Source organism: Pseudodonghicola sp. (assembly GCF_048268305.1).
Lineage (GTDB): Bacteria > Pseudomonadota > Alphaproteobacteria > Rhodobacterales > Rhodobacteraceae > Pseudodonghicola.
Genome location: NZ_JBLWVT010000011.1, coordinates 1 through 104,679, shown reverse-complemented (window position 1 = coordinate 104,679; position 104,679 = coordinate 1). Strand labels below are relative to the sequence as shown.

Here is a 104,679-nt window from a genome sequence, read left to right as displayed (position 1 = left end):
GCGTCTTAAGACGTGGGAGAGTAGGTCACCGCCAGTCCTAATAAGCGCTCTATTCTCTCTATCACGATCAATCAGAATTAAACACACCCCGGTCGATAACTTCGACCGGGGTGTACTCGTTCCAAATCCACACATACAGCATCAACTCAGACAGCTCTTGGCGGGGCGGTCCTGCGTCATATCTCCGTCATCCTGCCGCGATATGCAGGCCAGATTCTGGAGATGGCCAATGCACGCGACAACCCGACAGCCCCGCCCGAAAATCGCCGAAACCCTCATCCATCCGAGCGCAGAGATCAGGGAGAGCAACATCGGCCGATGCTGCGAGATCCTTGCGGATACCTCGCTGCATCGAGTGGAGCTTGGGGATTATTCCTATCTAGGGCAGCGTTGCATGGGCGGCGATGCGACCATCGGGAAATTCTGTGCCATCGCCGCCGAAGTCAGGATCGGCGCCCCCAATCATCCGATGGACCGGCCGTCGATGCACCGTTTCACCTATTGTCCCGAGTATTATTCGCCGACCGCCCAGCGGGACGAGGCCTTTTTCGACCAGCGCAAGCAGGACCGCACCATCATCGGCAATGACGTCTGGATCGGGCATGGGGTGATTGTCTTGCCGGGGGTGACCGTGGGGGATGGTGCCGTGCTCGCCGCAGGGGCGGTGGTGGCCAGGGATGTTGCGCCCTTCACCGTGGTCGGCGGCGTTCCGGCGAAGCCGATCCGCGAGCGGTTCTCGCGATCCATTGCCGAGAGGCTCGCCGCCATCGCCTGGTGGGACTGGCCGTTTGAGACCATCATGGCGCGGCTCGGCGATTTTCAGTCCGGCGATATCGAAGGTTTTTGCAACCGCTGGTCCTAGCGGCCATTTGGCTCTGCCCGCCTCCCGGGGGAGGGGAGAGGGCCCGGCGGCACAAAGGCGCCGCCGGGGTGGGGGTCAGATCAGGTTCTTCTTATAGCACTCCGGCGCCATGTCGCGGATATCGGCGCTGATCGCCTGGATATCCGGGCAGATGCGGCGCAGCTCTCCGGTCAGGGCGGTGGAGAGAGCGAGCTTCGCCTCCATTGTCCGTCCCGCCAGCAGCGAGACGGTCACATGGATGAAGGATCGCCGCCCGTCCCCGAAGAGGATCGCCTCGGAGGGCAGGAGGCGCACCTTCAGATCCTCGCGTTGCATGATGCCGCTGGCCGCCGCCACCTCGAGCACCGCCGCCATCAGCGCTGGCTTGTCGAGGGTTTCGGGCGTTTCGGTGAAATATTCGACGACGAAATGCGGCATGTCAGAAGATCCCGAAATATTCGCGCTGTTCCCATTCCGAGACGGTGGAGAGATAGCGTTTCCATTCCGCCCGTTTCAGCACCGACATATAGCTGACGAAATCCTCGCCCAGCGTCTCGCGATAGAGGTTGCCTTCCTCGAAGGCCTCGATCGCCGCGATCAGGCTGGGGGGCAGGGCCTGGGCATCGGTGTTATAGGGGGTCTCCACAGGCGCGGGCGCCGCCAGTCCCGCCTCCAGACCCGCCGCGCCAGAGAGCAGTTGCGAGGCGAAATAGAAGTACGGGTTGGCGGCCGGTTCGGCGACGCGGTTCTCGATCCGGCTGGCGGGATCGCCGGCGCGCATCAACGCCCGGATCATGGCGCCACGGTTGTCCTCCCCCCATTCGATCCGGTCGGGGGCGAGCTGGAAGGGCTGATACCGTTTATAGCCGTTCACCGTCGGCGTCGTCAGCAGACAGCTTTCCTTGGCGTAGGCCAGCAGCCCCGCGATCCAGGCGCTTGCCGCAGGGGGCAGTTCGCCCGGGGCGCCGGGGATGAAGACGTTGTTGCCCGAGACATCGCACAGCGACTGATGCAGGTGCCAACCGCTCGACGCGCTGTTGTCGACGCGGGGGCGGCACATGAAGGTGGCGTGCATGCCATCGCGGCCACAGACCTCCTTCACCATGGTGCGGAACATGATCATGTTGTCGGCATGGGTCAGCGGATCGGCGGGTTCGAAGGTGAATTCGAACTGGCTCGGCCCCATCTCGACCTCGGTCGAGCGCACCGGCAGCCCCAAGGCCTGGGCCTGGCGGCGCAGCTTGTCCATCACCGGTTCCAGCCGGTCATAGGTGCTTTCCGACAGGTATTGATAGCCCTGATCCAGCAGCCGCGTCTGTGGCGACGTGCCGGGCATGCCGGTCTCGTGATGGCCAAGCGCCTCGCCGACGCGATCGAAGACGTGGAATTCGACTTCGAGCCCGACGGTCAGGCTATAGCCCAGACCGGCGAGCCGGTCGATCGCGCGGCGCAGCACCGGACGCGGCGCGAAGGGCAGGGCGGTGCCTTCGCTCGACACCGGGTCACAGAAGATCCAGGCGGAATGCTTGCTCCAGGGCAGGATGCGGAAGGTCCAAGGATCGGGCACCAGCAGCATGTCGCCGGCGCCGGCCATGCTCGCCAGCGGGCCGGACGAGCTGCCCTCCCAGATCGGAAAGACGGTGCGGTTCGAGGTGTCCTTGAGCAGCAGGGTGCCCGGCAGGTTCAGCCCCGAGCGAAAGACCGACGCCAGCGCGCCGGCGGCGATGGTCTTGCCGCGTAGCAACCCGTGCTGGTCGGAAAAGACCACGCGGATCGTTTCGAGGTTTTCCTGTTCCAGCCGCTTCATCAAATCGGCCGCCTGCTGGGTTGCGCTTTCGCTCAGCAATCCCTCCCGGGCGAGCCGCCCGCTGCTGATGCTTTCGAAATATGGGGATGTCATTGGCGCGTTTCCTTCGGGGATCATATCCTGGCCTGACCTGGACGGCGGGCGCGAAAGCCCGCCGTCCCGAATTTATGCGGCGATCACTCGGCCGCTTCCAGCTTGGCGTTCCAGCCGCAATGTTCGCGGCGGGCCTTGTCCTCGTCGACATAGGCCTTGTTGATGTCGCCATCCGCCGCGAGGGCGTCGATCGAGATCGGCCCCTTGATCGCGTCGAGGTCGCTGGCCTGCATCGGCAGCTCGGCGTCGCGGCCGTCCTTCACCGCGGCGATCGCGGCGCGCAGCATGCGGCGATAGCGGATGATCGCGGTATCGGATTTGCCAAGGTGTTCATCGGTGCGATCCTGGATCGCGCCCATGCTTTCCACTGCCCATTGGTCGTGCACATTGATGTCGAGCCCCATGCCGGTATAGGTCTCGGTCGCCTGTTCGTCCGGGTTATAGCCATAGTTGTTGCGCTTGTTCTTGACCGGCGCGTAATCGGGCAGGGTGTGTTCCTTCAGGCGCTGTTCGCGCATCAGCTTCTTGTCGACCGGTTTGTCGAAGCTGGTGAAGATCGAGTACCAATAGCAATTCTCGTCGTCGATCGGCACGTGCCATTGGGTGATCGTCATCTCGCGCGACATCGGGATGCAGATCGCCTCGGGGAAGATCTGGTTGGTGATCCGCACATGCACCCGGCCGTCGTCCAGATGGCGCAGGGCGGTGATCTTCAGACCATAGGGGGTCTCATCGGCGGACACTTCCGGGCGCGGATAGTCGCGCAGCAGCTTGGTCATCGGCAGGTCGGTGTTCACCGCCTTGTCGCGGAATTGCTTGCCATAGGCGTCGGCCGGATCCTCATCCTGCAGGAAGCGGTGCAGGAACGAGGCATGCGCCGGGTCGATCCCCACTTCCATCGCCTGCAGCCAGTTGCATTCCCACAGGCCCTTGAAGGCGAAGACATGGGTATCGGGCGCGGCGAAGCAGTCGAAGGCGGGGAAGGCGGGAGCCTCGCCCGGGCCCATATAGGCCCAGACGATACCGGCGCGTTCGACCACCGGATAGCTGCGGGCGCGGATCTGTTCGTGCATCTTGCTGCCCTCGGGTTCGGCGGGCTGTTCGACGCATTGGCCGTCACGGTTGAAATGCCAGCCGTGGAACGGGCAGCGCAGGCCGTTGTCCTCCAGGCGGCCAAAGCACATGTCGGCGCCGCGGTGCGGGCAATGGCGCTGGATCAGGCCCAGCTCGCCTTTCTCGTTGCGGAACAGCACCAGGTCTTCGCCCAGCAGGCGCACCGGCACCACGGGGCGATTGGTGTTCAGCTCTTCGGTCAGGGCGGCGGGTTGCCAGTACCGGCGCAGGACCTCGCCGGCATCGGTGCCACGATCGACGCGGGTGATGCTGTCATTCAGCTCTTGGCTAATCATTGGGGGCTCTCCTCTGGCTTCCTTGCAGGTCAGGATATGTGAGACGGGGTGTTCTGTTGAGCCGGAGATTGCAGATGCGTCTCCGGACCGGCGGTGGGCATTGTCCTGCGCCCGAGCACGGGGTTGGCAGGGGATTTTGGAATATTATCGCACAAGTGGTGTATTATCTCATCGAACATGGGGCGACCCTCATTCGTTTTTGTTAGGGCGCCTCTAGAGGCGCCCTGTGAGCAACAGCGAAATGGCCGGGAAGGCCAACAGGATGGCGAGGCGAACCAGATCGCTCAGCACGAAGGGGACGACACCGACCATGATGGTCTCGAGCTTGAGCCCGCGCGAGGCGCTTTTCACCATGAAGAGGTTCATCCCCACCGGCGGCGTGATCAGCCCCAGTTCCACCGTCACCACGGCGATGACGCCGAACCAGATCGGATCGAAGCCGTTGGCAAGGATGACCGGGAAGAAGATCGGCACCGTCAGCAGGATCATCGCCAAGCTTTCCATGAAGCAGCCCAGGATGACATAGAAGATCAGGATGCCGGCCATCACCTGCCAGGGGGAAAAACCGTTCTGGGTCAGGAAATCGACCAGCGCCGATGACAGTTGCGAGGTGGTCAGCACGAAGCCGAAGACCTCGGCCCCGATCAGGATCAGAAAGATCGATCCGGTGGTGGCGATGGTCTCGACGAAGGCGGCGATCAGCTCCTTGCGGGGGATGCGGCGCTTGAGCGCATAGAGCAGCGCCAGCGCCGCACCGACGCCGCCGGCCTCGGTCGGGGTGAAGAGGTTGCCATAGAGCCCACCCATCACCAGGCCGAAAAGCACCAGCGAGGGGGCAAAAAGGCGCAGCGTCTCGAACCGGCGGCCGGGCTGGGGCGCATGGGTCTGCAAGGTGGCCGCGGCGGCGGCATCGGGTTCGCCGGGTTTCCAGATGCGCGCCATGATCAGGATGGTGACGAGATAGAGCAGATAGGCCAGAACGCCCGGCAGGATGCCGGCCAGGAACATGTCGCCCACCGATTGTTCGGTGATCAGCGCATAGAGCATCAGCGCGATCGACGGCGGGATCAGAATGCCCAGGGTGCCGCCGGCGGCGAGCGATCCGGTCGCCAGCCGCATGTCATAGCCATGGGCGCGCATCTCGGGCAGGGCGACCCGGGTCATCGTCGAGGCGGTGGCCAGCGACGATCCCGACACGGTCGAGAAGATCGCCGAGGCGGTGACGCCGGCGGCGGCCAGGCCGCCCGACCAGCCCCGCGTCAGGATCAGCGAGCCGCGGAACAGATCCGCCGCCACGCCCGAGCGCGAGATCAGGTTGCCCATCAGCAGGAACAAGGGGATCAGGGTGAAGGAATAGCTGGTGATCGTCTCATAGGTGGCGGTCTTCAGCACGTTCAGCGCCGGGGTGACGCCGATGATGGTGGAAAACCCGGCGAAACCGACGCCGATCATGGCCAGCCCGATCGGGGCCCCCAGCAGCACCGCGACGAACATCACGGCGATGGCGATATATCCGACCAGCAAAGGGTCCATCACGAAAGCTCCGCATGCTGGCCGCGGTTGGTCAGCGCCTCGCGCAGCGCCACCACGGCAAGGGCCGCGCACTCAAGCGTATAGACCCCGTAGATAAGGTACATCGGCAGGCGCAGGTCCTGGGTCTGCTCCTGCCGGGCGAAGGTGGCCAGGGTCTCGTGATAGAACAGCCGGCAGAGGGTGACGGCGAGCACGATGATGGCCACGAACCACAGCCGCGCGATCACGATCTGCAGCGCCTTGGGCAGCCGGCCCACGACGATGTCGACCGCGATCATGCCGCCGCTCATCGAGGCGGTGAGTGCTGCCAGCGCGACCAGCCCGAGCAGGTAGGAGACCTGTTCGATGGCGCCGGGGAGCATGAAGTTGATCGCCGTGTCGCTCAGGTCGAAAACGATGCGGGCCAGCACGTTGAAGCCGACGACGAAGACCATATAGGCCAGGGCGACCACCGCGAGGCCGACACAGGTGGATTCGATCCACCCGGCCAAACGCCGGATTGCTGAAACAAGCATGTCCTATCCCGTGAGTGCAGCAACAGGGGAAGGGCGGGCCACGCCGATGCGGCCCGCCCCTAGGCAAATTGGCGGATTACTTCAGGTCCGTTTCACATTCCGCGACATAGGTCTTGACCGCGGCATAGGTTTCGGTGCCCGGCAGGCCCTTGGCGTTCAGCTCGGCGATATAGGCGTCCGAAGCCTTCTGCGCGGCGGCGTCCCAGCGGGCGCGCTCGGCATCGTCGAGCGTGATGACGGTCGAGTCCTTCTCGAGCCGCGCCAGCGTCTTGGCGCCGGCGTCGTCATAGCCCTGACCGGCGGTGACCGCCCATTTCATGCCGCTGTTGTCGTCCACGGCCTTCTTCACCTCGGGCGAGAGCGAGTCGTATTTCGCCTTGTTCATCGTCGTGACGAAGGACAGCGCATAGAAGCCGAAGATGGTGTGATACTGGGTCAGCTCGTCCAGCCGGAAGCTGTCGACGCTTTCCCAAGGCAGCATATAGCCGTCGATGGCGCCGCGCTGCAGGGCTTCATAGGTATTCGGGGCCGGCATGCCCACCGGCTCGGCGCCCAATTCGTCCAGCAGGCCCCCGACCACTTGGGTGGGGCGGCGGATTTTCAGACCCTTGAGGTCTTCGAGCGTGCGCACCGGCACTTTCGAGGTATGCAGATGACCCGCGTCATGGGTGTGCACGAAGAGAATGTGGGTATCCTTGAACTCTTCGTCCAGCGCGCCGGAATCATAGAGCTTCTGGAAGGCGCAGGAGCCGACGGCGCCGCGCTGGAACAGGCCGGGCAGTTCCATGATCTGGGCCAGCGGGAAGCGGCCGGCGGAATAGCCGGGGACGGTCCAGGCGATATCGGCGATGCCGGTGACGGCGTTGTCATAGCCGGCCGCGGCCTTGCCCAGCGTCTGCGCCGGGAAGATCTGGACGTCGACATTGTCGGCGCCGGCTTCGGCTTCGACCGCCTTGGCCCAGTCTTCGAAGATGACCTGGTTTTGCCAGCTCGCGGCGGACATGAAATGCGCATAGCGCAGGGTGTCTTTGGCATAGAGCGGGGCCGCCGCGCCAAGTGCGAGAGCGCCCGTAAGGGCAAGTTTTTTCAGCATTGCTATCCGCGTCTCCCTGTCGGATTGGCTATTTAGATAACCTTGGTGTCCGTTTTCGCTTCTTGTTGTGCGATAATAGACCGGATCGTCTATTGAATAAGCACCGTCAACTTTTTTAGGCAGCTTGAGCGTATATCGCACGTAAAAATGCATCGACTGCACATATTCTGAACGTGCATGGTGCGGGCAGCGGAAGGAAAGGCTTTGAACCGTGCAGACTGACATCCCGACCAAGGACATCTCGTTGACCTTCCTGAAAGGCATGACTGTCCTGCGGGCCTTCGACGAAGATCACTCGCGGCTGACGCTGGCCGAGATTTCCCGGCTGACCCATATCGAGCGTGCGGTGGTACGGCGGCTGGTGCTGACGCTGGTGCATCTGGGCTATGTGCGGAAGGAGGAGAATCGCTATTCCCTGACGCCGCATGTGCTGGTGCTGGGCGGTGGCTTCCTGCGCGGCAATCAGTTCGGCCGTCTGGTGCAGCCGCTGATCGAGATGTGCGCGCGCGAGCTGGGATATAGTGTCGGCCTCGCCATGCGCGACGGGACCGAGGCGGTCTATGTCGCGCAAAGTTCGCAGCAGAACACGCGCTATACCTTCGGCTTCACCGTCGGCAGCCGGCTGCCGCTGCTCAGCACGTCGATCGGGCGGATGCTGCTGGCCTGGGGCGACCCCGACTGGGCGGCCGAGATGATCCGCGGCGCGCCGCTGGAACAGCTCACCGCCGAGACGGTGATGGATCGCGACCGGATTGCTGCCTGTGTCGCCTCCTGCCGCGACCATGGCGCCTGTGTGGTGGAAGGCGAGTTCGAGGCCGGCGCCACCGGCATCGCCGTGCCGGTCGGGCGGTTGGGCTCGACACAGGCGGCGCTGGGCCTCTCCGAACCGAAAAGCGAACTGCCCCCAGACCGCCATCCGGCGGTGATCGAGATTCTGCACCGCTATGCCGGCCAGATCGCGCCGGTTCTGGGCTGAGGCCCGTCCCACGACGAGCGGTGAAGTGACATGTCGTTGACCGTCAAGACCTTGCCCTGTCCGCCACGAAGGTGGGCCGTGCCGCGTGCCGCCTGCTTTCCTTCCCCTTGATGGGTCTGCCCGAGGACCGGCGGATGTCGGTCGCAGACCCCTTGCCAGACGATGGAGAACGCTCCGTGCCCCAATCTTCCGACACCTCGCAGATCATCGCCCAGCCGCTGACACCCGAGGCTTTCGCCCGCTTTGGTCATGTCGCCCGCCCCGGACTGGGCAATGTTAAGCTGATCCGCGACGGACACGTCCGGCTGAGCAAGAGCACCACCACTTTCGTCCATGCCGCCAAGGCACCCGAACCCGCGCTGGATTTCTATGAGGTTCAGCCGGAGCCCGGCCCGCTCCGGGCCCGGGTGATCGAACGCCATCCGTTTTCGGCGCAGCTCTTCTGTCCGATGGGGGCGGCGCGCTGGCTGGTGGCGATCTGGCCCGAGGGGCCCGAGCGGGCGCCGCTGGCCTTTGTCGCCGGCCCCGAGGATGTGGTGACCTATGCCCCCGGCCTCTGGCATCATGGCATCGTGGCCTTGGATCGCCCGGCCTGCTTTTCGTCGCTGATGTGGAAGGCGGGCGTGGGGGATACCGAATTTCGCGACCTCGCGGCGCCGGTGATGATCGACTGGGGGGCGGCATGATGCGGCTCGCGGTGGATTTCGGGGCGCGCTTTGCCGATTTCGTCGCCTGGGATGCGGCGGGGATGCGGATCGCCAAGCTGCCGGTGGGTGACAGCGCGGCCGAAGTGCTGTGCCGGGGGATGAATCATCTGGGGATCGAGGCGGTGGCGCTTGCGGATCTCAGGATCGTCACCACCGCGCCCTTGAACGCGCTGCTGGCGCGGCGCCCGGCCCGGGTGGCGCTGCTGACCACCCGGGGCTTCGCCGATACCCTGCAGCTCGGCCGGCAGAACCGGCTGGCGCTCTACGATCCGGTGGCGAAATCGCCGGCGCCGGTGTTTCTGGTCGATCCGGAGAACATCCTCGAGATCGGCGGCCGGCTCGACCCCAGGGGGGAGGAGCTCGCGCCGCTGGACGAGGCTGATCTGAGCCGGGCGATTGTCACGCTGAAGGATCGCGGGATCGAGGCGGTGGCGATTTGCTTTCTCTTCGCCCATGTGAACCCGGCGCAGGAGCGGCGCGCGGGTGAGGCGATCGGCGCGGCCCTGCCCGGGGTGGCGATCAGCCTGTCGCATCGGGTCGATCCGGCGCCGCGCGAATATGAACGCACGGTCTCGGTCCTGCTCGACGCCTGGCTGGCGGCCACCGTCGCGGCAGAGGTGCGGGCGATGGCCGAGGCCGTTGCTGCGCGCGGGTTCCGGGGCGAACTCCTTTTCGGCGACGGGCGCGGCGTGCTGGTGTCGGCCGGTAGGGCCGAGGTTCATCGCGCCATCCTGCTGACCGGCGCGCCGGCGGTGGCCGCCCGCGCGGCGGCGGCGCTGAAGGCGCCGGGGGTGACGCTCGCCGTCGATATCGGATCGCAGAGCGCCGACATGTCGATGGCGCGTGGCGGCGATCCGGTGGCGGCCGAACAGGGAACGGTCGCCGGTGTGCCGCTGCGCATCCCCACCGTCGATGTGGCGAGCGTGTCGCTCGGCGGCGCGCGCCGGGTTCGGCAGACGGCCCGGGGGCTGCGGTTCGACGGGGAGGCGGCGGCGCCGACGCTGGATGACGCGCTCGCGGTTCTGGGCCGTTTGCCCGTGACGTGGGCGGAGGCGCGGCTTGCCGGTTTTGCCGAGGGGCTGACGGCGGCGGAGGCGGCGCAACGGATCGTTACCGCCGCCGCCGATCTGATGGCGCTGGAGCTGACCCGCTATGCCACCCGCCGGAACGTCGATCCGACCCGGGCGGAGCTGGTGGTGATGGGCGGCAACGGCCCGCTGCTCGCCGGCGAAATCGCCGCCTCCATGGGGCTGACCCGGGTGTCACTGCCGCGCGCCCCGGGCGCCGCCGGAGCCATCGGCCTGGCCGAGGTCGCCCGACGGGCGGAGGCAAAACGGCTGGTCGACCGGCCGCTGACGGCGCTCGGGGCGGCAGACCTCAATGACCTGCTGACCGCATTGGAGACAGAGGCGATGGGTGAGGCACCAGCGATCTATACCTTCACCCTCGCGGCGCTCAGGCAAATGCACCCGATGCCTTTGGTGCTGACGGAGCGTCCGGCAAGTGCCGAGGATATCGCGGACATCTTCGCCGCCAGCTATCGCGCCGCCTATGGCATCACGCCGCCGGGGCCGGGGCATCTGTTCCAGATTGCGGTGCACCGCGACCATGCCGCAGCGCTGCCGCCGATGGCCGCCCTCGCCACACGGCAGGTCCAGGGCCCGCATCTGGCGGAAACCGAGGCCGGCCCCATCTGGGTGCCCGAGGGCTGGCGGCTCGGCTTTGACGGCATGGCCTATCACCTTGAAAGGAACCCGGCATGAGCGACGGTCTTTCCATCCTGCAACTCAGGCTCGACGGTCTGGCCGAGACCATGCAGCAGACGCTTTTGCGCTGCGCCGTCTCACCGGTGGTACGCGAGGGCGCCGATACCTCCTGCGCGCTCTTCACCCGCGGCGGCGAGGTGCTGGCGCTGGCAGAGGCGATCCCGCTTCTCTTGGGCGCGCTGCCCGGGGCGGTGGGGGCGATCCTGCGCGACTACCCCGCCGAAACCATGCGGCCCGGCGAAATCTTCGTGACCAACGATCCCTTTTCGGGCGGCACCCATCTGCCCGATATCGCCGTGGTGCAGCCGGTCTTCGCGGGCGAGCGGCTGATCGCCATGACGGCAAGCCTGCTGCATCATCAGGATATCGGCGGCACCCGGCCCGGATCGGTGCCCCCCGATGCCACCGAGATCTATCACGAGGGGCTCAGGCTGCCGCCGATGCGGGCGGGGCAGGCGGGGGTCTTCAGTCCGGAGTTCGAGCGGCTGATCCGCTTCGCCTCCCGCGCGCCGGATGTGGTGGTGGGCGATCTGGAAACCCAGCTTGCCGCCGGTCACAACGCGGCCGAGGGGCTGCGCCGGCTGGCGGCGGATTTCGGCACTGGAGGCTTCCTGACGGCGGTCGAGGCGCTCTTGGACCGGGCCGAGGCGGAGACCATCGCGCGGCTGTCGGCGCTGGCCGAGGGGCCGTTTCGCGGCGCCGATGAACTGGATCCGGTGGCCGAGCTTGGCCCTTGCGCCGCACAGGTGGCGATCCGCTTTGCCGACGGTCGGCTCATCGCCGACTTCGCCGGGTCTTCGCCGCAGGTCAGGGCGCCGGTGAATTGCGTGCGTTCCGGGCCCCTGTCGGCGGTGTTCTACGGGTTGCTGACGCTGGTGGGGGAAGACGCGCTGCGGAACGGCGGCATCCTGCGGCGGATCGAACTGAAACTGCCCGAGGCGAGCGTGGTCAACGCCAGCCTGCCGGCGGCAGTCAACGCGCGGATGAACATGGTGCGCTGCATCACCTCGGCCGTGCTGCAGGCGCTGGCCGAGGCTGACGGCGAGCGGATGCCGGCGGCCAATTCGGGTATGTCCTATGTGATCGCCTTTTCGGGCCGCGATGCGGCGGGCGAGCCGTTCCTGTCGACCGAGATCGTGGCCGGCGGCGCCGGCGGCGGCCCCCATGCCGATGGCGCGGCGGCGATTTCCACCGATGTGGGCAATGCGATGAACATCTCGGCTGAGTCGCTGGAAGCCATGGTGCCGATGCGGCTGATCTCGGCCGAGCGGCGGCGCGGCTCCGGCGGGGCGGGGCGGTTCCGGGGCGGCGACGGGGTGCGCCGGGAATACGAGGCGCTGACCGATGGCATCGCCGCCTCGATCCGCGGCGAACGCTTTGCCCGGGTCGCCAAGGGGGCGCGCGGCGGCGGCTCGCCGCGCGGCTCGGCGGCGACGGTGATCCGCAAGGGGGGCGAACGGATCGCGTTGACGGCGCGGTCGGCGGTCACGCTGGACAAGGGCGACCGGCTGGTGATCGAAAGCTCGGGCGGCGCCGGCTACGGCACGCCGGACTGATCGCGGCCTTTAAAAGCGAACCGCCCCGCACCCGAAATACGGTGCGAGGCGGCTCTGGTCCCGAAGCTGTTCCGTGAGTGAGGCGTCGGGAATCAGTCGTCGTCTTCCGAGAAACTGCGGCTTTTCTTCGCCAGCCGCGCCCGCAGCCCGGGCATGAAGACCGAGGCGATGAACAGCAGGCTCAGCCCCATGAAGGTGGCGCTGATCGGGCTTTCGAAGAAGACCATCAGATCGCCCTTCGACAGCAGCATGGCGCGGCGGAAGTTCTCCTCGAGGAGCGGGCCCAGAATGAAGCCCAGCAGAACCGGGGTGGCCGGAAAGCCGGTGCGCCGCATCAGATAGCCGAGGATGCCGAAGCCCAGCACCACGAAGATGTCGAAGACGTTGTTGTCGGCGGCATAGACGCCGAGACAGATGAAGATCAGCACCCCGGGATAGAGCAGGTGATAGGGGATGCTCAGCAGCTTGACCCACATGCCGACCAGCGGGATGTTCAGCACCAGAAGCATCAGGTTGCCGACCCAGAAGCTCATGATCAGGCCCCAGAACATCTGGGGTTCGTCATTGATCAGGTTCGGCCCCGGGGTGATCCCGTGCAGGATCATCGCCCCCATCAGCACCGCCACCACCGCGTCGCCCGGAATGCCGAGGCTGAGGGTGGGGATGAAGGCCGCCTGTACGCTGGCGTTGTTCGCCGCCTCCGGGGCCGAGATGCCCTCGATCGCGCCCTTGCCGAACTTCTCGGGGGTCTTCGACAGCCGCATCTCGGTCGCATAGGCCATCAGCGAGGCGATGCCGGGCCCGGTGCCGGGAAGCGCGCCGATGAACGACCCGATGACCGAGCCGCGCAGCGTCGGCCAGGCGATCTGTTTCCACTCGGACCGGGTGGGCAGCATGTCGGCAAAGCGGATGCGGCCGACCTTCTGCATCACGCCTTGTGGCTGGCCGATATTGGCGATGATCTCGGCCACGCCGAACAGGCCCATGGCGACCGCCACCAGGCTGAAGCCGTCGGCAAGCTCGAACGAGCCGAAGGTGAAGCGGAACTGGCCGGTGTTCACATCCGTTCCCACCATCCCCAGCGCCAGCCCGAAGACCACCATCGCCAGCGCCTTGAAGGGCGATCCCAGCGTCATGGTCGAGGCGGCGACCAGCCCCAGCAGGATGACCGAGAAGTAATCGGCCGCCCCGAACTCCAACGCGAATTCGGCGATCACCGGGGCGAAGCCCATCACCAGGATGATGGCGAAGGAGGAGCCGACGAAGCTGTTGATCGCGGTGACGAAGATCGCCAGCGGCGCCTTGCCCTGCTGCGCCATCGGATAGCCGTCAAGACAGGTGATCGCCGCCGTGGCGGTGCCGGGCAGGTTCAGCAGGATCGAGGCGGTCGAGCCGCCGTATTGCGCGCCATAGAAGATGCCCGCCAGCATGATCAGCGCGTCGGTCGGATCGAGGTAATAGGTCAGCGGCAGCGCCAGCGAGATCGCGGCCAGGGCGCCGATCCCCGGTAGCACGCCGACGAAGGTGCCGACGCTGACCCCGATGAAGCAATAGAGCAGCGCGTGCCAGGTCAAGGCGGTGAGGATACCGGTTTCGATACCGTGCAGCAGATCCATCACGAGGCTCCGAAGGCTTTGAGGGGCAGGCCGAGGCCCCAGATGAAGACCAGCGTGCCGAAGATCGCCATGAAAAGCGCGACAAGCGCCAGCGCCGGCCAGTCGCGGCGGGTTTCGGCCAGCCCGGCGATGGCGATCAGCAGGACCGAGGCGGGGATATAGCCGATCCGCTCGACGGTGAAGGCGAAGACGAGAACGCTCGCCACGGTGAAGATCACCGCGCGCCAGGCAAAGGGCTCCTGCGCGGCTTGGGGCCTGCCGGCGCGATAGGTGTCGAACAGAACCCCGAGACCCATCAGCGACAGGGCGCTGGCGATGACCAGGGGGAAGAAGCCGGGGCCCGGGCGCAGCAATGTGCCCAGCGGATAGCTGGTGGCGCCGAGGGCGATGGCGATGCCGGCGGCCACGACGATGGCGCCGGGAAGATAGGAGGCGAGAGAGGGTTTGGACAAGACGGTGTTCCGCAGGCTGTGGTCGGAAGATCCGGCAAAAAAGGCGGGTCCGGGCCGCCCGGGGACGGCACCGGACCCACAGTCGGGGAGTGTTACTGTTTCAGCCCCGCCGCGTCGACGACGCCGGTCCATTTCTTGACCTCGGCGGCGATGAAATCCTTTGATTGTGCCGGCGGCATGCCTTCGACCAGGAAGCCACGTTCCTTGAACAGGGTCTGCAGGTCTTCGGTCTGCAGCGCGGCGGCAATGGCGTCATAGAGCTTGTCCAGCACTTCGGGCGGGGTGCCGGCGGGGGCGAAGATCCCCTGCCACGATGCGGCGTCATAGCCGGGCAGGCCGGCCTCGGCGATCGTCGGCACGCCTGTCAGCAGATAGTGTTCCTGGGTGCCGGTGACGCCGAGCGCCCGCAGACGGCCCGAGTTGATGTATTCCGAGGTGACCAGGATGTCGCCGAACATGGCGTCGATGCGCCCGCCCAGCAGATCCTGCAGCGCCGCGGCACTGCCCTTGTAGGGGACGTGAACCAGCTTGGTGCCCGATTCCAGGGCGAAAAGCTCGCCCGCCATATGCATCGAGGTGCCGACGCCGGGGGTGCCATGGGTGAAGGTATCGGGGTTCGCCTTGGCATAGTCGATCACGTCCTGCACCGACTGATAGGGGCTGTCGGCATTGACGACCAGCACCAGCGGCGACGAGATGACGATGCTGACCGGGGCGAAATCGGTGACCGGGTTATAGGGCAGATCGTCCCTGAGCGCCGCGCTGATGGCGTTCGACCCGGTGACGCCCATCAGCAGGGTATAGCCGTCGGGGTCGGATTTGGCGACATAGTTGGCGCCCACCGTACCGCCGGCGCCGCCGCGGTTCTCGACCACCACGGGCTGACCCAACGGGCCCGAGATCGCCTCGCCGATCTTGCGGGCGAGCAGGTCGGTCGAGCCGCCCGGCGGGAAGGGGACGACGATGGTGATCGGCTTGTCCGGATAGGTGCCGGCGGCCTGCGCGAGCGTGGGGCCAAGTCCTGTGGTCAGCGCCAGCGCCGCGGCGCCGAGGCCCTTGAGAAACTGTCTACGCATTTCGAAACCTCCGTTTCTGTTGGTCTGTCCGGTCCTTTTGCGGACCTTCTGGGTTATTCTTTACGCCCTGTCCGGCGCCCTAGGGCAACAGGCCGAAGCGGTCGGGCACGAAGGGGGCGAGATCGACCTCGGCCGCCCGCCCGGCGATCAGATTGGCCAGCTCGCGCCCGGTGGTGGCGCCGCCGCACATGCCGACATGGCCGTGACCGAAGCCGAGCCAGGCGTTTTCGACCTTCGGCGCGCGGCCGATCACCGGCATGGAATCGGGCATGCAGGGCCGGTGTCCCATCCAGACCGTATGCGGATCGGGACGCATGCGGGGGAACATCGTGCGTCCCACGGTCAACAGCGACTCCGCGCGGGCATAGTTCGGCGCCGCCTTCAGCCCGGCCAGCTCCACCGTGCCGGCGAGCCTCAGGCCCATCGACATCGGGTTGACCATGATGTTTTGTTCAACCGCCATGACGTTGCGATTCAGCGTGATGCCCGGATCGGTGACGGTGACGTGATAGCCGCGCTGGCTTTCCAGCGGCACCTTGGTCCCCAGCATCCGGGTCAACTGCCCCGACCAGGCGCCGGCGGCGATCACCACGGCATCCACCGCCACCTCGTGCCCGTCGTCCAGGCAGAGCGCATCGACGCGGCTGCCGGTCTTGCGAAAACCGGTGACGCGGGCGCGGATATGGTCGGCACCGTCCTTCATTGCTTGGCCATAGATCGCCTTGACCAGCGCCGAGGGATCGGGGGTCGAGCCATTGTCGGGGGCGAATTGCCCGAAACCGAAAGAGCCGCGCAGATCCGGTTCCAGCTCGAACAGGGCCTCGGCGTCCAGCTCCTGCATCTCGACGCCCAGACTGCGGCGCAGGTTGGCGCCCCAGGACCATTTCTGCGCCGCCTCGCGCGAGGAATAGACGTAAAGACAGCCATTCTGCCGCATCAGCGACATGGCGTTCGCCCGTTGCAGCAGCGGCGTATAGGCGTCGAAGACCGGCGCCAGCAGCCCGCGCATGGCGGTGGCGATCCGGGTGACCTCCCGTTCATTGGCATGGCGCAGAAAGCGCATCAGCCAGGGCAGGACGGTGGGCAGGTAATGGCTGCGGATCACCAGCGGCCCATCGGGATCGAGCAACCATTTCGGCACCCGCTTCCACATGCCGGGCATGGCGACAGGCAGTACCGCGCTGGGCGACAGCGACCCCGCATTGCCGAAGGAACAGGCCTCGCCCGCCTCCTTTGGGTCGATGAAGGTCACGCTGTGGCCATCGCGCTGCAGCCAGGCCGCAGTCGCGGCGCCGACAATGCCCGTGCCGATAATTCCGATGTGCATGCCGGTGTCCGGTCTTCCCTGTTGGTCTTGTGCCGGATTGTCGGATCAGCGGTAAAATAATACAAACGAAATGAATTTAATGAACCATAAGGTTTCCTGATGCCTGTCTCTCTCCGTCAGCTCCGCGCCTTTCGTGCCGTGGCCGAGGCCGCCAGCTTCACCGGCGCGGCCGAGCGTCTGAACCTGACGCAGGCCGCCGTCAGCATGCTGATCCGACAGTTCGAGGAGGAATTGAGCGTGCCGCTCTTTGTCCGTACCGGGCGCGGCGCGCGGCTGACCGAATTCGGCACCGAGATCCGGCCAACGGTGATGCGGGTGCTGTCGGATGTGCAGAACATCAACGATGCCGCCGCCGATCTGCGCTCGCTCCAGCGCGGGCATCTGCGAGTGGCGGTGCCGCAGATGTTGGGGTGTTGCTGGCTGCCGGGGGTGCTGGGGGCGTTTCGCGCGCTCTATCCGGATGTCGAGGTCAGCGTGATGGAAACCGCTGGCGACGGGGTGATCGAGATGGTGGCGCGCGGCGATGCGGAGATCGGCATCGGGCCGGAACGCCCGCTGATCAACGGCGTCTCGGCCGAGTTTCTGTGGGAGGTTCCGATGCGGCTGGTGGTGCGGGCCGGATCGCGGCTGGGGCAGGCGCCGGCGCTGGAGGATCTCGAACAGTCGCGCTGGATCAACTATTCCGACGATTTCAGCGAGATGCTGCATCGCACGCTCTTGGGCAACCGGTCGATGCCGGCGGCGCAGGACATGCGCGTCACCGGGTTGATGAGCGCCATGGCGATGATCGGCACCCGGGATTTCGTCACCGTGGCGCCCGCCTATGCCGGCATTTTCGCCGATGTCTTCGGGCTGCGCTTCCTGTCCTTCGAGGGGGCGGCGAGCCGGCGGCGGTTCCTGCAATACCTGCGCGCGCGCCACGATCTGTCCCCGGCGGCCGAGGCGTTTCTTGCCCTCGCCCGCGATGCCGCGCCGGGAGGGGAGGACTGAGAGAGACGCCTGTTTTGCGGTCACCCGGCAGAGGGGCTGTTCGGGTTGGTGCCTCTGCGCTTGCCTTCCTCCGCTCGCGCTGCATGTCTTGAGCAGACATTTCGCGCTCGTCAGGGCGCGGGACCTGAAGGAGAGGGAGAGACAGGATGCAGATGAAACCACTGGGCAGCACGGGCTTTGATATCGCCCCGATCGTCTTCGGCGGCAATGTGCTGGGCTGGACCGCGGATGAGGCGCAGAGCTTTTGCGTGCTCGACGCCTTCGTCGATCACGGCTTCAACGCCATCGACACGGCGGATGTCTATTCCGCCTGGGCGCCGGGGCACAGCGGCGGCGAATCCGAGACGGTGCTGGGCAAGTGGTTCGCCGCCCGTCCGGGGATGCGCGACAAGATCCGTCTGTTCACCAAGGTGGGCGCGGACATGGGCGCGCCGGGCGAAAAGGGGCTGTCGGCAAAGTGGATCCTGACTGAGGTCGACCGTTCGCTCGCCCGCCTGGGGATTGACGAGATCGACCTTTATTTCTCGCATTGGCCGGATCCGGAAACCGGCTATGCCGAAACGCTCGGCGCCTATGACACCCTGCTGAAGGCGGGCAAGATCCGCTCGATCGGCGCTTCGAACTATGACGCCGAGATGCTGAAGACCTCGATCGAGGTCGCGGCGGCCGAGGGGCTGCCGGCCTATCAGGTGCTGCAGCCGGAATATAACCTCTATGACCGGAGCAGCTTCGAGGGGCCGCTCTGCGATCTCTGTATCGAGAAGGGGATTGGCGTGGTCACCTATTTCAGCCTCGCTTCAGGGTTCCTCAGCGGCAAGTATCGCAGCGCGGCCGATCTTGAAGGCCGCGCCCGGGCGCATCGGCTGAACGGCTACATGACCCCGAAGGGGATGCGCCTGCTGGACGTGCTGGCGGATGTGGCTTCGGCCCATGGCGCCAAGCCGGCCGAGGTGGCGCTGGCCTGGGTGATGGCACGGCCCGGGGTGACGGCGCCGATCGCCAGCGCGACCAGCGTCGAACAGGTGGAAAGCTTTGCCCGCGCCGCCAGCCTGGCCCTCAGCGCCGAGGATATGGCGCGGCTGACCGAAGCCGGCGCCTGACGAACATGAGCCGGGGGCCTTGCGCCCCCGGACCTCAGTGCAAAAGACCGGCCAGAAGCGGCGCGGCCAGCACGTTCAGCATCCCCACCAGCACCATCACCAGCCCGGCAATCGCGCCCTCGGTCTGACCGATCTGATGCGCCTTGGCGGTGCCGGCGCCATGGGCCGCCACCCCGAAGAGCGCGCCGCGCGCCAGGGCAGACTTCAGCGGCACCCGCGCCAGCAGCACATCGCCCATCACCGCGCCGGCGATGCCGGTCAGGATGACGAAGACGGCGGTCAGTTCCGGCACGCCACCGATATCGCCCGAGACCTCCATCGCGAAGGGGGTGCTGATCGAGCGGGGCAGCAGGCTCAGCCGCAGCGCGCCGCTCAGCCCCAGCACGGTGGCCAGCACCCAGCTTGTCAGCACGGCGGTCAGGCTGCCGGCGATCATGCCGACCAGCAGCACCGGCCATTGCGCCCGGATCAACTGGCGGTGTTCATAGATCGGGATGGCGAAGGCCACCGTCGCCGGCCCCAACAGCAGGATCAACCAGCGGGTGCCGCCGATGTAATCGCCATAGCTGTCGTGCAGCGCCACCAGCAGCACGCCGATCAACAGCGGCGTCAGCGCCATCGGCATCAACCACCAATAGCCCAACCGGCGATAGAGCCGTTTCGACAGGGCATAGAGCCCGATGGTCAATCCCGACCAGAACAGGGCGTGGGCCAAGGGGTTAGTGAGAAGCGCGCTCATGACCAAGCCTCCAGCGCAGGAACAGATCGACGGCCAGGCCGGTCACCACCATCACCGCGAGGGTGCTGATCAGGATGACCGCCAGCACCTTCAGCCCGATCAGCCCGAGGAATTCGTGGTGATCGACCACCGCCAGGGCGGCTGGCACGAAGAACAGGATCATGTCGGCCAGAAACCAGTTGGCGCCGCGCCGGGCGCTGAAGACGCTGAGCCGATGGCTCAGCAGCAGCCCCAGCAGCAGCACCATGCCGATCAACCCGCCGGGCAGCGGCAGGCCCAGAAGGCGGACAAGCCCTTCGCCCAGACCCCAGAGGGCAAAGACAAGGGCCACCTGCATCAGGCGGCTGCGGCGCAGGGCGCGGCGAAGGCGGAGGAGGAGAGGGCGTAACATCATGAGCTGAAAATAGGATCGGACGAGCCATGATGAAAATGAATTGATTGACTGATGTATATTCCGATATGGACTTGATATGGAATTCCGAACGCTCAGAGTCTTTGTCGAAGTCGTGCGCCAGGGGGGCTTTTCCCAGGCGGCAAAGGCGATTTTCTCCACCCAGTCGACCGTCAGCAAGGCGGTCAAGCAGTTGGAGGACGAGCTTGGCGTGCGGCTGCTGGACCGGATCGGTCACCGAAGTGTGATGACCGCGGCGGGGGAGGTTGTCTATCGACGCGGCATCAAGCTCTTGGCCGAACGCGATGACCTGTTGGCCGAGCTGGACGAGGTTCGCGGGCTGAAGCGCGGCGTTCTGCGGCTGGGCCTGCCGCCGGTCGGCAGCAGCACGCTCTTCGCGCCGGTCTTCGCGCGGTTCCGCCAGCGCTATCCGGGGGTGGAAATCCGGCTGGTGGAACATGGCAGCTCGCAACTCGAAGCGATCCTGCGGGCGGGCGACATCGACTTCGCCGGGCTTCTGGCGCCGATGTCCGAGGAATTCGATTGGCAGGTGGTGCGCAGCGAACCGCTGGTGGCGCTGTTGCCGGTGGATCATCCGCTGGCCTCGCGCCCGACGCTGGACATTGCCGAGCTGCGCGAGATGCCCTTCATCATCTTCGAACGTGGCTTCACCCTGAACCGCATGGTGCTGGACCGCTGCCGCGAGGCCGGGTTCGAACCGCTGATCGCGGCGCAAAGCAGTCAGATCGACTTCATGATCGAACTGGTGGCGGCGGGGATCGGCGTCACCTTCCTGCCGCGGATGATCGCGGCGCAGCGGCACCATCCGATGGTCAGCGCGGTGGAGCTGACCACGCCGGGCATGGTCTGGCGGATGAGCATGGCCTGGCGGCGCGGCGCCTATCTGTCGGGCGCGGCGCGCGCCTGGCTCGACCTCTTGGGCGAGGTCCATGGCGGTGAGGCGGGGCAGGCATGAAAAGGGCGCCCGCCGGGGCGCTCTTGGTCTTCGGCTTAGGCCAGCGTGGTCAGCAGCCCGGCCATCATCCGGGTGCGCGGGACGATCATATCCTCGTCGATATGTTCTTCCAGCGTATGCAGCCCGGCGCCCTTGACGCCCAGCGAACAGAGGCTGGGGATCCCCAGCGCGCCGGTGAAGTTGGCATCCGACCCGCCGCCCTGGCTGCGGTGCGGCATGGTATAGCCCAGCTCCTCGGAGATCGCCTTGGCCTGTTCGTACAGCGCCATGGTGCCCGGCATGTCGGGCTCCCAGACCGGGCGGGTGACGCCGCGGGTGACGGTGAATTTCACCCCATTGCGTTCGCCCGACAGCGCCAGCATCTTCTCGATGCCGGCATCCAGGTCTTCCTGCTTCTTGGCCATCGACAGGCATTCGGCACTGGCGAAGGAGGGCACGCAGTTCACCCATTGGCCCGAGGCGAGAACGTTGCAGGAGAAGGTGCAATCCTCGCTCGTCATCTCTTCGATCTCGATGATCCGTTTCGCGAGTTCGCGCACCGCCGAGACGCCGTCCTTGATGTTGGCGCCGGAATGGCTGGGCTTGCCTTCGGCGGTCAGGTTGAACCGGGCGATGGCATAGCGGCCGGTGGTCACCCCGTTGTCGGGATGCGACGGCTCGGGGCAGAGCACGTATTTGGCGCGCTTCGCTTCGGTTTCGATCAGCGTGCGGGTGGCCGGCGTGCCGATCTCCTCGTCCGGGGTGAAGAGGGCGACGATCGGCAGCGGCGTCTCGATGCCGGCGTCCTGAATGGCGCGGATCGCCTCCAGCGTGATGAAGTTGCCGCCCTTCATGTCCTGGATACCGGGGCCATAGACCTTGCCGCCGTCGCGGCGGAACGGGTTCTTGGCCAGGGTTCCGACGGGGTGCACGGTGTCCATATGGCCGGTGATCATGATCCCGGGCGTGCCCATCTTGGGATGCGGGAAATGCGCCCGCACCGATCCACCCAGCCCCATGATCCCGGGAATGCGTTCGATGGTGGCGCCCAGTTCGGCGCATTTCATTGCCACCAGATCCATCATCCGGTCACAGGCGGCGGCGTCCCAGGTCGGGCTTTCGCATTCGATCCAGGGTTTCATGCCTTCGACGATGGTATCGGTGTCGAAGAAGAGGTCTTTCCAGGTGGTCATGCGGCAGCTCCGCGAGAGGTGACAAGGTTGACATAGATGCTGGCGCCGACGGGCAGGATCGCGTCGTCGAGCACATAGCCGGGGTTATGGGGCGCGATGGTGCCGGAGTGGCCGACGGTGCAATAGGCGCCGGGGACGACGCGCAGCATGTCGGCGAAATCCTCCGACCCCATGGCGAGTTCGTCGCGCAGGCCGGCCTGATCGGCGCCGACCACCGGGGCGGCGGCATCGATCATCGCATCGGATAGCGCATCATCATTGATCAGCACGTCGAAGACATTGCGGATGTCGACGTCGATCTCGACACCATAGCCTTCCGCCACCCCGGCGCAGAGCGCGCGGATCCGTTCCGAGATTAGCTCGCCCACTTCGGGGTCGAAAAAGCGGATGGTGCCACCGAACTCCGCCTCGTTCGGGATGACGTTATAGGCCGCGCCCGAATGCAGCATGGTGACCGAGACCACCGCCGGTTTGGTCGGCGGGATGTTGCGCGACACGATCGACTGGATTTGCTGGATCAGGTTGGTGGCGATGACGATGGGATCGCGGCTGCCCTCGGGGTGAGCGCCGTGGCTGCCCTTGCCGGTGATGCGCACGTCGAAGAAGTTCGACCCGGCCATCGCCGCGCCCTTCTTGATGCGCACCACGCCGGGGGCGTCCATGGTGGAGTTGTGCATCCCATAGATTTCGTCGCAGGGAAAGCGGTCGAACAGCCCGTCGGCCAGCATCGCCCGGGCGCCACCCAGACCTTCTTCCGCCGGCTGGAAGATGAAGACGGCGGTGCCGGCGAAATCCGGGTGTTCGCTGAGGTAACGCGCCGCGCCGAGCAGCATGGTGGTGTGCCCGTCATGGCCGCAGGCGTGCATCACGCCGGGGGTCTTCGACGACCAGGGCAGGTTGGTTTCCTCGTGGATCGGCAGCGCGTCCATATCGGCGCGCAGCCCGATGGTCTTGCCCGGCCTGGTTCCCTTCAGCACGCCCACCACACCGGTCTTGCCGATGCCGGTGGTGACCTCGATCCCCAAGCTTTTCAGTTTCTCTGCGACGATGCCCGATGTGCGGACCTCTTCGAACCCCAGCTCGGGGTGTTCGTGCAGATCGCGTCGGATCGCCGTTAGCTCGTCGGCATAGTCTGCGATATCTTCAATGACCGGCATTACGGTCTTCCTCCTTCATCGTGACTTCTTCAGGCGGTCTCGGTTTCCGGTTTGAACACCGGACCCAGCGCGCCGACGCGGACGCCGGGGCGCAGCCGCTGCCAGGGTAGCAGCGCCGGGTCGACGGCCATCGGGCCGGGAGCGGCGCAGACCATCAGGGTCGAGGCGATCGGCTCGAAATCGGCGCGGAAATGGACCGAGCTCTTGACGATCAGGATCGGCTCCTCGGTCGGTTCGATCCCGACCTGGCGGAACATCTCCTGATCGGCCATTTGCGCCTTGGCCGAGACCAGCACGATCCTGAGATCGCCGAGCTTGAGGCAGGCGGAGGCGCCCATGTTGAGCACCCTGCCGCGATAGAACGGGCCCTTGGCCTCGAAACTGCCGTCGGAAAGACTTTCGATCAGGAAATCCGCGGTGAAGGGCGCGTCGCCCTCGACGCCGGATTGCCCGCCGATCGTCAGCGTGACGGTGGCGCCAGCCCCTGCGGCATGGGCGGCCTGTGCCGCCGCCGGATCAAAGAGGTTGCCGATGGCGCCCCTGGCCCCCAGCGCGACCATGGCCCGGATCATGCCGGTGGTGTTGCTGTCGGCGCCGGCGCCCGGATTGTCCTGGGTGTCGGAGATCACCACCGGCCCCTCGCGCCCGGGGGCCGCCGCCAGCCGCATGGCTTCGGCGACACCTTCCTCCGGCGTCCAGACCTTGCCCTTGAAGGCGGGCTCGGCGGCCTCGATCGCCGCCATCATCTTGTCGGCGGCCTCGGCCGCGCCGGGGCCATAGGCCAGCACGGTCATCTGGCATTCAGGGAAATCGGCGGCCGGAAAGCCCATGTTAAAGCTCATCTCGCGGTCGGTTCCCGCCAGCTCCTCCAGCAGGGCATAGAGACCCCGGGCAGGTTCGGCATGGGTGCATTGCCAGGCGATGGCGGTCAGGAAAGGGGCGACGCGCATCGCCTTTTCCGGCTTGGGACCGGTCAGCATCCGCCCCAGCGCCTTGGCGCCGCGCAGCCCGGTTTCGGCCATGTCGACATGCGGATAGGTGCGATAGCTTTCCAGCACATCGGCCATTTCGAACATCTTCGCCGTGACGTTGGCATGCAGATCCAGGCAGACGACGATCGGAATGTCCCAGCCCAGCTTGTCGCGCAGGCGGGCCAGCAGCTCGCCCTCGCCATCATCGTGATGTTCGGTGACCATGGCACCATGCAGATCGAGGAAAATACCGTCGAGCGGCAGCTCCGCCTCGATCCGCTCGATGATCTCGCCGGCGATCCGCTCGAAGGCGTCCACGGTCACATGGGCCGAAGGCGAGGTGGCGCAGAACAGGGTGGGGCGCAGGTCCCAGCCTTCGGCCTCGCCTTCGCGGATGGCGCCGGAGATTGCGGCGTTGATGTTGCGGCAGGTGTCGATGATTTCCGCGCCGCGCAGCATCCGCCCCGAGCCGCCGCCGCCGGCGAAATCCTCGTAGGTGGCCTTGGAGGGGCCGAAGGTATTGGTTTCATGCAGAAAGCCGCCAATCGCGATACGGGGGGCAGTCATGAGAGCTCCATTGGATATCTGGTGAGGAAAGGGCGGCCCGGTCAGGCCGCCACAGGTCTGAAGTTGGCGAAATCCCAGTCCCGCCCCGGCGCGGCCGCCAGCAGGGCCTGGGTGTATTCGTGCTGCGGATTGCCCAGCACCTGGGCGGTGGCCCCCATCTCGACCACCTCGCCGCGGCGCATCACGCAGACATCGTCACAGATCTGGGCGGCGACGCGCAGGTCATGGGTGATGAAGAGGATGGCGATGCCGGTGCGCTCCTGGATCTCGTCCAGCAGCTTCAGCACCTGGGTCTGAACCGATACATCGAGCGCCGAGACCGCCTCGTCGGCGACCAGAAGCTCAGGCTCCATCGCCAGGGCACGGGCGATGGCGATCCGCTGCCGCTGCCCGCCCGAGAACATGTGCGGATAGCGCTGGGCGGCCGAGGCGGGCAGCCCCACCAGTTCCAGCAATTCCGCCGCGCGGGTGCGGGCCTGTTCCTTTGGCATGCCATAGTTCACCGGGCCCTCGATGATGCTCTCCTCGATCGTCAGCCGGGGATTGAGCGAGCGATAGGGATCCTGGAACACCATCTGCAGTTTCTTGCGGAAGGGGTGCAGGCCCGAGCGGGTCAGCCCGCCGATCTCCTGCCCGCCGACGCGGATGCCGCCCGAGCTGGGGTCGATCATCCGCATCACGCAGCGCGCCACCGTGCTCTTGCCCGATCCGCTTTCGCCGACGATGCCGAGGGTGCGACCGGCCTTCAGCTCGAAGGTCACGTCGCGCGCGGCATGGGTTGTCTTGCTCTTCGACAGGAATTTGCCGCCACCATAGATCTTGTTCAGCTCGCTCACCTGCAACGCCGGTTTCGGATCGGTGACCGGTCGCGCCGGTCGCGGCACCAGAGAGGGGACCGAGGACAGCAGCTGGCGGGTATAGTCCTTTCGCGGTGCAGAGAGGATCTGTTTGACCGGGCCGTCTTCGACCAGATCGCCCTTGTTCATCACATAGACGCGGTCAGCGATTTCGGCGACCACCCCCATGTCATGGGTGATGAACAGCACGGCGGTGCCATGCTTGATCTGCAAGTCCTTGATCAGCTTGAGGATCTGGAGCTGGGTGGTGACATCGAGCGCGGTTGTGGGTTCGTCCGCGATCAGGAGGCGCGGTTCCAGCACCAGCGCCATGGCGATCATGATCCGCTGCCGCTGGCCGCCCGAAAGCTGGTGCGGATAGCTGCGGGCGATCCGCTCGATATCCGGCAGGCCGACCTGGTCGAGCATGTCCATCACCTTGGCGTGGCATTCGGTGTTGGACAGTTTGGTATGAGCCTGCAGCACCTCGGTGATCTGATCGCCGACCTTGATCACCGGGTTCAGCGCCGTCATCGGCTCCTGGAAGATCATCGACATCCGGGTGGCGCGGGCATCGCGGAGTTGCGCCGGGCTGAGGTCGAGAAGGTTCTCGCCATCCAGCAGGATGCGCCCCGAGGTGACCTTGAGCGATCCCTTGGGCAAAAGACCCATGGTCGCCAGAGAACTGACCGATTTGCCCGAGCCGGATTCGCCCACCAGGCAGACCGTCTCGCCCTCGTTGATCTCGATCGAGATGCCGTGGATCACCTCGATCCCGGCCTTGGAATCGACGGAGACATGCAGGTCTTCGATTTGCAGAACGGGCATGATCAGTCCTCCCTCTTGCCCATGCGGGGATCAAGGATGTCGCGCGCGGCATCGCCCAGCAGGTTGATCGACAGGATGCACAGCGACAGCGCCAGACCGGGCCAGAGGATCAGCATCGGCATCAGGCGGAAATAGATCCGCGCCTCGGCCATGATGTTGCCCCAGGTGGGGGTCTCGGTCGAGACGCCGGCGCCGAGGAAGCTCAGGATCGCTTCGGTCAGGATCGCCGAGGCGCAGACATAGGTGGCCTGCACGGTGAGCGGCGCGAAGGTATTGGGCATCAGGTGGCGCCACAGAACCCGCGGCATCGAGGTGCCGAGCGCGATGGCGGCCTCGACATAGGGTTCCTCGCGGGCGGAGAGCACGATGGAGCGGACCAGTCGCACCACCCGGGGGATTTCCGGGATGGTGATAGCGGCCATCACCGTCCAGATGCTGGCGCCCATCAGCGACACGATGGCAATCGCCAGCAGCACCGAGGGCATCGCCATCAAGCCGTCCATGACGCGCATGACGATGGCGTCGGCGGTGCGGAAGAAGCCCGAGACAAGGCCGATCGCCAGGCCCAGGACCACAGCCATGATGGTGACGCCGATGCCGATCACCAGCGACACCCGGGCGCCATAGATAACGCGGCTCAGCAGGTCGCGGCCGAAGTTGTCGGTGCCCAGCGGATAGTCCGGCGATGGTGCCTGCAGCCGCATCGACGGGTTTTGCAGGATCGGATCATGCGGCGCGATATAGGGGGCGAAGATCGCCACCAGGATGATCAGCAGCAGGACCACCGCGGCGATCATCGGCGCAATGCCGACGCGGTCGGTGAGCTGGCGGGTGGAGAGGGGAAAGGCCCCCCGCAGGAATTTCGCGGCCATCAGTAACGAATCCTCGGATCGAGCAGGGAATAGGAGAGGTCGATCAGCAGGTTGATCAGAACGTAAACGCCCGAGGTCAGCAGGATCAGCGCCTGGATCACCGGGTAGTCACGGGCAAAGATGCTGTCGACGGTGAGCCGGCCGAGACCGGGAATGTTAAAGACGCTTTCGGTCACCACCACGCCGGAGATCAGCAGCGCGAAGCCGGTGCCGATCACCGTCATCACCGGCACCGCCGCATTGCGCAGCGCGTGGCGGAACAGCACCCGCCGCTCGGTGAGCCCCTTGGCGCGGGCGGTGCGGACGTAATCCTCGTTCAGCACGTCGAGCAGGCTGGCCCGCGTCATCCGGGCGATCAGCGCGATATAGATCGACGCCAGCGTCAGCGCCGGCAGGACGGCGCGGGCGGCGAAGCCGGCAAGGTCCTTCGACGGAGCCTTATAGCCCTGCACCGGCAGCCATTTCAGGTCGATGGCGAAGAGCTTGATCAGCAGATAACCGATCACGAAGACCGGGATGGAAAAGCCCAGCACCGAGAAGGTCATCACCAGGTGGTCGACCCAGCTCCCCTGCTTCCAGGCGGCCAGAACTCCCATCGGAACGGCGACGATCACCGACAGGCTGAGCGTGATGATGGCGATCCAGATGGTCGGCCACATGCGGTCGGCGACCAGATCGATCACCGGTTTGTTCGAGATCAGCGAGGTGCCGAAGTCGCCTTGCAGCAGGGCACCGATCCAACGGAAGAACTGCACCAGCAGCGGATCGTTCAGGCCAAGCGTGTCGCGGATGCGATCAAGCTGCTCGGGGGTGGCCATGTCACCGGCCAGGATCGCGGCAGGATCGCCTGGCGTCAGACGCAGCAGCAAAAAGACGAAAACAGCCACGACCAGCATCACCGGAATGGCGGCCAGCACGCGGCGGAGTAAATAGATGGGCATCTCGGCTCCTTCCTGCGGGGCAAGGCTCCGGCCGGGGCGGCCGGCCGGAGTGTCTTGATCAGGTCTTGGGGGAATTGGGCGCGCCGTCCTCCTCGGAGGCACGGCGCGCCGTTGGCGTCAGCCTTCGGTTTTCTCGATGCCCCAGAACACCGGGAAGGGTGTGGCGGAGACGCCTTCGAGCTTGCTGCTCCAGCCCGAGGGGCTGAAGTATTGGCCGAGATGGATGTAGTTCACATTGTCCATCACGTGGGCCTGGATCTTCTGTGCCACCATCTTCTGGCTGTCGAGATCAGCGGCGGCAGCGAATTCGCCCAGCAGCGCCTCGATCTCGGGATCGTTCGGCCAGCCGAACCAGGCCTTGTCGCCGCGGCCGTTCAGCATGATGTTGGCCAGCGGGTTGGACACTTCCGGCACGATCCAGTTGGTGAAGAAGATGTTCCAGCCACCGTCCGCCGGGGCGGCCTGGCTGGCGCGGCGGGTGACCAGGGTCTGCCAGTCCATCGGCTGCAGGTCGACGTTGAAGCCGGCATTGCGCAGCGCCTGGGCGGCGACGATCGGCTGGGCGGTCAGGGTGACCACGTCGGTCGGCTGCATCAGCACGATGGGCGTGCCGTCATAGCCGGCCTCGGCCAGGAGCTTCTTGGCGCCTTCGATATCGCCGCCCGAGGTCAGGGTTTCCGACCCGTCGGTGAACTCGTAGGGGGTGCCGCAGCCGAAGATCGCGCCGCAGACCTTGAAGTAGTCGGGATTGCCGATCAGCGCGGTCAGCACGTCCTTCTGGCTCATCGCCATCAGCGCCGCCTTGCGGATCTTGGGGTTGTCGAACGGCGGATGCAGGAAGTTCATCCGGCCGATGGTCACGGCGCCAAGCTTCTGCAGCACCTCGACATTGACCCCGTCGATTCCATCAAGCAGCGGCAGCAGGTCGACCGGCACCGCTTCGACAAAGTCGACCTCGCCGTTCATCAGCGCGTTCAGCGTGGTCTGGGCGTCGGGCATGGTCACCCATTCGACGCGGTCGACCTTGACCACCTTGGCGCCGGAGAACCAGCTTTGCGGGCCGGGCGCCGGCACATAGTCTTCGTTCTTCTCGTAGACCACCTTCACGCCGGGTTGGAATTCGTCCGTGACGAACTTGAACGGGCCGGAGCCGATGTATTCGGTGATCGCCTGATCGGCGGGGGTATTGGCGATCCGCTCGGGCATCATGAACAGTGCCAGCCCCGAGGGCTTGGCCATCGCCTGCAGGGTATAGGGGAAAGGTTCTTTCAGCTTGAGCGCAAAGGTCTTGTCGCCGGTGGCTTCCAGGCTTTCCATGCGATCCGAGATCATCTGACCGCCGCCGTCGCGGACCATCCAGCGCTTGATCGAGGCGATACAGTCGGCAGGGGTGACTTCGCCGCCGTCATGCCACTTCAGCCCATCGCGCAGGGTGAAGGTATAGGTCAGCCCGTCGTCGGACACTTCGAAGTTCGCCATCTGCGGCTTGACCTCGAAGTCCGAGTTCACCGCCACCAGCGTGTCGAAGATCATGAAGGCGTTGTCGCGGGTAATGTGGGCGGTGGTGATCACCGGGTCCATCACCCGCAGGCCGGAATGCATCACTGCTGTAATCGTCTCTGCCGCAGCGGGCAGGGCCGATACCAGGGCCATGGCAGTGGCCCCCAGAATGCCAGTACGGAGGTTCCTCCAGATGGACGTCATCTTTGATCCTTCCTGTTGTCGTCGCGTTTCATCAGCGTTCTTGTGGTGCGTGTTTCTCTGGTCGTGGGCCGCACATAACCCGTGTGTGGAGTATCGCGGCGCTTCGGTTTTTCGGGAAAGCGAAATAATGGGGAAGCGGGCGTTTTTCGCAAACTGCCTTAAATATGTGCATTTTTTGCCACTCTGTCGGATCGGCCCGGTCGGTCGGCGAAACGCGGCAGGTTTCGAGGGAGAGAAGAGGCGATGAGTCCGCGCTCTCAACGCCGCGCTTGACGGCATATGGTCGGTGCGGTCAGGCTGGCACGCGTCTGCCTGCCGAATTCGCCGGAGGCGAGATTTCCCCATCTTTTTCAGACAGAAGGCGCCCCACATGTCTCTCGACCAGCCCCTCGATCCGAGTTTGCGCGACAGTTTGGCCAAGGCCGTGAAGGAAGGCTTCGCGGCGCAGATCTCGCTGACGCAAGAGCTGGTGCGCCGTCCCTCGCAACGGGGCGAGGAGCATACCGTTCAGGATTTCATCTTTGCCGAACTGCGCAGGCGCGGCTATCAGATGGAACGTTTCGCCATGGACCCCGAGGCGCTGGCCAATCATCCCGGCGCCGGCAAATGGAGCTCGCAGCACTCCGAGGCGCCGATCGTGGTGGGCATCCACCGGCCGCGCAACGAAACCGGGCGGTCGCTGATCCTGCAGGGGCATGTGGACGTGGTGCCGACGGGGCCTGCGCATATGTGGAGCGATCCGCCCTATTCCGCCACCATCCGCGACGGCAAGATGTATGGCCGCGGGGCAGGGGACATGAAGTCGGGTCTGGTCTGCGGTATCGCCGCGCTCGACGCCCTGCGTGCGCTGGGCTGGCAACCGGCGGCGACGCTCTATCTGCAATCGGTGGTCGAGGAGGAAAGCACCGGCGACGGCGCGTTGATGGCGCATATCCGAGGGTACAAGGCCGATGCGGCGCTGGTGCCCGAACCCACAGGAGAGGCCATGGTGCGCGCCAATCTGGGGGTGATCTGGTTCCGGGTGGAATTCGAGGGGATTCCGCGCCATGTCAGCGAGATGGGCGAGGGGGCCAATGCGATCGATGCCGCGATCCGCACCATCGCCGCCCTGCGCCAGTTGGAAACCGCCTGGAACGACCGGCGGGGCGAACACCCGCTGTTCGCCGAGATGCCGAAGCCGATCAACCTGAACGTCGGGCGGATCGAGGGCGGCGAATGGGCCTCTTCCGTGCCGGCGACCGCGGCGGTGGATTTCCGCATCTCGCTGCTGCCGAACTGGGACGTGAAGGCCTGTGCCGCCGAGATCGAGGCGCATCTGAAGGCCTTCGTCTCGGGGGATCCCTATTTGTCGAACAACCCGCCGCGATTGGTCTGGAACGGCTTCATGTCGGATGGGTATGAGCAGCGCGAGGGCACCGAAGCCGAGGCGGTGCTGGCCCGCGCGCATCAGGCGGTCACCGGCAAGCCGCTGCCTGCGGTGGTGCTGCCGGCCTATATCGACACCCGGATCTATGCGCTTTTCGACAAGATCCCGGCGCTCTGCTATGGCGCGAAAAGCGGGCTTTCGCATGGCATCGACGAATATGTCGAGGTCGCCTCGCTGGAACGGGTGACGCTGTCGATCGCCCTGTTCATCGCCGAATGGTGCGGCTTGGAGCCGATCGAGGCCTGAGAAGGCCGATGCATCAGGGGCGGCCGGGTCAGACCCGGCCGAGCGCCGCCACCGTCTGCATCAGCGCCGGTGAGATTGCGCGGGCAAAATTCTCGGGCGTCCAGTCGGAGGAGAGGCCGGCAATCGTCACCGCCGCGATCGGCTTGCCCGAGGAGTCGAGAACGGCGGCGCCGATGGCGATTTCTCCTGGCAAAAGTTGTTCCACCCCAACGGCATAGCCCTTTTGCCTGGCCTCTTCGACCTTGGTCATGATGGCCTCTTCATCGACCAGCGTCTGGGCTGTATAGCGCCGCCGGTCGGAGCGGCGGATCAGATCGCGGGCCTCCTCCTCGGGCAGGAGCGACAGCACCGCCCAGCCCGCCGAGGTGCAATAGATCGGCACGCTTAAGCCCACCATCATCGCATGCAGTACCTCCCGTTTGGGGGGGAGGCGGAAGGCATAGACCAGCCGCTGATCGTCGATCAGCGATAGGTCGACCCGTTCGTTCACATTGCGCCTGAGGTCGAGCAGCAGCGGCACCGCCGGTTGCAATATATCGTTCAGACGCATCGCGTCGAAGATGTGGTCATAGATGCGGATGCCCGGCACATATCCCCGGTCATGCCGGTCGCGCTGCAGATAGCCAAGCTGGCGCAACGTATGCACGATCCTTTGGGTCGAGCTGCGATCAAGCCCTGCGGCGCGGGCGATTTCACTCAGGCTCATCGGTCGGTCGGTCTCATGAAAGGCGGAGAGCACCATCATCGTCCGCGCGGTGGCGCGCATGAACAGCGGATCGTTCTCGGCGTCGTCATCCAACTTGCGGGACCCCGATTCGCCGCGTCGCAGCAAGCGGTTCACAAAACGGGGCATCGCGATGCATCCCCCGTTCTTGCAGGGTGGGAATCACGTCGTTTCAATGTTGCGTATTTTTTGTGCATTTGGTCGGTTTCCCGGCGACCATGTCGCTTGTATCTGGTTACGGTTTAGGCATGTCATTTACAGGTCATCAATGATCACTATCCGATATTACTGTATCGATAGGCGATACACAAGAAAAGCGACGACAACCTCGATTCGGATGTGGTGACAAAGTCCGTCGCACTCGTGCCGCGTGGCAAAGACCCGGCTCCCCTCTCTCGTAGTGCGGGCCGGCGCCGGGACTTCCACGATGGTTCTGCTGATGGCCTATATCGGCGGTCCCCGGGTGTTGTTCGGTCCGGTTCTGGGCGCCGTGGTGATCGGGCTGAGAAAGTTCCGGCTGTCAGACATCACCCCGGCCTGGCTCGCCGCCGTGAACTCCACGCTTGAGGCCTCGGCCCTGGTCCGGGGCGATGGTGGCACCGCCTATGGCGCCTCGGGGCAGGGGGCACGAGCTGGACGGTTCTGGTCTTTGCCGCCGGCTTCGAGGCGGTGCGCCCGCCCTTCGCCGCGCGCATCTACGGGCGCGAGGGGATCAGCCCGGACGACCATTGCCACCGCGGCATGCAGGCCTATGACCGCATCGCGGTCAACGGCTACCCCGACCTCTTCATCGCCAACGGGCCGAAGAGGATATGCGCATCATGGATCGTCCCGGCAGGCCGCAGGATATCGCGCCGATGGTGGCCTTCCTGCTGTCGCCGGGGTCGGTCTGGCTGCGGGGGGTGAATCTGCCCTGCGATGGCGGTATGCGGGCGCATATCGAGGCGACGAGCCACGGGCTGAACTGAGGAGAAACGGCTGTGACACTTGATCTGTTGATTGGCGGCACCGACGTGCCGGCCGAGGGCGGGCGCAGCTATGCGCGCCACGATCCGGTGACCGGCGCGGTCGCGACCGAGGCGGCGGCGGCCAGCACCGGCGACGCGCTGAAGGCAGTGGCGGCGGCACAGGCGGCTTTCGCCGGCTGGGCGGCGACCGGCCCCGAGGCGCGCCGCGCGGTACTGAGCAAGGCGGCGGACATCATGGAGGCGCGCACGCCCGAGTTCATCGCGGCCATGGTCGAGGAAACCGGCGCCACCCGGATCTGGGCGGGCTTCAACGTGCATCTGGCCGCGGGCATCCTGCGCGAGGCGGGCGCCATGACCAGCCAGATCGGCGGCGAGGTGATCCCCGCGAACAAGCCGGGCACCTTGGCGATGTCGGTGGCCAGGCCGCGCGGCGTCTGCCTGGGCATCGCGCCCTGGAACGCGCCGGTGATCCTGGGCACCCGGGCGGTCGCCATGGCACTGGCCTGCGGCAATACCCTTGTGCTGAAAGCCTCGGAACTCTGCCCGCGCACCCACCGCCTGATCGGCGAATGTCTGGTCGAAGCCGGGCTGCCTGCCGGGGCGATCAACGTGATCTCCAACGCGCCGGAGGATGCGGCAGAGGTCGTGCGCACATTGATCGAGGCGCCGGCGGTGCGGCATGTGAACTTCACCGGCTCTACCGGCGTCGGTCGCATCATCGGTCGGCTCGCGGGCGAAAACCTGAAACCCTGCCTGCTGGAACTGGGCGGCAAGGCCCCCTTCCTGGTGCTGGAGGATGCCAACCTTGACGGTGCGGTGAATGCGGCGATCTTCGGCGCCTTCATGAACCAGGGTCAGATCTGCATGTCGACCGAGCGGATCATCGTGGTCGAGGCGGTGGCCGATGCTTTCGTCGAAAAGCTGGCGGCGCGCGCCGCCGCTCTGCCCTGGGGCGATCCGCGTGGCGAGGTGGTGCTGGGCTCTCTGGTCTCGCCCGCGGCGGCCGAGAAGATGGCGGCGCTGATCGCCGATGCCACCGCCAAGGGCGCCAGGCTGGTCGCCGGCGGCGCGCGCGACGGCGCGCTTCATTCCGCGACGCTGCTGGATGGGGTGACGGCAGAAATGCGCATCTATGCCGAGGAAAGCTTCGGCCCGGTCAAGTCGGTGATCCGCGTCAAGGACACCGAAGCGGCGATCCGGGTGGCGAATGACACCGAATATGGCCTGTCTTCGGCCGTCTTCAGCCAGGACATTACCCGGGCCATGGATGTGGCCAACCGGCTGGAAAGCGGCATCTGCCATATCAACGGGCCGACGGTTTCGGACGAGCCGCATATGCCCTTCGGTGGCGTCAAGGCCTCGGGCTTCGGGCGCTTCGGCGGCAAGGCGGCGATCGCCGAATTCACCGACCTGCGCTGGATCACCATCGAGGATCCGAAGCAGCGCTATCCGTTCTGATCGCTGTGGGCCCTGGCCTGCGAGAGACGTGAGCGCGCCCCGGGATGCGTTCCGGGGCGTTTTGCTGTCGGCCGGACGATGTGCTAGACCCCTGTCAAATCGGCAAGCAACGGGGAGGAGATCGTTCATGTCCCAGGAAATCGAATGTTATCGCGGAGTTGTGCATCCTTGGCTGTGCGACGCCATGGGCCATATGACCACGCGCCACTATACCGCGATGTTCGATGACGGCTCTTATCATCTGCTTGCCGCGCTGGGTTTCGGGCCGGATATGCTGGCCCGCCGCATCGGCTTTGCCGACGTCAATCTGAACATGAATTTCAAGGCAGAGCTGGGGGTCGGCGATCTGGTCGTGGTCACCGGCGGGGTCGAGAAGATCGGCGGCAAGTCGATGATCACCCGCTACACCATGCGCAATCTCGCCACCGGCGATGTGGCGGCCGATCTGGTGGCCAGCACGGTGCAATTCGACCTGGCCGCGCGGCGCGCCATCGAGGTATTGCCGGAAATCCGCGCCAATGCGCGCCGGCTGTTCCCCGAGGCGGAGATTGCCGCGGGCAGCCTGGTCTGACATCCACGAAAGGCCGCCTGATTTTTGGGCAAATAGGCTGGTGATGCTCGGTTTTCTCGCGAAAATCGGGCCGCGGGCCGAAGGTCGGCGCAACCCGGGCTGGAGGCTGCGGTAAAATCAGACGATCCTCGTCCTCAAGACAAAGATGGGGAGGGGCGCGCGATCACCGTGCCGATGCGACAGATGCCTGCGGCGGAGCAGCCGCCGCAGCCGCGGGCCGAGGGCGCGCTTTGGGTTTCGGCCAAGCGGTCGGGGGCCGGCAGCGTGCTGGACCGCTATCGCCCCAGTGGCGCGATGAAGGCGATGTTTCCGCGCCAGCCCGGTCCGTTGCAGGCCATCGTCATCAACTCGGCCGGAGGCATCACCGGCGGTGATCGGCTGCGGCTGCAGGCCGAAGCGGGGGCGGCGGCGCATCTGGTGCTGACCACGCAGGCGGCCGAACGCGCCTATCGCGCCGCCTCGGGCTGGGGGCGGTTCGATAGCCGTCTGCGTGGTGCGCCGGGATCGACGCTCTACTGGTTGCCGCAGGAGCTGATCCTCTATCAGGGCGCGGCGCTGGAGCGATCCCTGCACATTTCTCTCGAAGCCGATGCGCGGCTCCTGATGGTCGAGCCGGTGATCTTCGGCCGCGCCGCCATGGGCGAGCGTCTCACCGATGCCCGGTTTCGCGACCGGATCAGCGTCGATCGCGACGGGCTGCCGCTTTACCGCGACGCGGTGCGACTGGAGGGCGATCTGCAGGCGCAACTGGCGCGGACGGCGCGCGGCGCCGGTGCCATGGCCTCTCTCCTCTATGTCGGGCCGGAGGCGGCGGCGCATCTGGCCCCGGTCCGATCGGCATTGCCGGCGCTTGGCGGCGCGAGCCTCTTGCGCCCCGACGTGCTCGCCGTCAGGCTGCTGGCCGAAGACGGCTTTGGTCTGCGCCGCCACCTTCTGCCCATTCTCGACCGTCTGAGCCAAGACGGGCTGCCCACGTCCTGGAGATTGTAACCGATGCAATTGACCCCGCGCGAAAAAGACAAACTGCTGATCGCCATGGCCGCCGAAGTGGCGCGCAGGCGGTTGGCCCGTGGCGTCAAGCTGAACTACCCCGAAGCCATCGCGCTGATCACCGACGCGGTGGTCGAAGGCGCCCGTGATGGGCGATCCGTCGCCGACATGATGGAGGCCGGGGCCGAGGTGATCACCCGCGAGCAATGTATGGAAGGCGTGCCCGAGATGATCCACGAGGTTCAGGTCGAGGCCACCTTTCCCGACGGCACCAAGCTGGTGACCGTCCACAACCCGATCCGCTGATCCGCAGGAGTGCCCAGATGAAACCTCAGATGAAACACCTGATCCCCGCCCTCGTTCCCGCGTTGCTGATCTGCCAGCCGGCGCTGGCGCATGTGACCCCGGGCGAGCATGGCTCGTTCATGGCCGGCGCCTCGCATCCGATTTCCGGGGCCGATCACATCCTGGCGATGGTCTGCGTCGGGCTCTGGGCGGCGCTGCTGGGGGGCCGCGCGCTCTGGATCGTGCCGACGGCCTTTGTCGGCGCCATGAGTGTCGGCTTCGCCGTCGCGCTCGCCGGCATGTCCTTGCCCCTGGTCGAGCCGATGATCCTGGCATCGTCTGTCGTGCTGGGGCTGCTGGTGGCGGTTGCCGCCCGGATGCCGGTGGCGGCGGGCGCGGCCGTGGTCGCCATCTTCGCGGTGTTCCATGGTCACGCCCATGGGGCCGAGATGGGCGGCGCCCATGCGCTGAACTATCTGGCGGGCTTCGCCGTGGTCACCGCCGCGCTGCATGTCGCGGGGCTGGGCTTCGGTCTGCTGCTGGGCAAGGCCAGCCGCCAGCCGATCCTGCGCGGTGCGGGTCTTCTGGTCGCCGCCGCCGGCTCCGCCCTGGCGCTGGCCGGCTGAGGGCGCGCGCGATGATCCCCGGAGAACTCTTCCCCGCCGAGGGCAAGCTGACCCTCAACGCTGATCGTGTGGCCATCACCCTGATGGTGGCCAATACCGGCGATCGGCCGGTACAGGTCGGCAGCCATTACCATTTCGCCGAGACCAACCCGGGGTTGGACTTCGACCGTGAGGCCGCCCGCGGCATGCGGCTCGACATCGCCGCCGGCACCGCCGTGCGCTTTGAGCCCGGCCAGCGCCGCGAGGTGCAACTGATCCCGATGTCCGGGGCGCGGCGGATCTATGGCTTCAATCAGAAGGTGATGGGGGAGCTGTGACGGGGGTCTCGCCCTTCGCGCCCCTGGCTTGGTCGAACAAGCAACAGAGGATCGTGCCTGCCCCTAGGGGGGGCGCAATCGCGCCCTCCCTGGGGGGAGGGGCGGGCGCGATCCGGATCGCAGGCGATCCGGAAAAGATCATTCGTTTCCCCACCTTTCGCTTCAGCCCAAAGGGGATGTCCTGATGCCCACCCAAATCTCCCGCGCTTCCTATGCCGCCATGTTCGGCCCCACGGTGGGCGACCGGCTGCGGCTGGCCGATACAGATCTGATCATCGAGGTCGAGCGTGACCTGATCGCCGAACGCGCCGGCGCCGCCCTCAGCGGCGGCTCGGGCGCCAATGCGCTGGCCTATGGGGAAGAGGTCAAGTTCGGCGGCGGCAAGGTGATCCGCGACGGCATGGGGCAATCCCAGGTCACCCGGGCAGCGGGCGCCGTCGATACCGTCATCACCAATGCGCTGATCGTCGACTGGACCGGCATCTACAAGGCCGACGTCGGCCTCAAGAACGGGCGTATCCACAAGATCGGCAAGGCCGGCAACCCCGACACCCAGCCCGGTGTCGATATCATCGTGGGCCCCGGCACCGAGGCCATCGCCGGCGAGGGCAAGATCCTCACCGCCGGGGCGATGGACAGCCATATTCACTTCATCTGCCCGCAGCAGATCGAGGATGCGCTGCATTCCGGCACCACCACCATGCTGGGCGGTGGCACCGGCCCGGCACATGGCACGCTGGCCACCACCTGCACGCCCGGCCCCTGGCATCTGGGCCGCATGCTGCAATCGGCCGATGCCTTCCCGATGAACCTGGCCTTCGCCGGCAAGGGCAATGCCTCGCTTCCCGCCGCGCTGGAGGAACAGGTTCTGGCCGGCGCCTGCTGCCTGAAGCTGCACGAGGACTGGGGCACCACCCCCGGCGCCATCGACTGCTGTCTGGGCGTCGCCGACGACATGGACGTGCAGGTGATGATCCACACCGACACGCTGAATGAATCGGGCTTCGTGGAAAACACCCTGGCCGCCTTCAAGGGCCGCACCATCCACGCCTTCCATACCGAGGGGGCAGGGGGCGGCCATGCCCCCGACATCATCAAGGTCTGTGGCGAGGAATTCGTTCTGCCCTCCTCGACCAACCCGACACGGCCCTTCACCAAGAACACCATCGAGGAACACCTCGACATGCTGATGGTCTGCCACCATCTGGACAAGTCGATCCCCGAGGATGTCGCCTTTGCCGAAAGCCGCATCCGGCGCGAGACCATCGCGGCCGAGGATATCCTGCACGACATCGGCGCCTTTTCGATCATCGCCAGCGATAGCCAGGCCATGGGCCGGGTGGGCGAGGTGCTGATCCGCACCTGGCAGACCGCCGACAAGATGAAGAAACAGCGCGGCCGGCTCGCCGAGGAAACCGGTGACAACGACAATTTCCGCGTCCGCCGCTATATCGCCAAATATACCATCAACCCGGCCATCGCCCATGGCATCGGCCATGAGATCGGCTCGATCGAAGAAGGCAAACGCGCCGATCTGGTGCTGTGGTCCCCGGCCTTCTTCGGGGTGAAGCCCGAGATGGTGCTGATCGGCGGCTCGATCGTGATGGCGCAGATGGGCGATCCCAATGCCTCGATCCCGACACCGCAGCCGGTCTATTCGCGCCCCATGTTCGGCGCCTATGGCCGCAGCGTCGAAAACTCGGCGGTGATCTTCGTGTCCGAGGCGGCGCAGGCGGATGGCATCGCGGCGCGGCTGGGGCTGGCGAAACAGACGCTGGCGGTGAAGAACACAAGGACCATCGGCAAGAAGGATCTGAAGTTGAATGACGCCACCCCGCATATCGAGGTCAACCCCGAGACCTATGAGGTGCGTGCCGATGGCGAGCTTTTGACCTGCGAACCAGCCGAGGTGCTGCCGATGGCGCAGCGGTATTTCCTGTTCTGAGGGATCGAGTTCAGCTCGCCTGAGCCCGCCGTGCCACAGAGAACATAGGTTTGCAGCCGGCCCGAGGGTGGGGGCGAACCGGGGCCGACGCCCCGGGAACAGGCTTTCAATGGGGGAAAGTTCCGCGCCCATTCGCCCCTTTGCCTTCCGGTGAGGACGGCGCCAAACTGACTGAAACCGCATCCCGGGGCCGGCCCGCCGTCGCCGCGCCCACCCAAACGACCAAGGACGACCCGAATGACCGACCTTCCCCTGGCCCAGAGCTTTCACCGCAAGGGCGACTGGCATGGCGATGCCGAGACCGTGCTGCTCGACTATGACGGCCGCTTCCTGCGCCGCAAGAAACTGGTGACCGCGGCGGGGCGGGCCTTTGTCGTCGATCTGCCGCAGACCACCTCGCTCGACGATGGCGATGCGCTGGCGCTCTCCGATGGCACCCTGGTCGAGATCAAGGCCGCCGCGGAAGACGTGCTGTCGATCACCGGCCCGCTTTTGCCGCAGCTCGCCTGGCATATCGGCAACCGTCACACCCCCTGCCAGATCGCTGCCGACCGGCTGGTGATCCAGCGCGATCCGGTGATCCGCCACATGCTGGAACATCTGGGCGCCACGGTGACCGAAGAAATCGCCCCCTTCACCCCCGAAGGCGGCGCCTATGGCCATGGCCGCACCCATAGCCATGAACATGTGCATACTGCCCATGACCACAGTCCCGCGCATGGCCATTCTCACGACCATAGCCACGACCACTCCCATGATCACGGGCACAGCCATGACCATTCCCACGACCATGATCACGACCATGGCCCAGACCACTCGCTTTGATCCCGGGCTGCTGACGCTGGCGCAATGGCTGTCGCCGGCCTATCCGCTGGGCGGCTTCGCCTATTCCCACGGGCTGGAAACCGCCATCCGCGCCGGCTGGATCGCCAGCGCTACCGATCTGAGCACCTGGCTTGAGGATCTGACGCAGCACGGTTCCGGCCGCTCCGACGCCACTTTCCTCTGGCGTGGCTACCGGGCCGAGACCATCGCCGATCTTCTCGCCGTCGATGCCGAGGCGCGGGCCTTCGCCCCCGCCGCCGAGCGGCAGCGAGAAGGCGCGCGGCAGGGGACGGCCTTTGCCCGCACCACCGCCGCCATCTGGGGGATCAAGCTGCCGCCGCTGCTGCTGCCGGTGGCGGTGGGGCAGGCGGCGCGGCGGATGGCGCTCGACCCGCAGGCCACCTGCGCGCTCTACCTGCAGTCCTTCCTGTCGAACCTGGTCTCGGCCGCCGTGCGGCTGGTGCCGCTGGGCCAGACCGAAGGGCAGGCCGCTTTGGCCGCGCTTGCCCCCCTGATCACCCGCGTCGCGGCCGAGGCGGAAATGGCGGAGGAGGTTTATTCCAACGCCTTTCTCTCCGACATCGCCGCGCTGCACCATGAAACCCTTGACCCGAGGCTTTTCCAATCATGACCCAGATGAACGGCCCGCTGCGCATCGGCATCGGCGGCCCGGTCGGCGCCGGCAAGACCACGCTGACTGCCCGCCTCGCCGAGGCGCTGAAAGGCGACTATTCGATCGGCGTGATCACCAATGACATCTACACTCAGGAGGATGCCGAGGCGCTGATGCGGATGCAGATCCTGCCCGCCGACCGCATCATCGGGGTAGAGACCGGCGGCTGCCCCCATACCGCGATCCGCGAGGACGCCAGCATCAACCTCGCCGCCGTGGCCGAGATGCAGGAGCGCCACCCGGAGGTCGAGATCGTGTTGATCGAATCCGGTGGCGATAACCTGTCGGCCACCTTCAGCCCGGAACTCGCCGATGTGACGCTCTATGTGATCGACGTGGCGGCGGGGGAGGAGATCCCGAGAAAGGGCGGCCCGGCGATCACCAAGTCGGACCTGCTGGTGATCAACAAGACCGATCTGGCGCCCTATGTCGGCGCCTCGCTCGAGGTGATGGACCGCGACGCCACCCGGATGCGCAACGGCCGCCCCTTCGTCTTCACCGCATTGAAGCACGGCGAGGGCGTCGAACGGGTGGTGGAAGAGATCAAGTCGGTGGCAGGTCTCTGAGGCCCTGCGAAGCAGGTTGCCCCAAAGTTATCCACAAGCCGCCGAAGAGGGTGAGGAACCTGCGACAGATGCCCTCTGCCGCAGAGTTTTCCCGATCTCTCCACCATGTTATCCACAGGGATATACCGGGCGCGGGACGCAAGCCGCCCCCAGCCAGGGGCGCCCTGAGGCATGATAACCCACAAACGAAAGGGGCGCGCCATTGGCACGCCCCCTGTCTCGGTCTGATCACTCGTCTCAGGTGCGGATGCCGGCGAAACGGGTCTGCCAGTCCTCGCGATCCTCGTCGCTGATCTTGGCGAACAGCACGTCCGGTACGGTAAAGCCATGGCCGGCGGGCAGGGCGGCAACCGCCGCGGCGACATCGCCCGGCCAGCTCTGATCCTCGATCCGCATCGCCGCGACCAGCGTGGCAGAGGCGAAGGGGATGAAGGGGGCCGAGAGCACCGCGTAAAGCCGGATCAGGTTCAGCCCCAGCCGCACCTGCATCGCCGCGCGCTCGGGGTCTTCCTTGAAGGTCGACCAGGGCGCGGCGGATTGCAGGTATTCGTTGCCCGCGACCCAGATCGCCCGCAGCTCCTGCGAGGCCTTGCGAACCTCCATCGCCTCCATGCAGGCCTCATAGGCGCGCACGCGGGCGGTCAGGTCGGCGATCAGCGCCTCTTCCTGTTCCCCATAGGCGCCGCCCTCGGGCACCACCTCGCCGAACTTCGAGCGGCAGAACTTGGTGATCCGGCTGACGAAGTTGCCCAGCACGTCGGCCAGGTCCTTGTTGACCGAGACCTGGAAGTTGTCCCAGGTGAATTCCGCGTCCGAGCTTTCCGGCGCATGGCTCAGCAGCCACCAGCGCCAGTAATCCGCCGGCAGGATCTCCAGCGCCTGATCCATGAACACGCCGCGCCCGCGCGAGGTCGAGAACTGGCCGCCGTCATAGTTCAGATAGTTGAACGACTTGATGTAATCGACCAGCTTCCACGGCTCGCCCGAGCCCATCAGGGTGGCGGGGAAGCTCAGCGTGTGGAAGGGCACGTTATCCTTGCCCATGAATTCGACATACCGGACGTCGTCGGCGCCCTTGTCGGTGCGCCACCAGCGTTCCCAGGCGCTGTCGTCCAGCCCCTTGGCATCGGCCCATTCCTTGGCGCAGGCGATATATTCGATCGGCGCGTCGAACCAGACATAGAAGACCTTGCCTTCCATCCCCGGCCAATCCTCGGCACCCTTCTTGACCGGGATGCCCCAATCGAGATCGCGGGTGATGCCGCGGTCCTGCAGCCCGTCGCCGTCATGCAGCCATTTCTTGGCGATCGAGGTGGTCAGGATCGGCCAGTCGGTCTTGCTGTCGATCCAGGCCTCGAGCTTGTCCTTCATCGCCGATTGCCGCAGGTACAGGTGCTTGGTCTCGCGCAGTTCCAGATCGGTGGAACCGGAGATCGTCGAATGCGGGTTGATCAGGTCGGTCGGGTCGAGCTGCTTGGTGCAATTGTCGCATTGGTCGCCCCGCGCGCTCTCGTAGCCGCAGTTGGGGCAGGTGCCCTCGATATAGCGGTCGGGCAGGAAACGGCCGTCGGCCTTGGAATACATCTGCTGTTCGACCACTTCGCGGATCAGCCCGTGTTCGGCCAATTGGCCGGCGAAATGCTGGGTCAGCCGATGGTTCTGCGGGCTCGACGAGCGACCGAAGTGATCGAAGCTGAGGCCGAAGCGGCGGGCGATATCTGCCTGTACCTCGTGCATCTCGGTGCAATATTGATCCACCGGCTTGCCCGCCTTGGCCGCCGCCAGTTCCGCCGGGGTGCCATGTTCGTCAGTGGCGCAGAGGAACATCACCTCGGCGCCTCGGCCGCGCTGATAGCGGGCATAGAGGTCGGCCGGAAGCTGCGAGCCCACCAGGTTGCCCAGATGCTTGATCCCGTTGATGTAGGGAATTGCCGAGGTGATGAGAATGCGTGCCATGGGATGCCCGAGTGTTTTCGTGATCGGACATCCCTTACATTTCAGGCCGCCGAAAGGCCAGAGGCAAGCGCTGGCGCCCGGTCGGCAGGGGTCACTGGGCGGTATAGCCGCCGTCGACCAGGTGATAGGAGCCGGTGATGAAGCTCGCCCGGTCCGACAGCAGGAAGCAGGCCAGCGCCGCCACCTCTTCAGGTCTGCCCAGCCGCCCGAGCGGATGCAGCCCTTTCAACGCCTCGTAGGTCGCGCGGTCGAGCGTGTCGAGCAGCGGGGTATCGATATAGCCGGGTCCGATCGCATTCACCCGGATGTTGTCGGCGGCATGATCCAGCGCCGCGGTCTTGGTCATCCCCACCACCGCATGTTTGGCCGCGACATAGCCGACGATCTTCTGCGACGCCACGGTGCCGAGGATCGAGGCCATGTTGACGATGGCACCGCCGCCCACCTTGCGCATCGCCGGAATGGCATAGCGCATGCCGTAGAAGACACCGTTCAGGTTGATGTCGATGATCGTCTTCCAGGACTCGATCGCCAGCTCGCCCACCGGGGCCTGATCGCCGCCGATGCCGGCGTTGTTGACCATCAGATCGAGCTTGCCGGTTTGCGCCACCGCGAAATCGACCAGGGCCGCGACCGCTGCGGGATCGGCGACATTGACCGCGAAGGGCTGCGCCTTGCCACCGCTCGCCGTTACGTCCCTTGCCGTCGCCGTGGCGTGATCCATGTTGCGGTCGGCGATGATCACCTCGGCGCCGCCCGCCGCCAATTCCTCGGCGATCGCCTTGCCGATGCCCGAGGCGGCGCCGGTGACGATCGCGGTCTTGCCGTCGAATCTGAGATCCATGACCGCTCTCCGCTATGTGTCGCCGGGTTAGCCTAGGCCTGGCGATCTCCGCTGTCTAAGGGGCGCGCCGCGCCTATTGGTCGCGGTCGCGTTGCCGCCCGGTCAGCCTGCCGATCAGGAAAGAGGTGCGCGGGCTGTAGATATAGCGGGTTCGCCGCTCGGCCGGCCGGGCCCGCAGCCGCCAGAGGCCGAAGATGACCAGCAGAACATGCGCAGCCGAGATCAGCAGGAACATCGCCGAAGGCCCATAGGCGCCGATCAGCAGCGAGGCGGTATAGGGTGCCGCGATCGCCCCGAGCGCGAAATAGAACATCAGCGCCGCCGACAGCTCGATCCGCTCCGAGGTCTCGGTGAAATCATGCGCATGGGCGACGGCCACCGAATAGATCGGAAAGCTGGTCAGCCCGAACAGGAAGGCCGACCCCATCACCCCCCACGTTCCAGAACCGTCGGCGGCGATGGTGATCGCCGAGGCGCCGATGGTCGCGACCGACAGCCAGATCAGCACCCAGCGGCGGTCGAATTTGTCGGCCAGCCAGCCTGCGGGATATTGCGCCAAGGCGCCGCCCAGCACGAAGGCGGCCAGAAAGGTGGCGATCTGATCGGTGCTCAGCCCGACCTCCTGGCCATAGACCGGCCCCACCATCCGGAAGGCGGAGGAGGAAAGCGCCGCCACCAGAACCCCGGCCACCGCCAGCGGCGAGCGGCTCAGCGGCAGACCGGGCCGCAGCCGCGGCGCCAGCGGCGTCTCGGGCTGGGCTTCGCGGGTCAGGGTCAGCGGCAGCAGCGCCGCGCAGCAGAGGATCGCCAGAATGTTGTAGGAGACGTAATCGGCCGGGGCGAGCACGCCGATGAGAAGCTGCGCCAAGAGCGAGCCGCTCATGTCGACCACCCGGTAGGTGCCCATGGCGCGGCCGCGCGTCTCGTTGGTGACCTTGGCCTGCAGCCAGGCCTCGATCACCGTATAGCAGCCCGCGACGCAAAGCCCCGAGGCCATCCGCATCAGCGCCCAGGCCGTGGGGCTGATCACCAGCATATGCGCCAAAAGCCCGATGGCGCCGGCGGCGGTGAAGGCGGCGAAGGCGCGTGAATGCCCGACGGTGCCCATCAGCCGTGGCGCCCACCAGCAGCCGACGAAGAAGCCCAGGAAGTGCGACGACCCGAGGATGCCGATCTCGGCGGTGGAAAAACCCAATGATAATCCCGATAGCGCATCGAGCGGACTGACCCCCCCGGTCGAAAGCTGCAGCAGAAGAATCGACAGGAACAGGGCGGAAAAGGACAGGATCAATTGCATGGTCCGCCCAGACTGACGGCATCCGTCGCGATGTCGAGCGGTTTTGCGACAGCTTCTGTCGCCGGCGCCGCAGATGGCGCCCGCGCTTTCCCTCCGGCCCCCGCCGTCCGGCTCTCGTTGCCAAGCGGTTGTCGGGTCTCGTAAGCGCCTTCTGTGCCGAAATATTCGCGCCAAGGGCCTGCCGTGACGGCGTCGGTCTCGAAACTCGCCGCTGTCGTGCCGGTTTCCGATTGCCCCCATCGGTCAGCCCGCTAGGGTCCGGCCCGACATGTTTCCCATTTCCTCAAAAGGAACCGCGCGATGAAGATGAACCCGCTGGGTCGCACTGGCCTGATGGTCTCGGAACTCTGCCTTGGCACCATGACCTATGGCAACCAGACCCCGAAGGAGGAGGCGCATGCCCAGATCGACCGGGCGCTGGCGGCCGGGATCAACTTCATCGACACCGCCGAGATGTATCCGGTGAATCCGCCGCGGAAAGAGACGATGGGCCACAGCGAGGCGATCGTGGGCGACTGGATCGCCGCCAATCCGGGCCGGCGGCCGGAATTCGTGCTTGCCACCAAGCATTCCGGCGAAGGCTCCATGGTGGCGCGCGACGGGGCGCCGATCTCGTCGAAGACCATCGCCGGGGCCATCGAGGGCTCGCTCAAGCGGCTGAAGACCGATGTGATCGACCTCTATCAGTTCCACTGGCCCAATCGCGGCAGCTACATGTTCCGCAGGAACTGGACCTATGATCCCTCGGGCGGCGACCGGGCGGCGGTGATCGACAACATGGTCGATTGTCTCGAGGCGCTGAAGGCACAGGTGAAGGCCGGCAATATCCGCCATTTTGGTCTCTCGAACGAAAGCGCCTGGGGCACCGCGCAGTGGCTGCGCTTGGCGGAGGAGATCGGTGGCCCTCGCGTCGCCACCATCCAGAACGAATATTCGCTGCTCTGCCGGCTCTATGACACCGATCTGGCAGAGCTTTCGGCCTACGAGGACGTCGGGCTGATGGCCTTTTCGCCGCTCGCCGCTGGGTATCTGACCGGCAAGTATCGCGATGGCGCCGTGCCCGAAGGATCGCGCATGTCGCTGGTGCCTGACATGGGCGGGCGCAAGTCGCCCCATGTCGAGGCCGCGGTCGAGGCCTATATGGGCATCGCCGAACGCCACGGGCTCGATCCGGTGCATCTGGCCCTGGCCTGGTGCCGGACCCGTCCCTTTATGGCGACCGCGATCTTCGGGGCGACGCGGCTGGAGCATCTGGACCGCATCCTCGGCTCGGTCGAGGTGAGCCTGAGCGAAGAGGTTCTGGGCGAGATCGACCAGGCCCATCGCGCCCATCCGATGCCCTATTGATCGCCGCGAGCGGGGAATGCCGCTGGCGCGGCATGCCTCCGGCGGGAGTATTTGGGCAGAGAAGAAGGCCCGGGAGGGCCCGGATTTCGCGGTCATATCCCGCGCGCAGGGCGCGGGCCGGCTTGCTATGGGCGGCGCGGATGGCCCGGGCGAAACTGGCGGCTGAGGAGAAGCCGGTCGCCAGCGCCACCTCTATCAGCGGCATGTCGCTGTCGGTGACCAGGCGGTTTGCCTCGGCCAGCCGCAGGCTCAGGCATTGGGTGCTGGGCGCGGCGGTATTTCATGGCGCAATTCGGCCCGGCGCTGGAATGGCCCTGGACCAGGCTGATGGGGGTGGGCAAGAAGATGCGCCTGTTCCACCAGATCTGGCGCGGCGATGAGCTGTTGGCGACGGGGGAACATATGCTGATCGACGTCAATCTCGAGACGCGGGGGCCGCTGATCCCGCGCCGCGGATCGCGAGGGCCCATTTGGCGCTCCCCGTGGCCGAGGGGGGCGGATCGTCGGGCAACCGCGTTGATTTCGGGTCGATAATTTTTGCGGACGGCGGCTCTGGCCGGCATCGCGATTTGGGCGCATAGAGGGGCATGGCTCTCTGGATTCCCGTTACCCTCGCCGCGGCCAGCTTTCAGACCGTGCGCTTCATGTTGCAAAAGGTGCTGAGCGGCAGCCGCTTGTCGGTCGCTGGCGCGACCTTCTCGCGCTTTGTCTATTCGGCGCCGCTGGTTCTGCTGGTTCTAGGAGCCTATCTGGCGATTTCCGGGCGCAGCCTGCCGGCGCTTGATCTGCGGTTCTGGGTCTTCGCTGTGGTGGGCGGCACCACCCAGATCCTCGCCACGCTTTGCGTGGTGGCCTTGTTCAAGCAGAGAAATTTCGCCGTCGGCATCACCTTCAAGAAAACCGAGGTGATCCAGACCGCCATCGTCGGGCTGCTGGTCCTGGGCGACAGGGTCAGCCTGGGCGGTTGGGTGGCGATCCTTCTGGGGCTGAGCGCGGTTCTGGTGCTGTCGAAGCCGCCCGGCAGCGACGGCGCCTGGTGGCGGCATCTGACCAACCGCGCCTCGGCGCTGGGGCTGGGCTCGGGCGTGTTGTTCGCCGTCTCGGCGGTGACCTATCGCGGCGCCTCGCTTGAACTCGATACGCCGGATCCGGTGTTCCGTGCCGGGGTGACTCTGGCCTGTGTCGTCACCTTCCAGATGCTGTCGATGGGGCTCTGGCTGTTGTGGCGCGACCGGGCAGAGCTGCGCGCGGTCTGGGCGGCGCGGCGCACTGCGGTTTTCGTCGGGCTCACCAGCCTGGGCGGGTCGTTCTGCTGGTTCCTGGCCTTCACATTGCAGAATGCCGCCTATGTGAAGGCGTTGGGTCAGGTGGAGTTGCTGCTCAGTCTTCTGGCCTCGATCCTGGTCTTTCGGGAAAGGATCAGCCGGCGCGAGATTGCCGGGATGGGGCTGCTGGGCCTGTCCATCCTGGCGCTGGTGCTCGCGATCTGAGCCTCAGCTCTCGGGCATCGGGTGGCCGTGCAGCCGCAGGAACAGGCTTTCCTCGTCGCTGTTGCGGAAATAGGGAACCGATGCGGGCGGCGCTTCCTCGCGCACCCGGCCGGCGATCTCGGCCAGCACCACTTCGGTGATGAAGGGCAGATCGAAGCGGCGGGCGTCGTTGAGCGGGATCCATTGCAGGTGCGACAGCTCGTCCGAGGCATGGGCGAAATCGTCCAGGTCGCCCTGGATCGCGGCGGCATCGACCAGGAAGAACCGCGCGTCGAAGCGGCGCGGCCGACCCGGGGGGGTCAGCGCGCGAAACACGAATTGCAGCGCCTCGGCCGAAGGAATGTGCCCGGTGGCGGCAAAGCGGGTCCAGTCGGCGGGCACCAGCCCCGGCCAGGTGCCCGGGCGGCCCAGGATCAGCCCGGTCTCTTCCCACAGCTCGCGGATGGCGGCGGCGGCCAGCGCCGATTGCATGCCCGGCGGGGCGTTGTCCGCCAGCCGGTTGAAGCACAGCGACGGCAGCGGCGCGGCCAGCGGCACCCGGGCGTCGTCGGGATCGACGGCGCCGCCCGGGAACACGAACTTGTTCGGCATGAAGGCAGCCTGGGCGCCGCGTTGGCCCATCAGGATCGCCGGCTTGTCATGCCGGTCGCGCAGCACGATCACGGTGGCGGCATTGCGCACCGCACTCTTGTCCAGCGGTTTGGTCGTTTCGGTCATCTTTCCCCTCCTCTTGAACTTGCGGAAGGGTCAGCTCGCCTCTCCGAACCCGTGCATGCGCCGCGCCCATTGGAATGCGACCACCGCGCCCTTCAGTCTGGGCAGAAGGTAAAGCGACAGCGCCAGACAGCCAACTGCAAAGATGGAGAATAGCACCATAGGCTCAGGCCGGTAGAGTTCGAAGACGATCAACAGCAGGGGCGCCATGAGGTGGCCGACCAGCAGAATGGTCAGATAGGCCGGGCCGTCGTCGGCGCGATGGTGGCGATAGACCTCGCCGCAGTGGTCGCACCGATCCCGCACCTTGAGATAGCTGTGCAGCAGCCGCCCCTCGCCACAGCAGGGGCAGCGGCCAAAGAAACCCCGGCGAAGCGATGGCCAGAACGGGCGTTCGTTGTCGGTGGCCTCGGCTGAAATGGTCTGATCGTGCATTGTCTTCCTCCCAGAAGGCCCGCGGACGAGCCGGAGAGCAGCCTCGCAAATCCGGGGGAGAAAAGAAACCTGGAATTTTCTGCGACGGATTTTGCCTTCGGCCCCGTTTGAAGGATATGAACGGCGGCAAGGGGCCGTCGGTCAGCGAAAGGAAGACAGATATGAAACACCGTCATTTCATCGCAGGACTCGTCATCGCAGCAGGCGCTGTCGCCGCCGGTGCGGTTCTGGCCCAGCAAGGGCCGATGGACGGCTCCCGCATGGGGCCGGGGATGGGGCCTCGGATGTCCTTCGAAGAGCTGGACGCCAATGGTGATGGCCAGATCACCAAGGACGAGATGCAGGCCCAGGCGCAGGCACGGTTCAAGGCTGTCGATACCGACGGCAATGGCACGATCAGCCTGGACGAGATGCAGGCGCAGGCCCGCCAGCGTGCCGATGCGCGTGCCGCCCAGATGTTCAAGCAGATGGACGAGAATGGCGATGGCGCGCTGAGCCCGGACGAGATGAAGGGGCCGCGAGGCACCGACGACATGATGGACCGCATGTTCTCGCGCGCGGATGCCGATAACAACGGCAGCCTTTCGAAACAGGAATTCGACGATGCGCAGGCCCGGATGCAGCAGCATATGCAAAAGGCGATGGGACCGAACGGCGGGCAGATGATGCAGCACAAGCGCATGAGCGGGGATTGCGACGGGTCGGGCCGGGGCGCTCTGACGCCGTCGACACCGCAACAGGGCAACAACTAACCCTGTGACCCGGATCGGGAGTATATTTGGCCCCCGGGCCGGGCGTGGACGCGCCGCTTCGCCTCAGGGCGGGGCGGCGGCCGTCGCCTCAGAGGACAAGGATTTGTCCGATGACGCCTTGCTGGTGCTCTTCGCCAATGGCGATCCCCTGGCTGCGCGCAGTCTGACGGCACGGCTGGGGCCGCGGGCCTATGCGGTGGCGATGCGGGTGCTGGGCGATCGCGACGAGGCCGAGGATGTCGCCCAGGAGGCGATGATGCGGCTGTGGAAAATGGCGCCGGATTGGCGCCCGGGAGAGGCGCAGGTTTCGACCTGGGTGTATCGGGTGGCGATGAACCTCTGTCTCGACCGCAAGCGGCGCGGGGCGCGGGCGGGGCTGGATCGGCTCGACGATGTGCCCGAACCATCGGATCCCGCGCTGGGGGCGCCCGAGCAGATGCAGGAGGGCGCCCGCGCCGAGGCGTTGCAGGCCGCGCTGATGACCCTGCCGGATCGTCAGCGGCAGGCGGTGGTGCTGCGCCACATCGAAGAGCTTTCGAACCCCGAAATCGCGGGGATCATGGAAATCAGCGTCGAGGCGGTCGAAAGTCTGATCGCCCGGGGCAAGCGGGCGCTTGCCGCGGCCTTGGCCGGGGAGCGCGAGAAACTGGGGTATAGCGATGGCTGAGAAACAGATAGAGGACGTCGGGCTGGATGCGTTCTTCGCCGCCGCCCGCCAGGAAACGATCATCATGCCCGTGGGCCTGGCCGAAAGGATGCGGGCGGATGCGGCGATGGTTCAGGCCGGTTTCGCGCGACCGCTGGTCGCCGATGGGATAGCGAATTCGGGCTCCGGGGGGCTGCTGTCGCAGCTCTGGGGGGCGCTGGGCGGTTGGCCGGCGCTCAGCGGCATGGCGGTGGCCTGTGCCGCCGGGGTCTGGCTCGGGGTGTCGCCGCCGAATTTCCTGCCCGATCCGCTGGGCTTGGTGGTGCAGCAAAGCCAGCCGCAGACCGACGTTGATGTTCTGGACGGCAGCTATGTGCTGTCCACCCTGTTGCAGGAGGAGGGTTGAGATGACCGAGACCGACACCAATCGTAAGCCGCCCCGGATGCGGCCTTGGCTGCGGCTGCTTCTGGGCGTCTCGCTGGCGCTGAACCTCGCCGTGGCGGGGCTGGCGGTGGGGGCGGCCATCCGCTTCGGCGACAGGCCCGATCGGGTCCGGCCGCCGATGCCGCTGGGGGCGCTGATGTTCCGCGAATTGCCGCGTGAGGATCGCAAGATGCTGCGCGACCGCGATCGGGAAACGCGCGAGGGCCGCGATGCCCGTCGCCGGGCCGAGGCGGCCGAGCTGGATGCCGCGCTGCGTGCGGTGCCCTTCGATCCGACGCCGCTGGAGGCCTTCATCGCCCGGGATGCCGCCCGGCAGGCAGACTTCGCCGATGCCATGCGGAACGCCTGGCTGACCCGGGTGAAGGCGATGACCGAGGCCGAGCGGGCACAATATGCCGACCGGTTGCAGGAGGCGCTGCAGCGCCAGGACGAGCGTCGCGCGCCGCCGCCGCCCGAGCGAGATTGAGCTTTCGGGCGCCTCGCCGTCGTCGCGCCGCTCAGGCTGCGGCGGGATGCGCCAACATCACCTGATTGCGGCCACTGCGCTTGGCCGTGTAGAGCGCCCGGTCGGCCCGCCGGATCAGCCGGCTGAGCGCCAGCGCCGGGTCTTGATCCTGGTAGCAGGGCAGCACCGGATGACGCGGCCCCTCTTGCGACCCGCCGAGGGCGACCCCGATGCTGACCGTTATGGTGATCGGGGCATCGGCGCCGGTGGCACGGAAGGGCGTCGACTGGATCGCCGCGCAAAGCCGGCGGGCCAAGTCCGCCGCCTCTTCGGGGCGGCACCGGGGCAGGGCGATCAGAAATTCCTCCCCCCCCATGCGGGCGATCAGATCACCGGGGGCAAGCGCTGCGCGCAGCCTGCGGGCGGCCTCGATCAGCACGGCATCGCCGACCGGGTGGCCCCATTGATCGTTGATCTGCTTGAAATGGTCGAGATCGGCCAGCATCACCGCAAAGCCGGTCCCCTGTTCGGCCGCGGCTCGCGCGATCTCGGCCAGTCGGGGCATCGCATAGCGGCGATTGTAAAGCCCGGTCATAGAATCCTGCACCGCCGCGCGCAATTCGTTGCGCAGCGTGGCGCGCATCCGGTCTGAACGTTCCTTGCGGCGCAATTGCGCGTCGAGCTTCAGCCCCAGTTCGGCCGCGTCGAAACCGTTGGCGAGCACGTCATGGGCTCCGCGGTCCAGCGCCTCTGCCGCCAGCCTGGGGGTGGCGGGTTCGGGCACGGCGATCACCGCGATGTCGCGGGTGGCGCCGCGCGCGCGCAGATCGGCCAGCAGGCCCAGGCCGGTGTCGTCGCTGTCCGCGGTCAGCTCCACCACCACCGCGTCGGGGCCCTCCTGGCCACCGAACAGCCCCTGCATGTCGCCGATCAACTGGCTTTCGATCCGGTGGTGGTGACACTCCTCTGCCAGGGCGGTCCGCCAGCGCTGCGCGGTCTCCTCCCGGCGGTTCAGCAGCACCACCCGCGCCCGCGTCGGCGGCGGCACATAGGCGCGGGCGGGATCGGCCATGCCTTGCGGGGTATAGCCGTTCAGGGGCACCGGCGCCGTCGCCAGATCCATTTCCTCGGCACTGAAGCCCGACCGGATCAGGCCACGGATACGGGCCTGCAACAGCCGGTCGTCGACCGGTTCGCACAGCGCCTCGTCCATGCCGGCCTCGAGCGCGCGCAGCCGCGCGGCACGGTCGTTCTGGCCGACGATGGCAAGGATCGGGATCGCCGCCAGCAGCGGGTCGGGGCGCAGAAGCTGCGGCAGCCTGCGCGCGTCGCCATCAGGCAGTGACAGCGAGGTGATGATCAGATCGGGTCGCACCTTGCGGACAAGCTGGAGGATACCGGTCAGGCGCCCGGTCTGCACCACGCGATACCAGGCGGCAGAAAGCTGCACCTTCAGCATGATGCGGGTGGTCGCCACACCGTCGAGGATCAGAATGGTCCCTTGCACGCCGCTGCCTTTCGCGTCTGCGCTTCGGGATGACCTTCGCGCGCTCTGGTTAATAAACGGTTTCGTCTGGCCCTCGCCGACAAAGAAAAGACCCGGCGTTCGGAGAACGCCGGGTCCGGGGTCAGGTCACCCGTGTGGTGCGGCTCAGGCCGGCTCAGGCCGCCTTGGCCTCGGGGTTGAACCGCTCGTAGAAGGTCTCCCCCTTCTCGGCCATCTCGCGCAGCAGCGGCGGGCAGGTGAAGCGCTCGCCGTATTTGGCGGTAAGCTGATCGCAACGCTCGGCCGCATAGGGCGCGCCGATGATGTCGAGCCAGCTCAGCGGGCCGCCGGACCAGGGGGCGAAGCCCCAGGCCAGGATGGCGCCGACGTCGCCTTCACGGATGTCCATCAGCACGCCTTCCTCCAGCGCGCGGACGGCTTCCAGCACCTGGGCGAACATCAGCCGCTCCTGCACCTCGATCAGATCGGGCTGCGGATCGGCCAGCGGATATTTGTCCGCCATCCCCTTCCAATAGCCCAGCCGCTTGCCGTTCTCGTCATAGTCGAAGAACCCGGCCTTGGCCTTGCGGCCCAGACGGCCATCGGCCTCCATCCAGAACACCAGATCGTCCGACGGGCTTTCCGGATAGGCATTGCCCATCGCCGCCTTGGTCGCCCGCGCGATCTTGGCGCCGAGGTCGATCGAGGTCTCGTCGGTCAGCTGGATCGGCCCCACCGGGAAGCCGAGCTGTTCGGCCGCATGGTCGATCAGCACCGGCGAGACGCCCTCGGTCACCATCCGCATCGCCTCGTTCATGTAGGGGATGATGCAGCGGTTGCAGTAGAAGAAGCGCGCGTCGTTGACGACGATCGGGGTCTTGCGGATCTGGCGCACGTAATCCAGCGCCTTGGCCACCGCGCGGTCGCCGGTTTCCTTGCCCTTGATGATCTCCACCAGCAGCATCTTTTCGACCGGCGAGAAGAAGTGGATGCCGATGAACTGCTCGGGCCGCTTGGAGGCCTTGGCGAGCCCGGTGATCGGCAGGGTCGAGGTGTTGGAGGCGAAGATGCAATCCTCGGGGATGATCGCCTCGACCTTCTGGGTCATCTCGGCCTTGACCTTCGGATCCTCGAACACCGCCTCGATGATCAGGTCGCAGCCCTTGAGCTGCTCCAGATCCGGGGTGGCGGTGATCAGCGACAGCATCGCCTCTTTCTTCTCGGCGGTGACCTTGCCGCGCTTCAGCCCCTTGTCGAGGAAGGCTTCGGTATAGGCCTTGCCCTTGTCGGCGGCGGCCTGGTCGCGGTCGATCAGCACCACCTGCATCCCCGCCTGGGCAGAGACCAGCGCGATGCCCGCGCCCATCATGCCGGCGCCCAGGACGCCCAGTTTCTTGACGGTCTGGTCGGGCACGTCCTTCGGCCGCACCGCGCCCTTCTCCAGCGCTTCCTTGTTCAGGAACAGCGACCGGATCATGGCCGAGGAGGAGGGGTTCATCAGCACATGGGTGAACCAGCGCGCCTCGATCCGAAGCGCGGTGTCGAAATCGACCAGCGCGCCTTCATAGACCGCCGACAGCAGCGCCTTGGGGGCCGGGAAGGCGCCCTTGGTCTTGCCGTGCACCAGGGCGTTTGCCCCGACGAAGGTCATGAAACCCGCCGGGTGATAGGGGGCGCCGCCCGGCATCTTGTAACCCTTGGCATCCCAGGGTTTCACCAGATCGGCATCCTTGGCGGCCAGCACCCAGGCCTTGGCGGCGGCAACCGGATCGGCGGCGATCTCGTCGATCACGCCGGCGGCCTTGGCGGCCTTGGCATCGACCATCTTGCCTTCCAGCAGGAAGGAGGAGGCGCCCATCGCCCCCAGCTTGCGCGCCATCCGGGTGGTGCCGCCGGCGCCGGGGAAGATGCCGACGAGGATTTCCGGCAGGCCGTATTTCGCCTTGGGGTTCTCGGCCACGAAGATGCGATGGCAGGCCAGCGGCAGCTCAAGCCCGATGCCTGCGGCGGTGCCGGGCAGGGCGGCGGCGATCGGCTTGCCACCCTTCTTGGTCTTGCTGTCCATGCCGGCCAGTTCGATCTTCCGCAGCAGCGCATGCATCTGCATGATGCCGTCGAACAGCCCGCGTGCCGGATCGTCGCCGGCGTCTTCCTTCATCTTGGCCAGCAGGTTCAGATCCATGCCGCCGGCAAAGGAGCCGGCCTTGCCCGAAGTGATGACGATCCCCTTGATGCTGGCATCCGCCAGCGCGTCGTCGATGCAGGCCTCCAGCTCGGCCAGGCCGGTGAAGGACATCACGTTCATCGACTTGCCCGGCACGTCCCAGGTGATGGTGGCGACGCCCTCGGCGTCTTGGGTCAGCGTAAATTCAGCCATGATCCTGTCTCCCGTTCCGACGCTCACACGCGCTCGATGATGGTGGCCGCGCCCATGCCGGACGCGATGCAAAGGGTCGCCAGACCCACTTCCTTGTCCTCGCGCTCCAGCTGGTCCAGCAGCATGCCGATGATCATCGCCCCGGTGGCGCCCAGCGGGTGACCATAGGCGATGGAACCGCCGTCGATATTGACCTTGGAGGCGTCGATATCGAAGGCCTGCATGAAGCGCAGCACGACGGCGGCAAAGGCCTCGTTCACCTCGAAAAGGTCGATGTCGGAAATCGACATGCCATTGTCCTTGAGGATCTTCTCGGTCACCGGCACCGGACCGGTCAGCATGATGGTCGGATCGGTGCCGATCTTGGCGGTGGCCTTGATGCGCGCCCGCGGCTTCAGCCCGTATTTCTCGCCGAATTCCTTGTTGCCGATCAGCACCGCGGCAGAGCCGTCGACGATGCCCGAGGAGTTGCCGGCATGGTGCACGTGGTTGATCTTTTCCAGATGCGGGTATTTCAGCAGCGCCACCTTGTCGAAGCCCGGCATCTGCTCGCCCATCATCTGGAAGGACGGCGCCAGCGCGCCCAGCGTCTGCATGTCGGTGGTGGGGCGCATGAATTCGTCGCGGTCGAGGATCACCAGACCGTTCTGGTCGCGCACCGTGATCACCGATCCGGCGAAACGGTTGGCGTCCCAGGCAGCCTTGGCGCGGCGCTGGGATTCGACCGCCAGCGCATCGACCTCTTCGCGCGAAAAGCCGTATTCGGTGGCGATGATATCGGCCGAGATGCCCTGCGGCACGAAATAGGTCTCCATCGCCAGGCTGGGATCGACCGCGATCGCGGCGCCGTCCGAGCCCATGGCGACCCGGCCCATCATTTCCACGCCACCGGCGATATAGGCCTCACCGGCGCCGCCCTTGACCTGGTTGGCGGCCAGGTTCACCGCCTCCATGCCAGAGGCGCAGAAGCGGTTGATGGCGAGCCCCGGAATGGATTGGTCGAGATCCGAGGCCAGCACGGCCGAGCGCGCCAGGCAGCCGCCCTGTTCCATCACCTGGGTGACATTGCCCCAGATCACGTCCTCGACGGCGTGACCGTCGAGATTGTTGCGCTCTTTCAGCGCGTTCAGCGTCAGGGCGGAAAGCCTGAGCGAGGTCACCTCGTGCAGGGCGCCGTCCTTGCGGCCCTTGCCACGCGGGGTGCGCAGCGCGTCATAGATATAGGCGTCTGTCATGGTCTTCTCCTTATGCGCGGTCCGACGGGTTGCCGGGCATCAGATCATAGGGGTGTTTCCAGCCGGGCTGTTCCGAAAGGCGGGTCAGCCAGGCGTCGATATGGGGCCAGTCGGCCCGGTCGAATCCGAAGGGTTCGGGATAATAGAGATAGCCGCAGCAGCTCAGATCGGCGTTGGTGATGCCGTCGCCGACGATCCAGTCGCGCCCCTTCAGATGGTCGTTCAGCACCTGATAGGCGGCCTTCAGGCGGCCTTGCGAAAAGGCGATCACATCCGCGTTGCGGTGCTGCTCGGGCAGGAAGTTCATCAGGAAGCGCGTCATCCCGGCCTGGCTGCTGAGCTTGTGGTTGTCCCAGAGCACCCAGCGCAGAACCTCGTATTTCTCGGCCTGGGTGGTGCCGCCGAACTTGCCGGATTTGTCGGTGACATAGGCTTGGATGGCCCCCGACTGGCTGAGCTTGAAATCGCCGTCCACCAGCACCGGCGCCTCACCCAGTTCGTTGACGGTCCGGCGATATTCCGGCGTGCGGGTCTCGCCGTTGAAGAAATCGACATAGACCGGCTCCCAGTCCAGCCCGCTGAGTTGCAGCGCCAGCGCCGCCTTGTAGGAATTGCCGCTTTCGCCGAAGCAATAGAGTTTGATGGTCATCCTCCCAATCCTCCCTTGGCGCCTGCGACTGCTTCCGGATGCCCGTATTTGAAACGAGAAGAAGCAGGGGGCGCGCCCTCATGGTAATCCGTTGTTAACCGCGACTCGTGTCTGCTTGCGCCGCGGTACAGGCTGCCGAGCCGATGACCGCACGAGGAGAAGCCCCGCCGTCCCGCCCGATCCGCCGCGGCGCGATTGGCGCCGGATGGCGGGGTGGACCTGAGCTGAGCCTTCTTCTCGGTGCAAATACGGCCGCCGGAGGCTCCCGAAACCGGCCATTCGCAGCCGGGTTGGCCGACCATGCGCGTTCTGCTGCACATGCGCTAGCGTTTCCTCGCGTCGAGCTCGGCGTTGAACCGCCGCAGCCGGAAGGCGAGCTCTTCGGCATCCGTCACCTGGTCGAAGTTCTCGAAGAGAAAGGACAGCGCCTCGCCCTCGTCGAGCCCGGCCTCGGCGGCGAAGGCGCGCAACCGGCGAAAGCCGTCTTCGGTCATGGCGACCGGGAAGCGGCGGGTCAGGCGGAAGCGTTTCGGCATGATCTCCTCCCAGAGGTCCGACGGGGCAGGGCGCGCCACCTGGGGCGCGCCCGACCGGGATCAGAACAGATCGGCGTCGAGGCCCATCACCGTCTCGGCACCGGTTTCGATGCGCGACAGGTGCAGCGCCGTGGCGGGCAGACGGCGCGCCATGTAATAGCGCCCGGTCAGGACTTTGGCCTTGTAGAACTCCGGATCCGAGGTGCCCTCGGCCAGGGCCGCCAGCGCCGCCTTGCCCATGCGCGCCCACATCAGCCCCAGGCAGACATGGCCGAACATATGCATGAAGTCATAGGAGCCGGCGAGCGCGTTGTTCGGGTTCTTCATGCCGTTCTGCATGAAATACATCCCCGCCGCCTGCAGGTCTTTCGACGCCTTCTTCAGCGGCTCGATGAAGTCACGGACATAGGTTTCGTCGTCGCCGGCATTCTCCTTGCAGAAGCTCTTGACCAGTTCGAAGAAGGCCATCACATGCTTGCCGCCGTCCTGGGCCAGCTTGCGGCCGACGAGGTCGAGCGCCTGCACGCCATTGGCGCCCTCGTAGATCATCGCGATGCGGGCGTCGCGGGTATATTGCGACATGCCCCATTCCTCGATGTAGCCATGGCCGCCATAGACCTGCTGCGCCTGCACCGTCATGTCATAGCCCTGATCGGTCAGGAAGCCCTTGATCACCGGGGTCAGCAGCGAGATCAGCCCATCGGCCGCCTTGTCGCCGGCGCGATGCGCCTGATCGATCAGCGTGGCGCCCCAGAAGGCGAAGGCGCGGGCGCCTTCGGTGAAGCTCTTCTGATCCATCAGGCTGCGGCGGATATCGGGGTGCACGATGATCGGATCGGCCGGGCCCGAGGGGTTCTCGGCACCGGTCACGGCGCGGCCCTGCAGCCGGTCCTTGGCGTAGATCACGGCGTTCTGATAGGCGGCATCGGCCTGCGCCAGCCCCTGCATGCCGACGCCCAGGCGGGCCTCGTTCATCATGGTGAACATGGCGCGCATGCCCTTGTGTTCCTCGCCCAGCAGATAGCCGGTGGCGCCGTCATAGTTCATCACGCAGGTGGCATTGCCGTGAATGCCCATCTTCTCTTCCAGCTTGCCGACCGAGACGCCGTTGCGCTCGCCCAGGCTGCCGTCGGCGTTCACCAGGACCTTGGGCACGATGAACAGCGACACGCCCTTGATGCCCTCGGGGCCGCCGACGATCTTGGCCAGCACCAGATGGATGATGTTGTCGGCCATGTTGTGGTCGCCGGCCGAGATGAAGATCTTCTGCCCGGAAATCTTGTAGCTGCCATCGGCCTGCGGTTCGGCCTTGGTGCGCATCATGCCCAGATCGGTGCCGCAATGCGGCTCGGTCAGGTTCATGGTGCCGGTCCATTCGCAGGCGACCATCTTGGGCAGATAGGTCTGCTTCTGGTCGTCCGAGCCATGCGCCAGGATGGCGCTGGCGGCGCCATGGGTCAGGCCCTGATACATGGTGAAGGCCTGGTTCGAGGCCGAGAACATCTCGCCCACCGCGGTGGAGACCAGATAGGGCAGGGCCTGGCCGCCGAATTCCTCGGGCATGTCGAGCCCGGGCCAGCCGCCTTCCTTCATCTTCTCGAAGGCGTCCTTGAAGCCGGTCGGCGGATAGACCACGCCGTTTTCCAGCCGGCAGCCTTCGACGTCGCCCACGGTGTTCAGCGGATGCAGCACTTCGGAGCTGATCTTGCCGGCCTCTTCCAGGATGGCGGCGGTGAAATCGCGGTCCAGATCGGCATAGCCGGGGATGTCGGAGTCGCTGACCTTGAGGACGTCATGCAGGACGAATTGCATGTCCTTGGTGGGTGCGGTGTAGCTGGGCATGTCGAGCCTCCCAAAATGTCTCGGTTTGCGTCAGGGATTTGGTCGGGGCGCGGGCAGGGCCTATTCGGCGGCCTTCCCGGTTTCGTTCATCGAGGCGATTATATGTTCGCCCCATTTGAGCTGATCCTTCAGCTCGGAAATCGCCGTGTCCAGCTCTTCGCGGCGGCGTTCCATATCGGCGAGGCGTTCGCGGGCGATCTCATAGGTGCGCGACAATTGGGTGTGCTGCTGATCGCCAATATCATAAAGATCGAGCAATTGGCGGATTTCTTCAAGGCTGAAGCCGAAGCGCTTGCCGCGCAGGATCAGTTTGAGCCGGGCGCGGTCGCGTTTGTTGAAGAGCCGCTTCTGACCGTCCCGTTTCGGAAACAGCAGCTCCTTCGATTCGTAAAAGCGCAGGGTGCGCGGCGTCACGTCGAAGGCGTCGCACATTTCGCGGATCGTCATCATCTGGTCGGTCATCCTTGGTCGTCTGCGGGCAGGGTCTTCGGTTAAACGTGCGCATTCGATGCCGGCTCTACAACATCAAGTTGACGTTTACGTAACCCGGACGTTGCGTCATTTGGATCGGTGACGTCGCATCACGGGCCCGAGCCGGGTCAGGCTGAATAGATGTCACTTTTATCTTTAGTTTATAATGCCCTGAAGGGAGGCGACAGGACTTGCAGGCGACCGGCGGAGCGGGCAGGGCAGACCCCTCCCGTCACGTTGGGGCAGGTCGGAGCGGGGGGAATGATCGACGGGCGGGGCAATGCCCTGCGCCGCTTTCGCGGTCTCTGATCGCGTCTGTTCCCGGCCGGGAAGCGGGCAGAGCAGGCGGTTTGCGAATGGGCATCGGCGGTCGCGCCGGGCAGGGCGCGGCATATGACACGCCTAACCCTTGGGCATCCGCCAAGGGAAGGCGCGTGACGTCACGTTCGTCTCAGTCCAGGGCGCGCAGGGTTTCTTCGCGCATCTTGACCAGTTCATCCAGCGCCTCGTCGAGCTGCTGTCGCTGGCTGTTCAGTTCCTTGAGCTGGCGGTCGGCCATCGCGATAAAGGCCTGCAACTGGGCACGGGTGCCCTCGTTCTCATAGATCTGCAGCCATTGCCGGATTTCTTCGAGCTGGAAGCCGTATTTGCGGCCGCGCATGATCAGGATCATGCGGGCGCGTTCGCGCGGACCATAGTACCGGGACCGCCCTTCGCGCTCCGGACTCAGCAGCTCGATATACTCGTAATAGCGCAAGGTACGCGGAGTCACATCGAACTCGGCGCACATCTCCTTGAACGATAAACGCGGATCGGACATTGCACTTTCTCCCTCGCGGCGCAACTTATGGCGGAGCCGAGGCGAGCGCAATGGCTGGGCTTGCCGGAACGGTGGGCGGCGGATCATAAAGGACAAACGACCACTATGCAGGAGGGTATCCCCTTGTCGGATCAGGTGAAAATGGCACAACAATTCATCGAGGCGCTGCCGCATGCGCGTGCGCTCGGACTGCGGCTGACCGATATCGGCAAGGGCAGCGCGACCATCGCAATGCCTTATTCCGAAGCGCTGATCGGCGACCCGGAAACCGGGGTGATCCATGGCGGCGCCGTCTCGGCGATGATGGACACCTGTTGCGGCGCCGCGGTGATGAGCCACCCGTCCTCCCCCGGGGCGACCGCGACCATCGGGCTCAGGATCGATTATATGCGCGCCGCCACCCCGGGGCAGACGGTGACCACCACCGCCACCTGCTATCACGTCACCCGCAATGTCGCCTTCGTCCGCGCGGTCACCATGGACGAGGATCCCGATCGCCCCGTCGCCACCGCCGCCGGCAGCTTTACCGTGGAGTCCCGCTGATGGCCCGTCCCCGTCCCGAACCGATCCAGGTTGTCAAGCAACGCCGCGACGCCGCCCTCAATGCGCTGGTCGAGGCCGTTCCTTATATCGGTTTTCTCGGCATCACCTTCGACCGCCGCGGCGACGAGCTGACGGCAGTTCTGAACTATGATGAAAAGCTGATCGGCAACCCGCTGCTGCCGGCGTTGCACGGCGGCGCCACCGCCGCCTTTCTCGAGGTGACGGCGATCATTACCCTCGGCTGGTCGCAGCTCTGGCCGCGGATCGAAAGCGGCGAGTTTGATGCCAATGTGCTGACCGCCGGCAAGCTGCCGCGGTTGCCCAAGACCATCGACATGTCGGTCGATTACCTGCGGTCCGGCCTGCCGCGCGATGCCTATGCCCGGGCCAAGATCAGCCGCTCGGGCCGGCGCTATGCCTCGGTCCATGTGATGGCCTGGCAGGATCACCACGACAAGATCTTCGCCCAGGCGACCGGCCATTTCCTGATGCCGCAGGCCCCGGTCGTGAGCCCGGTCGAGTGAGCGGCGCCACCACCGCACCGATGGGGACGATCACCAACGGGCGCATCCTCAAGATCGCCCTGCCGATCGTGCTGTCGAATGTCACCGTGCCGATCCTCGGCGCGGTGGATACTGCGGTGGTGGGGCAATTGGGCCTGGCCGCGCCGATCGGCGCGGTGGGGCTGGGGGCGATCATCCTGTCGTCGATCTATTGGATCTTCGGCTTTCTGCGCATGGGCACCGTCGGGCTGACCAGCCAGGCGCTGGGCGCGGGGGAGCGGGGCGAGGTCGCGGCGCTGCTGTCGCGGGGGCTGCTGATCGGGCTTGTCGCCGGTCTGGCGCTGATCGCGCTGCAGGCGCCGATCTTCTGGGCCGCCTTTCACCTCGCGCCCGGCAGTGGCGAGGTCGAGGCGCTGACCGCCGGCTATCTGCGGCTGCGCATCTGGTCGGCGCCGGCGGCGATCGCGATCTATGGCATCACCGGCTGGCTGATCGCGCAGGAGCGCACCCGCGCGGTGCTGGTGCTGCAGCTCTGGATGAATGGGCTCAACGTGGTTCTCGATCTCTTCTTCGTGCTCAGCCTTGGCTGGGGCGTCGAAGGGGTGGCCTTCGCCACATTCCTGGCCGAATGGAGCGGGCTGGCGCTGGGGCTCTGGCTCTGTCGCGGCGCGTTCCGGGCGGCCGACTGGCGCAATCCGGCGCTGGTCTTTGACCGGGCGCGGCTGCGCCACATGCTCTCGGTCAATACCGATATCCTGATCCGCTCGCTGCTGTTGCAGGCGATGTTCGTGGGCTTCCTCTTCATCGGGGCGGGTTTTGGCGATGTGACGCTGGCCGCCAATCAGGTGCTGATGCAATTCCTCACCTTCTCCGCCTTCGCGCTCGACGGCTTCGCCTTCACCGCCGAGACGCTGGTGGGCCAGGCGATGGGGGCGCGGGCCCGCGACCGGCTGCGCGAAGCGGCGGTGAAAAGCAGCGCCTGGGGCATCGTGATCGTCGCCGTGCTGGCGCTGGTCTTCGCGGTCTTCGGCGGCGCCATCATCGACCTGATGACCACCGCGCCCGAGGTGCGTGCCCGCGCCCGCGATTTCCTGCCCTATCTGGTGATCGCCCCGGTGGCCGGGGTGGGCGCCTTCATGCTGGACGGCATCTTCATCGGCGCCACTGCCACCCGCGACATGCGCAACATGATGGCGGTCAGCTTCGCGATCTATGCGCTTGCGGTCGCGGCGCTGGTGCCGCTTTGGGCCAATCACGGGCTCTGGCTGGCGCTGCTGATCGCCTTCGTCGCGCGGGGGATCACCCTCGGCCTGCGCTATCCCGGGCTCGAGGCGCGGGCGGCCGGGTAACGCCGCCCGGGTTTTCTGCCGGACCGGCCGATGCGGCCCGGCAGAGGGCGGTCAGCTCAGGTACTGGAACCGCGTTTCCTCGCCATGCCGGAAGCAGGCCTTGGAAAAGACCCGGTCCGGAACCGGATTGGGCAGGCGCAGATCGTCGATCCCCGGCACCGGGCTGCTTTCGGGATCAAAGTTGCGGTCGATCTGCGAAATGAAGCCGAGAATGACACCGCGACCCCGGGCGAACGCCCGCAAGCTGCGCATCTGGTCGGAGAGCGGCGGCTTGCTGCGCTGCTGGTCGAGGATCTGCAGATAATCAATCACCGCAACCGTGCCGCGTGGCGCCTGCGCCAGATATCGGGCGATGTAATCGGCGCTGATCTCTTCCGCCGTCACGATCTCCGGCATGGTGGCCGAGGTGTCCGCCAGTGCCTGCAGGCGTTCGATCACCTGGCGTTCGGTGTAATCCAGCGTGAAGAACACGGCGCGCCGACCCTCTGCGGCGGCATCGAGCACGAGCTGCAGGCCCAGGCGCGTCTTGCCCTGTCCTGGCCGTGCCGCGATCAGTAGCATGTCGCCATCGGCGAGATTGCGCAGCAGGGGTGTTTCGCGCCGGCCGGTCGCAAGGTGCCGGGACAGCAGACTCCAGCCGGCGAAGCCCTCGTCGCGCGCGATGCGATCCTGGGCTTGATGCAGGGGGATTTTCTCGTTTCGCGCCAGCATCTTGGCGCGTCTTTTCAAGTGATAGACCGGTGCGGACAGTCGCATCGCGGAACCTCCATTCCGAGCCGGAAACGCAACCCCTCCTTATGCGAGCGCTCGAACAGATGGTTCGATGATCTTCGGAACCCCGTATGTGCGATACTTCCCCGAACGGAGGGGGGAGGCGCGGGCCAAGCCTGAGATCAAGACTATCGTGCCTCTCGGAACGGGGCAAGCGCGATGGCGGGCAGGCGGGCCCCGGTGCCTCGCGCGTCTTCTGTGGGCGAGGCTGCAACTTCGGCGGTTTCCTTCCCTGATCCTAGCCGCTAGAAACGGATCGTTTGCGCGGCGAAGGGGAGAGGCTGACATGTATTTTCGCCAGATCGGCGGGCGCTTCTATCGGATCGTCGCTGCCGATCGCGCCGATCGGGCGCTCAGCCCCGCGCTCAGCCCCGAGGGGCGGTTTCACCATGACGGCCAACCGGCGCTCTACATGTCCTCGCGGCCGGACTGGGCGGAACATGCGATCAAGACCTATGTCCGCGACGATGATCCGCCCCGGGTGATCTGCGAGCTGGAGATCGCCTGTGCCAAGGTGCTGGACCTGCGCGATGCCGACCAATGCGTCGCCTGGGGCGCCGACCCGCGCCTTGCCGCCGTGCCCTGGCTGCCCGAACGCGCCGCGGGGCTGGCGGCGACCACATGGGGCCTGTCGGATCTCGCCCGCGACCAGACTGCCGACGGCATGATCTACACCGCGCGGACAGAGCCCACGCGCTGGCATCTGGTGCTGTTCGACTGGTCCCATCCCTCCGTCGCCGCCCGATTGACCGGGCGCCGGTTGGCCTATCCGCTGGCCTCCGGCGGCCCTGCGCTCCACGGCCGCTTTCCATTGCCCTTCCGTTGCGCTAGCCAATGATCCGGGCAATCGAGCAGTCGAAAGGATAGGCAGGATGATCCCCGTGCGTGGAGTCGATGGCGTCAAGATCGCCGTTCTGGGATTGGGCCGGTCGGGGCTGGCGGCGGCGCGCGCCCTGCGCGCCGGGGGGGCAGAGCCGATCTGCTGGGACGATAACCCGATCACCCGTGACAAGGCCGAGGCCGAGGGCTTCTCCTGCACCGATCTGTCCCGCCAGGGTGCCTTCGACGATGTGGCGGCGCTGATCGTCTCGCCCGGCATCCCGCATCTCTATCCCCGTCCCAACCCGGTGGTTCTGGCGGCGCTTGAGGCCGGCGTGCCGGTCGACAACGATATCGGGCTGTTCTTCCGCTCTCTCGCGACGCCGGAATGGGACAATTACGACACCCCGCCGCGGGTGGTGGCGGTGACCGGATCGAACGGGAAATCCACCACCTCCGCCCTGATCCACCACATCCTGACCGAGGCAGGGCGGTCGTCGCAACTGGCCGGCAATATCGGACGCGGCGTTCTCGATCTCGACCCGCCGGAGGATGGCGGCGTGGTGGTGCTGGAACTGTCCAGCTATCAGACCGATCTGGCGCGGGCGCTGACCCCCGATGTGGCGGTCTTCACCAATCTCTCGCCTGATCACCTCGATCGGCACGCGGGGCTGGGGGGCTATTTCGCCGCCAAGCGCCGGCTGTTCGCCGAGGGCGGTCCGGATCGCGCGGTGATCGGTGTGGACGAGCCCGAGGGGCTGTTCCTGGCCGATCAGATGGGCGAGGGGGCGGCGGACGATCGGGTGATCCGCGTCTCGGTCGCGCGCAAGCTGACCGGGCCGGGCTGGCAAGTCTTCGCCCGCAAGGGGTTCCTGTCGGAATATCGCAAGGGCCGGCAGGTGGCCTCGATCGACCTGCGCGCGGTCAAGGGGCTGCCGGGGTCGCACAACCATCAGAACGCCTGCGCCGCCTATGCGGTGGCGCGCACCCTGGGCCTGTCGCCCAAGGTGATCGAAGAGGCGCTGCACTCCTATCCCGGCCTGCCGCACCGCAGCCAGGTGATCGCCGAGGCCGGCGGGGTGACCTACGTCAACGATTCCAAGGCCACCAATGTCGACAGCGCCGCCAAGGCCCTGGGCGCCTTCGCCCGCATTCGCTGGATCTGCGGCGGGCTTGAGAAGGAAGGCGGCCTCGGCCCGCTGCTGCCGGCCACCGGATCGGTCACCAAGGCCTATGTCATCGGACGGGAGGCTGCGAATTTCGCCATGCAGTTGAATGTCGAGGCCGAGGTCTGCACCACCATGGCCCGCGCGGTCGAGCGCGCGATGGCGGAGGCCGAGGCCGGCGACACCGTCCTTCTGGCCCCGGCGGCGGCAAGCTTCGACCAATACGACAGCTTCGAGCGGCGCGGCGAGGATTTCGTGGCCGAGGTCACGGCGCGGCTGGGAGAGTGAGGGAGGCTGGCGGAGAGCGGGCCTTCGCCGTGCCGAGCCCGAAGGTCTGCTATGCGGGACGGAGAGGTCTTTCGTTGCGAATGCGCCAAGGTCAGCTGTCAGAAACAGCCATGCCAAAAACGGTCGTTTGCGCCGGTGACAGAAACGTATGAGTTTTGGCACATGCTGCGCTGCGAAGAAGGTTCAGAACGAGGCTATCAGCGACAGTTACGTGACAGTCGATCCGCTTCGACGTCGGTACGCAGTATGACCTCTATTTCCTCCAAAGCTGCCACCAACGCGGTCGGCTTGAGGTTGCACCCGGGGCCAAACCTCGAGGAACTTTGTGCCGCGGGCAAAAACCCGAAAGCCTGTTGTCCGGAGTTCTCGTCCAATATGACCGCTTAACATATGGTCGCGCGCCATCTGTTGGGTAGAACTTTTCTTGCAGATACCGCCGCTCGTCTTCGGATAGCTCACGAACCGATCCATCGTCTTCTACATAGACGTAGGGGTAAGGGCTACTGTGAGCCTCCACATCAGAAACGACTGCATACTCAAGTTTTCCAGTCACCAGGCAAAATTTCTGATAGAAGGCAACACCGCGCGACTCCGTCCCAATAGATCAAAGCCAACTAAGCCGAAACGCATTTTCTTTCTCGCCCCAAATCCGGCGCCCACTCCGTCCGCACACCGGACAAATACCCCATGCCAATACCCACGCACCATAAACGATCGTACTTGTCAAAAGATGTCAAATCCCAGAAATTGCTGAAAACCCTGGTGCCACAAGCGCTTTGCAAAACTCAGCTTAACTTTGTCACGTTTTTGACCGCCCCACCACACCGGACATTCATGTAGATCGCAGCATTCGGTAAAATGGGCTCGCAGCAGACGTACGCCGCGCAAATCACGAGTGACTGCTGTGGGCTAATGCCGCCCGTTCCCCTCGCGCCAACATTACTGCGCCCTCACCCCCGCGCCACAATCGCTCGGCCTGCCGCCACAGCCGATGACCAGGCCCATTGGAAATTATACCCGCCAAGCCAGCCGGTCACGTCCACCGCCTCGCCGATCGCATAGAGGCCGGGAAGCGTTTTTGCCTCCATTGTCTTCGACGACAGCCCGTCGGTGTCGATGCCGCCCAGGGTGACCTCGGCGGTGCGATAGCCTTCGGTGCCGGACGGCGTCAGGTGCCAGTCGGACAATTGCGCGCAGAGCGCGGCGAGGGCCGCGTCGGATTGATCGGCGAGGTTGCCGGTGATCCCCAGCATGGGGCCGAGGTGGTCGACCAGTTTCGCTGGCAGGTGGCGCGCCAGTTCCGTGCTCAGCGCCTTGCGGCCGGAGCTTTGGCGTTGTGCGCGCAAGAGGTCGTAAAGCGGCAGCGCGGGGATCAGGTTCACCGCGATCTCCTCGCCCTCCCGCCAATAGGAGGAGAGCTGCAACACCGCCGGCCCCGACAGCCCGCGGTGGGTGAACAAAAGCGCCTCGTCGAAGCTGGCGCGCGCGTTCGACAGCCGGGCGGGCAGGGCGGTGCCCGACAGCGGCGCAAAGCGGCCGTCGGTAAAGGTGAAGGGCACCAGCCCCGGCCGCGTCTCGGTCACCTGCAGCCCGAACTGGCGCGCGATGTCATAGGCGAGGCCCGTGGCCCCCATCTTGGGGATCGACTTGCCCCCGGTTGCCAACACCAGATTGCGGCAGGTAACGGCGACCCGCTTGCCCTCGCGCTCAAGCTCCAGCGAAAAGCCGCTCGCCCCATGGGAGAGGGCAATGAGTTGAGTCGACAGCCAGAGCGTGGCGCCGGCGCGGGTCATCTCCTCCCGCAGCATCTCGACGATCTGGGTCGCCTTGTCGTCGCAGAAAAGCTGTCCCAGCGTCTTTTCATGCCAGGCGATGCCGTGGCGGCCGATCAGGTCGATGAAATCCCACTGGCTATAGCGGGCGAGCGCCGATTTGCAGAAATGCGGGTTTTGCGACAGGTAATTCGCGGGCTCTGCATAGAGATTGGTGAAATTGCACCGACCACCGCCCGAGATGCGGATCTTCTCGCCCGGGGCGCTTGCGTGGTCGATGACCAGAACGCCCGGTCCCGCATGGGCCGCGCACATCATGCCGGCGGCGCCGGCGCCAAGGATGACCGTTTGATACTCCATCTTCGCCGCTTGGCGCGGATCGCCGCCGTTGGCAAGAGGATCGCACTGGTGCGATGTCCATTTTCAGGCTAGACTCGTCGTCAGACCCGGCAAACCGGGCGTGATTTGGCAGTCAACGGCAGAACGATACGGGCAGGATTACCATGACCGAGATGGTCTATGGCGCGGTACCCGCGCAACGGGGCGAACCCATTCTTCCGAAATGGTGGCGGACGGTCGACAAATGGTCGCTGTCCTGCGTGCTGATCCTCTCGGTGGTCGGCCTGCTCTTGGGGCTTGCCGCCTCGCCGCCGCTGGCCGCGCGCAACGGCTTTCAGCCATTCCATTACGTCGAGCGGCAGGCGGCCTTCGGCGCCATGGCGATGGCGGCCATGCTGCTGACCTCGATGCTGTCGCCCACGATGGTGCGTCGTCTCGCGGTGGTCGGATTCGCGGCGTCACTGGTGGCCCTGGCGCTGCTCCCCGTCCTGGGCACCGATTTCGGCAAGGGCGCGGTGCGCTGGTATTCGCTGGGCTTCGCCAGCTTGCAGCCGTCCGAGTTCATGAAGCCCGCCTTCATCGTCGTCTCGGCCTGGATGCTGGCCGCCAGTCAGGAAATCAACGGCCCGCCGGGCAAGCTGTGGTCGGTGGCGCTTTGCACCGTGATCGTCGGCATGCTGGTGATGCAACCCGACTTCGGACAGGCGAGCCTGGTGCTGTTCGGCTGGGGGGTGATGTATTTCGTCGCCGGCGCGCCGATGCTGCTGCTGGCCGGAATGGCCGGGGTCGTGGTGCTGGCCGGCACCTTGGCCTATTCCAGTTCGGAACACTTCGCCCGCCGGATCGACGGTTTTCTCAGCCCCGAGGTCGATCCGACCACCCAGCTCGGCTATGCCACCAACGCGATCCGCGAGGGGGGGCTGTTCGGCGTTGGTGTGGGGGAGGGCCAGGTGAAATGGTCGCTGCCCGATGCCCATACCGATTTCATCATCGCCGTCGCGGCCGAGGAATACGGGCTGATCCTGGTGATGATCATCATCGCGCTCTATTGCCTGGTGGTGGTGCGCTCGCTGTTGCGGCTGATGCGCGAACGCGATCCCTTCATCCGCCTCGCCGGCACCGGTCTGGCCTGCATCTTCGGGGTGCAGGCGATGATCAACATGGGGGTGGCGGTGCGGCTGCTGCCCGCCAAGGGGATGACGTTGCCCTTCGTCAGCTATGGCGGCTCGTCGCTGATCGCAGCCGGCATTTCGGTCGGCATGCTGCTGGCACTCACCCGCACCCGCCCGCAGGGAGAGATCGGCGACATTCTGCGCGGACGGGGCTGATGGGCTGGCGGCGCGAAGCGATTTGCGCCATTGCCGGTCCGACCAGAGGAAGAGCAGGGAAATGCCCATGTCACAAAAGCTGCTGATGATCGCCGCCGGCGGCACCGGCGGCCATATGTTCCCCGCCCAGGCCCTGGCCGAAGCGATGCTGCGGCGCGGCTGGCGGGTGAAACTGTCGACCGATGCGCGCGGCGCCCGCTATACCAAGGGGTTTCCGCATACCACCGAGATCACCGAGGTCTCGAGCGCGACCTTCGCTCGCGGCGGCGTCCTGTCCAAGGCGATGGTGGTGCCGAAGATCGCCGCCGGGGTGCTGGGCACTGCCTGGTCGATGCAGCGCGACCGCCCCGATGTGGTGGTGGGCTTCGGCGGTTACCCGTCGATCCCGGCGTTGGGGGCGGCGACGCTGCTGCGCCTGCCGCGGATGATCCATGAACAAAACGGCGTTCTGGGTCGGGTCAACCAGGTCTTTGCCAAGCGGGTGGCCTGCGTCGCCTGCGGTGTCTGGCCGACCGCGCTGCCCCAGGGGGCAGAAGGGTTTCATGTCGGCAACCCGGTGCGCGGCGCGGTGCTGGCGCGGGCCGGGGCCGGGTATATCGTGCCGGGCGACTATCCGATGTCGCTGCTCGTCATTGGCGGCAGCCAGGGCGCGCGGATCCTGTCGGATGCGGTGCCCGCGGCGATCGCCGCCCTGCCGCCCGCGCTCTTGCGCAATCTCCGCGTCAGCCATCAGGCGCGGGAAGAGGATATGGCGCGGGTCACCTCTTTCTACGCGCAGCACGGCATTGCCGCCGATGTGCGCCCGTTCTTCCATGACGTGCCCGCCCGGATGTCCGAGGCGCAACTGGTGATCAGCCGCGCCGGCGCCTCCACCATCGCCGATCTGACGGTGATCGGCCGGCCGTCGATCCTGATCCCCTTTGCCGCCGCCGCGGCCGACCATCAGACCGCCAATGCCCGCGGCCTGGTCGAGGCCGGCGCCGCCATCCTGATCCCGGAATCGCGGGTTGACGCCGCCACCCTGGCGGAGCAGATCACCGCCGTCCTGACCAACCCGGCCGCCGCCCACCACATGGCCCGCGCCGCAGTGGCCATGGGTGCCCCGGACGCCACCGAACGGCTGGTGGCGCTGGTTGAAGAGCTGGCCGCAGCCTCGGCCTAGAATTGGAGATATCATGACCCCCGCAACCAAACTGCCCGGCGATGTCGGCCCGATCCATTTCGTCGGCATCGGCGGTATCGGCATGTCCGGCATTGCCGAGGTCCTGCTGAACCTCGGCTATCAGGTGCAGGGGTCGGATCTGAAGACCTCGAAGATCACCGATCGTTTGGCCGGGCTCGGCGCCCATATCTTCGAAGGCCAGCGCGCCGACAATCTGGAACACGCCGAGGTCGTGGTGATCTCTTCGGCGATCAAGCCGGGCAATCCCGAGCTGGACGAGGCCCGCCGTCGTGGCCTGCCGGTGGTGCGCCGGGCCGAGATGCTGGCCGAGCTGATGCGGCTCAGGTCCAACGTCGCCATCGCCGGCACCCATGGCAAGACCACCACCACCACCCTGATGGCCGAGATGATGGTCGCCGGCGGCTTCGATCCCACCGTGGTCAACGGCGGCATCATCCATGCCTATGGCTCCAACGCGCGGATGGGGCAGGGCGAATGGATGGTGGTCGAGGCGGATGAGAGCGACGGCACCTTCAACCGGCTGCCCGCCACCATCGCCGTGGTCACCAATATCGACCCCGAACATATGGAGCATTGGGGCGATTTCGACCGGCTGCGCGACGGCTTCTTCCAGTTCGTGTCGAACATCCCCTTCTACGGGCTCGCCGTCTGCTGCACCGATCACCCCGAGGTGCAGGCGCTGGTCGGCCGGGTCACCGACCGCCGGGTGACGACCTATGGCTTCAACGCCCAGGCCGACGTGCGGGCGGTCAACCTGCATTACGAGGCGGGGGTGGCGCATTTTGACATCCTGCTGCAGACCGAAGGCCAGGTGATCGAGGGCTGCACCCTGCCGATGCCGGGCGATCACAACGTGTCGAACGCGCTGGCCGCCGTGGCGGTGGCGCGGCATCTGGGCATGCGACGGGGCGAAATCCGCGATGCCCTGGCCAAGTTCGGCGGGGTGAACCGCCGCTTCACCAAGGTGGGGGAAGTCGACGGCGTCACCATCATCGACGATTACGGCCACCACCCGGTCGAGATCGCGGCAGTGCTGAAGGCAGCGCGACAGGCGACCTCGGGCCGGGTGATCGCGGTGCATCAGCCGCACCGCTATACCCGCCTGCACGCGCTTTTCGACGACTTCTGCGCCTGCTTTAACGAGGCCGATGTGGTCGGCATCGCCGAGGTCTATGCCGCGGGCGAAGACCCGATCCCGGGCGCCGGCCGGGACGATCTGGTCGCCGGCCTTATCCGTCACGGCCACCGCCATGCGCTGGCGGTGAAATCGGAAGAGGAGCTGGCCGACCTGGTGCGGGCCGAAACCAAACCCGGTGACATGGTCGTCTGCCTCGGCGCCGGCACCATCAGCGCCTGGGCCAACCGCCTGCCGGAGCGGTTGAAGGGGTAAGCGATGGCCGGGGAGGGAATGACGCCGGAGGAGTTGAGGGACTGGCTAGAGGCGCGCCCCGAGGAAACGCGTGCACAGGAGGCGGCTTGGATCGCATCGCGGGTCGCGGCGCGGGTATTGCCGAGAATATTTGAGCAAGCCGGCGTTAAAACACCGGAGTTCGAAGCTCGATTTTTGGTTGCCTGTCGGTGTGTCCTTACTGCAGAGATAGCCGGTGCTTGGCCAGCCCCTGAGATTAGGTCAGCAGCCATAAGCGCTAGTAACAGCGCCGCAGGATACGACACTCGCGGCTCTACCCAAGCTGCAAGTGTGGCCTCAAGCGCCGCTCGTGTAGCTCGGGCTAGCGGTAGCGCCGTCGATTTCGCAGTTGAGGCTGTCCGTGTTGCTATGGCGGCATCTGATGCCGGTGCGGCCGCCCGTGCTTCTATAGCCTTAGCGACAGATATCGAGCTTCTTTCTAGCCAAGGGACTGCGTCAGGTCTTTGGCCGTCCCAGATGGAGAGATGGGCAGAGGAGGCAAATGATGCGTGGCTCGATGGCGAAATAGTGCTGATGGTCAGTTCGTTTGCTCGTACCGGTTGGAGAGAGCGACAGGCGGATTGGACGTTTTGGATCGAATGGTACTCTGACCTGCTCGAAGGCCGCCCTCAAAATCGTGCACTGTTAACTGAAATCGCGCTGATCCCGGATGCTGATTGGGAAAAGGGGGCTGCGCATGTGAACGCGATCATTCGGGATCTTCGCCTGAAACACGCCGCGCTGGCCTTCCCCAATGCAGAGACGTTGGAGGTCAACCCCGCAACCCACCTGATCCAGGCGATACCTGTCACCGATATCGACCGGAGTGTTTTGCAAGACTGTCTTGACCGTCTGCATGACGCGTCCGAAACCTTTGGCGATCTCAGCGTCAGAAACAATCAGTATAGTGCTCTGCTGCCCGAGGTGGAAAAGCTCCGGGAAGGGATCAGCCGTTATCAGGATCGACCGCAGCGTCTTTATGATGTGGCTTTGCAGGTGGCGCGTCGGGTGTCGCACAAGGAAGTCCTGGGCGAGTGTCCGGAAGCACAAAAAGATGCGCTGGTCGCCGATTTCAAGTCGGAACTGCTCGCCACTGCCGACGACATCCGCAAACTGGATCAGAAGGTTCAGGAGGTCGTGGATGCGCGGCTGGTTGAGAAACTGCATGCAGCGGATCTGGCCGGGGGTGCGGCATTGCCCGACGCGGCAAGCATTCTCGTGCAGGCTACGGAAGGCGATTTGTCCACCGAAATGACGGAGGATGCGATGATCGTTGCTGACCCCAACGCCGATCCTGTGGAGCGACGGAATGCGCTCTATCGTTTCGCAAGCCGCACATTCAGGATTGTTTCGATCTCTGGCAAGACGGCGCGAGGCGTGTTGAAAGAGGGGGCTGCGCTGGCCAAGGACGCGACCATCGTAATAGGGGCCGCTGCTACGCTCTGGAAAGTTGTGATCCCCTATTTGCTTTCGCTGCTCTGAAGGAACGAAGCGCTGATGACCGCCCCCCTCAAACGCCGGATCGGGCTGGGTCTGCTGACGGCCTATGGTGTGGGGGTGATGATCGGGGCCGGCATTTATGTGCTGGTCGGCGCGGTGGCGGCCCAGGCCGGGGTCTGGGCGCCCTTGTCCTTTCTGATCGCCGGGCTGATCGCGGCGCCGACCGCGCTCAGCTATGCCGAATTCTCCACCCGGCTGCCGGAAGCGGCGGGAGAGGCGGCCTATGTCGGGCAGGGGCTGAAAAGTCAGGCGCTGGCGCTGCTGGTGGGGCTCGCCATCGTCACCGCCGGCACCATCTCGGCCGGGGCGGTGCTGCGTGGGGGCGTGGGGTATCTGACCCAGGTGCTGCCGGTCGGCACCGTGGTGGTGGCGGTGGCGCTCGGGGTGGTCCTGACCGCGGTGGCGGTGCTGGGGGTGCTCGAAAGCCTGGCGCTGGCGGCGCTTTTCACGGTGATCGAGGTGAGCGGGCTGATCCTGGTGATCTGGGCCGGTGCCTCTGCGGCGCCGGGCGTCGATATCCTGACGCCCGGGCCGCTGTCACTGGCCGGGGTGGGGGTCGGTGCGGTGCTGGCCTTTTTCGCCTTCATCGGCTTCGAGGATATCGTGAACATGGCCGAGGAGGTCGAGCGGCCGCAGCGCAACCTGCCGCGGGCGATCCTGATCTCCCTGCTGGTCACCTCGGTGCTCTATGCGGCGGTGACATGGGCAGCGGTGCGGGCGGTGCCGCTGGCCGATCTCGCGGCGAGCGATAGCCCGCTGGTGCTGGTCTGGCGCGCCTCTGGTCAGGGAAGCGGCCATTTCCTGGCGGTCATCGCCGTCTTCGCGGCGCTGAACGGGGTGCTGGCGCAGATCGTGATGGCGGCGCGGGTGCTGTTCGGCCTGGGGCGGCGCAGCGCGGCGCTGGCGATCTTCCATCAGGCGCATCCCCGCTTTGGCACGCCGGTGCTGGCGACGGTGCTGGTGGGCGTTCTGGTCACCCTGGCCTCGGCGCTGGTGCCGTTGATCACCCTGGCGGGGCTGACCTCCTCGATCCTGCTCGGCGTCTTCGTGCTGGTGAACCTGGCCCTGATCCTGCAAAAGCGCCGCGCCCCGGTGGCGTCCTTCCGGGTGCCGATGGCGGTGCCGGTGCTGGGGGTGGTCGTCTCTGTCGCGGCGCTTGTCCTCTCCGTCCTGGGTCATCTCTAGGCGAAATCCCTGCGGGGGGTACGGAAAGATGGGGTGGCCCGTGCCGGGCGCCTGATCCCGCAGTATCGTGCAGGGCGGACCGGGGGAGGGGGCTTGATCGTCTCTGCCTTCGCAAATGTCCGGTCCTGAACAGCCCTGCAATGGGGTCCCGTCGCCGTTTCGCGGGATTTTCAGGATGCATGATGCGGGCCGGCTTGTTCCGGCGGGCGCGGGGCGCTAGCAGAGGCGTATGATGCTTGATGATTTGCCCCAAGTCCGTGGCCGGCTGAGCCTGGCCAAGCCGCTTTCCGATCTGACCTGGCTGCGCGTCGGCGGGCCGGCGGAGGTATTGTTCCAACCCGAGGACGAGGACGACCTGGCGCAGTTCCTGGCGGCGCTTGATCCGGAGGTGCCGGTCTTGCCGATGGGGGTGGGGTCGAACCTGATCGTGCGCGATGGCGGTCTGCGGGGGGTGGTGATCCGGCTGGGGCGCGGCTTCAACGCGATCACGGTCCTGGGCACCAGGGTGACCGCCGGGGCCGCCGCGCTCGACGCCCATGTGGCGCGCAGAGCGGCCGAGGCCGGGGTCGATCTGGGCTTTCTGCGCACCATTCCGGGCAGCATCGGCGGCGCCCTGCGGATGAACGCCGGCTGCTATGGGTCTTATGTCGCCGATGTTTTCGTCTCGGCCCGGGCGGTGACGCGGGACGGCGAGGTGGTCGAGCTGGCGCCCGAGGACATGGGGTTTGCCTATCGGCACAGCGATCTGCCCGAGGGGCTGGTGCTGGTCGAGGCAACCTTTGAAGGGCCTGCGGGCGATCCCGCAGAGCTGGCCGCGCGGATGGAGGCGCAGCTCAGGCGGCGGGACGAGACGCAGCCGACCAAGGAGCGCAGTGCCGGGTCGACCTTTCGCAATCCGGCCGGGTTTTCCAGCACCGGGCGCGCCGATGACGTGCATGATCTGAAGGCCTGGAAGCTGATCGAGGAGGCCGGCATGCGCGGCGCCCGTCTGGGGGGCGCGCAGATGAGCGAGAAACACGCCAACTTCCTGATCAACGCCGGTGGCGCAACTGCCGCAGAGCTGGAAGGGCTGGGCGAGCTGGTTCGAAAAAAGGTTTACGAAACCAGCGGGATAACGCTACAGTGGGAAATCATGCGGATCGGTGACCCAGAAGGCAAGCCGGACGTGACATAATACCTCGTTGCGCAACCGGCAGGCACATGGCGGGCGCGGCGGATCGGGAAACAACACGGGCCAAAAAGGTTCGGGCATATTGAGGCACAACGTGGGTCAGTCGAGCGGAAAGACTCCCCTTGTGGCGGTATTGATGGGCGGTGCCTCGGCTGAACGCGAGGTGTCACTGTCCTCCGGGCGCGAATGCGCCGCCGCCCTGCGGGGAGAAGGCTATCAGGTGGTCGAGCTGGATGCCGGCCCGGATCTGGCCGAGCGGTTGCGGGATATCTCTCCGGACGTGGTTTTCAACGCGCTTCACGGGCGGTGGGGCGAGGATGGCTGTGTGCAGGGGATGCTGGAATGGCTGCGCATTCCCTATACCCATTCAGGGGTTCTGGCCTCGGCGCTGGCGATGGACAAGCAGCGCAGCAAGGCGACCTATCGCGCCGCCGGCCTGCCGGTGGTCGACAGCCTGATCTGCGATAAGGTCGAGGTCTCGGTCCGGCATGTGATGGCGCCGCCCTATGTGGTCAAGCCGAACAACGAAGGCTCCTCGGTCGGGGTCTATCTGGTGCTTGAGGGGGCCAACCAGCCGCCGCAGCTTGCGGTCGAGATGCCCGACCGGGTGATGGTCGAAACCTATGCGTCGGGGCGCGAGTTGACCGCGACGGTGATGGGCGATCGCGCTCTGACGGTGACCGATATCCTGACCGATGGCTGGTATGATTATGACGCCAAGTATACGCCCGGGCGGTCGCGCCATGTGGTGCCGGCGGCGATCCCGGCCGAGATCTTCGATCTCTGCCTCGATTACGCCCTGCGCGCCCATCGCGCCCTGGGCTGTCGCGGCGTCAGCCGGACCGATTTCCGCTGGGACGAGGCGCGCGGCGCCGACGGGCTGGTGCTGCTGGAGACCAATACCCAGCCGGGGATGACGCCGACATCGCTCAGCCCCGAGCAGGCGGCGGTGCTGGGGATGGACTTCGGGGCCTTCTGTCGCTGGATGGTGGAGGACGCCTCGTGCAACCGCTGATCCGGTTCAACCGCCCTGCGGCGCCGCATGATCCGGCGCCGTCGCGGATGAAATACCGCATGCAGCGCTGGATGCTGACCCCGGGCATTCGTCTGGGGCTGCGCATCGGTGTGCCCTTCTGCCTTTGTTTCGCGATCGGCTCGGCCTTTCTGGCCGATCAGCAGCGGCGCGATGCGCTGAACCTCTTCATCGCGCAGATGCGGGCCTCGATCCAGGAACGACCTGAGTTCATGGTCGGGCTGATGGCGATCGACGGCGCCGACAGCAACCTCTCGGAGGACATCCGCGAGGCGGTGGGGCTGGATTTCCCGATCAGTTCCTTCGAGCTGAACCTCGAGGATATTCGCCAGACCATCGTCGGGCTCGACCCGGTCAAGGCCGCCTCGGTGCGGATCCGCCCGGGTGGCATCCTGCAAGTCGATGTGGTGGAGCGGCAGCCGGCGGTGATCTGGCGCAACCGTTCGGGCCTGGCGATGCTGGACGAGACCGGCACCCATGTCGGCAGTCTGCTCGGTCGGGCCGAACGACCCGAGCTGCCGGTGATCGCGGGCGAGGGGGCGGATACCGAGGTTCCGGAGGCGCTGGCGCTGATCTCGACCGCGCGGCCCCTGGCGGGGCGGGTGCGCGGGCTGGTGCGCATTGGTCAACGACGCTGGGATCTGGTGCTGGATCGCGGGCAGCGGATCCTGCTGCCGCCCGAAGCGCCGGTGCGGGCGCTGGAGCGGGTGTTGGCGCTGAACGAGGTGCAGTCGCTGCTCGACCGCGACGTCGCCGTGGTGGATATGCGGCTGAAGGCGCGGCCGACCATCCGGATGAGCCAGGCCGCGGTCGAGGATTGGTGGAAAGCAAGAAAAACGAACGGATACGGGCAGTAGCGGACAATGACGGATCTCTATCAATCGCAACGGGCGATGCGACAGATGCGGCGGCAGGCGCTGCAACGCGGTGTGATCGCTATTCTCGATATCGGCAGTTCCAAGATCGCCTGTCTGGTGCTGCGTTTCGACGGCACCGGCAAGCTGAGCGAGGACAGCTCGATCGGGTCGCTTGCCGGGCAGAGCGGGTTCCGGGTGATCGGTGCGGCCACCACCCGGTCGCGTGGGGTGCAATTCGGCGAGGTCACTGCGATGCAGGAGACCGAGCGCGCCATTCGCACGGCCTTGCAGGCCGCCCAGAAGATGGCCGAGATCCGGGTTGATCACGTGATCGCCTGCTTCTCCGGCGCCAGTCCGCGATCCTACGGTCTCGACTCCACGGTGGAACTGGAGGGGCAGGTGGTCACCGAAGCCGAGATCGCCCGGGTGCTCTCGGCCTGCGAGGTGCCGGATTACGGCTCTGACCGCGAGGTGCTGCATGCGCAGCCGGTGAACTTCGCGCTCGACAACCGCTCGGGTCTGATCGACCCGCGTGGCCAATTGGGTCACAATCTGGCGGTCGACATGCATATGCTGACGGTCGATGGCACCGCGATCCAGAACCTGGTTCATTGCATCAAGCGGTGCGATCTCGAACTGGCCGGGATCGCGTCTTCGGCCTATGTCTCGGGGATTTCCGCGCTGGTCGAGGACGAACAGGAACTGGGCGCGGCCTGCATCGACATGGGCGGCGGTTCGACCTCGATCTCGATCTTCCTGAAAAAGCACATGATCTATGCCGATAGCGTGCGCATGGGCGGCGATCACATCACCAGCGACATCTCGATGGGGCTGGGCGTGCCGATGGCCAATGCCGAGCGGATCAAGACCTTCTGCGGCGGGGTGCATGCCACCGGAGCCGACGATCGCGACATGATCGACATCGGCGGCGATACCGGTGACTGGGAGCATGATCGCCGCACCGCCTCGCGGGCCGAGCTGATCGGCATCATGCGGCCGCGGGTCGAGGAGATCCTGGAAGAGGTGCGCGCGCGGCTCGATGCCGCCGGTTTCGAATATCTGCCGAGCCAGCAGATCGTGCTGACCGGCGGGTCGAGCCAGATCATGGGGCTTGATGGGTTGGCGACGCGGATCCTCGGGCAGCAGGTCCGTCTGGGACGGCCGCTGCGGGTGCATGGGCTGCCGCAATCCGCGACCGGACCGGGGTTTGCCTCGGCGGTGGGGTTGAGCCTGTTCGCGGCCAATCCGCAGGACGAATGGTGGGATTTCGAGATCCCCGTCGACCGCTATCCGGCGCGCAGTTTCCGCCGGGCGGTGAAGTGGTTCCGCGACAACTGGTAAGTCGAACTGTCGGCATGCGATAGGGATTTGTGGCGCCTGACCCCTGGGACAGGCGTCAGTTCTCCGGCTCGGAAAATGCTGGGTGATGGCGATGGATTTCAGTGGCTTGCGTGCCGCGGCCATGGTATCTTTCAACAAGAGAGCTGCGCGGATGAGAGGCAGCCACGAGGGTCGAGCAGGGCCCCACATATCGCAGTGAGTTCGTCGCGGATGGCGCCTGTCCTTCCGCGCCCTTCTCTATGTTGTGTTTAAAGCCTGGCTAATGTCGATATTCGGTAGAAACCGGCAAGATGCCGCCAATTTGGCGGCTTTTTCTCCCATATTTCGTGGGCTGATCCCAGTTTTTGCGTGACGTTTCCGTCACAGTCCGGTAATTATTAGAGTTGATAGGCAGAACAAGGCCGTGAATCGGCTCGGATCAGCACAGGCGGACAGTACTAATGACATTGAATCTTTCGATTCCCGGCCAAGAAGAACTGAAGCCGCGGATCACCGTTTTCGGCGTCGGCGGGGCGGGTGGCAACGCCGTCAATAACATGATTGAAAAGCAGCTTGAGGGGGTCGAGTTCGTTGTCGCGAACACCGACGCTCAGGCGCTGCAGCAAAGCCTGTCGCCGAACCGGGTGCAGCTTGGCGTCAAGGTGACCGAAGGGCTGGGCGCTGGCGCCCGCGCCACGGTCGGTGCCGCCGCTGCTGAGGAAAGCATCGAGCAGATCGTCGATCATCTGGCCGGGTCCCACATGTGTTTCATCACCGCCGGCATGGGCGGCGGCACCGGTACCGGTGCGGCGCCGATCATCGCGCAGGCAGCGCGTGAATTGGGCGTGCTGACCGTCGGTGTGGTGACCAAGCCGTTCCAGTTCGAGGGCGCCAAGCGGATGCGTCAGGCCGAGGACGGCGTCGAGGCGCTGCAGAAGGTCGTCGACACGCTGATCATCATTCCGAACCAGAACCTGTTCCGCCTGGCGAATGAGAAGACCACCTTCACCGAGGCCTTCTCGATGGCCGACAACGTGCTCTATCAGGGCGTGAAGGGGATTTCCGACCTGATGGTCCGCCCGGGCCTGATCAACCTCGACTTCGCCGACGTCCGCTCGGTGATGGACGAGATGGGCAAGGCGATGATGGGCACCGGCGAGGCCGAGGGCGAAGATCGCGCCATCCAGGCCGCCGAGAAGGCGATCGCCAACCCGCTGCTCGACGAGATCAGCCTGCGCGGCGCCAAGGGTGTTCTGATCAACATCACCGGCAGCCACGATCTGACCCTGTTCGAACTGGACGAGGCCGCCAACCGCATCCGCGAGGAAGTCGATCCGGAAGCCAATATCATCGTCGGTTCGACGCTCGACACCAATATGGAAGGGGTGATGCGGGTTTCCGTCGTCGCCACCGGCATCGACGCCTCCGATAGCCAGAGCGAAATTCCGGTGCCGCGTCGCCCGCTGGCGCAGCCGCTGAAACAGAAGGTTTCGGCCGAGGAAGACAGCGCGCCGGTCGAAGTTGCCGCCCCTGTCGCTCACGCCCCGGCCGCGCCGGCGCCGAAAGCGGCCGTCGCCGCCGCGACCCCGGCACCCCAGCCGGTGCAGGAGCCGAGCCTGTTCGAAGGTCTGGACGAGCCGGCGCAATCCTATCGCGACGACTATGCGCAGCAGCCGGTGATCGACGAGGATGACGGCCTGCCGCCGCCGGCCTATCGTCCGGCCCAGCCGGCGTTCCAGCCGCGCAACGAATACGAGGAAACCGAGGCGGAGAGCTTCGTCGCGCCGCGGGCTCCCGCTCCTGGCACGCCGTCGCCGGAAGCGCTGGCCCGGCTGCATGCCGCTGCTCGCAAGGTGCCGTCTGCACCGCAGCAGGGGATGCCGCAACGCCGTCCGGCGCCGCAGCCTGCTCCGGCCGCTCCGCAGGAGCGTCGCGGCTTCGGCTTCAACCGGCTGATCGACCGGATGACTGGCCACGCGCCGGATACGCCGTCGCAGCCGGCCCCCGCGCCGCAGCCGCAGCCGCAGATGCGCACCCAGCCGCAAATGCGCCGCAATGACAGTGCTGTCCCGCAACAGGCCGCCGAGCCGGAGCAGGAACAGGATCGCATCGAGATCCCCGCCTTCCTGCGTCGCCAGGCAAACTGAGCTGGTCAAATTGTTTTCTGAAAGGCCGCCTTCGGGCGGCCTTTTTCATTTATATATCAGGCTATTAGTATGATCTAAGCGAGCTTTTGCCGAACTGTTACAGCCATGTTTCATTCGGTTACAAAGATTGAGTTGAGGCAAACCGGGGGGCTGATTACTTGGAGATCAACAGCGGGCCTGCCTGCCTCACTCAGCCGGTGGGAGCCCTTCTGGAAACGACGGTAAGAGGCCGAACTTGCAACATACGCTTAGAACCGCGGTGACGTTCAAAGGGGTCGGGCTGCACTCTGGTGAGCCGGCCACGATGGTGATCCGCCCGGCTGCGGCGGGCTACGGCATCTGGTTCAAGCGGACCGATATCGCCCTGGGCGATGCGATGATCCCGGCGCTTTACGATGTGGCGGAACAGACGCCGCTCTGTACCCGGCTGATCAATACCGCGGGCGTTTCCGTCTCCACCGTCGAACATGTGATGGCTGCTCTGGCCGGGTGCGGCGTGCATAATGCGCTGATCGAGATCGACGGCCCCGAAGTTCCGATCATGGACGGGTCCGCCGCCCCCTTCGTACGCGGGATCATGGGGCGCGGGTTGCGCCGCCAGCTTTCTCCGGTGCTCGCCTATGAGGTTCTCCAGACCGTTTCGGTCGAACGCAATGGCGCCCGCGCGACGCTGGCCCCTGCCGACCGGCTGATCATCGAGTTCAACATCGACTTCGCCGATGCCGCGATCGGGCGGCAAAGCAAGACGCTCGACATGGGCAATGGCACCTTCGCGCGTGAGCTGTGCGACAGCCGCACCTTCTGCCGGTTTTCCGATGTCGAGGCGATGCAGCAGCATGGGCTGGCCCTTGGGGGCACGCTCGACAACGCCGTGGTCGTTGACGGCGACAAGATTCTGACCCCGGGCGGGTTGCGCCATCCGGACGAGGCGGTGCGCCACAAGATGCTGGACGCCCTGGGCGATCTGGCGCTGGCCGGTGGCGTGATCCTTGGGCATTATACCGGCGATCGCGCAGGTCATGCCCTGACCAACGAACTTTTGCGCAAGCTTTTTGCCACCCCCGGTGCAGTGCGCCCGGTGCTGTGCGATGCGGAAACCGCCGCGCGCCTGCCGGGTAAGGGACTGGTTTGGGACGAAATTCCCCAAGTTGCCTGAGTGGTTGACCGCTCGGGCGGGAACCGGCCGCCACCGTTGCGTGATCGGCGTTTAAGACGTTTTGCACCGGAAATTTCTGTGCTAGACCGAGGCGCAAACAGGCGATCCGCCTGACAAGGACGATGAGGGTTGGCAAGCATGATCGGCGGCAGGTCCGGGGCAAAAACCGTCGGGGCATTCATTCTGATGGCGCTGTTGGCGGCATGCGGAACTGGCCCTGTTGATCGTTCTCAGAAGTTGGACGGCTATACGCCGGAGCAGATCTTTCAGCGCGGCGAATTCGAACTGGAGCGCAAGCGCCCGGCCGACGCCGCCTATTTCTTCTCTGAGGTCGAGCGGCTTTATCCCTATTCGAGCTGGGCCAAGCGGTCCTTGATCATGCAGGCCTTCTCCTATCATCAGGGCCAGGATTACGAAGAAAGCCGTGCCGCCGCGCAGCGGTATATCGACTTTTATCCGACCGATGAGGATGCCGCCTATGCGCAGTATCTGCTGGCGCTCAGCTATTATGACCAGATCGACGAGGTTGGCCGCGATCAGGGGCTGACCTTCCAGGCGCTGCAGGCGCTCAGGACGCTGATCGAGGTCTATCCGGACAGCGAATACGCCACTTCGGCGATGATGAAATTCGACCTCGCCTTCGACCACCTCGCGGCGAAGGAGATGGAGATCGGTCGCTATTACCTGCGGCACAAGCAATATGCCGCGGCGATCAATCGGTTCCGCGTGGTGGTGGAGCAGTTCCAGACCACCAGTCACACCCCCGAGGCGCTGCACCGTCTGGTCGAAGCCTATCTGTCTCTGGGCCTGACTGACGAGGCGCAGACCGCTGGTGCCATCCTCGGCTATAACTACCAGTCGTCGGAATGGTATCAGGACAGCTACAAGCTGCTGACGTCCCATGGGCTCAAGCTGAAGGACAAGGGCAATAGCTGGCTCAGCCAGATTTATCGCCAGTCGGTTCAGGGGAAATGGCTCTGATCTCCAGGGGGGCAGGCTGGGGCCGCATCCATGCTGCGTTCGCTTGATGTCCACGATCTGCTGATCATCGACCGGCTGGAGCTGAGCTTCCAGCCGGGTCTGAATGTGCTGACCGGCGAGACCGGGGCGGGCAAATCGATTCTTCTCGATGCCTTGGGGTTCGTTCTGGGCTGGCGCGGCCGCGCCGAACTGGTGCGCCAGGGGGCCGATCAGGGCGAGGTGGTCGCCAGTTTCGACTTGCCCGAAGGCCATCCCGCCCATCGGGTATTGGAAGAGGCCGGGCTGCCCGCGGGTGAGGAGTTGATCCTGCGCCGGGTCAATACCGCCGACGGCCGCAAGACCGCCTGGGTCAATGACCGGCGCTGTTCCGGCGAGGTGCTGCGGGCGCTCTCCGATACTCTGGTGGAGCTCCATGGCCAGCAGGACGACCGCGGATTGCTGAACCCGCGCGCCCACCGGGCGATGCTGGACGCCTTCGCCGGCCTCGACGGGGCCGAGGTGCGGGCGAGCTGGCGGGGGCTCCAGGCCGCGCGCAAGGCGGTGGCCGAGATGCAGGCGGGGCTTGATGCGGTGCGGGAGGAAGAGGAATTCCTGCGCCATTCCGTCGCCGAGCTTGATAAGCTTGACCCGCAGCCCGGGGAGGACGCCGAACTCGACGCCCGCCGCCGGCAGATGCAGGGGGCCGAGCGCATTCGTGATGATGTCGCCCGCGCTTTCGCCTTGCTGGGCAACGAAGGGGCCGAGGGGGCGATGAGCGAGGCGCTGCGCTGGCTCGATGGCGTCGCCGCTGATGCCGGTCACGCGCTGGAGGCGCCACTGGCGGCCCTTGGCCGGGCGATGATCGAATTGGGCGAGGCGCAGGATGGCGTGGAACGCTGTCTCGAGGCGCTGGAGTTCAACCCTTCGGAACTGGAGCAGGCCGAGGAGCGGTTGTTCGCCATCCGGGCGCTTGCCCGCAAGCATGGGGTGCAGCCCGACGATCTGGGCGATTTCGCCGAAACCCTGCGGCGCCGTCTGGCAACGTTGGATGCGGGCGAACACAATCTGGAAGACCGCCGCGCCGCGCTGAAGGTGGCTGAAGCTGCCTATGACGCCGCCGCCGGCGTCCTGTCGGCCGCGCGGGCAGAGGCGGCCGGGCGGCTCGACCGGGCGGTGATGGCGGAGCTGGCGCCGCTCAAGATGGAACGCGCGGTGTTCGAAACCCTGATCTCTCCGGCCGATCCGGGCCCCGAGGGGATTGATGCCGTGGCCTTCACGGTCGCCACCAACCCCGGGGCGCCGGCCGGTCCCTTGAACAAGATCGCCTCGGGCGGCGAACTCAGCCGCTTCCTGCTGGCCCTCAAGGTCTGCCTGCGTGGTTCCGACAGCGGCGTCACCATGATCTTTGACGAGATCGACCGCGGGGTCGGCGGCGCCACCGCCGATGCGGTTGGTCGCAGGCTGGAGGCTTTGGCGCAGGGCGGGCAGGTGCTGGTTGTCACCCATTCGCCGCAGGTGGCTGCGCGCGGTGCGCATCACTGGCGGGTCGAGAAACGGGTGTCCGACGGGGTGACGCTGTCGACCGTGGCGCCTCTGGCACCCGAGGCGCGGGTGGATGAGATCGCCCGCATGGTTGCCGGCGACAGTATCACCGACGAGGCCCGCGCCGCTGCCCGCGCCCTGCTGACAAGCTAGGCGAAGGCCCGCTGACCCCGGGCGGGGTCATTCGAAACCGGGTTTATTCGCAACGCCTTGCTGGCGCCTTGAACAGGCGCCTTTCCGCCGCGCGCCGGCTGGCCTAAAGAGGGGGGCGAATGTAACAACTCCGCGATGCGTGATGGCCGAGCCGAACCGATCCATCCTTGCCCAACAGCTCGATCAGGCGCTGACCTCCTGCAAGGACGGCTGGCGGGTGCTGCGTCGGCGCGGCCCCAGCCAATTCCAGTTCTGGCTGATTGCCCTGCTGATCGGGATTCTCGCCGGCTTTGCCGCGCTGGGGTTCCGACGTGGCATCGACCAGCTGCAATCGCTGGCCTACGGCACCAAGGACGTGCAGCATCTGCACAGTTTTGCCGCCTCTCTGCCCTGGTATCACCTGCTGCTGATCCCGATCTGCGGTGGCCTGGTGGTTGGCGTCATCCTGCATCGCTTTACTCCGGACGGGCGGGTCCGTTCGGTCGCCGATGTGATCGAAGGTGCCGCGCTGCGCGACGGCCGGGTCGAGCGGCGCGAGGGCATTGCCTCGATGCTGGCCTCTCTGATCACGCTCAGCACCGGGGGATCCTCCGGCCGCGAAGGGCCGGTGGTGCATATGGCCGGGGTGATCTCGACCTGGGTTTGCCGCAAGATCGACGCCGATGGCATCACCGGGCGCGATCTGCTGGGCTGTGCGGTGGCCGCCGCCGTCTCGGCCAGTTTCAACGCTCCGATCGCCGGTGCCCTCTTCGCGCTTGAGGTGGTGCTGCGGCACTTCGCCGTGCATGCCTTCGCCCCGATCGTCATCGCCGCGGTCGCCGGAACGGTGATCAGCCGGCTGGAATACGGCAATGTCGCCGAATTCGCCCTGACCACCCCGGGAGAACTGAAGTTCTATGTCGAACTGCCGGCCTTCCTGGTGCTGGGGCTGCTCTGCGGTCTGGTGGCGGTGCTGCTGATGCGCGGCATCTTTTTCGCCGAGGATATGGGCAATTACCTGCAGGCCCGGCTGCACCTGCCGCGCTGGCTGCGACCGGGGATCTCCGGCGCTATGCTGGGCGGCATCGCCATCTGGTTTCCGCATATCATCGGCGTGGGGTACGAGACGATGAGCCGGGCGCTGATGGGCGATCTGGTGCTGCGCGAGGCCATGGTTTTCGCGGTGCTGAAGGCGGTGGCGGTGGCGATCACCTTTGGCGGCCGTATGGGGGGCGGTGTGTTTTCACCCTCGCTGATGGTCGGTGCGCTGACCGGGCTTGCCTTTGGCATCGTCGCCACCGGCCTCTTGCCCGAGATTTCCGGGCGGCCGACGCTCTATGCCTTTGCCGGCATGGGGGCCGTGGCCGCGGCGGTGCTGGGGGCGCCGATCTCGACCACGCTGATCGTGTTCGAGCTGACCGGAGACTGGCAGATCGGCATCGCGGTGATGGCCTCGGTCAGCCTGTCGAGCGCGCTCGCCACCCGATTGGTCGACCGGTCGTTCTTCCTGACCCAGTTGGAGCGTCGCGGCACCCATCTGGCCGCCGGGCCGCAGGCCTATCTGCTGGCGATGCTGCGCGCCGGCGCGGTGATGCGGCCGACCTCCGATCCGGATTGCGCCCAACATGGCGCCTGTCGAGAGATGGTGGAGCAGGGGCTTTGCATCGAGGCGAGCGCCACGCTGGAGGCGGCGATGCCGATCTTCGATCGTGCCAAGGTTGATTATGTGCCGGTCATTGTTCGCCATCAGGGCGAATCGGAACCTGAAATTCTGGGGGCGCTTTATCAGATCGACGCGCTCAAGGCATACAATCGCGCGCTGGCGGCGACAGCAGCAGAAGAGCACTCCTGATCATGAAACAGTTCTCCCTGATTCCCGAGATTGTCTGTTCTAAATAAATAAGATTTGAGAATATTTTGGCCTAAAGGCATCTCGGGCTGGCGCAATGTCTATGAAATGATTAATAATCAGTTAAGAATGGCGCAGCACTGGTCGATGACCTCTGCGCTGCTGTTGTGGTTTAAAAGGAGAATGCCATGGCGACGCTTGTTTCCGATCCTTTTTGGGATGAATTCATTCTGGTCGAAGCGGCGGCGTTGTCGCATCGTTTTGTCGGCACCGAGGCGAATGACGTGCTCAAGGGCACCGGCGGTGACGATGAGATGACCGGCCGCGGCGGCGATGATGAGCTCTATGGCTATGGCGGTGACGATGTCATGCGCGGCGGCGATGGCGATGATTTCCTGAACGGCGCCGGCGGCAATGACACGCTGATCGGCCATCTTGGCAATGATACGCTGTCGGGCGGGCCGGGCGACGATTACGCCGATGGCGGCTATGGTGCAGACACCATCTGGGGCCATGACGGCAATGACGAACTTTATGGTGGCGGCAATAATGACTTCGTCAGCGGCGGCGACGGCGATGACCGGATTTATGGCGGCGAAGGCAAGGATTTCCTGCGCGGCGATGCTGGCAAGGACACCATCTTTGGCGATGCTGGTAATGACACCATCTATGGTAACGACGGCAACGATGTGATCTCCGGCGGGGCCGGCAATGATCGCATCTTTGGCGGCACCGGTAACGATAAGCTCTCGGGCAACAGTGGCAACGACACCATTGATGGTGGAGAAGGCAATGATACGCTGTCGGGCAACAGGGGCGCCGATATCCTTCTTGGCGGCGAAGGCAACGACAAGCTCCTCGGTGGCGGCCAGGATGATCAGCTGCTGGGCCAGGATGGTAATGACGAACTCCTGGGCGGCACCGGCGACGATATCCTGAACGGTGGCAACGGCGACGATATCCTGCGCGGCCAGAAGGGCGATGACCTGATCAACGCCGAAGACAACACGGTCAGCCAGGACATGGTCTATGGCGGCGCCGGCGACGATATCCTGATCGCAGATTACAACGATATCCTGTCCGGCGGCGCCGGTGTGGATCAGTTCATCATCCTCAACAAGGGTGGCGACGGGGTCGAGATCACCGATTTCTCGCTGGCCGATGGCGAGACGCTGACGCTTCGTGCCGCCGACAGTTCCGGCTATACCGCCGCGGACCTGGCCGCCAACCTCACCCTCGCGGCCAGTGCCGATGGGCTGAGCGCGCTGATCTCCTATGAGGGGCAGCTGGTGGCCCAGTTTGACGGCGTGACGGTGGCAGAGCTGACCGCCGCTTCCGATTGGCTGCTGCCGTCGGCCTGATCGGCGCATCTCCGGAACAGAAAACGCCCCGGGCCGCAAGGTCCGGGGCGTTTGCATGTCGGGCAGAGGCCCGCAGGCGGCTGGTTGGCGTGATCAAATCTGTTCGACAGTCACGCTTTCGCTGGGGGCGAAGGCCAGGTGATCCTTGATCGCCTCCATCCCCTCGGCCGGGGCGTCATAGGTCCAGGCGGCGTTCTCATGGACCGAGGATTTGGTGATGATCGAATAGTAGTGCGCATCGCCCTTATGCGGGCAGTGGGTCGTCTTGTCGGTGCGTTCGAGAAAGGCCATGGCGATATCGGAGCGAGGGAAGTAAATCACCGGGGCGAGATCGCCCTCGCTCAGCTCCAATGCGTTTGCGGTTTCTCCCAGTACCGCCCCGCCTGAGCGCACGGTCCAAATCCCGGGCACTTTGCGGATCCTTATATGGTCTGCCATCTATCGTCCTTCCCCTGGCGTATCGTTCAATCATTCCTTGGCGGCACCATGTAACATTCCGGTGTCAGTCACCGGGACCGTCGCGGCGTCACTGCCGGGGAGGCCTACGGGCGGCGCAGAGGCCGCCCGATGGGTCAAATTGGTGCCGTGGCCCGGTCCAGCCAATCGCGGACTGCGCCGGTCACCCGGGGCCCGATCAGCTGGGCCACTTGCGCGTGATACTCGTTCAGCCACGCGCGTTCGGCCGCGGACAACATTTCCACGACCACCAGCCGGCGGTCAATCGGAACATAGGTCAGGGTGCGCCAATTCAGCATGTGACGTTCCGGATCTCCGTCCGAAAGCGGGGGGGCCTCCTGCGCGACGATCAGGTTTTCGATCCGGATGCCAAAGGCGCCCTCGCGATAGTATCCGGGTTCGTTCGACAGGATCATCCCCGGCTCCAGCGGCACCTCGCTCAACCGGCTCAGTCGCTGCGGCCCCTCATGGACGCTGAGATAGGCGCCGACCCCATGGCCGAGCCCGTGGTTGAAGTCCTTGTTCTCCAGCCAGAGCGGCATCCGCCCGAAGCCTTCCAGATCGCGCCCGGCCAGCCCCCGGGGCCAGCGCAGGCGAGACACCGCGATCATCCCCTGCAGGACGAGGGTGAAGCAATGTCTCTCCTCCGCCCCGACCTCGCCGATCGCGATGGTGCGGGTGATGTCGGTGGTGCCGTCCAGATATTGCCCGCCGCTGTCCAGAACGATCATCTGACCGTTCTCCAGCCGGGCGTCGGTTTCCTTGGTCACGCGATAGTGGATGATGGCGCCATTGGGGCCGGTGCCGGCGATGGTTTCAAAGGAAATGTCCTGCAACGCGTTGTCCCGGCGCCGGCAGTCCTCGAGCTTGCTGACCACGTCGATCTCGCTCACCGTGCCGGGGGCCTGGGCGTCGAGCCAGCACAGCAGCTCGACCATCGCGGCGCCGTCGCGCAGATGCGCTTCGGCCGCGCCGGCGATCTCGGCGGCATTCTTGCGCGCCTTGGGCAGGGCACAGGGTTCTTCGCCATAGACCGCCTTGTCGCCCAGCACATCGGCCAGGATCTGCGGCGCAGTGCCCTTGTCCAGCCGCACCGGCACGTGGAGCGCGGCCAGCGCGTCGAGGAAGCTTTCCGGCGCATGAACGGTCACGCCGGCCCCCAGGTGATCGCCCAGATCTTTCAGCTTTTCGGCGGCCATGAACAGATCGACCCGCCCGTCGTCGTGCAGGATGGCAAAGCCATGGGCGACCGGGTTGCGCGGGATATCGGCGCCGCGGATGTTCAGCAGCCACATGATCGAATCCGGCAGGGTGATCGCCGCTGCCCCGTGGCCCGCCTTGCGCAGCCCTTCGGCCAGACGGGTGCATTTCGACTCCGCGGTTTCGCCGGCGAATTCGATGGGATGCGCCTTGACCGGGAACATCGGTGGCGCCGGCTGGTCGTCCCAGATGCGGTCAATCAGATTGGCGCAGCGCATCAGCTCGATTCCCGAGCCCGCCAGCGCGGTTTGGGTCCGTTCGATCTCGGCCACCGAATGCAGCCAGGGGTCAAAGCCGATCCGGCCCCCCTGGGGCAGTTGGTCCTTGAGCCAGTCGGCAAGCTGCACCTCGGGCCAGGGCACCGGGGTGAAATCCGACAGCGCCACCTGCGCCTTTACCTGGGTGCGATAGCGCCCGTCGATGAAGACGCCGGCGACATCGCCGAGCGCGGCACAGAACCCGGCCGAGCCGGTGAAACCGGTCAGCCAGGACAGCCGGGCGTCATGGGCGGCGACATATTCGCCCTGATGCGCATCGGCGCGCGGCACCAGAAACCCTGCCAGCCCCTCGGCCGTCAGCTCCTGCCGCAGCCGGGCCAGCCGGGGCGGCCCCTGATCCGGGCGCGCGGTCACCTCGAAGGATTGGAACATGGCGGTCTCCTGTCGTCTTTGTCTTGCAGGGCGGGATCATGATCTTTCGCCGGGGGGAGGGCAAGGGCAGGGGGCGACCGATTTCGCCAAGGTCAAAACGCAAAGAACGGCGCGATGATCGCGCCGCTCATTCTTCTCGTTTCAAATACGGCCGCCGGAGGCAGGCGCTTCAGCTCGCTCTGCGCATTCCCATCACCCGGGCACGCGCCCGCGGGTCGGCGTCGAACAGCGCGGCAAGCTGTTCGGTCATCGCCCCGGCCAGCTGATCGACATCGGTGATGGTCACCGCGCGGTTGTAATAGCGGGTCACGTCGTGACCGATACCGATCGCCAACAGCTCCACCTGCTTGCGCTTCTCGACCATGGCGATGACGTCGCGCAGGTGCTTCTCGAGATAGTTCGCCGGGTTCACGCTCAGCGTCGAATCGTCCACCGGCGCGCCGTCGGAAATCACCATCAGGATCTTGCGCTGCTCGCGCCGCGCCATCATCCGGCGATGCGCCCATTCCAGCGCCTCGCCGTCGATGTTCTCTTTCAGCAGGCCCTCTTTCATCATCAGCCCGAGGTTGTCGCGCACCCGCCGCCAGGGGGCGTCGGCGGATTTATAGATGATGTGGCGCAGGTCGTTCAGCCGCCCCGGTTGCTGCGGCCGGCCATTGGCAAGCCAGGCCTCGCGCGCCTGACCACCCTTCCAGGCGCGGGTGGTGAAGCCGAGGATTTCGACCTTGACGTCGCAGCGCTCCAGCGTGCGGGCCAGAACATCGGCGCAGATCGCGGCGATCGAGATCGGCCGCCCGCGCATCGAGCCCGAGTTGTCCAAGAGCAGCGTCACCACGGTATCGCGGAACTCGGTGTCCTTCTCGCGCTTGAAGCTCAGCGGCGTGGTCGGGTTCGCCACCACGCGGGCCAGCCGCCCGGCGTCGAGCACGCCTTCTTCAAGGTCGAATTCCCACGACCGATTCTGCTGCGCCTGCAGCCGGCGCTGCAGCTTGTTGGCCAGCCGGCTCACCGCGCCCTTCAGCGGTTCGAGCTGCTGATCCAGATAGGCGCGCAGCCGCTCCAGTTCCTGCGGCTCGGCCAGATCTTCGGCACCGATCTCCTCGTCGAAGGTGTTCAGATAGACCTTATAGTTCGGATCGGCCTCCGAGGCGGGCGGCGGGGGCGGCGGTTGCAGCGGCGCCTCGCCATCGGGCATCTCGGTGTCCTCGCCCATTTCCTCATCGGCCAGCTCGTCCATGCTGACCTGGGCTTCGCTGCTGTCCTGCTGGTCGTCCTGCGACTGCTCCGGATCGGCCTCGGCGGTCTGATCGTCCTGATCCTCCTCGCCGGTGCTGTCGGGGTTCTCCTGCTCCTCGGCGTCTTCCTCGGCCTGATCCTCCTGATCCTCGTCCGCCTGATCCGGATCCTCGCCAAGCTGATCGCCATAGCCCAGATCTTCGATCATCCGACGCGCGAACTTGGCGAATTCGGTCTGGTTCGACAGCTTTTCCTGCAGCTCTTCCAGCGTGCTGCCGGCCTGGTCCTCGATATAGCCGCGCCACAGCTCCATCACGTTCTCGGCGCCGCGCGGCAAGGGCCTGCCGGTTGCCAGGTGACGGATCAGATAGCCGGCCGCGACAGGCAGCGGCGCTTCCGAGGCGTCCTTGATGCTGTCATAGCCGCGCCGCAGCGCCTCATGGGCGATCTTGACGTCGATATTGCTGGCGGTGCCGGGCATGTCGCGGGCGCCCATCGCCTCGCAGCGCGCGGTTTCCATCGCCTCATAGATGTCGCGGGCCATGTCGCCCGGAGGGGCATAGCGCGAATGCACCGCCTCGTTGTGATAGCGGCGATGCAGCGCCAGGGCGTCGGCCGTGCCGCGCGCCAGCAGCACCTCGTCCCGGGTCATCCGCCGGCTGACTTGCGGCAGGCGCATGCTCTCGCCCGAAAGCCCCGAAGGGTCGACCGAATAGGTGACGTTCAGATCGGGGTCCCTGGCCATCACCTTGGTGGCTTCGGCCAGCGCCTTTTTGAACGGATCGGCGGGGTTGTCGGTGGGTTTGCTCATCGCGGGTCAGGTCCGGTCTTATGTCTTGGGCGCAGCCTAGAGGCATTCCGGCCCCTTGACCATAGGGTGGCGTGGATTCCGGCGCGTCCCAAGGTCTCAATCCAGCGCCAGGCGCACCAGATGATCGGCATGAGCCTGCAGCACGTCGATCACCGGAAATTCCGGCGCCTGACCGTCAAAGGCCAGCCCCAGATCGGTGCCGGCCGGTGCCAGCGTTCGCGTTTTCGCCATCTGGCCGAGGGAGCGCGCAGATCAGGGGCAGGGGGGCTGATCGCCAGCGTCCCGGAAATGCCAGCCGACCACTCCGTTAGGCAGGCCGGGTTTTTATCGGTAGGGCCGCAGCCCGCACGAAAAAGGCGCGAGCCTGCAAGCCCGCGCCCCGTCTTCTTTCCGGCCCGATATCACCGGGCGGCCTGCGGCCTTACTTCAGGCTGGCGCTCGCCGCGCTTTCGGGCAGTTCCTCGTCGAAGCAGCGCTGATAGAACTCGGCCACCGTCTGGCGCTCCAGCTCGTCGCATTTGTTCAGGAAGGACAGCCGGAAGGCATAGCCGATGTTGCGGAAGATCTCGGCGTTCTGCGCCCAGTTGATCACCGTACGCGGCGACATCACCGTCGACAGCTCGCCATTCATGAAGGCGGTGCGGGTCAGATCGGCGACGGTCACCATCTGGCTGACCTTCTTGCGGCCGGCCTCGGTGTTGTAATGCGGTGCCTTCGACAGCACGATCATCATCTCGGCGTCATGGCTGAGATAGTTCAGCGTGGCGACCAGCGACCAGCGGTCCATCTGGGCCTGGTTGATCTGCTGGGTGCCGTGATAGAGGCCGGTGGTATCGCCCAGACCAACGGTGTTGGCGGTCGCGAACAGCCGGAAATAGGGGTTCGGGGTGATGATCTCGTTCTGGTCGAGCAGGGTCAGCTTGCCGTCCGATTCCAGCACCCGCTGGATCACGAACATCACGTCGGCGCGGCCGGCGTCATATTCGTCAAAGACGATCGCGGTCGGGTTGCGCAGCGCCCAGGGCAGGATGCCCTCGTGGAACACGGTGACCTGCTTGCCGTCGACCAGCTTGATCGCATCCTTGCCGATCAGGTCGATCCGGCTCACGTGGCTGTCGAGGTTGACGCGCACGCAGGGCCAGTTCAGCCGGCTCGACACCTGTTCGATATGGGTGGATTTGCCGGTGCCGTGATAGCCCTGGATCATCACCCGGCGGTTATGCGAGAACCCTGCGAGGATCGCCAGGGTGGTGTCGGGATCGAACTTGTAGGTCGGATCCATCACGGGCACCCGATCGGTGGTTTCGGCGAAGCCCTTTACCACCATATCCGTGTCGATACCGAAGACGTCGCGCACGGAAATCTCTTCGGTCGGTTTTGCGTTGATATCGAGCGCGCCGTCAGCCATGCACTTCGTCCCTTACTCTCAATCTGTCCGGCCAAATGCCGGGCAGCTCCGTGGTGCAACATATCGCGGGCAGAGGCAAGCGCAAGGCGCTCCGGCCGGGACCATGCGTCGCGCGGTCTGCCTGGGAATGCGGCTCGGGACCGGAGCGAGGTGGCGACGCGCCGTCACGGAACCGGCCGCAGCTCATATCGGCCTTGACGTGATGTCCGCCACCGGAGGCCGTGAAACGCACCCGGGCGTCGCCGTCGGCGACCTGACGACCCCGGCGATGGTGCCGATCTCCAGCCCGTCTTCGGTGGTGTCGGGCATCTGGGGCGTCGCGGCCGCTGTCCTTCCAGACATCGAAGTCGCCGCCCCAGGAGGGGGGAATAGGCCGTATTGCCGTCTTCGCCGGTCACCTCTCGCAGTCAAAAGAACCGTCGGACAAAATGTGCGGCGGAATAAGATATGCGGCGATGATACCGGGGACTTGTGGCAGGGCAAAAGAAAGCTCCCCGCGCCTGCGTCAGCAGGATCGGGGGGCTCTGCCATAAGAAATGGCCCCGCAGGCAGCAGGGGGGGAGGGAGGCGGGCTCAGTCCTTGAAGTTGCGGCTTTCCTTGATCTGTTCCCAGGCCCAGACGACTTCCTGCAGCTGTTCTTCCTGGCTGCGATCGCCGCCGTTCATGTCGGGGTGCAGCACCTTGATCAGCTTCTTGTAGGCCCGGCGCACCTCGGACTTGGTCCAGTTGTCCTTGGCATCGAGAATCTCGACGGCGCGGCGCTCGGTCGGCGGCAGCCGACGGCCGGAGGCGGCGCGACCGGCGTTCTTGGTGGCATTCGCCCCGAGCACCTGATGCGGATCCTCGATCCCCAGCCGGGCCCAGGCGCGGGCCTCGGGGTCGGTCATCGGGCGGGTGGTGCGTTCCCAGACCTTGTCCTTGGTCTGCTGCGCATTCAGCTCCGCCTCGGTGGTGCCTTCGAAGAAGTTCCACTTCTGGTTATATTCACGCACGTGCTGCTGGCAGAACCAGAAATAGTCGTCCAGCACGTCCGGCGCCTTGGGCGCGCGGAACTTGCCCGGCTCGTTACAGCCCTCGTGATCGCAGATGCGGACCGAGGTTTCGGAGGCTCCGGACATGCCGCGACGGCCGCGCGGATTACGTTTCTTGGCCGATGATACTGACAGATCGAAGCCGAAAGGATCCGATTTGGACATCGCTCTGCTCCTCATTTTGGGGGGCGTTCTGGACTCGGACGCCGGAGTTTAATCTAAGTGGCGCGAGATAGAAGAGGGGGCGGCGAAATTTTTGCCGCATGAGCGAAATAATGGCGAAAAGAGATGACATCATGACGCGGCTGGAGCGGGCCTTTGCGCCGCACCTGCTGCGGGTCGAGGACGAGAGCGAGCAGCATCGCGGCCATGCCGGATATGGCGAGGGCGGCGAAAGCCACTATCGCGTGACGATCCGGGCGGCGGCCTTCGCCGGGCAGGGCCGGCTGGCACGGCACCGCGCTGTGCATGCCGCGCTGGGGCAGGATCTGCTGGCGCGGCTTCACGCGCTGGCGCTGGATATCGACGAATAGCCAGCGCCAGCCGATTCCCTGCGGATCAGTCCTCGGATCCGGGGCGGCGCACGCCGGCGAGCTGGGCGCGCGTCTTCAGCGCCGCGCCGATCCCGCGGTCGGCGCGCGGCGAGCGATCCTCGTCCTCGCCATCCTCCGCCTCACCGCTCTCCTCCGCCTCATAAAAGGCGGGGTCGGGCTGTACCACGTCCGCCGCGGTCATCGGGATGTCGAGCAGGCGCGGGTTGAAGGGCGCGGCCCCCTTGGCCAGGGGGCGGCGGAAGATCAGCACGTTGCGCCAGTTGACGGTCGAACTGGTCAGGCCGCTGCGCTCGTCGCTGGGCAGAAGCTCGGCCCTGAGATATTCCCAGCCGGCGGCTCCCATTTCGTTCAGGGTGGATTCGATCGCCAGCGCGAAGCGCGATTCGGGCGATTTGAGCCCCTTTGCCTTGAGGCCTTTGGCCGGGGCAGGGACGACTTTATATTCGTAGCGGGGCATCGGTTTCCCTTTTGGTGTCGGCGCTAATTTAGCAGCTTGATGGGCAGGCGAAAGGGGCACCGTGCGGCATGGGCGGGCGGCAGCCGGGCCGGTGGCCACAGACGGAAAAAGGCGCCGGTGGCGCCTTTCCCCCAGAACCGGTTTCAGTGACGGCCGATCAGTCCCAGCAGCCGACCAGAACGGTCATCCCCATGGCCTGCTTGCTCAGGTCGTCGGGGGCAAGCTGCGGCGCACTGCCATCGTTGCGCGCGACGCTGATGCCGGCCTTGGTCAAGAGCGCCGCGATCACCTCGGAATTGGCGGCGAAGCTGACGCCCTCGGGCAGATGCTGGGCGCCGGTCTTGGCCGGCAGCAGCAGGCCCAGCATGGTGCCGGTGTCATCCAGCACCGGGCCGCCGCTGTCACCCTCGAGCGGCGCCAGCGCCAGCCGGGTCACGCCGGTTTCCCCCTCCAGCCCCTTCAGATCGGCCACGGTGCCGAAGGTCAGCGTCGGGGCGCCAAGCGCGCCGCCATAGGAATAGCCGGCCACCGCCACCTCGGCCTGCAGCCGCGGCGCACCGGGGCGCAGTTTCGCCACCACCATCGGGGCCAGAACCTGTTCGGGACGCAGCAGCGCCAGGCCGCTCTGCTGATCGCTGGCGATCACCCGCGCGTCATAGTTGTGATCCAGCGTGATACGCGAACAATGCGCCACGTTCTCGGCCGCGGTCAGCACGGTGCCCCGCGCGTCGACATAGACGCCCGAGCGGGACAGTCGCGGCTTGCGCACCGCCAGACCCGAGATCAGATCGACGGTTTGCGGCGCATTCGCCCCGGCATTGGGGTCGAGCACGCCGTCGAGCCGCTCGAAACTGTCCTGCATCGCCGCCAGCACGCGGCTGCGGCGGGCCTCGTCGCCCTGCGGCCAGACCAGGATGAACCCCTTGATCTCGGTGCCCTTCAGGCTGGCCTCGACATGGGTGACGATACCATGGCCGCTGCCCTCGATGGTGAAGCTGTCGCGGCCCTTTTCGCGCGGGCCTGAGAGCGGCACGATCTGCAGCGTCTGCAGGATGTCATAGAGGCCGTAAAGCGCCGCCTGGTCGCCCGGTTGGCTGATCAGCAGCAAGCGGATGCCGCTGTCGCCGATCGGGTCGTAATGCACGAAGGGGGATTCATAGCGGGCGAATTTCACCACCCCCAGCGGCATCTGCATGGCGATGCCGGCGCCCTCGTCACGGGCATAGTGCAGGCCGACGCTGATCAGCGGTGCATTATAGTCGTCCATCAGCGCCTTGCGCTGGCGGGTGGTCAGGACGCCGGTGGGTTCATAGCCCTGTGCCGCCTGCCAGTCGGCCATCGAGGAGCGGGTACCGCGACCGAAGGCGCCGTCGATGGTTGAATTGTAAAACCCCGCCGCCTTCAGCGCGGTCTGGAGGTCGCGACGCTCGTCCGTCGTCAGGAGCATCTCGTTGCGGCGCGCTTCCTCGGGGGTTTCATCCACCGGAGCGGTCTCGGTCGGCGCCGGTGACGCGGCAGGGGGGACGGTGGCGGCATCGGTCGCAGTGGTCTCCAGTGGGTTCGCTGCGGCGATGGGGGCCTGGGTCAGCGCCTCGGTCCCGGCGGGCCAGAACTGATCGCGGAAGCCGCCGGCGTCGACGATGAAGCTGTCGCGCGGAACTTGCCCTTGCAGCCGGTAGACCCGCAGCACCCTTTCGGCATCGGTGCGCTCATAGGGGCCGAGCGCGATGCCGTACCAGCCGGTGTTCAGCAGGAAGCCGTTCACATCCGACAGGCGGGTGGCGTAATCGGCGGCGCGGTCGCGGGCCTGCTCCAGCGTGGGCCGGGCTTCGATCTGCACCCAGACCACATCCGGAACCTCCTGCTGCGCCGCGAGCGGACGGGCAAGGCTCAGGACGAGAATCAGGAATGCGGCGAACAGTCTGGGCATAATCAGTCTCTTGGTCTGGAAAACATGTGGTTTTCCGGCACCTAAACAGGAAACCGGTGCGATTGCCATGGCTTAAAGCGCGGTGTTTTCCCCCTGTTGCGCGTTGACCCGGCCGGGCTGGGGGCATAGGAAAGGCGCGTTTTTACCCGGGTGTCAGGACAGAGCGCAGATGACCGAAAAACCAACGCCCCCGCGATCCTTCCAGGAGATTATCCTGCGGCTGCAAAGCTATTGGGCCTCGCGCGGATGCGCCGTGCTGCAACCTTATGACATGGAGGTCGGTGCCGGCACCTTCCATCCCGCGACCACCCTGCGGTCGCTGGGCACCAGGGCCTGGGCGGCCGCCTATGTGCAGCCCTCGCGCCGGCCGACGGATGGCCGCTATGGCGAGAACCCCAATCGGCTGCAGCATTATTACCAGTATCAGGTGCTGATCAAACCGAGCCCGCCCGACCTGCAGGAGCTTTATCTGGGCAGCCTCGAGGCCATCGGCGTCGACATGGAGATGCATGACATCCGCTTTGTCGAGGACGACTGGGAAAGCCCGACGCTGGGCGCCTGGGGGCTGGGCTGGGAAGTCTGGTGCGACGGCATGGAAGTCAGCCAATTCACCTATTTCCAGCAGGTCGGCGGCCATGATTGCCACCCGGTTTCGGGCGAGCTGACCTATGGTCTGGAACGTCTGGCGATGTATGTGCTGGGCGTCGATCACGTCATGGACATGCCGTTCAACGATCCGCAGGCGCCGATCGCGCTGACCTATGGCGACGTGTTCCGGCAGACCGAACAGGAATACAGCCGCTGGAACTTCGACGTTGCCAATACCGAGATGCTGCTGAAGCATTTCGAGGAGGCCGAGGCCGAATGCGAAGCCATCCTGGCGCAGCCGGCCGAGGATCCGAAGACCGGCAAGCGCATCATCATGGCGCACCCCGCCTATGATCAATGCATCAAGGCCAGCCACCTGTTCAACCTGCTCGACGCGCGCGGCGTGATTTCGGTTACCGAACGGCAGGCCTATATCGGCCGGGTGCGGGCGCTGGCGAAGAAATGCGCCGATGCCTTCGTGCAGACCACCGCGGGGGGCTTCGAGGCCGCATGACCCGGGCCTTCGCCGCCCTAAGCCAGGCCCGGCAGCAGGGTCTTGAGCCCGCCCGCGATCATGTCGACCGCGATGGCGGCCAGGATCATGCCCATCAGCCGGATCATCACCGTGCGCAGGGTCTGCGACATCAGGTGGCCGATATTGGCGGCGAAATAGAGCACTATGGCCAGCGCCGCGATATTGCCGGCCAGAACCAGACCGATGGCGATATGATCGGTCGGGTGACGCGCCTGACCGGTGAACAGGATGATCGTGGTGATCGTTCCCGGCCCCACCAGCATCGGGAAGGCCATCGGATAGAAGGCCAGGGTCTCCCGTTCCTCGTTGGCGGCCTTCTCGGCCGGGGTGCCGTGATGGGCGGCGCCGGCGCGGCCGTTCAGCATGCCGAGCGCGATCATCAGCAGGACGATGCCGCCGGCGGCACGGAAATCCGCCACGCTGATGCCGAAGAAGTTCAGGATATCCGGTCCGGCCAAAGCCACCACGGCGCAGAGGATCGCTGTATAGAATACCGTCATCAGCGCGGTGCGGCGCTGTTCGCCCATCTCCATGTCGTTGGTGAGGCCCAGGAACATCGGCAGGTTCACGAAGGGGTTCATGATCGCGAAGATCGCGCCCGCGAACTTGATCAGAAACGCCATGTCCATGCTCGTATCCTCCACTGTGCCGGCCAAGGCCTAACATCGCCCACCCTTCGGGCCAACCCTCGGACGGGGCTTGCGGCATGAACGGCAAATGGCTCGCATCGCTGATCGTCGTCATCTCGCTGCTCGCGGGGGCGGCGATCTATTACCTGCAGGTCTATGGCTATTATTACGAGGTGACGCCGAAGCCCGGGCAAGATGTGATGCTGGTGGCCCGCGCCTCGGGTCAGCCCGAGCCGATCCCCTATGCCGATTTTCGCGCCATCGACGCCGACAGCTCGCCGATCCGCTATCGCGCCTGTTTCACCACGCCGCTGACCTCGGATCAGCTCGCCGCCTATGAACCGCTTGCGGCGGGCGAGCCGCTGATCGCGCCGGGCTGGTTCGACTGCTTCGATGCCGAGGAGATCGGCCAGGGGGTCGAGACCGGGCGCATCCGGATGTATCTCTCGGCCAAGAACGTCGCCTATGGTGTCGACCGGGTGATCGCCATCGCCCCCGACGGGCGGGGTTGGGCCTGGAACGAGCTGAACCATTGCGGCCGCAAGGCCTATGACGGAACCCCGGTGGGCGAGGATTGCCCGCCCCGGCCCGAGGGGGCCGGATCATGACCTCTCAGACCGATCTTGTTGAAACACCCCAAGGGCCCCGCGGCCCGCACCGCCCCGAGGACATCCGATGCCTGACCTTCTGATCGAACTCTTCTCCGAGGAAATCCCGGCCCGCATGCAGGCCCGCGCCGCCGAGGATCTGAAACAGCGCGTCACCGACGGGCTGGTCGAGGCCGGTCTGACCTATGCCGGGGCCGCCGCCTTTTCGACCCCGCGCCGGCTGACCCTGGCGCTCGAGGGGCTGCTGGCCCATTCCCCGACCCTGAAGGAAGAGCGCAAGGGCCCCAAGGTCGGCGCGCCCGAGCAGGCGATCGAGGGCTTTCTGCGGGGCGCCGGGCTGAGCCGCGATCAGCTTGAGGAACGCGACACGCCGAAGGGCGCGATCTATTTTGCCACGCTCACCAAGCCGGGGCGCCCGGCGGCCGAGATCGTGGCCGAGGTGCTGGAAAACACCATCCGCAATTTCCCCTGGCCCAAGTCGATGCGCTGGGGCGCAGGGCCGCTGCGCTGGGTCCGTCCGCTGCATTCGATCCTCTGCATCCTGAGCGATGAGGCCGGCGCCAGCGTCGTGCCGCTCGAGGTCGAGGGCATTCGTGCCGGCGACACCACCCGCGGCCATCGTTTCATGGCGCCGGCGACCTTCGCGGTCTCCTCCTTCGAAAGCTATGCGGCGCAGTTGAAACGCGCCTTCGTGATCCTCTCCGCCGAGGAGCGCGCCGACCATATCTGGTCGGAGGCGACCAACATGGCCTTTGCCGCCGGTCTCGAGGTGGTCGAGGACAAGGGCCTGCTGGCCGAAGTGTCCGGGCTGGTCGAATGGCCGGTGGTGCTGATGGGCGAGATCGGCGCCGATTTCCTCAACCTGCCGCCCGAGGTGCTGCAGACCTCGATGAAGGAGCATCAGAAGTTCTTCTCGGTCCGCGATCCGAAGACGGGCCGCATCGTCCGTTTCATCACGGTGGCGAACCGCGAGACCACCGATCATGGCAAGACCATCCTCGCCGGCAATCAGAAGGTGCTGTCAGCGCGGCTGTCGGATGCGAAATTCTTCTGGGAAAACGACCTGCGGGTGGCGCAGCGCCAAGGGCTCAGCGCCTGGACCGACCGGCTGGCGCATGTGACCTTCCATAACAAGCTGGGCAGCCAGAAGGCGCGGATCGCCCGGATCGCGCTGCTGGCCCGCGAACTGGCGCCGATGGTCGGCACCGATGCCGATCTGGCCGCCCAGGCGGCCGAGGTGGCCAAGGCCGATCTGTCGTCGGAAATGGTCTATGAATTCCCCGAATTGCAGGGGTTGATGGGCCGCTATTATGCCGACGCCGCGGGCCTGCCGGCCGAGGTGGCACAGGCCTGTCAGGATCATTACTCGCCGCTGGGCCCCTCGGACGACGTGCCGACCGCGCCGGTCTCGGCTGCCGTGGCGCTGGCCGACAAGCTCGATACGCTGACCGGCTTCTGGGCGATCGACGAAAAGCCCACCGGTTCGAAGGACCCCTTCGCGCTGCGCCGTGCCGCGCTGGGGGTGATCCGTCTGGTGCTGGAAAACAACGTGCGCCTGCCGCTGCTGCCGATCTTCGAGGCAGGGATGGTCAATCAGGCGGTCGATGCCAACAGCACCGATTACGCCGACACCTCTGCCGATCTGCTGGCCTTCTTCAATGACCGTCTCAAGGTCTATCTGCGTGACGAGGGCGTGCGGCACGATGTGATCGACGCCTGCCTGGCGATGCCCGGCAATGATGATCTGCTGCTGCTGGTCACCCGCGCCCGGGCGCTGACCGAGGTGCTGGCGACGGAGGAGGGCGAGAACCTGTTGCAGGGCTTCAAGCGCGCCAACAACATCCTGACCCAGGCGGAAGAGAAGGACGGGGTGGAATACGCCTTCGGCGCCGACCCCAAGTTCGCCGAGACCGACAGCGAGCGGGCGCTCTTCACCGCGCTCGACACCGCCGAGGCGGCGATCGCCCCGGCCATGGCGGCCGAGGACTTCCCGGCGGCGATGGCGGCGATGGCCGCCCTGCGCGGCCCGATCGACGCCTTCTTCGAGGACGTGCAGATCAACGCCGAAAACCAGGTGCTGCGCCGCAACCGGCTGAACCTGCTCTATCAGATCCGCAAGGTCTGCGCCCAGGTCGCCGACCTGACCCGCATCGGCGGCTGATCCTTGCTGCCCTTGCCCCGGACAGCCGGGGCGGGGGCGGTCTTGCCTCCTTGTCCCATCCCCCGGGGCCTACTGGGCAGGACGATTTCTCCTTCTGGTTGTAAGCGCGGGCTCCCCGCAGAGTTCGAACGGCTTTCCCTTGCGCCTGCGCATACCCGGTCTATGCTGCTTGCATAGCAATAGGTGCTGCAGTGCAGAATAATACCGATACCACCCTGATCACCCCGACCGCGCCGATCGCCACCGCCACCCATGGCGGCCGGGCGAAATGTCTGCAGCGCCTGGTCCGGCTGGAGCTGCCGGTGCCGCGCACCGTGGCCTTGTCCTTTCAGTCGGTCAAACGCATCGCCTCGGGTCAGATGCCGGCGCTCGACGAGGTCGATCAGCAGTTCGATCCCACCGCTCTGCTCTGCGTGCGTCCCTCGTCCGAGGATCCGGATTGGGGGGGGCCGGGGGCGGTGCTGAACATCGGCATGAACGATGCGCAATATCGCAGCCTGTCCGAAACCCTGGGCCTGCGGGCGGCCTCGGCGCTCTATGCGCGTTTCGTGCAGGCCTATGCCACCCATGTGGCGCGGCTCGATCCGGACGCTTTCGATGGCGATTCCGATGAGGGGCCGAAGGGGCTGCAGCGGATGCTGCGCGCCTATGAGGAAGAGGCCGATGAGCCGTTTCCGCAATCGCGGTCCGAACAACTCAAGGGGGTGCTGAGGTCGATGGCGCGCGCCTGGGAGGGGACTTCGGCGCGGCTGTTGCGCCAGGCCAAGGGAGCGCCGGCGGATGCCGGGCTCGGCCTGGTGGTGCAGGAGATGATCCCGGGGCTGGGCCAGGGCGAATGCGGATCGGGCGTGCTGCAACTGGCCGATCCGGTCACCGGCCTGCCGCAGGTGACCGGCCGCTACCTGAGCCAGAGCCAGGGGCGCGAGGCGCTGGGGGCAGGGGCGGCGGCGATCTATCTTGAGAAAGACCCCCGCGGCGCCTCGCTGGAGGAGCTGGCGCCAGAGGCCTTCGAGGCGCTCAAGCGCGACGCGGCGCTGATGCGCCGCCGCCTGCGCGAAGAGATGCAGGTGGAATTCGTCATCCAGAACGGTGAGGTTCATATCCTCGACGGTGTGCGCATTCCGCGCAGCCCGCGGGCGGCGGTCCGGATCGCGGTGCGGCTGGCCGAGGATGGCATCATCCCGCCGCAAGAGGCGGTGATGCGGGTCGACGCCCATTCGGTGAGTGAGCTGCTGCATCGCCAGGTCGCCCCCGACGCGGCGCG

General features: G+C 65.8%; 94 protein-coding genes and 3 pseudogenes. 52 read left to right on the top strand and 45 right to left on the bottom strand.

The window, feature by feature from the left end; genetic code table 11:
* The first annotated feature begins 202 nt into the window (after positions 1 to 202).
* Positions 203 to 862 (top strand): DapH/DapD/GlmU-related protein, encoded by a 660-nt coding sequence (locus ACN0V4_RS19405; RefSeq protein ID WP_417679197.1) that lies wholly within the window; start codon positions 203 to 205, stop codon positions 860 to 862.
* Positions 863 to 937: 75 nt separating this feature from the next.
* Here the strand turns inward: ACN0V4_RS19405 and ACN0V4_RS19400 are convergent, their stop codons facing one another.
* The 6 genes from ACN0V4_RS19400 to ACN0V4_RS19375 form a co-directional block, all read right to left on the bottom strand.
* Positions 938 to 1,279 carry a 5-carboxymethyl-2-hydroxymuconate Delta-isomerase gene (locus ACN0V4_RS19400; RefSeq protein ID WP_417679187.1) on the bottom strand — a complete coding sequence of 114 codons (342 nt, stop codon included), beginning with the start codon at positions 1,277 to 1,279 and terminating at the stop codon, positions 938 to 940.
* Between the two features lies 1 nt (position 1,280).
* Complete coding sequence (locus tag ACN0V4_RS19395; protein ID WP_417679185.1) at positions 1,281 to 2,741, bottom strand: glutamine synthetase family protein; 1,461 nt, start codon at positions 2,739 to 2,741, stop codon at positions 1,281 to 1,283.
* Positions 2,742 to 2,824: 83 nt separating this feature from the next.
* The gene (locus ACN0V4_RS19390) at positions 2,825 to 4,150 is read right to left on the bottom strand and encodes a Rieske 2Fe-2S domain-containing protein (protein WP_417679183.1); all 1,326 of its coding nucleotides are present in this window, start codon (positions 4,148 to 4,150) and stop codon (positions 2,825 to 2,827) included.
* Positions 4,151 to 4,363: 213 nt separating this feature from the next.
* Positions 4,364 to 5,683, bottom strand: a complete 1,320-nt coding sequence (locus ACN0V4_RS19385; protein WP_417679181.1) for a TRAP transporter large permease — start codon at positions 5,681 to 5,683, stop codon at positions 4,364 to 4,366.
* Positions 5,683 to 6,198 carry a TRAP transporter small permease gene (locus tag ACN0V4_RS19380; protein WP_417679179.1) on the bottom strand — a complete coding sequence of 172 codons (516 nt, stop codon included), beginning with the start codon at positions 6,196 to 6,198 and terminating at the stop codon, positions 5,683 to 5,685. Before ACN0V4_RS19380 ends, ACN0V4_RS19385 begins: the two co-directional genes overlap by 1 nt.
* A 76-nt stretch (positions 6,199 to 6,274) precedes the next feature.
* Positions 6,275 to 7,291, bottom strand: coding sequence for a TRAP transporter substrate-binding protein (locus ACN0V4_RS19375; RefSeq protein ID WP_417679177.1), 1,017 nt, complete (start codon positions 7,289 to 7,291; stop codon positions 6,275 to 6,277).
* A gap of 211 nt (positions 7,292 to 7,502) precedes the next feature.
* Here ACN0V4_RS19375 and ACN0V4_RS19370 point away from each other — a divergent pair, with 211 nt between their 5' ends.
* The 4 genes from ACN0V4_RS19370 to ACN0V4_RS19355 all read left to right on the top strand — a co-directional run bounded on the left by ACN0V4_RS19370 (position 7,503) and on the right by ACN0V4_RS19355 (position 12,296).
* Positions 7,503 to 8,267, top strand: coding sequence for an IclR family transcriptional regulator (locus ACN0V4_RS19370; RefSeq protein WP_417679175.1), 765 nt, complete (start codon positions 7,503 to 7,505; stop codon positions 8,265 to 8,267).
* Between the two features lie 176 nt (positions 8,268 to 8,443).
* Positions 8,444 to 8,953: an ureidoglycolate lyase gene (locus tag ACN0V4_RS19365; protein ID WP_417679174.1), complete on the top strand. Its 510-nt coding sequence runs from the start codon at positions 8,444 to 8,446 to the stop codon at positions 8,951 to 8,953.
* Positions 8,950 to 10,737, top strand: coding sequence for a hydantoinase/oxoprolinase N-terminal domain-containing protein (locus ACN0V4_RS19360; RefSeq protein WP_417679172.1), 1,788 nt, complete (start codon positions 8,950 to 8,952; stop codon positions 10,735 to 10,737). Before ACN0V4_RS19365 ends, ACN0V4_RS19360 begins: the two co-directional genes overlap by 4 nt.
* Positions 10,734 to 12,296, top strand: a complete 1,563-nt coding sequence (locus ACN0V4_RS19355) for a hydantoinase B/oxoprolinase family protein (RefSeq protein WP_417679170.1) — start codon at positions 10,734 to 10,736, stop codon at positions 12,294 to 12,296. The genes ACN0V4_RS19360 and ACN0V4_RS19355 overlap by 4 nt, the downstream gene beginning before the upstream one ends.
* 92 nt (positions 12,297 to 12,388) lie before the next feature.
* Here ACN0V4_RS19355 and ACN0V4_RS19350 read toward each other — a convergent pair whose 3' ends face one another.
* The 4 genes from ACN0V4_RS19350 to ACN0V4_RS19335 form a co-directional block, all read right to left on the bottom strand.
* The gene (locus ACN0V4_RS19350; RefSeq protein WP_417679168.1) at positions 12,389 to 13,912 is read right to left on the bottom strand and encodes a tripartite tricarboxylate transporter permease; all 1,524 of its coding nucleotides are present in this window, start codon (positions 13,910 to 13,912) and stop codon (positions 12,389 to 12,391) included.
* A complete protein-coding gene (locus tag ACN0V4_RS19345) occupies positions 13,912 to 14,364 on the bottom strand; it encodes a tripartite tricarboxylate transporter TctB family protein (protein WP_417679166.1) in 453 nt (150 codons plus the stop codon). The genes ACN0V4_RS19350 and ACN0V4_RS19345 overlap by 1 nt, the downstream gene beginning before the upstream one ends.
* A gap of 92 nt (positions 14,365 to 14,456) precedes the next feature.
* Positions 14,457 to 15,440, bottom strand: a complete 984-nt coding sequence (locus tag ACN0V4_RS19340) for a Bug family tripartite tricarboxylate transporter substrate binding protein (RefSeq protein ID WP_417679165.1) — start codon at positions 15,438 to 15,440, stop codon at positions 14,457 to 14,459.
* A 79-nt stretch (positions 15,441 to 15,519) separates the two neighbouring features.
* Complete coding sequence (locus ACN0V4_RS19335) at positions 15,520 to 16,767, bottom strand: NAD(P)/FAD-dependent oxidoreductase (RefSeq protein ID WP_417679163.1); 1,248 nt, start codon at positions 16,765 to 16,767, stop codon at positions 15,520 to 15,522.
* A 99-nt stretch (positions 16,768 to 16,866) separates the two neighbouring features.
* Between ACN0V4_RS19335 and ACN0V4_RS19330 the strand changes: the two genes are divergently transcribed.
* Both ACN0V4_RS19330 and ACN0V4_RS19325 read left to right on the top strand, forming a co-directional pair.
* On the top strand, positions 16,867 to 17,757 hold the full coding sequence (locus ACN0V4_RS19330; protein ID WP_417679161.1) for a LysR family transcriptional regulator: 891 nt from the start codon (positions 16,867 to 16,869) through the stop codon (positions 17,755 to 17,757).
* Positions 17,758 to 17,903: 146 nt separating this feature from the next.
* Entirely contained in the window at positions 17,904 to 18,857 is a 954-nt protein-coding gene (locus ACN0V4_RS19325) for an aldo/keto reductase (RefSeq protein WP_417679159.1), read from the top strand.
* A gap of 34 nt (positions 18,858 to 18,891) precedes the next feature.
* On the opposite strand, the gene ACN0V4_RS19320 is transcribed toward ACN0V4_RS19325, so the two are convergent.
* Together ACN0V4_RS19320 and ACN0V4_RS19315 are read right to left on the bottom strand one after the other, a co-directional pair.
* Positions 18,892 to 19,596, bottom strand: coding sequence for an LrgB family protein (locus tag ACN0V4_RS19320; protein ID WP_417679157.1), 705 nt, complete (start codon positions 19,594 to 19,596; stop codon positions 18,892 to 18,894).
* Positions 19,577 to 19,933 (bottom strand): CidA/LrgA family protein, encoded by a 357-nt coding sequence (locus tag ACN0V4_RS19315; protein ID WP_417679155.1) that lies wholly within the window; start codon positions 19,931 to 19,933, stop codon positions 19,577 to 19,579. The genes ACN0V4_RS19320 and ACN0V4_RS19315 overlap by 20 nt, the downstream gene beginning before the upstream one ends.
* 133 nt (positions 19,934 to 20,066) lie before the next feature.
* On the opposite strand from ACN0V4_RS19315, the gene ACN0V4_RS19310 reads away from it, so the two are divergent.
* A complete protein-coding gene (locus ACN0V4_RS19310; protein WP_417679153.1) occupies positions 20,067 to 20,963 on the top strand; it encodes a LysR family transcriptional regulator in 897 nt (298 codons plus the stop codon).
* Between the two features lie 35 nt (positions 20,964 to 20,998).
* On the opposite strand, the gene ACN0V4_RS19305 is transcribed toward ACN0V4_RS19310, so the two are convergent.
* From ACN0V4_RS19305 to ACN0V4_RS19275, 7 genes are all read right to left on the bottom strand, one after another.
* Positions 20,999 to 22,135 carry a M20/M25/M40 family metallo-hydrolase gene (locus ACN0V4_RS19305; RefSeq protein ID WP_417679151.1) on the bottom strand — a complete coding sequence of 379 codons (1,137 nt, stop codon included), beginning with the start codon at positions 22,133 to 22,135 and terminating at the stop codon, positions 20,999 to 21,001.
* Positions 22,132 to 23,292 (bottom strand): M20 aminoacylase family protein, encoded by a 1,161-nt coding sequence (locus tag ACN0V4_RS19300; RefSeq protein ID WP_417679149.1) that lies wholly within the window; start codon positions 23,290 to 23,292, stop codon positions 22,132 to 22,134. Before ACN0V4_RS19300 ends, ACN0V4_RS19305 begins: the two co-directional genes overlap by 4 nt.
* A gap of 29 nt (positions 23,293 to 23,321) precedes the next feature.
* A complete protein-coding gene (locus ACN0V4_RS19295) occupies positions 23,322 to 24,830 on the bottom strand; it encodes a M81 family metallopeptidase (RefSeq protein WP_417679147.1) in 1,509 nt (502 codons plus the stop codon).
* Positions 24,831 to 24,871: 41 nt separating this feature from the next.
* Complete coding sequence (locus ACN0V4_RS19290) at positions 24,872 to 26,494, bottom strand: ABC transporter ATP-binding protein (protein WP_417679145.1); 1,623 nt, start codon at positions 26,492 to 26,494, stop codon at positions 24,872 to 24,874.
* A 2-nt stretch (positions 26,495 to 26,496) separates the two neighbouring features.
* Positions 26,497 to 27,366: an ABC transporter permease gene (locus tag ACN0V4_RS19285; RefSeq protein WP_417679143.1), complete on the bottom strand. Its 870-nt coding sequence runs from the start codon at positions 27,364 to 27,366 to the stop codon at positions 26,497 to 26,499.
* Positions 27,366 to 28,307, bottom strand: coding sequence for an ABC transporter permease (locus ACN0V4_RS19280; RefSeq protein ID WP_417679141.1), 942 nt, complete (start codon positions 28,305 to 28,307; stop codon positions 27,366 to 27,368). The genes ACN0V4_RS19285 and ACN0V4_RS19280 overlap by 1 nt, the downstream gene beginning before the upstream one ends.
* Before the next feature lie 117 nt (positions 28,308 to 28,424).
* On the bottom strand, positions 28,425 to 30,011 hold the full coding sequence (locus ACN0V4_RS19275; protein ID WP_417679139.1) for an ABC transporter substrate-binding protein: 1,587 nt from the start codon (positions 30,009 to 30,011) through the stop codon (positions 28,425 to 28,427).
* A gap of 370 nt (positions 30,012 to 30,381) precedes the next feature.
* Between ACN0V4_RS19275 and ACN0V4_RS19270 the strand changes: the two genes are divergently transcribed.
* Complete coding sequence (locus tag ACN0V4_RS19270; RefSeq protein ID WP_417679137.1) at positions 30,382 to 31,683, top strand: ArgE/DapE family deacylase; 1,302 nt, start codon at positions 30,382 to 30,384, stop codon at positions 31,681 to 31,683.
* A gap of 28 nt (positions 31,684 to 31,711) precedes the next feature.
* Here ACN0V4_RS19270 and ACN0V4_RS19265 read toward each other — a convergent pair whose 3' ends face one another.
* On the bottom strand, positions 31,712 to 32,536 hold the full coding sequence (locus ACN0V4_RS19265; protein ID WP_417679135.1) for an IclR family transcriptional regulator: 825 nt from the start codon (positions 32,534 to 32,536) through the stop codon (positions 31,712 to 31,714).
* A 680-nt stretch (positions 32,537 to 33,216) separates the two neighbouring features.
* Between ACN0V4_RS19265 and ACN0V4_RS19260 the strand changes: the two are divergent.
* The 11 genes and pseudogenes from ACN0V4_RS19260 to ureG all read left to right on the top strand — a co-directional run.
* Positions 33,217 to 33,375 (top strand): annotated as a pseudogene (locus tag ACN0V4_RS19260) (3-alpha-hydroxysteroid dehydrogenase); the annotation flags it as partial.
* Between the two features lie 12 nt (positions 33,376 to 33,387).
* Positions 33,388 to 34,833: an aldehyde dehydrogenase gene (locus ACN0V4_RS19255; protein ID WP_417679133.1), complete on the top strand. Its 1,446-nt coding sequence runs from the start codon at positions 33,388 to 33,390 to the stop codon at positions 34,831 to 34,833.
* Between the two features lie 127 nt (positions 34,834 to 34,960).
* The gene (locus tag ACN0V4_RS19250) at positions 34,961 to 35,404 is read left to right on the top strand and encodes an acyl-CoA thioesterase (RefSeq protein WP_417679131.1); all 444 of its coding nucleotides are present in this window, start codon (positions 34,961 to 34,963) and stop codon (positions 35,402 to 35,404) included.
* 174 nt (positions 35,405 to 35,578) lie between these two features.
* A complete protein-coding gene (locus ACN0V4_RS19245) occupies positions 35,579 to 36,394 on the top strand; it encodes an urease accessory protein UreD (protein ID WP_417679129.1) in 816 nt (271 codons plus the stop codon).
* Positions 36,395 to 36,397: 3 nt separating this feature from the next.
* Positions 36,398 to 36,700, top strand: coding sequence for an urease subunit gamma (locus tag ACN0V4_RS19240; RefSeq protein WP_417679127.1), 303 nt, complete (start codon positions 36,398 to 36,400; stop codon positions 36,698 to 36,700).
* 17 nt (positions 36,701 to 36,717) lie between these two features.
* Complete coding sequence (locus tag ACN0V4_RS19235; protein ID WP_417679125.1) at positions 36,718 to 37,305, top strand: HupE/UreJ family protein; 588 nt, start codon at positions 36,718 to 36,720, stop codon at positions 37,303 to 37,305.
* Between the two features lie 11 nt (positions 37,306 to 37,316).
* Positions 37,317 to 37,622, top strand: coding sequence for an urease subunit beta (locus ACN0V4_RS19230; RefSeq protein WP_417679123.1), 306 nt, complete (start codon positions 37,317 to 37,319; stop codon positions 37,620 to 37,622).
* Positions 37,623 to 37,806: 184 nt separating this feature from the next.
* Positions 37,807 to 39,567: an urease subunit alpha gene (gene ureC / locus ACN0V4_RS19225; protein ID WP_417679121.1), complete on the top strand. Its 1,761-nt coding sequence runs from the start codon at positions 37,807 to 37,809 to the stop codon at positions 39,565 to 39,567.
* A 237-nt stretch (positions 39,568 to 39,804) separates the two neighbouring features.
* Positions 39,805 to 40,392 (top strand): urease accessory protein UreE, encoded by a 588-nt coding sequence (ureE, locus tag ACN0V4_RS19220; RefSeq protein ID WP_417679119.1) that lies wholly within the window; start codon positions 39,805 to 39,807, stop codon positions 40,390 to 40,392.
* Positions 40,340 to 41,023: an urease accessory protein UreF gene (locus ACN0V4_RS19215; protein WP_417679117.1), complete on the top strand. Its 684-nt coding sequence runs from the start codon at positions 40,340 to 40,342 to the stop codon at positions 41,021 to 41,023. Before ureE ends, ACN0V4_RS19215 begins: the two co-directional genes overlap by 53 nt.
* A complete protein-coding gene (ureG, locus tag ACN0V4_RS19210) occupies positions 41,020 to 41,631 on the top strand; it encodes an urease accessory protein UreG (protein WP_417679115.1) in 612 nt (203 codons plus the stop codon). Before ACN0V4_RS19215 ends, ureG begins: the two co-directional genes overlap by 4 nt.
* 237 nt (positions 41,632 to 41,868) lie before the next feature.
* On the opposite strand, the gene metG is transcribed toward ureG, so the two are convergent.
* The 3 genes from metG to ACN0V4_RS19195 all read right to left on the bottom strand — a co-directional run bounded on the left by metG (position 41,869) and on the right by ACN0V4_RS19195 (position 45,728).
* On the bottom strand, positions 41,869 to 43,587 hold the full coding sequence (gene metG / locus ACN0V4_RS19205; RefSeq protein WP_417679113.1) for a methionine--tRNA ligase: 1,719 nt from the start codon (positions 43,585 to 43,587) through the stop codon (positions 41,869 to 41,871).
* 91 nt (positions 43,588 to 43,678) lie between these two features.
* A complete protein-coding gene (locus ACN0V4_RS19200; RefSeq protein ID WP_417679111.1) occupies positions 43,679 to 44,431 on the bottom strand; it encodes an SDR family NAD(P)-dependent oxidoreductase in 753 nt (250 codons plus the stop codon).
* Positions 44,432 to 44,504: 73 nt separating this feature from the next.
* Positions 44,505 to 45,728 carry an MFS transporter gene (locus ACN0V4_RS19195; RefSeq protein WP_417679109.1) on the bottom strand — a complete coding sequence of 408 codons (1,224 nt, stop codon included), beginning with the start codon at positions 45,726 to 45,728 and terminating at the stop codon, positions 44,505 to 44,507.
* 300 nt (positions 45,729 to 46,028) lie between these two features.
* On the opposite strand from ACN0V4_RS19195, the gene ACN0V4_RS19190 reads away from it, so the two are divergent.
* A complete protein-coding gene (locus ACN0V4_RS19190) occupies positions 46,029 to 47,075 on the top strand; it encodes an aldo/keto reductase (protein ID WP_417679107.1) in 1,047 nt (348 codons plus the stop codon).
* A 103-nt stretch (positions 47,076 to 47,178) separates the two neighbouring features.
* On the opposite strand, the pseudogene ACN0V4_RS19185 reads toward ACN0V4_RS19190, so the two are convergent.
* Positions 47,179 to 47,328: pseudogene (locus ACN0V4_RS19185) on the bottom strand (helix-turn-helix domain-containing protein); the annotation flags it as partial.
* 29 nt (positions 47,329 to 47,357) lie between these two features.
* On the opposite strand from ACN0V4_RS19185, the gene ACN0V4_RS19180 reads away from it, so the two are divergent.
* Together ACN0V4_RS19180 and ACN0V4_RS19175 are read left to right on the top strand one after the other, a co-directional pair.
* Positions 47,358 to 47,609 carry a hypothetical protein gene (locus tag ACN0V4_RS19180; protein ID WP_417679105.1) on the top strand — a complete coding sequence of 84 codons (252 nt, stop codon included), beginning with the start codon at positions 47,358 to 47,360 and terminating at the stop codon, positions 47,607 to 47,609.
* Between the two features lie 53 nt (positions 47,610 to 47,662).
* Positions 47,663 to 48,565: an EamA family transporter gene (locus ACN0V4_RS19175; protein ID WP_417679103.1), complete on the top strand. Its 903-nt coding sequence runs from the start codon at positions 47,663 to 47,665 to the stop codon at positions 48,563 to 48,565.
* A 3-nt stretch (positions 48,566 to 48,568) separates the two neighbouring features.
* Here the strand turns inward: ACN0V4_RS19175 and ACN0V4_RS19170 are convergent, their stop codons facing one another.
* On the bottom strand, positions 48,569 to 49,282 hold the full coding sequence (locus ACN0V4_RS19170) for an NUDIX hydrolase (RefSeq protein ID WP_417679101.1): 714 nt from the start codon (positions 49,280 to 49,282) through the stop codon (positions 48,569 to 48,571).
* Positions 49,283 to 49,312: 30 nt separating this feature from the next.
* On the bottom strand, positions 49,313 to 49,714 hold the full coding sequence (locus ACN0V4_RS19165; RefSeq protein WP_417679099.1) for a DUF983 domain-containing protein: 402 nt from the start codon (positions 49,712 to 49,714) through the stop codon (positions 49,313 to 49,315).
* A 161-nt stretch (positions 49,715 to 49,875) separates the two neighbouring features.
* On the opposite strand from ACN0V4_RS19165, the gene ACN0V4_RS19160 reads away from it, so the two are divergent.
* Genes ACN0V4_RS19160 through ACN0V4_RS19145 form a run of 4 tightly spaced genes read left to right on the top strand, consistent with a single transcriptional unit; the run spans position 49,876 to position 52,023 of the window.
* On the top strand, positions 49,876 to 50,466 hold the full coding sequence (locus tag ACN0V4_RS19160) for an EF-hand domain-containing protein (RefSeq protein ID WP_417679098.1): 591 nt from the start codon (positions 49,876 to 49,878) through the stop codon (positions 50,464 to 50,466).
* Between the two features lie 22 nt (positions 50,467 to 50,488).
* On the top strand, positions 50,489 to 51,133 hold the full coding sequence (locus ACN0V4_RS19155; protein ID WP_417679195.1) for an RNA polymerase sigma factor: 645 nt from the start codon (positions 50,489 to 50,491) through the stop codon (positions 51,131 to 51,133).
* Positions 51,126 to 51,518, top strand: coding sequence for a hypothetical protein (locus tag ACN0V4_RS19150; RefSeq protein ID WP_417679096.1), 393 nt, complete (start codon positions 51,126 to 51,128; stop codon positions 51,516 to 51,518). Before ACN0V4_RS19155 ends, ACN0V4_RS19150 begins: the two co-directional genes overlap by 8 nt.
* Position 51,519: 1 nt before the next feature.
* Positions 51,520 to 52,023: a periplasmic heavy metal sensor gene (locus ACN0V4_RS19145; RefSeq protein WP_417679094.1), complete on the top strand. Its 504-nt coding sequence runs from the start codon at positions 51,520 to 51,522 to the stop codon at positions 52,021 to 52,023.
* 31 nt (positions 52,024 to 52,054) lie between these two features.
* Here the strand turns inward: ACN0V4_RS19145 and ACN0V4_RS19140 are convergent, their stop codons facing one another.
* From ACN0V4_RS19140 to ACN0V4_RS19105, 8 genes are all read right to left on the bottom strand, one after another.
* Complete coding sequence (locus ACN0V4_RS19140; RefSeq protein ID WP_417679092.1) at positions 52,055 to 53,509, bottom strand: diguanylate cyclase domain-containing protein; 1,455 nt, start codon at positions 53,507 to 53,509, stop codon at positions 52,055 to 52,057.
* A gap of 154 nt (positions 53,510 to 53,663) precedes the next feature.
* Complete coding sequence (locus ACN0V4_RS19135; protein WP_417679090.1) at positions 53,664 to 55,865, bottom strand: 3-hydroxyacyl-CoA dehydrogenase NAD-binding domain-containing protein; 2,202 nt, start codon at positions 55,863 to 55,865, stop codon at positions 53,664 to 53,666.
* A gap of 23 nt (positions 55,866 to 55,888) precedes the next feature.
* Complete coding sequence (locus ACN0V4_RS19130; protein WP_417679088.1) at positions 55,889 to 57,100, bottom strand: acetyl-CoA C-acetyltransferase; 1,212 nt, start codon at positions 57,098 to 57,100, stop codon at positions 55,889 to 55,891.
* Positions 57,101 to 57,110: 10 nt separating this feature from the next.
* Entirely contained in the window at positions 57,111 to 57,749 is a 639-nt protein-coding gene (locus tag ACN0V4_RS19125) for a glutathione S-transferase family protein (protein WP_417679086.1), read from the bottom strand.
* Positions 57,750 to 58,072: 323 nt separating this feature from the next.
* Positions 58,073 to 58,285, bottom strand: a complete 213-nt coding sequence (locus tag ACN0V4_RS19120; RefSeq protein ID WP_417679084.1) for a hypothetical protein — start codon at positions 58,283 to 58,285, stop codon at positions 58,073 to 58,075.
* A gap of 60 nt (positions 58,286 to 58,345) precedes the next feature.
* Positions 58,346 to 60,127: an acyl-CoA dehydrogenase C-terminal domain-containing protein gene (locus ACN0V4_RS19115; protein WP_417679082.1), complete on the bottom strand. Its 1,782-nt coding sequence runs from the start codon at positions 60,125 to 60,127 to the stop codon at positions 58,346 to 58,348.
* A gap of 60 nt (positions 60,128 to 60,187) precedes the next feature.
* Entirely contained in the window at positions 60,188 to 60,589 is a 402-nt protein-coding gene (locus tag ACN0V4_RS19110) for a MerR family transcriptional regulator (RefSeq protein WP_417679080.1), read from the bottom strand.
* A gap of 460 nt (positions 60,590 to 61,049) precedes the next feature.
* Positions 61,050 to 61,418: a MerR family transcriptional regulator gene (locus ACN0V4_RS19105; protein ID WP_417679078.1), complete on the bottom strand. Its 369-nt coding sequence runs from the start codon at positions 61,416 to 61,418 to the stop codon at positions 61,050 to 61,052.
* 141 nt (positions 61,419 to 61,559) lie between these two features.
* Between ACN0V4_RS19105 and ACN0V4_RS19100 the strand changes: the two genes are divergently transcribed.
* The 3 genes from ACN0V4_RS19100 to ACN0V4_RS19090 are packed head-to-tail and all read left to right on the top strand — an operon-like array spanning position 61,560 to position 63,813.
* On the top strand, positions 61,560 to 61,961 hold the full coding sequence (locus ACN0V4_RS19100) for a PaaI family thioesterase (RefSeq protein ID WP_417679076.1): 402 nt from the start codon (positions 61,560 to 61,562) through the stop codon (positions 61,959 to 61,961).
* Positions 61,961 to 62,485, top strand: a complete 525-nt coding sequence (locus tag ACN0V4_RS19095) for a PaaI family thioesterase (protein WP_417679074.1) — start codon at positions 61,961 to 61,963, stop codon at positions 62,483 to 62,485. Before ACN0V4_RS19100 ends, ACN0V4_RS19095 begins: the two co-directional genes overlap by 1 nt.
* Positions 62,486 to 62,505: 20 nt before the next feature.
* On the top strand, positions 62,506 to 63,813 hold the full coding sequence (locus ACN0V4_RS19090; protein ID WP_417679193.1) for an MATE family efflux transporter: 1,308 nt from the start codon (positions 62,506 to 62,508) through the stop codon (positions 63,811 to 63,813).
* Between the two features lie 51 nt (positions 63,814 to 63,864).
* Here the strand turns inward: ACN0V4_RS19090 and ACN0V4_RS19085 are convergent, their stop codons facing one another.
* Positions 63,865 to 64,569 carry a DNA helicase gene (locus ACN0V4_RS19085; protein ID WP_417679072.1) on the bottom strand — a complete coding sequence of 235 codons (705 nt, stop codon included), beginning with the start codon at positions 64,567 to 64,569 and terminating at the stop codon, positions 63,865 to 63,867.
* Positions 64,570 to 64,870: 301 nt separating this feature from the next.
* Between ACN0V4_RS19085 and ACN0V4_RS19080 the strand changes: the two genes are divergently transcribed.
* Positions 64,871 to 65,422 (top strand): RES family NAD+ phosphorylase, encoded by a 552-nt coding sequence (locus ACN0V4_RS19080; protein WP_417679070.1) that lies wholly within the window; start codon positions 64,871 to 64,873, stop codon positions 65,420 to 65,422.
* A 34-nt stretch (positions 65,423 to 65,456) separates the two neighbouring features.
* Positions 65,457 to 66,857, top strand: coding sequence for a UDP-N-acetylmuramoyl-L-alanine--D-glutamate ligase (murD, locus tag ACN0V4_RS19075; protein ID WP_417679068.1), 1,401 nt, complete (start codon positions 65,457 to 65,459; stop codon positions 66,855 to 66,857).
* A 950-nt stretch (positions 66,858 to 67,807) separates the two neighbouring features.
* Here the strand turns inward: murD and ACN0V4_RS19070 are convergent.
* The gene (locus ACN0V4_RS19070) at positions 67,808 to 68,989 is read right to left on the bottom strand and encodes an NAD(P)/FAD-dependent oxidoreductase (RefSeq protein WP_417679066.1); all 1,182 of its coding nucleotides are present in this window, start codon (positions 68,987 to 68,989) and stop codon (positions 67,808 to 67,810) included.
* A gap of 143 nt (positions 68,990 to 69,132) precedes the next feature.
* On the opposite strand from ACN0V4_RS19070, the gene ftsW reads away from it, so the two are divergent.
* From ftsW to ACN0V4_RS18995, 15 genes are all read left to right on the top strand, one after another.
* Entirely contained in the window at positions 69,133 to 70,296 is a 1,164-nt protein-coding gene (gene ftsW, locus ACN0V4_RS19065; RefSeq protein ID WP_417679064.1) for a putative lipid II flippase FtsW, read from the top strand.
* Between the two features lie 67 nt (positions 70,297 to 70,363).
* A complete protein-coding gene (locus ACN0V4_RS19060) occupies positions 70,364 to 71,458 on the top strand; it encodes a UDP-N-acetylglucosamine--N-acetylmuramyl-(pentapeptide) pyrophosphoryl-undecaprenol N-acetylglucosamine transferase (RefSeq protein WP_417679062.1) in 1,095 nt (364 codons plus the stop codon).
* 13 nt (positions 71,459 to 71,471) lie between these two features.
* Entirely contained in the window at positions 71,472 to 72,869 is a 1,398-nt protein-coding gene (murC, locus tag ACN0V4_RS19055) for a UDP-N-acetylmuramate--L-alanine ligase (RefSeq protein ID WP_417679060.1), read from the top strand.
* Positions 72,870 to 73,256: 387 nt separating this feature from the next.
* Complete coding sequence (locus ACN0V4_RS19050; protein ID WP_417679058.1) at positions 73,257 to 74,369, top strand: hypothetical protein; 1,113 nt, start codon at positions 73,257 to 73,259, stop codon at positions 74,367 to 74,369.
* A gap of 15 nt (positions 74,370 to 74,384) precedes the next feature.
* Positions 74,385 to 75,572 (top strand): APC family permease, encoded by a 1,188-nt coding sequence (locus tag ACN0V4_RS19045; RefSeq protein WP_417679056.1) that lies wholly within the window; start codon positions 74,385 to 74,387, stop codon positions 75,570 to 75,572.
* Positions 75,573 to 75,804: 232 nt separating this feature from the next.
* Entirely contained in the window at positions 75,805 to 76,746 is a 942-nt protein-coding gene (gene murB / locus ACN0V4_RS19040) for a UDP-N-acetylmuramate dehydrogenase (protein ID WP_417679054.1), read from the top strand.
* 133 nt (positions 76,747 to 76,879) lie between these two features.
* Positions 76,880 to 77,758 carry a D-alanine--D-alanine ligase gene (locus ACN0V4_RS19035; RefSeq protein ID WP_417679191.1) on the top strand — a complete coding sequence of 293 codons (879 nt, stop codon included), beginning with the start codon at positions 76,880 to 76,882 and terminating at the stop codon, positions 77,756 to 77,758.
* Positions 77,746 to 78,633, top strand: coding sequence for a cell division protein FtsQ/DivIB (locus ACN0V4_RS19030; protein ID WP_417679052.1), 888 nt, complete (start codon positions 77,746 to 77,748; stop codon positions 78,631 to 78,633). Before ACN0V4_RS19035 ends, ACN0V4_RS19030 begins: the two co-directional genes overlap by 13 nt.
* Before the next feature lie 6 nt (positions 78,634 to 78,639).
* Positions 78,640 to 79,974: a cell division protein FtsA gene (gene ftsA, locus ACN0V4_RS19025; RefSeq protein ID WP_417679050.1), complete on the top strand. Its 1,335-nt coding sequence runs from the start codon at positions 78,640 to 78,642 to the stop codon at positions 79,972 to 79,974.
* A 440-nt stretch (positions 79,975 to 80,414) separates the two neighbouring features.
* The gene (ftsZ, locus tag ACN0V4_RS19020; RefSeq protein WP_417679049.1) at positions 80,415 to 82,100 is read left to right on the top strand and encodes a cell division protein FtsZ; all 1,686 of its coding nucleotides are present in this window, start codon (positions 80,415 to 80,417) and stop codon (positions 82,098 to 82,100) included.
* Positions 82,101 to 82,335: 235 nt separating this feature from the next.
* Positions 82,336 to 83,256 (top strand): UDP-3-O-acyl-N-acetylglucosamine deacetylase, encoded by a 921-nt coding sequence (gene lpxC, locus ACN0V4_RS19015; protein WP_417679047.1) that lies wholly within the window; start codon positions 82,336 to 82,338, stop codon positions 83,254 to 83,256.
* Positions 83,257 to 83,394: 138 nt separating this feature from the next.
* Entirely contained in the window at positions 83,395 to 84,237 is an 843-nt protein-coding gene (locus ACN0V4_RS19010) for an outer membrane protein assembly factor BamD (protein ID WP_417679189.1), read from the top strand.
* A 30-nt stretch (positions 84,238 to 84,267) separates the two neighbouring features.
* Positions 84,268 to 85,911 carry a DNA repair protein RecN gene (gene recN, locus ACN0V4_RS19005; protein ID WP_417679045.1) on the top strand — a complete coding sequence of 548 codons (1,644 nt, stop codon included), beginning with the start codon at positions 84,268 to 84,270 and terminating at the stop codon, positions 85,909 to 85,911.
* A 142-nt stretch (positions 85,912 to 86,053) separates the two neighbouring features.
* Positions 86,054 to 87,742, top strand: a complete 1,689-nt coding sequence (locus tag ACN0V4_RS19000; RefSeq protein WP_417679043.1) for a chloride channel protein — start codon at positions 86,054 to 86,056, stop codon at positions 87,740 to 87,742.
* Between the two features lie 185 nt (positions 87,743 to 87,927).
* On the top strand, positions 87,928 to 89,100 hold the full coding sequence (locus tag ACN0V4_RS18995) for a calcium-binding protein (protein ID WP_417679041.1): 1,173 nt from the start codon (positions 87,928 to 87,930) through the stop codon (positions 89,098 to 89,100).
* A 93-nt stretch (positions 89,101 to 89,193) separates the two neighbouring features.
* On the opposite strand, the gene ACN0V4_RS18990 is transcribed toward ACN0V4_RS18995, so the two are convergent.
* From ACN0V4_RS18990 to ACN0V4_RS18965, 6 genes are all read right to left on the bottom strand, one after another.
* Positions 89,194 to 89,538, bottom strand: coding sequence for a DUF427 domain-containing protein (locus ACN0V4_RS18990; RefSeq protein WP_417679039.1), 345 nt, complete (start codon positions 89,536 to 89,538; stop codon positions 89,194 to 89,196).
* 134 nt (positions 89,539 to 89,672) lie between these two features.
* A complete protein-coding gene (locus ACN0V4_RS18985; protein ID WP_417679037.1) occupies positions 89,673 to 91,466 on the bottom strand; it encodes an aminopeptidase P family protein in 1,794 nt (597 codons plus the stop codon).
* 169 nt (positions 91,467 to 91,635) lie between these two features.
* Complete coding sequence (cobT, locus tag ACN0V4_RS18980; RefSeq protein WP_417679035.1) at positions 91,636 to 93,513, bottom strand: cobaltochelatase subunit CobT; 1,878 nt, start codon at positions 93,511 to 93,513, stop codon at positions 91,636 to 91,638.
* Between the two features lie 96 nt (positions 93,514 to 93,609).
* Complete coding sequence (locus tag ACN0V4_RS18975; RefSeq protein WP_417679033.1) at positions 93,610 to 93,744, bottom strand: hypothetical protein; 135 nt, start codon at positions 93,742 to 93,744, stop codon at positions 93,610 to 93,612.
* Between the two features lie 190 nt (positions 93,745 to 93,934).
* The gene (cobS, locus tag ACN0V4_RS18970; RefSeq protein WP_417679031.1) at positions 93,935 to 94,921 is read right to left on the bottom strand and encodes a cobaltochelatase subunit CobS; all 987 of its coding nucleotides are present in this window, start codon (positions 94,919 to 94,921) and stop codon (positions 93,935 to 93,937) included.
* Between the two features lie 573 nt (positions 94,922 to 95,494).
* On the bottom strand, positions 95,495 to 96,118 hold the full coding sequence (locus tag ACN0V4_RS18965; RefSeq protein ID WP_417679029.1) for a DnaJ domain-containing protein: 624 nt from the start codon (positions 96,116 to 96,118) through the stop codon (positions 95,495 to 95,497).
* Between the two features lie 110 nt (positions 96,119 to 96,228).
* Between ACN0V4_RS18965 and ACN0V4_RS18960 the strand changes: the two genes are divergently transcribed.
* Positions 96,229 to 96,486: a BolA family protein gene (locus ACN0V4_RS18960; protein WP_417679027.1), complete on the top strand. Its 258-nt coding sequence runs from the start codon at positions 96,229 to 96,231 to the stop codon at positions 96,484 to 96,486.
* Positions 96,487 to 96,511: 25 nt separating this feature from the next.
* On the opposite strand, the gene ACN0V4_RS18955 is transcribed toward ACN0V4_RS18960, so the two are convergent.
* Positions 96,512 to 96,964: a DUF4177 domain-containing protein gene (locus ACN0V4_RS18955; RefSeq protein ID WP_417679026.1), complete on the bottom strand. Its 453-nt coding sequence runs from the start codon at positions 96,962 to 96,964 to the stop codon at positions 96,512 to 96,514.
* Positions 96,965 to 97,121: 157 nt separating this feature from the next.
* Positions 97,122 to 98,894: a serine protease gene (locus ACN0V4_RS18950; RefSeq protein ID WP_417679024.1), complete on the bottom strand. Its 1,773-nt coding sequence runs from the start codon at positions 98,892 to 98,894 to the stop codon at positions 97,122 to 97,124.
* 169 nt (positions 98,895 to 99,063) lie between these two features.
* Here ACN0V4_RS18950 and ACN0V4_RS18945 point away from each other — a divergent pair, with 169 nt between their 5' ends.
* Entirely contained in the window at positions 99,064 to 99,996 is a 933-nt protein-coding gene (locus ACN0V4_RS18945; RefSeq protein ID WP_417679022.1) for a glycine--tRNA ligase subunit alpha, read from the top strand.
* Positions 99,997 to 100,013: 17 nt separating this feature from the next.
* Here ACN0V4_RS18945 and ACN0V4_RS18940 read toward each other — a convergent pair whose 3' ends face one another.
* On the bottom strand, positions 100,014 to 100,646 hold the full coding sequence (locus ACN0V4_RS18940; RefSeq protein ID WP_417679020.1) for a MarC family protein: 633 nt from the start codon (positions 100,644 to 100,646) through the stop codon (positions 100,014 to 100,016).
* 77 nt (positions 100,647 to 100,723) lie between these two features.
* Between ACN0V4_RS18940 and ACN0V4_RS18935 the strand changes: the two genes are divergently transcribed.
* The 3 genes and pseudogenes from ACN0V4_RS18935 to ACN0V4_RS18925 all read left to right on the top strand — a co-directional run.
* Positions 100,724 to 101,254, top strand: coding sequence for a DUF6446 family protein (locus ACN0V4_RS18935; protein ID WP_417679018.1), 531 nt, complete (start codon positions 100,724 to 100,726; stop codon positions 101,252 to 101,254).
* A gap of 67 nt (positions 101,255 to 101,321) precedes the next feature.
* Positions 101,322 to 103,415 (top strand): glycine--tRNA ligase subunit beta, encoded by a 2,094-nt coding sequence (gene glyS, locus ACN0V4_RS18930; RefSeq protein WP_417679016.1) that lies wholly within the window; start codon positions 101,322 to 101,324, stop codon positions 103,413 to 103,415.
* Positions 103,416 to 103,606: 191 nt separating this feature from the next.
* A pseudogene (locus ACN0V4_RS18925) lies at positions 103,607 to 104,679 on the top strand (pyruvate, phosphate dikinase); the annotation flags it as partial.

Bases quoted from the DNA above. Each gene is read 5' to 3' on its own strand.
- ACN0V4_RS19405 (WP_417679197.1), top strand. From the start codon at position 203: ATGCAGGCCAGATTCTGGAGATGGCCAATGCACGCGACAACCCGACAG.
- ACN0V4_RS19400 (WP_417679187.1), bottom strand. From the start codon at position 1,279: ATGCCGCATTTCGTCGTCGAATATTTCACCGAAACGCCCGAAACCCTC.
- ACN0V4_RS19395 (WP_417679185.1), bottom strand. From the start codon at position 2,741: ATGACATCCCCATATTTCGAAAGCATCAGCAGCGGGCGGCTCGCCCGG.
- ACN0V4_RS19390 (WP_417679183.1), bottom strand. From the start codon at position 4,150: ATGATTAGCCAAGAGCTGAATGACAGCATCACCCGCGTCGATCGTGGC.
- ACN0V4_RS19385 (WP_417679181.1), bottom strand. From the start codon at position 5,683: ATGGACCCTTTGCTGGTCGGATATATCGCCATCGCCGTGATGTTCGTC.
- ACN0V4_RS19380 (WP_417679179.1), bottom strand. From the start codon at position 6,198: ATGCTTGTTTCAGCAATCCGGCGTTTGGCCGGGTGGATCGAATCCACC.
- ACN0V4_RS19375 (WP_417679177.1), bottom strand. From the start codon at position 7,291: ATGCTGAAAAAACTTGCCCTTACGGGCGCTCTCGCACTTGGCGCGGCG.
- ACN0V4_RS19360 (WP_417679172.1), top strand. From the start codon at position 8,950: ATGATGCGGCTCGCGGTGGATTTCGGGGCGCGCTTTGCCGATTTCGTC.
- ACN0V4_RS19355 (WP_417679170.1), top strand. From the start codon at position 10,734: ATGAGCGACGGTCTTTCCATCCTGCAACTCAGGCTCGACGGTCTGGCC.
- ACN0V4_RS19350 (WP_417679168.1), bottom strand. From the start codon at position 13,912: ATGGATCTGCTGCACGGTATCGAAACCGGTATCCTCACCGCCTTGACC.
- ACN0V4_RS19340 (WP_417679165.1), bottom strand. From the start codon at position 15,440: ATGCGTAGACAGTTTCTCAAGGGCCTCGGCGCCGCGGCGCTGGCGCTG.
- ACN0V4_RS19335 (WP_417679163.1), bottom strand. From the start codon at position 16,767: ATGCACATCGGAATTATCGGCACGGGCATTGTCGGCGCCGCGACTGCG.
- ACN0V4_RS19330 (WP_417679161.1), top strand. From the start codon at position 16,867: ATGCCTGTCTCTCTCCGTCAGCTCCGCGCCTTTCGTGCCGTGGCCGAG.
- ACN0V4_RS19325 (WP_417679159.1), top strand. From the start codon at position 17,904: ATGCAGATGAAACCACTGGGCAGCACGGGCTTTGATATCGCCCCGATC.
- ACN0V4_RS19320 (WP_417679157.1), bottom strand. From the start codon at position 19,596: ATGAGCGCGCTTCTCACTAACCCCTTGGCCCACGCCCTGTTCTGGTCG.
- ACN0V4_RS19315 (WP_417679155.1), bottom strand. From the start codon at position 19,933: ATGCAGGTGGCCCTTGTCTTTGCCCTCTGGGGTCTGGGCGAAGGGCTT.
- ACN0V4_RS19310 (WP_417679153.1), top strand. From the start codon at position 20,067: ATGGAATTCCGAACGCTCAGAGTCTTTGTCGAAGTCGTGCGCCAGGGG.
- ACN0V4_RS19305 (WP_417679151.1), bottom strand. From the start codon at position 22,135: ATGACCACCTGGAAAGACCTCTTCTTCGACACCGATACCATCGTCGAA.
- ACN0V4_RS19300 (WP_417679149.1), bottom strand. From the start codon at position 23,292: ATGCCGGTCATTGAAGATATCGCAGACTATGCCGACGAGCTAACGGCG.
- ACN0V4_RS19295 (WP_417679147.1), bottom strand. From the start codon at position 24,830: ATGACTGCCCCCCGTATCGCGATTGGCGGCTTTCTGCATGAAACCAAT.
- ACN0V4_RS19290 (WP_417679145.1), bottom strand. From the start codon at position 26,494: ATGCCCGTTCTGCAAATCGAAGACCTGCATGTCTCCGTCGATTCCAAG.
- ACN0V4_RS19285 (WP_417679143.1), bottom strand. From the start codon at position 27,366: ATGGCCGCGAAATTCCTGCGGGGGGCCTTTCCCCTCTCCACCCGCCAG.
- ACN0V4_RS19280 (WP_417679141.1), bottom strand. From the start codon at position 28,307: ATGCCCATCTATTTACTCCGCCGCGTGCTGGCCGCCATTCCGGTGATG.
- ACN0V4_RS19275 (WP_417679139.1), bottom strand. From the start codon at position 30,011: ATGACGTCCATCTGGAGGAACCTCCGTACTGGCATTCTGGGGGCCACT.
- ACN0V4_RS19270 (WP_417679137.1), top strand. From the start codon at position 30,382: ATGTCTCTCGACCAGCCCCTCGATCCGAGTTTGCGCGACAGTTTGGCC.
- ACN0V4_RS19265 (WP_417679135.1), bottom strand. From the start codon at position 32,536: ATGCCCCGTTTTGTGAACCGCTTGCTGCGACGCGGCGAATCGGGGTCC.
- ACN0V4_RS19250 (WP_417679131.1), top strand. From the start codon at position 34,961: ATGTCCCAGGAAATCGAATGTTATCGCGGAGTTGTGCATCCTTGGCTG.
- ACN0V4_RS19245 (WP_417679129.1), top strand. From the start codon at position 35,579: ATGCGACAGATGCCTGCGGCGGAGCAGCCGCCGCAGCCGCGGGCCGAG.
- ACN0V4_RS19240 (WP_417679127.1), top strand. From the start codon at position 36,398: ATGCAATTGACCCCGCGCGAAAAAGACAAACTGCTGATCGCCATGGCC.
- ACN0V4_RS19235 (WP_417679125.1), top strand. From the start codon at position 36,718: ATGAAACCTCAGATGAAACACCTGATCCCCGCCCTCGTTCCCGCGTTG.
- ACN0V4_RS19230 (WP_417679123.1), top strand. From the start codon at position 37,317: ATGATCCCCGGAGAACTCTTCCCCGCCGAGGGCAAGCTGACCCTCAAC.
- ureC (WP_417679121.1), top strand. From the start codon at position 37,807: ATGCCCACCCAAATCTCCCGCGCTTCCTATGCCGCCATGTTCGGCCCC.
- ureE (WP_417679119.1), top strand. From the start codon at position 39,805: ATGACCGACCTTCCCCTGGCCCAGAGCTTTCACCGCAAGGGCGACTGG.
- ACN0V4_RS19215 (WP_417679117.1), top strand. From the start codon at position 40,340: ATGACCATTCCCACGACCATGATCACGACCATGGCCCAGACCACTCGC.
- ureG (WP_417679115.1), top strand. From the start codon at position 41,020: ATGACCCAGATGAACGGCCCGCTGCGCATCGGCATCGGCGGCCCGGTC.
- metG (WP_417679113.1), bottom strand. From the start codon at position 43,587: ATGGCACGCATTCTCATCACCTCGGCAATTCCCTACATCAACGGGATC.
- ACN0V4_RS19200 (WP_417679111.1), bottom strand. From the start codon at position 44,431: ATGGATCTCAGATTCGACGGCAAGACCGCGATCGTCACCGGCGCCGCC.
- ACN0V4_RS19195 (WP_417679109.1), bottom strand. From the start codon at position 45,728: ATGCAATTGATCCTGTCCTTTTCCGCCCTGTTCCTGTCGATTCTTCTG.
- ACN0V4_RS19190 (WP_417679107.1), top strand. From the start codon at position 46,029: ATGAAGATGAACCCGCTGGGTCGCACTGGCCTGATGGTCTCGGAACTC.
- ACN0V4_RS19180 (WP_417679105.1), top strand. From the start codon at position 47,358: ATGGCGCAATTCGGCCCGGCGCTGGAATGGCCCTGGACCAGGCTGATG.
- ACN0V4_RS19175 (WP_417679103.1), top strand. From the start codon at position 47,663: ATGGCTCTCTGGATTCCCGTTACCCTCGCCGCGGCCAGCTTTCAGACC.
- ACN0V4_RS19170 (WP_417679101.1), bottom strand. From the start codon at position 49,282: ATGACCGAAACGACCAAACCGCTGGACAAGAGTGCGGTGCGCAATGCC.
- ACN0V4_RS19165 (WP_417679099.1), bottom strand. From the start codon at position 49,714: ATGCACGATCAGACCATTTCAGCCGAGGCCACCGACAACGAACGCCCG.
- ACN0V4_RS19160 (WP_417679098.1), top strand. From the start codon at position 49,876: ATGAAACACCGTCATTTCATCGCAGGACTCGTCATCGCAGCAGGCGCT.
- ACN0V4_RS19150 (WP_417679096.1), top strand. From the start codon at position 51,126: ATGGCTGAGAAACAGATAGAGGACGTCGGGCTGGATGCGTTCTTCGCC.
- ACN0V4_RS19145 (WP_417679094.1), top strand. From the start codon at position 51,520: ATGACCGAGACCGACACCAATCGTAAGCCGCCCCGGATGCGGCCTTGG.
- ACN0V4_RS19135 (WP_417679090.1), bottom strand. From the start codon at position 55,865: ATGGCTGAATTTACGCTGACCCAAGACGCCGAGGGCGTCGCCACCATC.
- ACN0V4_RS19130 (WP_417679088.1), bottom strand. From the start codon at position 57,100: ATGACAGACGCCTATATCTATGACGCGCTGCGCACCCCGCGTGGCAAG.
- ACN0V4_RS19125 (WP_417679086.1), bottom strand. From the start codon at position 57,749: ATGACCATCAAACTCTATTGCTTCGGCGAAAGCGGCAATTCCTACAAG.
- ACN0V4_RS19120 (WP_417679084.1), bottom strand. From the start codon at position 58,285: ATGCCGAAACGCTTCCGCCTGACCCGCCGCTTCCCGGTCGCCATGACC.
- ACN0V4_RS19115 (WP_417679082.1), bottom strand. From the start codon at position 60,127: ATGCCCAGCTACACCGCACCCACCAAGGACATGCAATTCGTCCTGCAT.
- ACN0V4_RS19110 (WP_417679080.1), bottom strand. From the start codon at position 60,589: ATGACCGACCAGATGATGACGATCCGCGAAATGTGCGACGCCTTCGAC.
- ACN0V4_RS19105 (WP_417679078.1), bottom strand. From the start codon at position 61,418: ATGTCCGATCCGCGTTTATCGTTCAAGGAGATGTGCGCCGAGTTCGAT.
- ACN0V4_RS19100 (WP_417679076.1), top strand. From the start codon at position 61,560: ATGGCACAACAATTCATCGAGGCGCTGCCGCATGCGCGTGCGCTCGGA.
- ACN0V4_RS19095 (WP_417679074.1), top strand. From the start codon at position 61,961: ATGGCCCGTCCCCGTCCCGAACCGATCCAGGTTGTCAAGCAACGCCGC.
- ACN0V4_RS19090 (WP_417679193.1), top strand. From the start codon at position 62,506: ATGGGGACGATCACCAACGGGCGCATCCTCAAGATCGCCCTGCCGATC.
- ACN0V4_RS19085 (WP_417679072.1), bottom strand. From the start codon at position 64,569: ATGCGACTGTCCGCACCGGTCTATCACTTGAAAAGACGCGCCAAGATG.
- ACN0V4_RS19080 (WP_417679070.1), top strand. From the start codon at position 64,871: ATGTATTTTCGCCAGATCGGCGGGCGCTTCTATCGGATCGTCGCTGCC.
- murD (WP_417679068.1), top strand. From the start codon at position 65,457: ATGATCCCCGTGCGTGGAGTCGATGGCGTCAAGATCGCCGTTCTGGGA.
- ACN0V4_RS19070 (WP_417679066.1), bottom strand. From the start codon at position 68,989: ATGGAGTATCAAACGGTCATCCTTGGCGCCGGCGCCGCCGGCATGATG.
- ftsW (WP_417679064.1), top strand. From the start codon at position 69,133: ATGACCGAGATGGTCTATGGCGCGGTACCCGCGCAACGGGGCGAACCC.
- ACN0V4_RS19060 (WP_417679062.1), top strand. From the start codon at position 70,364: ATGTCACAAAAGCTGCTGATGATCGCCGCCGGCGGCACCGGCGGCCAT.
- murC (WP_417679060.1), top strand. From the start codon at position 71,472: ATGACCCCCGCAACCAAACTGCCCGGCGATGTCGGCCCGATCCATTTC.
- ACN0V4_RS19050 (WP_417679058.1), top strand. From the start codon at position 73,257: ATGGCGGCATCTGATGCCGGTGCGGCCGCCCGTGCTTCTATAGCCTTA.
- ACN0V4_RS19045 (WP_417679056.1), top strand. From the start codon at position 74,385: ATGACCGCCCCCCTCAAACGCCGGATCGGGCTGGGTCTGCTGACGGCC.
- murB (WP_417679054.1), top strand. From the start codon at position 75,805: ATGCTTGATGATTTGCCCCAAGTCCGTGGCCGGCTGAGCCTGGCCAAG.
- ACN0V4_RS19035 (WP_417679191.1), top strand. From the start codon at position 76,880: ATGGGCGGTGCCTCGGCTGAACGCGAGGTGTCACTGTCCTCCGGGCGC.
- ftsA (WP_417679050.1), top strand. From the start codon at position 78,640: ATGACGGATCTCTATCAATCGCAACGGGCGATGCGACAGATGCGGCGG.
- ftsZ (WP_417679049.1), top strand. From the start codon at position 80,415: ATGACATTGAATCTTTCGATTCCCGGCCAAGAAGAACTGAAGCCGCGG.
- ACN0V4_RS19010 (WP_417679189.1), top strand. From the start codon at position 83,395: ATGATCGGCGGCAGGTCCGGGGCAAAAACCGTCGGGGCATTCATTCTG.
- recN (WP_417679045.1), top strand. From the start codon at position 84,268: ATGCTGCGTTCGCTTGATGTCCACGATCTGCTGATCATCGACCGGCTG.
- ACN0V4_RS19000 (WP_417679043.1), top strand. From the start codon at position 86,054: ATGGCCGAGCCGAACCGATCCATCCTTGCCCAACAGCTCGATCAGGCG.
- ACN0V4_RS18995 (WP_417679041.1), top strand. From the start codon at position 87,928: ATGGCGACGCTTGTTTCCGATCCTTTTTGGGATGAATTCATTCTGGTC.
- ACN0V4_RS18990 (WP_417679039.1), bottom strand. From the start codon at position 89,538: ATGGCAGACCATATAAGGATCCGCAAAGTGCCCGGGATTTGGACCGTG.
- ACN0V4_RS18985 (WP_417679037.1), bottom strand. From the start codon at position 91,466: ATGTTCCAATCCTTCGAGGTGACCGCGCGCCCGGATCAGGGGCCGCCC.
- cobT (WP_417679035.1), bottom strand. From the start codon at position 93,513: ATGAGCAAACCCACCGACAACCCCGCCGATCCGTTCAAAAAGGCGCTG.
- ACN0V4_RS18975 (WP_417679033.1), bottom strand. From the start codon at position 93,744: ATGGCGAAAACGCGAACGCTGGCACCGGCCGGCACCGATCTGGGGCTG.
- cobS (WP_417679031.1), bottom strand. From the start codon at position 94,921: ATGGCTGACGGCGCGCTCGATATCAACGCAAAACCGACCGAAGAGATT.
- ACN0V4_RS18965 (WP_417679029.1), bottom strand. From the start codon at position 96,118: ATGTCCAAATCGGATCCTTTCGGCTTCGATCTGTCAGTATCATCGGCC.
- ACN0V4_RS18960 (WP_417679027.1), top strand. From the start codon at position 96,229: ATGGCGAAAAGAGATGACATCATGACGCGGCTGGAGCGGGCCTTTGCG.
- ACN0V4_RS18955 (WP_417679026.1), bottom strand. From the start codon at position 96,964: ATGCCCCGCTACGAATATAAAGTCGTCCCTGCCCCGGCCAAAGGCCTC.
- ACN0V4_RS18950 (WP_417679024.1), bottom strand. From the start codon at position 98,894: ATGCCCAGACTGTTCGCCGCATTCCTGATTCTCGTCCTGAGCCTTGCC.
- ACN0V4_RS18945 (WP_417679022.1), top strand. From the start codon at position 99,064: ATGACCGAAAAACCAACGCCCCCGCGATCCTTCCAGGAGATTATCCTG.
- ACN0V4_RS18940 (WP_417679020.1), bottom strand. From the start codon at position 100,646: ATGGACATGGCGTTTCTGATCAAGTTCGCGGGCGCGATCTTCGCGATC.
- ACN0V4_RS18935 (WP_417679018.1), top strand. From the start codon at position 100,724: ATGAACGGCAAATGGCTCGCATCGCTGATCGTCGTCATCTCGCTGCTC.
- glyS (WP_417679016.1), top strand. From the start codon at position 101,322: ATGCCTGACCTTCTGATCGAACTCTTCTCCGAGGAAATCCCGGCCCGC.